The sequence below is a fragment of the Pseudomonas sp. FG86 genome, assembly GCF_057808775.1.
This window is the reverse complement of the sequence record NZ_JBMDIS010000004.1, coordinates 1-113,948: the sequence shown is the minus strand read 5'-3', so window position 1 is coordinate 113,948 and position 113,948 is coordinate 1. Positions and strand designations below refer to the sequence as shown.

At 59.5% G+C, this 113,948-nt stretch carries 99 protein-coding genes and 6 pseudogenes (1 of these 105 running past the window's edge); 39 read left to right on the top strand and 66 right to left on the bottom strand.

What is annotated here, in order from left to right; translation table 11 throughout:
- The 3 genes from ACODSV_RS03955 to ccoN all read right to left on the bottom strand — a co-directional run.
- Positions 1–597 carry the 5' portion of an aspartate/glutamate racemase family protein gene (locus ACODSV_RS03955; RefSeq protein WP_150055777.1) on the bottom strand. The gene continues 96 nt to the left of window position 1, outside the view, so 597 of the gene's 693 nt are visible here — the first part of the coding sequence; it begins with the start codon at positions 595–597; its stop codon lies off the left edge, out of view.
- Between the two features lie 90 nt (positions 598–687).
- Positions 688–897, bottom strand: a complete 210-nt coding sequence (locus tag ACODSV_RS03950) for a cbb3-type cytochrome c oxidase subunit 3 (RefSeq protein ID WP_150055776.1) — start codon at positions 895–897, stop codon at positions 688–690.
- A 1-nt stretch (position 898) separates the two neighbouring features.
- Positions 899–2,326, bottom strand: a complete 1,428-nt coding sequence (gene ccoN / locus ACODSV_RS03945) for a cytochrome-c oxidase, cbb3-type subunit I (RefSeq protein ID WP_024075372.1) — start codon at positions 2,324–2,326, stop codon at positions 899–901.
- A 237-nt stretch (positions 2,327–2,563) separates the two neighbouring features.
- Here ccoN and ACODSV_RS03940 point away from each other — a divergent pair, with 237 nt between their 5' ends.
- The 4 genes from ACODSV_RS03940 (at position 2,564) to ACODSV_RS03925 (ending at position 6,011) form a co-directional block, all read left to right on the top strand.
- A complete protein-coding gene (locus ACODSV_RS03940; RefSeq protein WP_150055673.1) occupies positions 2,564–4,228 on the top strand; it encodes a nitrite/sulfite reductase in 1,665 nt (554 codons plus the stop codon).
- Entirely contained in the window at positions 4,225–4,689 is a 465-nt protein-coding gene (locus tag ACODSV_RS03935; RefSeq protein WP_102623389.1) for a DUF934 domain-containing protein, read from the top strand. Before ACODSV_RS03940 ends, ACODSV_RS03935 begins: the two co-directional genes overlap by 4 nt.
- An 83-nt stretch (positions 4,690–4,772) precedes the next feature.
- Positions 4,773–5,267, top strand: coding sequence for a hypothetical protein (locus ACODSV_RS03930; RefSeq protein WP_024075375.1), 495 nt, complete (start codon positions 4,773–4,775; stop codon positions 5,265–5,267).
- Between the two features lie 72 nt (positions 5,268–5,339).
- Positions 5,340–6,011, top strand: coding sequence for a DUF3313 domain-containing protein (locus tag ACODSV_RS03925; RefSeq protein ID WP_024075376.1), 672 nt, complete (start codon positions 5,340–5,342; stop codon positions 6,009–6,011).
- 12 nt (positions 6,012–6,023) lie between these two features.
- Here the strand turns inward: ACODSV_RS03925 and ACODSV_RS03920 are convergent, their stop codons facing one another.
- Positions 6,024–7,424 carry a DUF1254 domain-containing protein gene (locus ACODSV_RS03920; protein WP_024075377.1) on the bottom strand — a complete coding sequence of 467 codons (1,401 nt, stop codon included), beginning with the start codon at positions 7,422–7,424 and terminating at the stop codon, positions 6,024–6,026.
- 229 nt (positions 7,425–7,653) lie between these two features.
- On the bottom strand, positions 7,654–8,019 hold the full coding sequence (locus ACODSV_RS03915; RefSeq protein ID WP_024075378.1) for a response regulator: 366 nt from the start codon (positions 8,017–8,019) through the stop codon (positions 7,654–7,656).
- Positions 8,020–8,316: 297 nt separating this feature from the next.
- Here ACODSV_RS03915 and ACODSV_RS03910 point away from each other — a divergent pair, with 297 nt between their 5' ends.
- The 5 genes from ACODSV_RS03910 (at position 8,317) to ACODSV_RS03890 (ending at position 14,884) form a co-directional block, all read left to right on the top strand.
- On the top strand, positions 8,317–11,814 hold the full coding sequence (locus ACODSV_RS03910; RefSeq protein ID WP_150055675.1) for a response regulator: 3,498 nt from the start codon (positions 8,317–8,319) through the stop codon (positions 11,812–11,814).
- Entirely contained in the window at positions 11,815–12,645 is an 831-nt protein-coding gene (locus ACODSV_RS03905; protein ID WP_024075380.1) for a CheR family methyltransferase, read from the top strand.
- Entirely contained in the window at positions 12,642–13,241 is a 600-nt protein-coding gene (locus ACODSV_RS03900; RefSeq protein ID WP_150055676.1) for a chemotaxis protein CheB, read from the top strand. The genes ACODSV_RS03905 and ACODSV_RS03900 overlap by 4 nt, the downstream gene beginning before the upstream one ends.
- A complete protein-coding gene (locus tag ACODSV_RS03895) occupies positions 13,235–14,428 on the top strand; it encodes a hybrid sensor histidine kinase/response regulator (protein WP_150095455.1) in 1,194 nt (397 codons plus the stop codon). The genes ACODSV_RS03900 and ACODSV_RS03895 overlap by 7 nt, the downstream gene beginning before the upstream one ends.
- 78 nt (positions 14,429–14,506) lie before the next feature.
- Positions 14,507–14,884 (top strand): response regulator, encoded by a 378-nt coding sequence (locus tag ACODSV_RS03890; protein ID WP_003217591.1) that lies wholly within the window; start codon positions 14,507–14,509, stop codon positions 14,882–14,884.
- 89 nt (positions 14,885–14,973) lie between these two features.
- Here the strand turns inward: ACODSV_RS03890 and ACODSV_RS03885 are convergent, their stop codons facing one another.
- The 4 genes from ACODSV_RS03885 to ACODSV_RS03870 all read right to left on the bottom strand — a co-directional run bounded on the left by ACODSV_RS03885 (position 14,974) and on the right by ACODSV_RS03870 (position 20,307).
- A complete protein-coding gene (locus ACODSV_RS03885) occupies positions 14,974–16,644 on the bottom strand; it encodes an ATP-binding protein (RefSeq protein ID WP_024075383.1) in 1,671 nt (556 codons plus the stop codon).
- Entirely contained in the window at positions 16,644–18,143 is a 1,500-nt protein-coding gene (locus tag ACODSV_RS03880) for an ATPase domain-containing protein (protein WP_150055678.1), read from the bottom strand. The genes ACODSV_RS03885 and ACODSV_RS03880 overlap by 1 nt, the downstream gene beginning before the upstream one ends.
- A 135-nt stretch (positions 18,144–18,278) precedes the next feature.
- The gene (locus ACODSV_RS03875) at positions 18,279–19,337 is read right to left on the bottom strand and encodes a tetratricopeptide repeat protein (RefSeq protein WP_024075385.1); all 1,059 of its coding nucleotides are present in this window, start codon (positions 19,335–19,337) and stop codon (positions 18,279–18,281) included.
- Between the two features lie 76 nt (positions 19,338–19,413).
- On the bottom strand, positions 19,414–20,307 hold the full coding sequence (locus ACODSV_RS03870; protein WP_150055680.1) for a bestrophin family protein: 894 nt from the start codon (positions 20,305–20,307) through the stop codon (positions 19,414–19,416).
- A 230-nt stretch (positions 20,308–20,537) separates the two neighbouring features.
- Between ACODSV_RS03870 and ACODSV_RS03865 the strand changes: the two genes are divergently transcribed.
- From ACODSV_RS03865 to ACODSV_RS03845, 5 genes are read left to right on the top strand one after another with little or no spacing between them, the layout of a single operon-like run.
- A complete protein-coding gene (locus ACODSV_RS03865; RefSeq protein ID WP_024075388.1) occupies positions 20,538–22,187 on the top strand; it encodes an AMP-binding protein in 1,650 nt (549 codons plus the stop codon).
- A 22-nt stretch (positions 22,188–22,209) separates the two neighbouring features.
- Positions 22,210–22,977 carry an SDR family NAD(P)-dependent oxidoreductase gene (locus ACODSV_RS03860; RefSeq protein WP_150055681.1) on the top strand — a complete coding sequence of 256 codons (768 nt, stop codon included), beginning with the start codon at positions 22,210–22,212 and terminating at the stop codon, positions 22,975–22,977.
- Positions 22,978–22,989: 12 nt separating this feature from the next.
- Positions 22,990–24,174 (top strand): acetyl-CoA C-acyltransferase, encoded by a 1,185-nt coding sequence (locus tag ACODSV_RS03855; RefSeq protein WP_069076021.1) that lies wholly within the window; start codon positions 22,990–22,992, stop codon positions 24,172–24,174.
- A 12-nt stretch (positions 24,175–24,186) separates the two neighbouring features.
- A complete protein-coding gene (locus ACODSV_RS03850) occupies positions 24,187–25,314 on the top strand; it encodes an acyl-CoA dehydrogenase (RefSeq protein ID WP_150095456.1) in 1,128 nt (375 codons plus the stop codon).
- 11 nt (positions 25,315–25,325) lie between these two features.
- Positions 25,326–26,099: an enoyl-CoA hydratase gene (locus ACODSV_RS03845; RefSeq protein ID WP_069076019.1), complete on the top strand. Its 774-nt coding sequence runs from the start codon at positions 25,326–25,328 to the stop codon at positions 26,097–26,099.
- Between the two features lie 270 nt (positions 26,100–26,369).
- On the opposite strand, the gene ACODSV_RS03840 is transcribed toward ACODSV_RS03845, so the two are convergent.
- The 16 genes from ACODSV_RS03840 to arnC form a co-directional block, all read right to left on the bottom strand.
- Positions 26,370–27,521 (bottom strand): acyl-CoA dehydrogenase family protein, encoded by a 1,152-nt coding sequence (locus ACODSV_RS03840; RefSeq protein ID WP_024075393.1) that lies wholly within the window; start codon positions 27,519–27,521, stop codon positions 26,370–26,372.
- A 3-nt stretch (positions 27,522–27,524) separates the two neighbouring features.
- Positions 27,525–28,628 (bottom strand): enoyl-CoA hydratase/isomerase family protein, encoded by a 1,104-nt coding sequence (locus ACODSV_RS03835; RefSeq protein ID WP_024075394.1) that lies wholly within the window; start codon positions 28,626–28,628, stop codon positions 27,525–27,527.
- Between the two features lie 134 nt (positions 28,629–28,762).
- Entirely contained in the window at positions 28,763–29,608 is an 846-nt protein-coding gene (locus ACODSV_RS03830; protein ID WP_150056174.1) for an alpha/beta hydrolase, read from the bottom strand.
- Positions 29,605–30,006, bottom strand: a complete 402-nt coding sequence (locus tag ACODSV_RS03825) for a RidA family protein (RefSeq protein WP_150056175.1) — start codon at positions 30,004–30,006, stop codon at positions 29,605–29,607. The genes ACODSV_RS03830 and ACODSV_RS03825 overlap by 4 nt, the downstream gene beginning before the upstream one ends.
- Positions 30,007–30,008: 2 nt before the next feature.
- Positions 30,009–31,226: a cytochrome P450 gene (locus ACODSV_RS03820; RefSeq protein ID WP_223817922.1), complete on the bottom strand. Its 1,218-nt coding sequence runs from the start codon at positions 31,224–31,226 to the stop codon at positions 30,009–30,011.
- A gap of 2 nt (positions 31,227–31,228) precedes the next feature.
- A complete protein-coding gene (locus ACODSV_RS03815; protein ID WP_223817923.1) occupies positions 31,229–32,830 on the bottom strand; it encodes an acyl-CoA dehydrogenase family protein in 1,602 nt (533 codons plus the stop codon).
- Positions 32,831–33,098: 268 nt separating this feature from the next.
- Positions 33,099–33,809, bottom strand: a complete 711-nt coding sequence (locus ACODSV_RS03810; protein ID WP_150056177.1) for an HPP family protein — start codon at positions 33,807–33,809, stop codon at positions 33,099–33,101.
- Between the two features lie 165 nt (positions 33,810–33,974).
- Positions 33,975–34,226: a type VI secretion system contractile sheath small subunit gene (locus ACODSV_RS03805; protein WP_081329281.1), complete on the bottom strand. Its 252-nt coding sequence runs from the start codon at positions 34,224–34,226 to the stop codon at positions 33,975–33,977.
- A gap of 213 nt (positions 34,227–34,439) precedes the next feature.
- Entirely contained in the window at positions 34,440–36,062 is a 1,623-nt protein-coding gene (locus tag ACODSV_RS03800; RefSeq protein ID WP_150056178.1) for an ArnT family glycosyltransferase, read from the bottom strand.
- A 3-nt stretch (positions 36,063–36,065) separates the two neighbouring features.
- Positions 36,066–37,445: a UDP-glucose dehydrogenase family protein gene (locus ACODSV_RS03795; RefSeq protein ID WP_024075402.1), complete on the bottom strand. Its 1,380-nt coding sequence runs from the start codon at positions 37,443–37,445 to the stop codon at positions 36,066–36,068.
- Positions 37,442–37,843: a 4-amino-4-deoxy-L-arabinose-phosphoundecaprenol flippase subunit ArnF gene (gene arnF, locus ACODSV_RS03790; RefSeq protein WP_024075403.1), complete on the bottom strand. Its 402-nt coding sequence runs from the start codon at positions 37,841–37,843 to the stop codon at positions 37,442–37,444. Before arnF ends, ACODSV_RS03795 begins: the two co-directional genes overlap by 4 nt.
- Complete coding sequence (gene arnE / locus ACODSV_RS03785) at positions 37,840–38,187, bottom strand: 4-amino-4-deoxy-L-arabinose-phosphoundecaprenol flippase subunit ArnE (RefSeq protein WP_024075404.1); 348 nt, start codon at positions 38,185–38,187, stop codon at positions 37,840–37,842. The genes arnF and arnE overlap by 4 nt, the downstream gene beginning before the upstream one ends.
- The gene (gene arnT / locus ACODSV_RS03780) at positions 38,184–39,839 is read right to left on the bottom strand and encodes a lipid IV(A) 4-amino-4-deoxy-L-arabinosyltransferase (protein ID WP_454843688.1); all 1,656 of its coding nucleotides are present in this window, start codon (positions 39,837–39,839) and stop codon (positions 38,184–38,186) included. Before arnT ends, arnE begins: the two co-directional genes overlap by 4 nt.
- A complete protein-coding gene (gene arnD, locus ACODSV_RS03775) occupies positions 39,836–40,720 on the bottom strand; it encodes a 4-deoxy-4-formamido-L-arabinose-phosphoundecaprenol deformylase (protein WP_024075406.1) in 885 nt (294 codons plus the stop codon). Before arnD ends, arnT begins: the two co-directional genes overlap by 4 nt.
- Positions 40,720–42,711 carry a bifunctional UDP-4-amino-4-deoxy-L-arabinose formyltransferase/UDP-glucuronic acid oxidase ArnA gene (gene arnA / locus ACODSV_RS03770; RefSeq protein WP_024075407.1) on the bottom strand — a complete coding sequence of 664 codons (1,992 nt, stop codon included), beginning with the start codon at positions 42,709–42,711 and terminating at the stop codon, positions 40,720–40,722. Before arnA ends, arnD begins: the two co-directional genes overlap by 1 nt.
- Positions 42,708–43,745, bottom strand: a complete 1,038-nt coding sequence (gene arnC, locus ACODSV_RS03765) for an undecaprenyl-phosphate 4-deoxy-4-formamido-L-arabinose transferase (protein ID WP_024075408.1) — start codon at positions 43,743–43,745, stop codon at positions 42,708–42,710. Before arnC ends, arnA begins: the two co-directional genes overlap by 4 nt.
- 348 nt (positions 43,746–44,093) lie before the next feature.
- Here arnC and ACODSV_RS03760 point away from each other — a divergent pair, with 348 nt between their 5' ends.
- Positions 44,094–44,912: a M949_RS01915 family surface polysaccharide biosynthesis protein gene (locus ACODSV_RS03760; RefSeq protein ID WP_150054522.1), complete on the top strand. Its 819-nt coding sequence runs from the start codon at positions 44,094–44,096 to the stop codon at positions 44,910–44,912.
- A 107-nt stretch (positions 44,913–45,019) separates the two neighbouring features.
- Positions 45,020–45,934, top strand: a complete 915-nt coding sequence (locus ACODSV_RS03755; protein WP_150054523.1) for a site-specific integrase — start codon at positions 45,020–45,022, stop codon at positions 45,932–45,934.
- Positions 45,935–45,999: 65 nt separating this feature from the next.
- On the opposite strand, the gene ACODSV_RS03750 is transcribed toward ACODSV_RS03755, so the two are convergent.
- Both ACODSV_RS03750 and ACODSV_RS03745 read right to left on the bottom strand, forming a co-directional pair.
- Positions 46,000–46,857 carry an SDR family oxidoreductase gene (locus ACODSV_RS03750; RefSeq protein ID WP_024075411.1) on the bottom strand — a complete coding sequence of 286 codons (858 nt, stop codon included), beginning with the start codon at positions 46,855–46,857 and terminating at the stop codon, positions 46,000–46,002.
- A gap of 93 nt (positions 46,858–46,950) precedes the next feature.
- The gene (locus ACODSV_RS03745) at positions 46,951–48,162 is read right to left on the bottom strand and encodes a multidrug effflux MFS transporter (protein ID WP_150054524.1); all 1,212 of its coding nucleotides are present in this window, start codon (positions 48,160–48,162) and stop codon (positions 46,951–46,953) included.
- Positions 48,163–48,347: 185 nt separating this feature from the next.
- Here ACODSV_RS03745 and ACODSV_RS03740 point away from each other — a divergent pair.
- Positions 48,348–49,118: pseudogene (locus ACODSV_RS03740) on the top strand (MCP four helix bundle domain-containing protein); the annotation flags it as partial.
- Positions 49,113–49,976, top strand: a complete 864-nt coding sequence (locus ACODSV_RS03735; protein WP_370531123.1) for a methyl-accepting chemotaxis protein — start codon at positions 49,113–49,115, stop codon at positions 49,974–49,976. The pseudogene ACODSV_RS03740 and the gene ACODSV_RS03735, both read left to right, overlap by 6 nt.
- Positions 49,977–50,040: 64 nt before the next feature.
- Here ACODSV_RS03735 and ACODSV_RS03730 read toward each other — a convergent pair whose 3' ends face one another.
- Positions 50,041–50,409, bottom strand: a complete 369-nt coding sequence (locus ACODSV_RS03730) for a winged helix-turn-helix transcriptional regulator (protein WP_024075414.1) — start codon at positions 50,407–50,409, stop codon at positions 50,041–50,043.
- Between the two features lie 99 nt (positions 50,410–50,508).
- Here ACODSV_RS03730 and ACODSV_RS03725 point away from each other — a divergent pair, with 99 nt between their 5' ends.
- From ACODSV_RS03725 to ACODSV_RS03715, 3 genes are all read left to right on the top strand, one after another.
- A complete protein-coding gene (locus tag ACODSV_RS03725; protein ID WP_150054525.1) occupies positions 50,509–51,258 on the top strand; it encodes an SDR family NAD(P)-dependent oxidoreductase in 750 nt (249 codons plus the stop codon).
- Between the two features lie 434 nt (positions 51,259–51,692).
- Positions 51,693–52,820 (top strand): integrase, encoded by a 1,128-nt coding sequence (locus ACODSV_RS03720; RefSeq protein WP_073663301.1) that lies wholly within the window; start codon positions 51,693–51,695, stop codon positions 52,818–52,820.
- Between the two features lie 277 nt (positions 52,821–53,097).
- Complete coding sequence (locus ACODSV_RS03715) at positions 53,098–54,390, top strand: tyrosine-type recombinase/integrase (RefSeq protein WP_028688854.1); 1,293 nt, start codon at positions 53,098–53,100, stop codon at positions 54,388–54,390.
- Between the two features lie 778 nt (positions 54,391–55,168).
- On the opposite strand, the gene ACODSV_RS03710 is transcribed toward ACODSV_RS03715, so the two are convergent.
- Both ACODSV_RS03710 and salA read right to left on the bottom strand, forming a co-directional pair.
- The gene (locus tag ACODSV_RS03710) at positions 55,169–56,515 is read right to left on the bottom strand and encodes an MFS transporter (RefSeq protein ID WP_023629719.1); all 1,347 of its coding nucleotides are present in this window, start codon (positions 56,513–56,515) and stop codon (positions 55,169–55,171) included.
- A 73-nt stretch (positions 56,516–56,588) separates the two neighbouring features.
- Positions 56,589–57,878 (bottom strand): salicylate 1-monooxygenase, encoded by a 1,290-nt coding sequence (gene salA, locus ACODSV_RS03705; RefSeq protein WP_024075419.1) that lies wholly within the window; start codon positions 57,876–57,878, stop codon positions 56,589–56,591.
- A gap of 127 nt (positions 57,879–58,005) precedes the next feature.
- Here salA and ACODSV_RS03700 point away from each other — a divergent pair, with 127 nt between their 5' ends.
- Positions 58,006–58,908, top strand: a complete 903-nt coding sequence (locus tag ACODSV_RS03700; protein WP_023629248.1) for a LysR family transcriptional regulator — start codon at positions 58,006–58,008, stop codon at positions 58,906–58,908.
- A 73-nt stretch (positions 58,909–58,981) separates the two neighbouring features.
- On the opposite strand, the gene ACODSV_RS03695 is transcribed toward ACODSV_RS03700, so the two are convergent.
- Together ACODSV_RS03695 and ACODSV_RS03690 are read right to left on the bottom strand one after the other, a co-directional pair.
- Positions 58,982–59,209, bottom strand: coding sequence for a DUF2790 domain-containing protein (locus ACODSV_RS03695; RefSeq protein ID WP_023629249.1), 228 nt, complete (start codon positions 59,207–59,209; stop codon positions 58,982–58,984).
- Between the two features lie 156 nt (positions 59,210–59,365).
- Complete coding sequence (locus tag ACODSV_RS03690; RefSeq protein WP_023629250.1) at positions 59,366–60,301, bottom strand: LysR family transcriptional regulator; 936 nt, start codon at positions 60,299–60,301, stop codon at positions 59,366–59,368.
- A gap of 147 nt (positions 60,302–60,448) precedes the next feature.
- Here ACODSV_RS03690 and ACODSV_RS03685 point away from each other — a divergent pair, with 147 nt between their 5' ends.
- Positions 60,449–61,510: an HlyD family secretion protein gene (locus ACODSV_RS03685; protein ID WP_023663266.1), complete on the top strand. Its 1,062-nt coding sequence runs from the start codon at positions 60,449–60,451 to the stop codon at positions 61,508–61,510.
- Complete coding sequence (locus ACODSV_RS03680) at positions 61,500–62,576, top strand: DUF2955 domain-containing protein (protein WP_078451698.1); 1,077 nt, start codon at positions 61,500–61,502, stop codon at positions 62,574–62,576. Before ACODSV_RS03685 ends, ACODSV_RS03680 begins: the two co-directional genes overlap by 11 nt.
- A 222-nt stretch (positions 62,577–62,798) precedes the next feature.
- Here ACODSV_RS03680 and ACODSV_RS03675 read toward each other — a convergent pair whose 3' ends face one another.
- The 10 genes and pseudogenes from ACODSV_RS03675 to glaH form a co-directional block, all read right to left on the bottom strand.
- Positions 62,799–64,250 carry an aldehyde dehydrogenase gene (locus ACODSV_RS03675; protein ID WP_023630205.1) on the bottom strand — a complete coding sequence of 484 codons (1,452 nt, stop codon included), beginning with the start codon at positions 64,248–64,250 and terminating at the stop codon, positions 62,799–62,801.
- A 368-nt stretch (positions 64,251–64,618) separates the two neighbouring features.
- Positions 64,619–65,011: pseudogene (locus ACODSV_RS03670) on the bottom strand (methyl-accepting chemotaxis protein); the annotation flags it as partial.
- Positions 65,012–65,550: 539 nt separating this feature from the next.
- Positions 65,551–66,267, bottom strand: coding sequence for an ABC transporter ATP-binding protein (locus ACODSV_RS03665; RefSeq protein ID WP_489045896.1), 717 nt, complete (start codon positions 66,265–66,267; stop codon positions 65,551–65,553).
- On the bottom strand, positions 66,267–67,025 hold the full coding sequence (locus ACODSV_RS03660) for an ABC transporter ATP-binding protein (RefSeq protein WP_023048108.1): 759 nt from the start codon (positions 67,023–67,025) through the stop codon (positions 66,267–66,269). The genes ACODSV_RS03665 and ACODSV_RS03660 overlap by 1 nt, the downstream gene beginning before the upstream one ends.
- Positions 67,022–67,975 carry a branched-chain amino acid ABC transporter permease gene (locus tag ACODSV_RS03655; protein ID WP_024075422.1) on the bottom strand — a complete coding sequence of 318 codons (954 nt, stop codon included), beginning with the start codon at positions 67,973–67,975 and terminating at the stop codon, positions 67,022–67,024. Before ACODSV_RS03655 ends, ACODSV_RS03660 begins: the two co-directional genes overlap by 4 nt.
- A pseudogene (locus ACODSV_RS03650) lies at positions 67,957–68,268 on the bottom strand (endonuclease); the annotation flags it as partial. The pseudogene ACODSV_RS03650 and the gene ACODSV_RS03655, both read right to left, overlap by 19 nt.
- 786 nt (positions 68,269–69,054) lie before the next feature.
- On the bottom strand, positions 69,055–70,506 hold the full coding sequence (gabD, locus tag ACODSV_RS03645) for an NADP-dependent succinate-semialdehyde dehydrogenase (protein WP_024075423.1): 1,452 nt from the start codon (positions 70,504–70,506) through the stop codon (positions 69,055–69,057).
- Between the two features lie 109 nt (positions 70,507–70,615).
- Entirely contained in the window at positions 70,616–71,983 is a 1,368-nt protein-coding gene (locus tag ACODSV_RS03640; protein WP_023048105.1) for an aspartate aminotransferase family protein, read from the bottom strand.
- Between the two features lie 238 nt (positions 71,984–72,221).
- Positions 72,222–73,451, bottom strand: a complete 1,230-nt coding sequence (gene lhgO, locus ACODSV_RS03635) for an L-2-hydroxyglutarate oxidase (RefSeq protein WP_023048104.1) — start codon at positions 73,449–73,451, stop codon at positions 72,222–72,224.
- Between the two features lie 84 nt (positions 73,452–73,535).
- Positions 73,536–74,513, bottom strand: coding sequence for a glutarate dioxygenase GlaH (gene glaH, locus ACODSV_RS03630; protein ID WP_023628647.1), 978 nt, complete (start codon positions 74,511–74,513; stop codon positions 73,536–73,538).
- A 192-nt stretch (positions 74,514–74,705) separates the two neighbouring features.
- Between glaH and csiR the strand changes: the two genes are divergently transcribed.
- Positions 74,706–75,425 carry a DNA-binding transcriptional regulator CsiR gene (gene csiR, locus ACODSV_RS03625; RefSeq protein WP_023048102.1) on the top strand — a complete coding sequence of 240 codons (720 nt, stop codon included), beginning with the start codon at positions 74,706–74,708 and terminating at the stop codon, positions 75,423–75,425.
- 377 nt (positions 75,426–75,802) lie between these two features.
- Here csiR and ACODSV_RS03620 read toward each other — a convergent pair whose 3' ends face one another.
- The 12 genes from ACODSV_RS03620 to ACODSV_RS03565 form a co-directional block, all read right to left on the bottom strand.
- Positions 75,803–76,762, bottom strand: coding sequence for an AraC-like ligand-binding domain-containing protein (locus tag ACODSV_RS03620; protein WP_033902870.1), 960 nt, complete (start codon positions 76,760–76,762; stop codon positions 75,803–75,805).
- Positions 76,763–76,859: 97 nt separating this feature from the next.
- The gene (gene capA / locus ACODSV_RS03615; protein WP_033902869.1) at positions 76,860–78,950 is read right to left on the bottom strand and encodes a caprolactamase subunit alpha; all 2,091 of its coding nucleotides are present in this window, start codon (positions 78,948–78,950) and stop codon (positions 76,860–76,862) included.
- Between the two features lie 35 nt (positions 78,951–78,985).
- The gene (gene capB, locus ACODSV_RS03610) at positions 78,986–80,731 is read right to left on the bottom strand and encodes a caprolactamase subunit beta (RefSeq protein ID WP_033902868.1); all 1,746 of its coding nucleotides are present in this window, start codon (positions 80,729–80,731) and stop codon (positions 78,986–78,988) included.
- Positions 80,732–81,031: 300 nt separating this feature from the next.
- On the bottom strand, positions 81,032–82,405 hold the full coding sequence (gene ltrA, locus ACODSV_RS03605; RefSeq protein ID WP_049950174.1) for a group II intron reverse transcriptase/maturase: 1,374 nt from the start codon (positions 82,403–82,405) through the stop codon (positions 81,032–81,034).
- 499 nt (positions 82,406–82,904) lie between these two features.
- On the bottom strand, positions 82,905–84,077 hold the full coding sequence (locus ACODSV_RS03600) for a porin (protein ID WP_031637015.1): 1,173 nt from the start codon (positions 84,075–84,077) through the stop codon (positions 82,905–82,907).
- Positions 84,078–84,230: 153 nt separating this feature from the next.
- On the bottom strand, positions 84,231–85,592 hold the full coding sequence (locus ACODSV_RS03595) for a purine-cytosine permease family protein (protein WP_033902867.1): 1,362 nt from the start codon (positions 85,590–85,592) through the stop codon (positions 84,231–84,233).
- Between the two features lie 646 nt (positions 85,593–86,238).
- On the bottom strand, positions 86,239–87,183 hold the full coding sequence (locus tag ACODSV_RS03590; protein WP_023662939.1) for an electron transfer flavoprotein subunit alpha/FixB family protein: 945 nt from the start codon (positions 87,181–87,183) through the stop codon (positions 86,239–86,241).
- Entirely contained in the window at positions 87,184–87,948 is a 765-nt protein-coding gene (locus ACODSV_RS03585; protein ID WP_023048095.1) for an electron transfer flavoprotein subunit beta/FixA family protein, read from the bottom strand.
- A gap of 56 nt (positions 87,949–88,004) precedes the next feature.
- On the bottom strand, positions 88,005–89,243 hold the full coding sequence (locus tag ACODSV_RS03580) for a CaiB/BaiF CoA transferase family protein (RefSeq protein WP_023048094.1): 1,239 nt from the start codon (positions 89,241–89,243) through the stop codon (positions 88,005–88,007).
- Between the two features lie 26 nt (positions 89,244–89,269).
- A complete protein-coding gene (locus tag ACODSV_RS03575) occupies positions 89,270–90,472 on the bottom strand; it encodes a 3-oxoadipyl-CoA thiolase (protein ID WP_023048093.1) in 1,203 nt (400 codons plus the stop codon).
- A gap of 9 nt (positions 90,473–90,481) precedes the next feature.
- Positions 90,482–92,023 carry a 3-hydroxyacyl-CoA dehydrogenase gene (locus ACODSV_RS03570; protein WP_023048092.1) on the bottom strand — a complete coding sequence of 514 codons (1,542 nt, stop codon included), beginning with the start codon at positions 92,021–92,023 and terminating at the stop codon, positions 90,482–90,484.
- Positions 92,024–92,026: 3 nt separating this feature from the next.
- On the bottom strand, positions 92,027–92,812 hold the full coding sequence (locus tag ACODSV_RS03565) for an enoyl-CoA hydratase (protein WP_023628973.1): 786 nt from the start codon (positions 92,810–92,812) through the stop codon (positions 92,027–92,029).
- Between the two features lie 236 nt (positions 92,813–93,048).
- On the opposite strand from ACODSV_RS03565, the gene ACODSV_RS03560 reads away from it, so the two are divergent.
- From ACODSV_RS03560 to ACODSV_RS03545, 4 genes and pseudogenes are all read left to right on the top strand, one after another.
- On the top strand, positions 93,049–93,915 hold the full coding sequence (locus ACODSV_RS03560) for an IclR family transcriptional regulator (protein WP_023048090.1): 867 nt from the start codon (positions 93,049–93,051) through the stop codon (positions 93,913–93,915).
- A gap of 61 nt (positions 93,916–93,976) precedes the next feature.
- Entirely contained in the window at positions 93,977–95,131 is a 1,155-nt protein-coding gene (locus ACODSV_RS03555) for an acyl-CoA dehydrogenase family protein (protein WP_023048089.1), read from the top strand.
- A 214-nt stretch (positions 95,132–95,345) separates the two neighbouring features.
- A pseudogene (locus ACODSV_RS03550) lies at positions 95,346–95,801 on the top strand (IS5 family transposase); the annotation flags it as partial.
- A gap of 233 nt (positions 95,802–96,034) precedes the next feature.
- Entirely contained in the window at positions 96,035–96,232 is a 198-nt protein-coding gene (locus ACODSV_RS03545) for a tautomerase family protein (protein ID WP_023048087.1), read from the top strand.
- Positions 96,233–96,271: 39 nt separating this feature from the next.
- On the opposite strand, the gene ACODSV_RS03540 is transcribed toward ACODSV_RS03545, so the two are convergent.
- Entirely contained in the window at positions 96,272–97,216 is a 945-nt protein-coding gene (locus tag ACODSV_RS03540) for a LysR family transcriptional regulator (RefSeq protein WP_023048086.1), read from the bottom strand.
- A gap of 88 nt (positions 97,217–97,304) precedes the next feature.
- Between ACODSV_RS03540 and ACODSV_RS03535 the strand changes: the two are divergent.
- The 3 genes and pseudogenes from ACODSV_RS03535 to ACODSV_RS03525 all read left to right on the top strand — a co-directional run.
- Positions 97,305–97,949, top strand: a pseudogene (locus ACODSV_RS03535) (NADPH-dependent F420 reductase); the annotation flags it as partial.
- 83 nt (positions 97,950–98,032) lie between these two features.
- Positions 98,033–98,437 (top strand): DoxX family protein, encoded by a 405-nt coding sequence (locus ACODSV_RS03530; protein ID WP_023048084.1) that lies wholly within the window; start codon positions 98,033–98,035, stop codon positions 98,435–98,437.
- A gap of 291 nt (positions 98,438–98,728) precedes the next feature.
- Positions 98,729–98,903 (top strand): annotated as a pseudogene (locus tag ACODSV_RS03525) (transposase); the annotation flags it as partial.
- Positions 98,904–99,211: 308 nt separating this feature from the next.
- Here ACODSV_RS03525 and ACODSV_RS03520 read toward each other — a convergent pair.
- On the bottom strand, positions 99,212–100,006 hold the full coding sequence (locus ACODSV_RS03520) for an SDR family NAD(P)-dependent oxidoreductase (RefSeq protein ID WP_023628975.1): 795 nt from the start codon (positions 100,004–100,006) through the stop codon (positions 99,212–99,214).
- A 94-nt stretch (positions 100,007–100,100) separates the two neighbouring features.
- Positions 100,101–100,457, bottom strand: coding sequence for a putative quinol monooxygenase (locus ACODSV_RS03515; protein ID WP_023048080.1), 357 nt, complete (start codon positions 100,455–100,457; stop codon positions 100,101–100,103).
- Positions 100,458–100,619: 162 nt separating this feature from the next.
- Between ACODSV_RS03515 and ACODSV_RS03510 the strand changes: the two genes are divergently transcribed.
- The 5 genes from ACODSV_RS03510 (at position 100,620) to ACODSV_RS03490 (ending at position 104,102) form a co-directional block, all read left to right on the top strand.
- Positions 100,620–101,519 carry a LysR family transcriptional regulator gene (locus ACODSV_RS03510; RefSeq protein WP_023048079.1) on the top strand — a complete coding sequence of 300 codons (900 nt, stop codon included), beginning with the start codon at positions 100,620–100,622 and terminating at the stop codon, positions 101,517–101,519.
- A 462-nt stretch (positions 101,520–101,981) separates the two neighbouring features.
- A complete protein-coding gene (locus ACODSV_RS03505; RefSeq protein WP_023048078.1) occupies positions 101,982–102,797 on the top strand; it encodes a DODA-type extradiol aromatic ring-opening family dioxygenase in 816 nt (271 codons plus the stop codon).
- On the top strand, positions 102,794–103,465 hold the full coding sequence (locus ACODSV_RS03500; protein ID WP_023048077.1) for an alpha/beta hydrolase: 672 nt from the start codon (positions 102,794–102,796) through the stop codon (positions 103,463–103,465). Before ACODSV_RS03505 ends, ACODSV_RS03500 begins: the two co-directional genes overlap by 4 nt.
- Positions 103,466–103,474: 9 nt before the next feature.
- A complete protein-coding gene (locus ACODSV_RS03495) occupies positions 103,475–103,807 on the top strand; it encodes an ArsR/SmtB family transcription factor (RefSeq protein WP_223194054.1) in 333 nt (110 codons plus the stop codon).
- 10 nt (positions 103,808–103,817) lie between these two features.
- A complete protein-coding gene (locus ACODSV_RS03490; protein ID WP_071576115.1) occupies positions 103,818–104,102 on the top strand; it encodes a LysR family transcriptional regulator in 285 nt (94 codons plus the stop codon).
- A gap of 298 nt (positions 104,103–104,400) precedes the next feature.
- On the opposite strand, the gene ACODSV_RS03485 is transcribed toward ACODSV_RS03490, so the two are convergent.
- A complete protein-coding gene (locus tag ACODSV_RS03485) occupies positions 104,401–105,390 on the bottom strand; it encodes a site-specific integrase (RefSeq protein ID WP_023628979.1) in 990 nt (329 codons plus the stop codon).
- A 117-nt stretch (positions 105,391–105,507) separates the two neighbouring features.
- Between ACODSV_RS03485 and ACODSV_RS03480 the strand changes: the two genes are divergently transcribed.
- Positions 105,508–106,626 carry a site-specific integrase gene (locus ACODSV_RS03480; RefSeq protein ID WP_028688847.1) on the top strand — a complete coding sequence of 373 codons (1,119 nt, stop codon included), beginning with the start codon at positions 105,508–105,510 and terminating at the stop codon, positions 106,624–106,626.
- Between the two features lie 329 nt (positions 106,627–106,955).
- Here ACODSV_RS03480 and ACODSV_RS03475 read toward each other — a convergent pair whose 3' ends face one another.
- The 4 genes from ACODSV_RS03475 to ACODSV_RS03460 all read right to left on the bottom strand — a co-directional run bounded on the left by ACODSV_RS03475 (position 106,956) and on the right by ACODSV_RS03460 (position 109,946).
- Entirely contained in the window at positions 106,956–107,189 is a 234-nt protein-coding gene (locus ACODSV_RS03475) for a hypothetical protein (protein ID WP_023048074.1), read from the bottom strand.
- Positions 107,190–107,421: 232 nt separating this feature from the next.
- Positions 107,422–108,666 (bottom strand): ATP-binding protein, encoded by a 1,245-nt coding sequence (locus tag ACODSV_RS03470; RefSeq protein ID WP_023628980.1) that lies wholly within the window; start codon positions 108,664–108,666, stop codon positions 107,422–107,424.
- Positions 108,667–108,906: 240 nt separating this feature from the next.
- The gene (locus ACODSV_RS03465; RefSeq protein WP_370694611.1) at positions 108,907–109,107 is read right to left on the bottom strand and encodes a hypothetical protein; all 201 of its coding nucleotides are present in this window, start codon (positions 109,105–109,107) and stop codon (positions 108,907–108,909) included.
- Between the two features lie 401 nt (positions 109,108–109,508).
- A complete protein-coding gene (locus tag ACODSV_RS03460; RefSeq protein WP_023628983.1) occupies positions 109,509–109,946 on the bottom strand; it encodes a hypothetical protein in 438 nt (145 codons plus the stop codon).
- 82 nt (positions 109,947–110,028) lie between these two features.
- On the opposite strand from ACODSV_RS03460, the gene ACODSV_RS03455 reads away from it, so the two are divergent.
- On the top strand, positions 110,029–110,319 hold the full coding sequence (locus tag ACODSV_RS03455) for a helix-turn-helix domain-containing protein (protein ID WP_023628984.1): 291 nt from the start codon (positions 110,029–110,031) through the stop codon (positions 110,317–110,319).
- 897 nt (positions 110,320–111,216) lie between these two features.
- Here the strand turns inward: ACODSV_RS03455 and ACODSV_RS03450 are convergent.
- From ACODSV_RS03450 to tnpA, 4 genes are all read right to left on the bottom strand, one after another.
- Positions 111,217–111,534, bottom strand: coding sequence for a DUF3325 family protein (locus ACODSV_RS03450; RefSeq protein ID WP_024075430.1), 318 nt, complete (start codon positions 111,532–111,534; stop codon positions 111,217–111,219).
- Positions 111,535–111,606: 72 nt separating this feature from the next.
- A complete protein-coding gene (tnpC, locus tag ACODSV_RS03445; protein ID WP_033902866.1) occupies positions 111,607–113,142 on the bottom strand; it encodes an IS66 family transposase in 1,536 nt (511 codons plus the stop codon).
- Between the two features lie 63 nt (positions 113,143–113,205).
- Positions 113,206–113,541 carry an IS66 family insertion sequence element accessory protein TnpB gene (gene tnpB, locus ACODSV_RS03440; protein WP_033902865.1) on the bottom strand — a complete coding sequence of 112 codons (336 nt, stop codon included), beginning with the start codon at positions 113,539–113,541 and terminating at the stop codon, positions 113,206–113,208.
- The gene (tnpA, locus tag ACODSV_RS03435) at positions 113,538–113,858 is read right to left on the bottom strand and encodes an IS66-like element accessory protein TnpA (protein ID WP_071576116.1); all 321 of its coding nucleotides are present in this window, start codon (positions 113,856–113,858) and stop codon (positions 113,538–113,540) included. The genes tnpB and tnpA overlap by 4 nt, the downstream gene beginning before the upstream one ends.
- Between the last annotated feature and the right edge of the window lie 90 nt (positions 113,859–113,948).

Here is a 113,948-nt window from a genome sequence, read left to right as displayed (position 1 = left end):
GATTTCCGTACACCCGAGGATGATGGCCTGGGCGCCGCGCGCGCCCAGGGACTCGATCACCCGCTGGTATACCTGGCGGGACGCCTCGCTGATCACCCCCACACACAACTCCTCATAGATGATCCGGTGTACCGCCTGGCGTTCATGTGCCTCGGGCACCAGCACGGTCAAGCCCTGGGCGGCCAGGCGTGATTTGAGAAAGTCCTGCTCCAGGGTGAACGCCGTGCCGAGCAAGCCAACCGTCAAGGTGCCGGCTTCGACGGCCGCCGCGCTGGCGGCGTCGGCGATATGCAGGAATGGGATCGACACCGCTGCCTCAATACGCGGCGCCACCAAGTGCATGGTATTGGTACACAGCACCACGCACTCGGCTCCCCCGGCCTGCAAGCGGCGCGCGGCATCTTCCAGGATCAGCGCGGCGTCGTCCCAGCGCCCGGCATGCTGGGCCTGTTCCACGGGGCCGAAGTCCACGCTGTACATCAACAATTGCGCCGAGCGCAGCGGACCGAGCCGGTCGCGCACGTGCTGGTTGATGATGCGGTAGTACTCGGCGCTGGACTCCCAGCTCATGCCGCCGATAAGGCCGATGGTGCGCATGCGATGCTCCTGACAAGGAATGTCGCCCCACCTTACTCATCGGTCGCCGAATAGTCATACGCAGTTGCCGAGCAAATAACCGGAGCAGTTTCACATGTCCAGGTTGATCCAGCCCGGCCTGGCGGTTTCTGGAGCCACCGCGTTGACCGGTTTTCCAGTGGCCTGCTCCACCCGCCGTGCCACTTCCGGGTCGTCGGCAAACGGAATCAGACTGGCCTCATCCAGGCTCTCGTTGGTCTGCCCGCGCAAGCAGTACTCCACCGCGCCATACAGGCACATCAGTATGAGGAAACTCCACATATCAGGCGATCCGCGCATCGAGCTGGGCCACATGCAAGTCGGCGACCCGCACCGTGCGCCAGGTGTTGTAGGCCATCAGCAGCATGCCGCTGAGAAAGAACAGGCCGCCGGCAAAACGCACCACAAAGCCGGGGTGGCTGGCCTGCAAGGCTTCGACAAACGAGTAGGTGAGCGTGCCGTCATCGTTCACCGCCCGCCACATCAAGCCCTGGGTGATGCCGTTGACCCACATCGAGGCGATGTACAACACCGTGCCGATGGTCGCCAACCAGAAGTGCAGGTTGATCAGGGGCACGCTGTGCATTTGTTCACGCCCGAATACCTTGGGGATCATGTGGTAGAGCGCGCCAAAGGTAATCATCGCCACCCAGCCCAAGGCTCCGGCGTGGACGTGGCCGATGGTCCAGTCGGTGTAGTGGGAGAGCGCGTTGACCGTCTTGATCGCCATCATCGGGCCCTCGAAGGTCGACATGCCGTAGAACGCAAGCGACAACACCAAAAAGCGCAGGATCGGGTCGGTGCGTAACTTATGCCAGGCGCCGGACAAGGTCATCATGCCGTTGATCATGCCGCCCCAGCTTGGCGCCAGCAGGATCAATGACATCGCCATGCCCAGCGACTGTGCCCAGTCCGGCAGCGCGGTGTAGTGCAGGTGGTGCGGGCCGGCCCAGATATACAGGGTGATCAACGCCCAGAAGTGCACGATGGACAGGCGATAGGAATACACCGGACGCCCGACTTGTTTGGGCACGAAGTAGTACATCATCCCGAGAAAACCGGTAGTCAGGAAAAAGCCTACGGCGTTATGTCCGTACCACCATTGCACCATCGCGTCGGTGGCCCCGGCGTAGACCGGATAGGACTTGAACCAGTCCACCGGGATCGCCAGGTGATTGACCACGTGCAGCATCGCGATCACCAGGATAAACGCGCCGAAGAACCAGTTGCCCACGTAGATATGCGCGGTCTTGCGCCGCACCACGGTGGTGAAAAACACAATGGCATAGGCCACCCACACCACGGTCATCCACACCGCGCCGGAGAACTCGATCTCGGCGTATTCCTTGGTGGTGGTGTAACCCAGTGGCAGGCTGACCAGCATGATCACGATCACTGACTGCCAGCCCCAGAAGGTGAATGCGGCCAGCGTGTCGGAAAACAGCCGAACCTGGCAGGTGCGTTGTACCGCGTAGTAACTGGCGGCAAATTGCGCACTGCCGGCAAAACCGAAGATCACCAGGCTGGTGTGCAGCGGTCGCAGGCGACCAAAGGTGGTCCAGGGCAGGTCAAGGTTCATCTCGGGCCAGACCAGTTGCGAGGCGATCCAGACGCCCATGGCCATGCCCACCACGCCCCAGACGAGGGTGGCGATCACGAATTGGCGGACGACTTTATAGTTATAGGCCTGTCCGGTTGTTGCTGTAGTCATGCTCAGTCCTCCCACGGTTCCAAGTGGCGGCACTGTAGGAAGCGTGGGCAAAACAAAACAGACTCAGAAAAACCTCATTACTGCGGATCAGTTCATCCAGCCTGAAAACGCTGCTCTAAGGCCATCTGATCCGCTTTTTATCGCTGGATGTGAATCTATAACGCGCTGCGCCGCAGGTGCATAGTCGTGCCAAAGAAGCCGCACCGTGGATGCGGCCCACCCTGATGAGGCAGTGATATGTACCAATACGACGCATACGACCGGGCGTTGGTGTTCGAGCGCGTGGCGCAATTTCGTGACCAGGTGGAACGCTTTATCGCCGGCGACCTGAGCGAGGAGGAGTTCCTGCCCCTGCGCCTGCAAAACGGCCTGTACCTGCAAAAGCATGCCTACATGCTGCGTGTGGCAATCCCCTACGGCACCTTGAGTGCCGGGCAATTGCGCACGCTGGCTGGCATTGCACGGGATTACGACCGTGGCTACGGCCATTTCACTACGCGGCAGAACCTGCAATTCAACTGGATCGAACTGCACCAGGTGCCCGACATCCTCGAACGCCTGGCCCAGGTCGACATGCATGCGATCCAGACCTCCGGTAACTGCGTGCGCAATATCACCACGGAGGCCTTTGCCGGGGTCGCCGCCGATGAGATTCTGGACCCGCGCCCGCTGGCGGAGATCCTGCGGCAGTGGTCGACCATCAACCCGGAGTTCCTGTTCCTGCCCCGCAAGTTCAAGATCGCCATCTGCTCGGCCGACGAAGACCGCGCCGCGATCATGATGCATGACATCGGCCTGTACCTTTACCGTGACCGCCAGGGCGACATGCTGCTGCGCGTGATGGTGGGCGGTGGGCTGGGGCGCACGCCAATCCTGGGGCTGATGATTCGCGAAGGGTTGCCGTGGCAGCACCTGTTGTCCTATGTCGAGGCGATATTGCGCGTGTACAACCGCCACGGTCGGCGGGATAACAAATACAAGGCGCGCATCAAGATCCTGGTCAAGGCCCTGGGGATCGAAGCGTTTTCCCGCGAGGTGGAAGAAGAGTGGCAGTACTTGCGTGACGGCCCGGCGCAGTTGACCGACGCCGAATATACCCGTGTGGCGTCGGCCTTCGTCCCACCGGCCTATGCGCACCTGGCCGACACCAGCCTGGCTTATGGCACCGCCCTGGCGGACAACCCGCACTTTGCACGCTGGGTCAGCCGTAATGTGATGCCACATAAAGTACCGGGCTACACCAGCGTGGTGCTTTCCACCAAGCCGGGAATCAGCGCGCCGCCGGGCGATGTGACCGCCCGGCAAATGGATGCCGTGGCGCAGTGGTCAGAGCGTTTCGGCTTTGGGGAAATACGCATCGCCCATGAGCAGAACATCGTGCTGCCGGACGTGCCCAAGGAGCAGCTGCATGCCCTGTGGACACTGGCCTGCGAACACGACCTGGGTGCGGCCAATATCGGCTTGTTGACCGATATCATTGCCTGCCCGGGCGGCGATTTCTGCGCCTTGGCCAACGCCAAGTCGATCCCCATCGCCCAGGCGATCCAGCAGCGTTTCGATAACCTGGACTACCTGCATGACCTGGGTGATATCAGCTTGAATATTTCCGGCTGCATCAATGCCTGCGGCCATCACCACATCGGCAATATCGGCATTCTTGGCGTCGACAAGAATGGCAGCGAGTGGTACCAGATCACCCTCGGTGGCGCCCAGGGCAAGCACAGCGCCTTGGGCAAAGTGATCGGGCCATCGTTCAGCGCCGCCGAAATTCCCGATGTGATCGAGCGAGTCATCAGCACCTTCGTGCGCTACCGCGAAAGCGAGGAGCGTTTTGTCGACACGCTGCAGCGCATTGGCCTGGAGCCGTTCAAGGAACGGGTCTACGCGGGGCAGCCGGCATGATCAACCTATTGAGGCTGGAACAGGGTGTGGCGCGGATCGTCGAGGATGACCCCTGGGTATTGGTGCGCGACGAGGTGCGAGCGCCTGGCCCGTTGATCCTGCCGTTGGCGGCCTATGAGGCGGGGCAGGGCGTGTGGTTGGGGCCGGATGATGAGGTCGAGCACCTGCAACCCTGGCTCGCCACCTTGCCGCTGATCGCCCTGGACTTCCCCAGCTTTCGCGATGGACGTGCCTACAGCCAAGCCTATCTGTTGCGCACGCGACTGGGCTGGCGAGGTGAGTTGCGCGCAATTGGCGATGTATTGCGCGACCAACTCAGCCATATGCGCCAATGCGGGTTCGATGCGTTTGCGCTGCGGGCCGACAAGTCCGCCGAGGATGCCCTCAAGGGCCTGGCGGGGATGAGCGTGCTGTATGGCCGCAGCGCCATCGAGCCACGGCCGTTGTTTCGCAGGCGATAGCCTGGCGGGCGTTAATCGTACGGCCAGGCGCCGCATCTGCCATGATCGGGTTTTGCAAATGGGCTCACCCAAGGAAATCCGCAATGGACGATGTACAGCAACTGGGCGAGATGCTTCGTCATTACGCCGATAGCGAAGCGCATAAAAAACAGCAGTTCGATGTGCAATCAGCCCGCTGGGCGCAAAAGCTCGGCGAGTTGTTCCAGCAGATCGAGCAGTGGCTGGAACCGGTCAAGACCCATGGCTTGCTGGAGGTTCACCGCGAAGCCTACGTGGCCAGCGGCCCGAGCATGCCGGTGGAGACATCGCCTTTCAACACGGAAAAACTCACGGTGCAGATCACCGGCAAAAACGTCGAGTTCGTGCCCGAGGTCATGGGCGCCGGCGGGTTGATCTGCGTGTCGGTCATGGGCCTTACCGCCGCGCGGCATGGCAGTGTCTCGCTGGTATTGCCCGCGGATAAGAACGACTGGCTCTGGAAGAAGACCAACGGCCTGAAAGACCCGGACACCTTCGGCTTCGACGCCAACTTCCTCGCGGCGCAGTTACAGAGCCTGATTCCCCGCGAACGCGGCTAAGCGCGCGATTTTTCCGTGATTGGCTATACCTACAGCTCAACGTTCTGATGATGGTTGCCAAGGAGTTCAAGTATGAAGCTAAGGCGAATGATCAGCACGCTCTGCATCGCTTCGATCGGGATGGTGGGCTGTGCCAGCAAAGTTACACAACCGGATGAATATTCGGGGTTCCTTTCCGACTACAGTCGCCTTAAGGAGGCCAAGTCGCCCTCGGGGGCCGAAGTGATGCGCTGGGTCGACCCCAAGCTGGACGTGAGTCGCTACAACGCGGTGTATATCGAACCCACCCAGTTCTACCCCAAGCCCCACGCCACGACGAAAATCCCCGAAAGCACGTTGCGCGGCATCAACGACTACTTCAACCAGGCGCTCAAGCGCGAGCTCGGCAAGTCATTGCCCCTGGCGCAAGGGCCAGGCAACGGGGTATTGGTGGTGCGGGCAGCGATCACGGCGGTCAGCACCAAGACCCAGGGGCTCAAGCCCTATGAGTATGTGCCTGTCGCGTTAGTCGCGGCGGCGGTCAGCGCTGGCAGCGGCATTCGCGACCAGGACACGATCCTGGGTACCGAGGCACAGTTTCTCGATGGGGCCAACGGCAACGTCGTCGCCCAGGTCGTGCGCAAAGGCACCGGCAAACCCCTGGAAAACGACGCACAAGCGATGACGCCCAATGATGTAAAAGGCGTCATCGATGGCTGGGCGTCGGACCTGCATCAGTCCTCCCTGAAGTTCAGAAAGCCCTAGGCCCGCCAACGTCTACTTGAGAGGGGTCAGCGGTGGCAGCTTCCATTCACCGTTGCCCACCTCAGGTTTGGGCAGGTAAATCCGCAGTACCGCGTAGAACGGACCAGGAGGGGCAGGTAGCCAATTGCTTTGTTCTTCTTTCGGCGGTTCGTGGTGCTGCAGCGCCAGGGTCAAGCCGCCGTCGGCGTCCAGCTTGAGGTTGGGCAGCATTCGCGAGTTGATCTGGTAACGCTTCTTGTGGTTAGGCACCAGCAGCTTGGTCTTGGCGTCGTACATGGTCAGCGACCAGAATGCATCGGCCGGCGGCAGCTGGCCCTTGGCAAAGTGGACGGTGTAGCTGTGACGAGCGCCGTTGGCGGGTTTACCCTCGCTGTCGATGAGGTAGCTCAGGGATGCCGCCTCATCGGCCGAGTTGCGGAAAATCCCGATGTTGGCGCCAGCGTAGCGGTACAGGTAGTTGTTCTTCAGGCGGTCACGGCTGCCGAACAGGTCGGCGCTGGCGACCTGATGGGTGTCGAGCTTGTCCTTTTTAAAGGCTGCGAATTCCGCCCTGGCGTCGCTAATGCCGTCTTCCAGGGCCTTGCGCTGTTCAGCCGTCAACTGGTTGACCTTGAACGGGGCGCCAGGGGCAATGCCGATCTTGGCAAAGCGCGCCAGCAGGTCTTTTTCGCTGTCCTGGGGCGCGGCGAAGGCCAGCATGAAGTTCAGGTAGCGAAACAACTGCGGTCCTTCGGTCATGGTCGCCAATGGCTTGGGCCATTGGATCTTGGCTGCCTTGGCCGGGGCGGCTTGCTTCACGTAATTGCTCAGCGACTGCACTTTGTAGCCGTTCTGAATCTGCTTGACCTTGTTCAGGTCCTTTTCATCAAACAACTGAGTGCGGTAGAGGGCGTAGGCAATATTGCTCTCGCTGTACACCACACGGTCCACGTTGACTGGCTGCTGACCTTTCCAGTCCGGGCCGGCGACCATGTAGTGGCCGCCATTGTTGCCGGTGCTGCGGGTGCCCAGGTAAGCGAAATTCTGCGTATAGAGGTCGATCAGTTGCACCGAGTAGTAACGGTCGTCTTCGATCTTGGGCAGGGTGAGCACCAGCGGCTCGCTGCGCAGGTCCATCCACACGAATGAATAGGGTGTGTCGATGTTCGGGGTCGCGAATGCGGTGTCCTTTGGCGTGAGCGCCTGGGCGGTATTGCCGATATGGTTGAACGGTGCCTTGAAGTTGGCCCCGCCTTTATCAACGGCCTGGGTGTAGAGCGTCTTGTACATCTCAACGACTGGATAGCCATACAAGTAGGCTTCCTTGGCAATGGCCCGCGCTTCGCTCGGCGTCGCCGTGAAATCGGCCCAGGCACCGGTACTCATGAGTATCGAGAGGCTCGCCAACAGCAGGCGCGTCGGTTTTCCAATCATGTTGTTGCGTCCTTCCAGGGGGGCTTGGTGGGGAGAGTTATGGTACATGGCGCGCAAGCGCCATGAGTTTCCATTTTTATTGGCCGGACGTCACGTTAAAAGCACGAAATCAGGCGTGCAGCCGCCGTTGCCTTGGCCGATCGAATCAATAAATGAGAAATTCAACGTCAGAGGCTGCGCAGGCGCTGACAGCCGTCCAGGGTGGGCAGCATGCGCTGACAGTGGGCGGTCATGCGGCAGGCGGCAACATCGCTTTGACCTTGTCGCGCAACTGATCGATCGAGAACGGCTTGGCGATCACCTGCATACCGGTAGACACATCGATATTTTCGGCATAGCCGCTGGCGAACAATATCGGCAAGGTCGGACGCAACTCACGGACCTTGGCCGCCAGTTGCTTGCCGTCCATACCCGGCAGGCCCATGTCGGTCATCATCAGATCAATCGTCTGGTGGATGTCTTCAACCACTTCGAGCGCCTTTTCGGCATCAGCGGCCTCCAGCACTGCGAACTCCAACTCTTCGAGTACATCGACGATCAGCATGCGCACGATGGCGTCATCTTCGACTACAAGGATGGTGGAGGCGGTGGGCATAGTAGACATTCCTGAAAGGTGAGGGGCTGAGCGTGAAAGGCAAAAAGACAACTTAGTAATGAGTGGAAGCAACGCCAGCAAGTTCCAAAGTAATTGCTGGCATTGTGACGTTCGTGGAGCAGAATGTCCCGTCGGGTTGTTCTGTTCTCCTTGCTTCTTGGGCTGAGGAAGAAAGCGCGAGGAGTTCCGGAGCCAAGCAGCCTGATATTTAAGCAGCCGAATCAATACAGAAAAATAGCGTTCGCGCGCAACTTTGGGGCAAACTCCTCGTTTTTCTGAATTGGCCAAGGCATGCCCATGACTCCCGCGTCGACTGTCGATGAAAAGAGCTTTCGTACACTGCTGGGCCGAAACGTCGCGCTGCCCCTGGGCGTGGGCGTGCTCAGCGCGGTATTTTTCGTCTGCCTGATCACTTATTTGCTGTCGGTAATCCAGTGGGTGGAGCACACCGACCGGGTCATCAACAACCTCAATGAGACGTCAAAGCTGACCGTCGACCTGGAAACCGGCATGCGCGGTTTTCTGATCACCGGTGACGAACATTTCCTCGATCCGTATGAAGTGGCCAAGCCTCGCATCATTGCCGATTTGCGCAATTTGCAGGACCTGGTGGCGGACAACCCCCAGCAGGTGGACCGCCTCAAGCGCTTGGAAGCCTTGCAGATCGAGTGGAACAAGTACGCCCAATCGATGATTGATATGCAGCGGGAGAGCGGTGATTTCCGTAGCGCTGTGAAGGCCGGCCGCGGCAAGCGCCTGACCGACGAAATTCGCAAGGGATACGACGATGCGGTGGCGATGGAGCAGCAGTTCCGTATCGCCCGCAACGAAGACGTCACCCGTACCACGGTCATCAGCGTCAGCTTGTACCTGGCATTTGTACTCGGGTTGAGTGGCTTTCTGGCCTACATCGGTCGTAAAAATTTACTTTCCTTATCCAATAGTTACAGCGCAAACCTCGCGTCACAACAGAAGATCGCGCAGCGTCTCGAGCGGCAAGCCTGGTTGCGTAATGGCCAGACCGAGTTGGCCGAACAGGTCCTCGGCCAACTGACCTTGAACATGCTGGGCCGCAATATCTTGCAGTTCTTCGCCCAGTACATGGGCTCGGCCGTCGCGGCGCTGTATGTGCGCGAAGAACACGGCGGCCTCAAGCGCGTGGCCACGTACGGCTTCTCCCGCGAGCAGGAGCAGCAGGAACAGTCGATCTACAGTGACGAAGGTATCGTCGGGCAGGCTGCCCAGCTGGATCGCCTGATTCGCCTCGACGACGTGCCAGTGGACTACTTCAAGGTCAGCTCCGGCCTGGGCGAAGGCGCCACGCGCAGCGTGATGGTGATGCCGACGAGCAACGATGACCGGGTCAACGGTGTGATCGAACTGGGTTTCCTGCGCCCTCTGGAAGAGCGTGACGTCGATTTGCTGGAGCTGATCGCCGGGAATATCGGCACTTCCATCGAAGCCGCGCGTTATCGCCAGCGCCTGCAGGAAGTGCTGGCCGAGACCCAGCAGCTCAACGAAGAGCTGCAAGTGCAGCAGGAAGAGCTCAAGACCGCCAACGAAGAACTCGAAGAGCAGTCGCGCATCCTCAAGGAGTCCCAGGCCCACCTTGAGACCCAACAGGCGGAACTGGAGCAAACCAACGAGCAGTTGGCCGAGCAGACCCAGACCCTGGCGGAGCAGCGCGACGCCATGGACCGCAAGAACGTCGAACTCAACCAGGCCCAGCTCGAACTCGAGGACCGCGCCGAAGAGTTGCAGCGCTCCAGCAAGTACAAGTCCGAGTTCCTCGCCAACATGTCCCACGAGCTGCGTACGCCGCTGAACAGCTCGTTGATTCTGGCCAAGCTGTTGGCCGAGAACCCCCAGGAAAACCTCAGTGCCGAGCAGGTCAAGTTCGCCGAGTCGATCTATTCGGCGGGTAATGACCTGCTCAATCTGATCAACGACATCCTGGATATTTCCAAGGTGGAAGCCGGCAAACTGGAGGTGCGCCCGGAAAACTCCAGTGTGGCGCGCCTGGTCGACGGCCTGCGCGGGATGTTCGAACCGCTCGCCGCCGATCGCAAGCTGGCGTTCCAGGTCGAAGTGCTGGAAGGCTCGCCGACCATGCTGTTCACCGACCGCCAACGCCTGGAGCAGATCCTCAAGAACCTGCTGTCCAACGCCATCAAGTTCACCGAGCAAGGTGAAGTCAGCCTGTCGGTCTCCCGGGCGCCGGGTGAGGGCATTGCCTTTACCGTGCGTGATTCGGGCATCGGTATTGCCCCGGACCAGCAGGAAAGTATCTTCGAAGCCTTCCGCCAGGCCGACGGCACCACCAACCGCCGTTACGGCGGTACGGGCCTGGGGCTGTCGATTTCCCGCGACCTGGCCACCTTGCTCGGCGGCTATATCAGCGTGACCAGCGAGCCGGGTAAGGGCAGCGTATTTACCCTGGTGTTGCCGGAGCAGTACATCGAGCGTGAGGAAGACGCGGCGCCTATCGAGCCGCCACGCCAGGTGGTTGCGGTCCCGGCGCCCAAGCCGATCGCGGTATCACCCTTGCCGATCGCGGACGCCAAACAGATCCCACGGTTTGCCGACGATCGCGAGAAAGCCCCGTTTACCACCCGTTGCATCCTGGTGGTGGAAGACGAGCCGAACTTCGCCCGCATCCTGTTCGACCTGGCCCATGAGTTGGGTTATCACTGCCTGGTGGCCCATGGCGCAGACGAAGGCTACAGCCTGGCCGAGGAATACATTCCCGATGCCATCCTGCTTGACATGCGCCTGCCGGATCATTCGGGCCTGACCGTGTTGCAGCGCCTCAAGGAACATGCCAATACCCGGCATATCCCGGTGCATGTGATTTCCGTGGAAGACCGCGTCGAAGCCGCCATGCATATGGGCGCCATCGGCTATGCGGTCAAGCCCACCACCCGCGAAGAGCTCAAGGACGTGTTTGCGCGCCTGGAAGCCAAGCTGACCCAGAAGGTCAAGCGCGTGCTGCTGGTGGAGGACGATGACCTGCAACGCGACAGCATTGCCCGCCTGATCGGCGACGATGACATCGAAATCACCGCCGTCGGCTTTGCCCAGGAGGCCCTCGACCTGCTGCGCGCCAACGTCTATGACTGCATGATCATCGACCTCAAGCTGCCCGACATGCTCGGCAACGAGTTGCTCAAGCGCATGGCCACCGAGGATATCTGCTCGTTCCCGCCGGTGATTGTCTACACCGGGCGCAACCTGACCCGCGATGAAGAGACCGAACTGCGCAAGTATTCGCGCTCGATCATCATCAAGGGTGCCCGTTCCCCGGAGCGCCTGCTGGACGAGGTGACACTCTTTCTGCACAAAGTCGAATCCCAGCTGTCCCATGAACGCCAGACGATGCTCAAGACTGCCCGCAGCCGCGACAAGGTGTTCGAAGGCCGCAAGATTCTGTTGGTGGACGACGATGTGCGCAACATTTTCGCCCTGACCAGTGCCTTGGAGCACAAGGGGGCTGTGGTGGTCATCGGGCGTAACGGTCGTGAAGCCATCGATAGACTCAATGAGATCGACGATATCGACCTGGTGCTGATGGATGTGATGATGCCCGAGATGGACGGTTACGAAGCCACCACCTTGATTCGCCAGGACCCGCGCTGGAAAAAACTACCGATCATTGCCGTCACCGCCAAGGCCATGAAGGACGATCAGGAGCGCTGCCTTGCGGCGGGTTCCAACGATTACCTGGCCAAGCCGATTGACCTGGATCGCCTGTTCTCGCTGATCCGCGTATGGCTACCGAAGATGGAACGCATTTAAGTGGAGCGAAGTTTTTTGGAAAAAAGCAGCGATATTGAGCTGCGCCTGCTGATCGAGGCGATTTACCTCAAGTACAGCTATGACTTTCGCGACTATTCCGGTGCGTCGGTAAAACGCCGCGTGGCTCACGCCCTGCGCCAGTTCGACTGCGCGACCATTTCGGCGCTGCAGGAGCGGGTGCTGCACGACCCGGCGGCGTTCATGCAATTGCTGCAATTCCTGACGATTCCGGTCAGCGAGATGTTTCGCGACCCGTCGCACTTCCTTGCGATCCGCCAGGAAGTGGTGCCGCTGCTCAAGACCTACCCGTCGATCAAGATCTGGATCGCCGGCTGCAGCACGGGGGAGGAGGTGTACTCCATGGCGATCCTGCTGCGTGAAGAAGGGTTGCTGGAGCGCACCATCATCTACGCCACCGATATCAACCCGGCGTCCCTGGACAAAGCCAAGCAGGGGATCTTTTCTCTGGAGAATGTCCGCGCCTACACTGCCAACTACCAGCAGGCTGGCGGGCAGCGTTCATTTGCCGACTACTACACCGCGGCTTACGATTACGCGATCTTCGACAAGACGCTGCGTGAGAATGTGACCTTCGCTGACCATAGCCTGGCGACCGATAGCGTGTTCTCAGAAACTCAATTAATTTCATGCCGTAATGTTCTGATTTATTTCAATAAAAAGTTGCAAGACAGGGCGTTTGGATTGTTTCATGAGTCGCTGTGCCATCGCGGCTTCCTGGTGCTGGGCAGCAAGGAAACCCTGGAATTTTCCGGCTACAGCAAGCAATTCGAACCCCTGGTCAAGCAGGAACGGATCTACCGAAAATCATGAACGACGCCGCCGCCAACCCGATTCGCGGGATTGAAGCCATCGTCGTCGGCGCTTCCGCTGGCGGGGTCGAGGCGTTGCTGAGTATTTTCAGTGACTTGCCCGACACCTTCGGTCTGCCGATCGTCGCCGTGCTGCACCTGCCGGATGAGCGCCGCAGCCAGTTGGCCGAGGTTTTTTCACGGCGGCTGCGCATCCCGGTACGGGAAGGCCAGGACAAAGAAGCGATCGAGCCGGGCACCTTGTATTTCGCCGGCCCTGGCTATCACTTGTCGGTGGAGCATGATCGCAGCCTGTCCCTGAGCCAGGAAGACCGGGTACATCATTCCCGGCCTGCCATCGACTACCTGTTCGCCTCCGCCGCCGATACCTATGGCAAGGGCCTGCTCGCGATTCTGTTGACCGGCGCCAACCATGACGGCGCCCATGGCCTGATGCAGGTCAAGCACAGCGGTGGCACCACGGTTGTACAGGACCCCGACGAAGCACGTATTGCGGTGATGCCACGGGCAGCCCTGGCCCTGCACACACCCGACCATATTCTGACCTTGAGCCGCATTGCCTCCTTGCTGGCTTCCCTGGAATCTTCCCCATGTTAAGTACTGTCCAGGCCAAACTGCTGATCGTCGACGATCTGCCGGAAAACCTGCTGGCCCTCGAGGCGCTGATCAAGCGCGAGGATCGCCAGGTCTTCAAGGCCTTGAGCGCCGACGAGGCCTTGTCGTTGTTGCTGGAGCATGAGTTCGCCATGGCGATCCTCGATGTGCAGATGCCCGGCATGAACGGTTTCGAGCTGGCCGAACTGATGCGCGGTACCGAGAAAACCAAGAACATCCCGATTGTGTTCGTCAGCGCCGCGGGCCGCGAACTGAATTACGCCTTCAAGGGCTACGAAAGTGGCGCCGTGGACTTCCTGCACAAACCCCTGGACATCCATGCGGTGAAGAGCAAAGTCAATGTGTTCGTCGACCTCTACCGCCAGAGCAAGGCGATGAAACTGCAGGTCGAAGCCCTTGAGCGCAGTCGCCGCGAACAGGAACTGCTGTTGACGCGCCTGCAGGCCACCCAGGCTGAACTGGAACAGGCAGTGCGCATGCGCGATGACTTTATGTCGATCGTTGCCCATGAGGTTCGTACACCGCTCAACGGGCTGATCCTCGAAACCCAACTGCGCAAGATGCACCTGGCGCGGGATAACGCCGCCGCGTTTACCCTGGACAAGATGCACGCGATGGTCGACCGCGATGAGCGCCAGATCCAGAGCCTGATCCGCTTGATCGAAGACATGCTCGATGTGTCGCGTATCCGCACCGGCAAGCTGTCGATTCGCCCGGCACGCTTTGACTTGACGCAATTGGTACGCAACCTGCTGGAGAACTTTGCCCCCCAGGTGGCGGCCGCCGAGTCGTCGATGCAACTGGACGCCGACGGGCCGGTGGAGGGCAACTGGGACGAGTTCCGTATCGAGCAGGTGGTCTCCAACCTGCTGACCAATGCGTTGCGCTACGGGGCCAAGAGCCCGGTGGAGGTGCGCGTCTATGCCGTGCACGGCGAGGCGCGGGTGGAAGTGCGTGATCATGGTATCGGGATCAGCGAAGACAACCAGAAGCGGATTTTCCAGCAGTTCGAGCGCGTATCCGCCAGCCATGTAGCCGCGGGCCTGGGCCTGGGGCTGTTTATTTCCGAGCAGATCGTGGCGGCCCACGGCGGCACCATCGAAGTCGAGAGCCAGATAGGCGAGGGCGCGCTGTTCCGGGTGTGCCTGCCCCTGGATGCGCCGGTGTGAAATCAATCGTCACCTCGACGCAACCTCTGCATGACCCTATGGTCGTATTTGCAGCAAATGACCGAACAAAGGCTTCCCATGAGTGAAGATGCACAAGATGTCGTACTGATCGTCGAAGACGACGAATCCATTATGTTCGTGCTGGGTGAATACCTGGCCGGCCTGGGTTACCGGGTATTGAAGGCCATCGATGGGGAGCAGGCGTTTGAAATCCTCGCAACCAAGCCACACTTGGACCTGATGGTCACAGATTATCGCCTGCCTGGGGGAATCTCCGGGGTGCAGATCGCCGAGCCGGCGATCAAATTGCGGCCGGAGTTGAAAGTCATCTTTATCAGCGGCTACCCGCAGGAAATCCTCGACTGTAATAGCCCGATCACGCGTAATGCGCCGATTTTGGCCAAGCCGTTTGACCTGGATACGCTGCAAGAGCATATCCAGCGACTTTTAGCTTGAAACAGCCCAAGGCGACAGTGTCCGCATGAGGGGACACTGCTTTAAATCGAACCAACGGATTGCCGCCTAGATCGGTCCGTTTACCCGCGTCACGCCTGAATCATCTCCCTGACCTTCGCCGTTAACAGATCAAAGGTGAATGGCTTGGTGATCAACTGCATTCCCGGGTCGAGGAAACCACCGCGCACGGCGGCGTGTTCGGCATAACCGGTGATGAACAGTACTTTGAGATCCGGGCGTATCTGGCGACCGATTTCTGCCAACTGCCGCCCGTTCATACCGGGCAGGCCGACGTCGCTGATCATCAGGTCAATGCGTTGTTCGGACTCGATAATCGGCAGCGCCGCGTCGGCATCTCCCGCTTCGACAAAACCGTAGCCCAGCTCCTTCAGTACCGCGCAGACCAATACGCGTACGGCCGGGTCGTCCTCAACGATCAATACCGTTTCACCCGCATTGGCAAAGGGCAGCAACGTCGGGTTGTCGGCCTCCAGCGCGGTGAGCTCGCCCACAAAGCGCGGCAGGAACAGGCTGACGGTGGTGCCTTTGCCCACTTCGCTGTGGATCGTCACATGGCCGTGGGACTGACGGGCAAAGCCGTAGATCATCGATAACCCCAGGCCCGTGCCCTGGCCAATGGGCTTGGTGGTGAAGAACGGATCGAAGACTCGGCCCATCAAGTGTTCCGGAATACCGCAGCCGGTATCACTGATGCTGAGTTCTACATAGTCACCGGGCTTCAAGGTGCCGTAGGCCGCCGTGAAAACGCTGTCCAGATGGCGGTTGGTGGTGTCAACCAGCAGTTTGCCGCCGCCGGGCATGGCATCCCGCGCGTTGATCACCAGGTTGAGCAGGGCACTTTCCAGTTGATTGGGGTCGGCTTCGGCGGTCCATAAGCCATCAGTCAGGTGCATGTCGAGGTCGATGCTTTCGTTGATGCTGCGTTGCAATAACTCTCCCATGGAAGCGACCAGTTGGTTGATGTCCACGGGTTTGGAATCCAGCGATTGGCGGCGCGAGAACGCCAGCAAACGATGGGTGAGGCCGGCAGCACGGTTGGCGGACGTCACCCCCAAATCAATCAGGCTATCGAGGTCATCCAGCTTGCCCCGCGATACGCGCCTTCGCAGCAGCTCCAGGCTGCCGATGATCCCCGTCAGCATGTTGTTGAAGTCATGGGCGATACCGCCGGTCAACTGTCCGACCGCTTCCATTTTCTGCGATTGGCGTAATGCCTCTTCGTTGCTGCGCAGTTGGGCCGTGCGTTCCTCGACTTGTTGTTCGAGGGTTTCCAGGGTGCGTTGCAGGCGCAGTTCGCTTTCGCTCAGGTCCACCAGGCGGTCGCGGGCTTCGTATTGCCGGCGTCGACCACGCAGGGCGGCGCTGACCAGGCTGATCAGCGTCACCGGATGGAAAGGCCGCTCCAGGAAGGTCACGTTGCCCAGCAACCCGCTCAGGTGCGAGGAGCCATTCTGTTCGCTGCCGCCGTGGTGGGTCATCAGCACAATCGGCAGGTCTGACCAGGCCGGCTGCTGATGCAGGTGATCCAGCAGCGGTTCGAGGTCGACCCCGCGCAAGGCTTCAGCGGCGATCACCAGCAGGCCGGCACCGTGCTCCAAGGCGTCGCAGAGCATGTTCAGGTTGCTGGCTACCATACCGCTGTAGCCGGCTTCGTTGAGCATCATCAGCGCCAGAGAACCATCGCGCCCCAAGGGTGCGAGGATGATTGCGCGCTCGGAGAGGGGGGAAAAACCGCTCACTATCCCTCTTCCTTGAGCAAGGGTGAGCCGGAGCCCGTGAAGATCGGAATACCGCGCAATACACCCTGGAAGTTGTCGAGGGGCTCGCCCACGGTCATGCCACTGCTGCCGATACGGTATTCGCGGATCGTCGATTCATGGGAGCCGGTACGTTTCTTGATGATCGAGATGGCCCGACGCACTTTGCCCAATGCTTCGAAGTAACGCAGCAGGATGACCGTATCGGCCAGGTAGGTGATGTCCACGGGGGTCTGCATATCGCCGACCAGCCCGTGTTGAGCGACGGTCATGAACGTGGCAGCGCCCCGGCGGTTGAGGTACAGCAGCAGTTCATGCATATGCAGGATCAGCGCGTTCTCTTCCGGCATGGCGGCCTGATAGCCGTTGATGCTGTCGATGACCACGGTTTTGATACCCCGCTCATCCACGCAGCGGCGCACGCGGTGCGAAAACTCGCCCGGCGACAGCTCCGCTGCGTCGACCTGCTCGATCAGCAGGTTGCCGGTGGCTTGCATCGCGGCGAGGTCGATGCCCATGTTTTTCATGCGTTCGAACAATAGCCCCAGCTCTTCATCGAAGATGAACAGTGCGGCTTTTTCGCCACGGGCGACCGCCGCGGCGGCGAAGATCATCGAGATCAATGACTTGCCGGTCCCCGCAGGGCCCAGGATCAAGCTGCTGGAGCCGGTCTCCACGCCGCCGCCCATCAATGCATCCATCTGCGCAATACCGCTGCTCAAGGTCTCGCGGATGTAGCCACCGCGATGTTCGGCTGCCACCAGGCGCGGGAACACGTGGATACCATCGCCCATGATGGTGAAATCGTGGAAACCGCCTCGGTATTTCTGGCCACGGTACTTCACCACGCGTATACGGCGCCGCTCAGCGCCATAGGTGGGCGTCAGCTCTTCCAGGCGAATCACACCGTGGGCCACGCTGTGCACGGTTTTATCCAGGGATTCGGTGGTCAGGTCATCCAGCAGCAGCACCGTGGCGTCATAGCGTACGAAGTAATGCTTGATCGCCAGGATCTGCCGGCGATAGCGCAGCGAACTTTGTGCCAGGAGCCGGATCTCCGACAGGCTGTCGATGACCACGCGGGTCGGCTTGACTCGCTCGACCACTTCAAAAATCTGCCGGGTGGCTTCCCCCAGTTCAAGGTCGGAGGAATACAGCAGGCTCTGCTGCTGGTCGGCGTTGAGCAGGCTTTCCGGCGGGGTCAGTTCGAAGATATGGATATGGTCGTCGAGTTCCCACCCATGGGATTTGGCGCCCTGGCGCAACTCGCGTTCGGTCTCTGACAAGGTGATATACAAACACCGCTCGCCGTTGTGTGCCCCAGCTTGCAGGAAGTGCAGCGCCACGGTGGTTTTGCCGGTGCCGGGTTCGCCTTCCAGCAAGAACAGATGGCTGCGTGAGAGCCCACCGGAAAGAATGTCATCAAGACCTTCGATACCGGTGGCCGCCTTTTCACTGAACAGCTCTTTGGATGTAGACAAGAAGTGCCCTCGGGTCACGTACAAGTAGAAGGGGCGCCGCCTCAGGGCGCGCCATAAACTCTTGACCGTGGAGGCTTGTGGCGGTTCAACCTATCGTACTATTTGTCCGCTTTGAAGGCTTATGCAGGCCTGGTGTCAAAGACCTTGTTGCAGCGCCGGGTCGTCTGGATTCTGTTGCTCAAGTTGGGCCAGCAGTACCTGCACATTTTGCAATTGGCCACTTTCCTTCCAGTAATTGACCAGCAACACCCGCGCCTTGCGGTTGGCAGGGTGGCGCTGGATGATTTCTTCCAACTGGCGCTGGGCGGCCTCGAGTTCCTGCTGGGCATGCAGGGTGGTGGCGAGGTCGTAGCGGTAATCCTGATTGTCCGGTTCCAGCTCCACGGCCTTGGACAGGCCGAGCAGCGCATAAGGGCGCTCGCCGTGGTGCAGCAGCCACATGCCCAGGGCGTGTTGCAGGTAGGCGGACTCAGGGTGCGCCGCCAATTGGCGAGCCAGCAACTGGCGCGATTCGTCGGTCTTGCCTTGTTTGTCCAGCAGCTCAATTTGCGCGACTACGGCCTGCAGGTTGTCCGGCTGCAAGCGCATCGCCTGTTCCAGGGCGTTTTGTGCCTCCGGCAGCAACGCGCTGTGGATGTAGAGCCGCGCCAGTTGGATCCAGCTTTCAGCCGTTTCAGGCTGAGCCTTGAGCGTTTTCACGAATTCATCGAGCACTTGCTGCAATGGCCCGAAATACAGGCCCAGGGTGTCCGGCGAGAGCCCCAGCAAGGCGTTGGCGGCGGCAAAGCGCACGCTTTGCTCGGCGTCCTCCAGGAGTGGCCCGAGCAACAGGGTGCGCTGGCCGGTGGGCACCAGGCCGACAATGCTGCGAATCGCCGCCTCACGAACCCGTGGCGATTCATTGGCCAGGTCCTTGTCGGCCAATTTCAAGGCCTGGGGGCTGGGGTAGTTGGGCAACTCGGCATGCAGCGCGGCGCGACGTTCGTCGGACAGGTCTGGCCGGGCCAACTGCTGATACAGCACGCGGGCCGCCCCCGGTTCGCCGTTGTGCGCCTGTTTCAGGGCCTTGGAATAACCGTGGGCGATAGCAGGGGGCACCGCGACCGGGGTGGCGCGTGAGAAATACCAGGTGATCAGCACAATCAACAACAGGGCGCACAGGCCGACGATGGAGTAACGGCGTGACTTTGACATGCAGGCGTCCGAAAGCTTGGGCAGCTATTACAAAGCGCTCAGCTTCGGTCAGACCAGGGCGAGTGTCAAACCGGCATCAGGTCAGCACGTAGTCCACCGGCTCCAGGGCAGGGGGAAGGTCGGTTGCACCGAGGGCGGCGAGGACCTCGCGCTCCAGGGTGCGCACGATGGCGTTGCAGGGCAGGTCGTTCTCGTCGAAGCCGAACGGGTCTTCCAGGTCGTCACCGATTTCATCCAGGCCGAAGAAGGTGTAGCTGACGATGGCGGTGAACACCGGCGTCAGCCATCCCAGCGGTTCGGCCATGGCGAATGGCAACAGAATGCAGAACAGGTAAATGGTGCGATGCAGCAGCAGCGTGTAGGGAAAGGGCAGGGGCGTGGCCTTGATCCGCTCGCAGGAAGCCTGTACCTGGCAGAGGCTGACCAGGCGGGTTTCGAGCTGGGTGTAGCGCCATTCACTGATCACGCCGTGTTCGGTCAGCGTGGAAAACCGCGCGCCCAGCTGTTGCAGGACCTGGTCGGGAAGATTGGGATGGGCCGCCGGCACCCCGATCCAGGGCTTGATCGCCTGGGCTTCATCCTCCAGGCGCAGGCGCGCGATCAAACCGTGGGCAAAACCGCACAAGCCGCGCAACAGGCTTGCCCGTTCCAGTGGGTCGCCGAGCACCTGGGTTTCACGTATCAACGAGCGCACATCAATGAGCATCTGCCCCAACTGCTTGCGACCTTCCCACCAGCGGTCGTAGCAGGCGTTGTTGCGAAAGCTCATGAAGATCGACAGCGACAGCCCCAGCAGCGTGAACGGCGTAGCGTTGACCTTGGAGAAATAGGCGGGGTGCAGGGTTTCCACCAGCACGATCACCGAGGCCAGCAATGTCACCAGCAGGCTGCGCAGGGCGATGCGCTTGGCAATCGAGCCCTTGAGGGAAAACAGGATGCCCAGGAGGTTGGGTTTGGGGCGAACGATCATCGCAAGGGGGCTTCTTCGGTGGCGCAGGCCATCAGGTTAGAAGCTGGCGGGCGAACCGTCCAATCGCTTGGGCCGACCGGCTGATCGGTGGGGTCTATGATGAGAAGGCATTGGCCAAACCAGTCAGCCAGGTTGATGGCTTTGACCATTGCTGCTGCAACGCTCTAGAGCGACTATTTCACGGGTTCCGTTTACGTCCTGAAAATAAAAATACAGAAGGATTTAAAGCGATGCGTGAGTATTTGGCTGCCACCACCGAGTTTGATTACCAGCACACCGTAGATGCCGCCTTGGCTGGCAACCTGCAGGGCCTGAATGCCTGTGTTGAATGTTGCGACCGCCATGCCTTGCCGGGGCGTATCGCGTTGTTCTGGGAGGGCAAGGACGGGCGCAGCGCCACGTCCACCTTCAGCGAGTTGCAGGACCAGGCGGCACGCTTCGCCAACTTCCTGCTGGCTCAGGGCGTCAAGCGTGGCGACAAGGTCGCCGGCCTGTTGCCACGCACCGCTGAATTGCTGGTGGTGGTGTTCGCCACCTGGCGTATCGGTGCGGTCTATCAACCACTGTTTACCGCCTTTGGCCCCAAGGCCATTGAACACCGCTTGAACAGTTCCGGCGCAGCCCTGGTGGTCACCGATGCGGTGAATCGGCCCAAGCTCGCGGAGGTTCAGGGCTGCCCGACCATCGTCACGGTCACCGGCCCTAAAGGTGAAGGCCTGGTACGGGGCGATTTCAGCTTCTGGGCCGAGTTGCCCAACTATTCCAAGCTCTGCGAGCCGGTGCTGCTGGACGCCGAAGAGCCGTTCCTGCTGATGTTCACCTCGGGCACCACCGGGCCATCGAAAGCCTTGTCGGTACCGCTCAAGGCCATCGTTGCGTTCCAGAGCTATACCCGTGATGCGGTCGACCTGCGTCCTGAAGACGCGTTCTGGAACGTCGCCGACCCGGGCTGGGCCTACGGCATCTATTTCGGCGTGACCGGGCCGTTGTCCATGGGCCATCCGATCACCTTCTACGACGGCCCGTTCACCCTGGAAAGCACCTGCCGGGTCATCAATAAATACGGGATCACCAACCTCACCGGTTCGCCGACGGCCTATCGCCTGTTGATTGCCGGGGGCGAGCAGTTCGCCCGTTCGATCAAGGGCAAGCTGCGTATTGTCAGCAGCGCCGGCGAACCGTTGAACCCGGAAGTGATCCGCTGGTTTGCCGACAACCTGGGCGTCACCATCCACGACCATTACGGCCAGACCGAACTGGGCATGGTGCTGTGCAACCATCATGGCCTGGCGCATCCGGTACACATCGGCTCGGCTGGGTTTGCTTCGCCGGGGCATCGCATCGTGGTGCTGGATGACGATTACCAGGAGCTGCCCGCCGGCCAACCGGGCATTCTCGCCATTGACCGCGAGCAATCGCCGATGTGCTGGTTCGCCGGCTACGACGGGGTGAAGACCAAGGCGTTCGTCGGTAAGTACTACCTCAGTGGCGACACGGTCGAATTGAACCCGGACGGCAGCATCAGCTTTGTGGGGCGCAGTGATGATGTGATCACCACCTCCGGCTATCGGGTCGGCCCCTTCGACGTGGAAAGCGCGCTGGTTGAACACCCGGCCGTGGTCGAAGCCGCCGTGGTCGGCAAGCCCGACCCGGAGCGCACCGAGCTGGTGAAAGCCTTTGTGGTGATCAACGAGCAATACCGAGCGACCCCGGAGCTGGCCGAAGAGCTGCGCCTGCATGTGCGCAAGCGCCTGGCCGCGCATGCCTACCCGCGGGAAATCGAATTTGTCAGCGACTTGCCCAAGACTCCGAGCGGCAAGCTGCAACGTTTTATCTTGCGTAACCAGGAAATCGCCAAGGCCCAAGCGGCGTTGGCGTGATCCACCTTTCAAGGAAACAATGATGCAGATTGAAAACAAGGTTTTTCTGGTCAGCGGCGGCGCTTCGGGCCTCGGCGCGGCCACGGCCGAGATGCTGATCGCGGCCGGTGCCAAGGTCATGCTGGTGGACCTGAACGCTGAAGCCGTCGCCGCCAAGGCCCGGCAACTGGGTGACAACGCCCGCAGCGCCGTGGCGGATATCAGCCAGGAAGCCGCCGCCGAAGCCGCCGTAAAGGCCGCCGTGGCTGCCTTTGGTGGTCTGCATGGCCTGGTTAACTGCGCCGGCGTGGTGCGTGGCGAGAAAATCCTCGGCAAGAACGGTCCCCACGCGTTGGCCAGCTTCGCCCAGGTGATCAACGTCAACCTGATCGGCAGCTTCAACCTGCTGCGCCTGGCCGCAGCGGCTATCGCCGAAACCGAAGCCAATGCCGAGGGCGAACGCGGGGTGATTATCAACACCGCGTCGGTCGCAGCGTTTGACGGGCAGATCGGCCAGGCGGCGTATGCGGCTTCCAAAGGCGCTATCGCCAGCCTGACCCTGCCGGCGGCACGGGAACTGGCGCGATTCGGCATTCGCGTGATGACCATCGCCCCGGGCATCTTCGAAACGCCAATGATGGCGGGCATGGCCCCGGAAGTCCGCGATTCTCTCGCCGCTGGTGTGCCATTCCCGCCACGCCTGGGCAAACCTGCCGAGTACGCCGCGTTGGTGCGGCACATCATCGAAAACAGCATGCTCAATGGCGAGGTGATCCGTCTCGACGGTGCCTTGCGTATGGCAGCCAAGTGAGGAGGATGCGTCATGAATGATCCCATCGTGATTGTCAGTGCCGCGCGTACGCCCATGGGCGGGTTCCAGGGCGACCTTAAGGGCCTGACCGCGCCGCAACTGGGCGCTGCCGCGATTCGCGCGGTGGTCGAGCGCGCCGGTATCGCCAACGATGCCGTGGATGAGGTGTTGTTCGGCTGTGTACTGCCGGCCGGCCTCGGCCAGGCACCTGCGCGCCAGGCGGCCCTCGGCGCCGGGCTGGACAAGGCCACGCGCTGTACCACCCTCAACAAGATGTGTGGTTCGGGCATGGAAGCGACCATCCTGGCCCATGACTCGCTGTTGGCGGGCAGCGTCGACGTGGTGGTTGCCGGCGGCATGGAAAGCATGTCCAACGCACCGTACCTGCTGGACCGCGCCCGCAGCGGCTACCGCATGGGCCACGGCAAGGTGCTCGACCATATGTTCCTCGACGGCCTGGAAGACGCCTACGACAAAGGCCGCCTGATGGGCACCTTTGCCGAAGATTGCGCCGAGCACAATGGCTTTACCCGTGAAGCCCAGGACGCCTTCGCCATTGCCTCCCTGACCCGTGCGCAGCAGGCCATCACCCAAGGCTGCTTCACCGCCGAGATCGTCCCGGTGCAGGTCACCGTGGGCAAAGAGCAGAAGACCATCCTGCACGACGAGCAACCCCCCAAGGCCAAGCTGGACAAGATCGCCAGCCTGAAGCCGGCCTTCCGCGAAGGCGGCACCGTCACTGCGGCCAACTCCAGTTCGATTTCCGATGGCGCGGCGGCGTTGCTGCTGATGCGTGAGTCCGAGGCGCACAAGCGTGGGCTCAAGCCGTTGGCGGTGATCCACGGGCATGCGGCGTTTGCCGACGAGCCGGGCCTGTTCCCGGTGGCGCCAGTGGGGGCGATTCGCAAGCTGATGAGCAAGACCGGCTGGAACCTGGGCGACGTGGACCTGTTTGAAATCAACGAGGCCTTTGCCGTGGTCAGCCTGGTCACCATGAGCAAGCTGGAGATTCCCCACGACAAGGTCAATATCCATGGCGGCGCCTGCGCCCTGGGCCACCCGATTGGTGCCTCCGGCGCGCGGATCCTGGTGACGCTGCTTTCGGCCCTGCGCCAAAAAGGCCTCAAGCGTGGCGTTGCCGCCATTTGCATCGGCGGTGGTGAAGCCACGGCCATGGCCGTCGAATGCCTGTATTAAGGACTCTGTACCATGCTCCCGAATGACGAACAGCTGCAAATCAGTGACGCGGCCCGGCAATTTGCCCAGGAAGGCCTGAAACCGTTCGCCGCCGAATGGGACCGCGAGCACCGCTTTCCCAAGGAAGCCATCGGCGAAATGGCCGAATTGGGCTTTTTCGGCATGCTGGTGCCGGAACAATGGGGCGGTTGCGACACCGGCTACCTGGCCTATGCCATGGCCCTGGAAGAAATCGCCGCAGGTGACGGCGCGTGCTCGACCATCATGAGCGTGCACAACTCCGTCGGTTGCGTGCCGATTCTCACGTTCGGCAACGATCAGCAGAAAGAACAATTCCTCAAACCCCTGGCCAGCGGCGCCATGCTCGGCGCCTTTGCCCTCACTGAGCCCCAAGCGGGCTCCGATGCCAGCAGCCTGAAAACCCGGGCGCGCCTGGAAGGCGACCATTACGTGTTGAACGGCTGCAAACAGTTCATCACCTCCGGGCAAAACGCCGGGATCGTGATCGTGTTTGCGGTCACCGATCCCGCCGCGGGCAAGCGCGGGATCAGCGCATTCATCGTGCCGACGAATTCACCGGGCTACACCGTGGCGCGGGTTGAAGACAAGTTGGGGCAGCATGCCTCCGACACCTGCCAGATCCTGTTTGAGGATGTGAAGGTGCCGGTGGCGAACCGCCTGGGCGAGGAGGGCGAAGGCTACCGTATCGCCCTGGCCAACCTTGAGGGCGGTCGCGTCGGTATTGCCTCGCAATCGGTGGGCATGGCCCGCGCAGCGTTCGAAGCGGCGCGCGACTACGCCCGTGAACGCGAAAGCTTTGGCAAAGCCTTGATCGAACACCAGGCCGTGGCGTTCCGCCTGGCGGACATGGCCACGCAAATCGCGGTTGCCCGTCAGATGGTGCATTACGCCGCCGCCCTGCGTGACAGCGGCAAACCGGCCTTGGTCGAGGCGTCCATGGCCAAGCTGTTCGCTTCGGAAATGGCCGAGAAAGTCTGTTCGGCCGCCTTGCAAACCTTGGGCGGTTACGGTTACCTGAGCGACTTCCCCCTGGAGCGGATCTACCGCGATGTGCGGGTCTGCCAGATCTACGAAGGCACCAGCGATATCCAGCGCATGGTCATTTCACGCAATCTTTAAGGAGCCGAAACATGAGTTACGAAACCATCCTGCTCGAAGTCCAGGGCCGTGTCGGACTGATCACCCTCAACCGCCCGCAAGCCCTGAACGCGCTGAACGCGCAACTGGTCAGTGAGCTGAACCTGGCGCTCGACAGCCTGGAAGCCAACCCGGAAATCGGCTGCATCGTGCTCACCGGCTCGAAGAAAGCCTTCGCCGCCGGCGCCGACATCAAGGAAATGGCCGAGCTGACTTACCCCCGGATCTACCTCGACGACCTGTTCAGCGACAGCGACCGCGTGGCCAACCGCCGCAAGCCGATCATCGCCGCAGTCAACGGCTTCGCCCTCGGCGGCGGCTGTGAGCTGGCGCTGATGTGCGACTTTATCCTCGCCGGCGACACTGCCAAGTTCGGCCAGCCGGAAATCAACCTTGGCGTCCTGCCAGGCATGGGCGGCACCCAGCGCCTGACCCGCGCGGTGGGCAAGGCCAAGGCCATGGAAATGTGCCTGACCGGGCGCTTCATCGACGCGGTGGAAGCGGAGCGCTGCGGGATTGTCGCGCGTATCGTGCCAGCCGATGAACTGCTGGACGAGGCGCTGAAAGTCGCCACCCTGATCGCCAGCAAGTCGGTACCGATCAGCATGATGGTCAAGGAAAGCGTGAACCGCGCGTTTGAAGTCAGCCTGTCGGAAGGTGTGCGCTTTGAGCGTCGGGTGTTCCACGCAGCGTTCGCCACCCAGGATCAGAAGGAAGGGATGGCGGCGTTCGTGGCCAAGCGCGCGCCAGCGTTCAAGGATAAATAACCCGGTATCCGGAACACCGGGGTTCAAATGGACTTGTTGTGACGAGCGGGCCTGTTGTGGCGAGCGGGCTTGCCCCGCGTTGGGCTGCGAAGCAGCCCCAATAAGGCCACCGCGCTTATCCAGGTACATTAAATCGCCAGGTTTTGGGGCCGCTTCGCGCCCCAACGCGGGGCAAGCCCGCTCGCCACAACAGGCCTGCTCACCATATCAAGCCGACTTGCTGCATCAATTCCACTTGCCACATCAAGCCCCCTCCCACAGCCGTTTCAATCAAAGCTGGTAATTCTTGAGCTCTCGGGCAATCACCATCCGCTGAATCTCGCTGGTGCCTTCGTAAATCTGCGTGATCCGCGCATCCCGGTAGTAACGCTCCACCGGGTAATCCTCCAGGTACCCATACCCTCCATGAATCTGCATGGCCGAGGAGCAGACCTTTTCAGCCATTTCCGAGGCGAACAGCTTGGCCTGGGACGCCTCAGACAGGCAGGGCTTGCCGGCACTGCGCAGGCGCGCGGCGTGCAGGATCAGCAGGCGCGCGGCATTCAGCCGGGTTTGCATATCGGCCAACAGGTTGGCGACGCTCTGGTGCTCGATGATTGCCTTATCGAACTGCACGCGGTCACGGGCATAGGCCAGCGCCGCTTCAAAGGCGGCACGGGCGATGCCCAGGGCCTGGGCGGCGATGCCAATGCGGCCACCTTCGAGGTTGGACAGGGCAATTGCCAGGCCTTTGCCGCGCTCACCCAGCAGGTTGGCCTCGGGGACTGTGCATTGGTTGAGGGTGACGGCGCAGGTGTCAGAGGCGCGAATGCCCATCTTGTGTTCGGTACGGTCCACCACGAACCCGGGCGTATCGGTGGGCACCAGGAAGGCGGAGATGCCTTTCTTGCCCAGTTCAGGGTCGGTGACGGCGAACACAATGGCCAGCTTGGCGCGCTTGCCGTTGCTGACAAACTGCTTGGCTCCGTTGATCACCCACTGGCCGTCGCGCAATTCGGCGCGGGTACGCAGGTTATGGGCTTCAGACCCCGCCTGGGGTTCGGTCAGGCAAAAGCAGCCGATGGCCTGGCCGCTGGCGAGGTCCGCCAGCCAGGTTTGTTTCTGTTCGGTGGTGCCGTAGTTGAGGATAGGCCCGCAACCCACTGAATTATGGATACTCATCAGTGCGCCCGTGGCGCCGTCACCGGCGGAAATTTCTTCCACCGCCAAGGCATAGGCCACGTAATCGACGTAGGTGCCGCCCCATTCTTCCGGCACGACCATGCCCAGCAGGCCCAGCTCGCCCATCTTGGCGACCAAGGCATCATCGATCCAGCCGGCTTTTTCCCAGGCCTGGGCGTGTGGGGCGATTTCGCCACGGGCAAAGTCGCGTGCCATGTCACGAATCATGACTTGTTCTTCAGTGTATTCAATATCTTGCATGACTTAGTTCGCAACCTGCTTGAAGGTGTGGAAGAAGCTCTCGACATGGTTGGCATCCAACTCATGGAGCGTCGGCGGATTCCAACGTGGGGTTTTGTCCTTGTCGATAATCAAGGCGCGCACGCCTTCGATCAGGTCGCCACGCTCGAACCATTGGCGGTCCAGGTGCAGCTCCAGGGCAAAGCACTGTTCCAGGGGGAGACGGCGACCGCGCCGCAGCATTTGCAAGGTCACCGCCATGGCCAGCGGCGAGCGGGTTTTCATCAGGTTGGCGGTGGTCATGGCCCATTCATGGCTGTCAGCCACGGTGACTTCCTGCAACTGTTCGACCATGCTCGGTACATCCGGCAGTGCAAAGAAATGATCGATAGGCGAGCGTAAGGCCGCGAGCGGCGCGTCGGGCAGTTGCTGTACGGCCAGTTTGGCAAGTACGCCTTGCAGGTCCTTGAGTGGGGAGTCCTGCCATGCCAGGCGATCGAGTTTCTGGTCGAGGTCGGCCAGCCTGGTACTGTCCAGGTACCAATCCGCCAGCCCGCAGTACAGCGCGTCAGCCGCGCGAATCTGCACGCCGGTGACGCCCAGGTAGATACCCAGCTCCCCTGGGATGCGCGGCAGGAAATAACTGCCGCCCACGTCAGGGAAGTAACCGATAGCCACTTCCGGCATCGCCAGGCGACTGCGTTCGGTGACGACGCGCAGATCCGCGCCTTGCACCAGGCCCATGCCGCCGCCAAGGACAAACCCGTCCATCAGGGCCAGTACGGGTTTGCGGTAGTGGTGGATGGCCAGGTCGAGGGCGTATTCCTCGACGAAAAAATCCTCGTGCAGCGTGTCGCCGTTCTTGAAGCTGTCGTAGAGGGAACGGATATCGCCACCGGCACAGAAGGCTTTTTCGCCGGCACCGCGCAGTACCACGGCGTAGACCTGAGGGTCATCGGCCCAGGCCTGCAACTGGCGAGACAGGCTGCGGACCATGTCCAGGGTGATGGCGTTTAAGCCGGCAGGGCGATTGAGGGTGAGGTGGCCAATATGGTTGCGCACTTGGGCCAGTACTTCGTGCTGCAGATTATCGGTATGGCTTGCTTCGGATGAAACCTGAGCAGTCATCTGTAACTCCCTGCTTTTATTGTTCTTTATCTAGATATTTGCGGATGAACCATCTCGCGATCCTACCAGTGCAAATTTGCCCAGTACAACCCGGAATCCTGCAGGTCGTTTTTGCATTTATGCAGAAGTGCCGCTCAGGCTGGGGGCGGGTCGAAAAAGCCTGCCAGGGCCTCGGCACAGAGCAGCACGGCACGCCGGGCACTGGCCTCAGTGGCAGGATAGTTGATAAAGCCATGAGGCATGCCGGTGTATTCCTTGTGTTGCACCGGCACGCCTGCCCGTTTCAAGCCACGTGCAAAGGCGCGCCCTTCATCGCGCAAGAGGTCGCAGCCGGCGGTAATGATCAGGGCTGCGGGCAACCCTTGCAGCGAGGTATCGCGCGCCGGCGAAAGCCAGGGATGCCCCAGGGGAATACCGGGCGGTACGTACTGGTCGAGGTACCAGTCCATCAGCTCGGCTGTCAGGCCAAACCCGTTGGCAAAGTTCCTGCGGGAGCGGTTGCGCGCCAGGCAGTCGAGCACCGGGTACAGCAACAGTTGGAAACCGATGGGCGGGGCGCCCAGGTCCCTGGCCATTTGGCAGATCACCGCCGCCAACCCACCACCCGATCCGCCCCCGGCGACCGCGATGCGCTGCGGATCCAGCCCAAGGGACGCACCGTTGCGGGCGATCCAGGCGGTGGCGGTATAGCAGCTCTTCACCGCCGCGGGAAAGCGGTGTTCCGGTGGGCGGGGGTAATCCACCGCCACCACGGCGCAACCCGCCCACTCACTCATGACCCGGCAAAAGCTGTCGTGGGTGTCCAGGTCCCCGGTGACCCAACCGCCACCGTGGAAGTACATCAGCACCGGCGCCGGGGCAGGGCGCGCGGGGCGGTACAGGCGCACTCCCACTGGCCGTCCCTCGGTCGCCAAGGTCAGGTCGCTGACCTCCATGACCACGGCATCGCGCACCTCCTTGCGTGCTTGTTCCGGGGTCATGGTGTCGCGGCCTGTGCCTGGGCTTCGATTTCCACCAGATATTCCGGACCGATCAGCGCGCAGACGCCCAGCAACATGGTGGTCGGTTCGCAGCCATCAAAAAACGCTTTATGGGCCTTGGCGATTTCCGGCCACCAATTCACGTTGGTGGTGTACATGCGCGTGGCAATTATTCGGGTGCGGTCCGTGCCCAACTGCTGGAGCGCCGCTTCGATGATCTCCAGGCAGCGCCGGGTCTGCAGGTACACGTCGTTTGGGGCGTAGGGGTTGCCGTCTTCGTCAAAGGCCACTGTGCCACTGGTGACAATGATGTTACCGGCCCGCAATGCGCGGCAGTAGCCACCGGCCTTTTCCCATTTCGCCGCAGAGAAGCAGCGCTGGATCGGATCGTTTTTCATGATCAGTGGAGCTCCACATGAATGGTTTTCAGGCCTCGAAACTGCAAGTTGTTGGTGCGCCAAACCGGTGGCTGCCCATCGATCAAGCGCAGGTTGGGGAACCGCATCAGCAGGCTGGTGAACACGATATTGGCCTCCAGCCGAAACAGCGCGGTCCCCATGCAGAAGTGTTCGCCGCGCCCAAAGGCCAGGTGGTCGTTCTTTTCGCGTCGGATATCAAAACGGTCCGGGTCCAGGAAGTGCGCGGCGTCGCGGTTGGCGGCGGCGCGTACCAGAAATACCAGCTCGCCCTTGCGCATCATGCGGCCCTTGAGTTCGATGTCCTCCCGCAGCACGCGGTGGCTGAATTGACCCGAAGGGTCGATCCGCAGCATTTCTTCGATGGCGCACGCCATGAGTGAAAGGTCGGCCCGCAGCGCCTGCAACTGATCGGGATTGAGCAGCAAGTGCAGCAGGCCAATACCCAGCATGTCGGCGCTGGTCGTGTTGCCGGCCACCAGCACGAACGCCAGTTGCGCGAGTAGATTGCCCTTGGTGATGGCAGCTGCCTCGCCCGCGGCGATCACACGGCTGACAAGGTCGTCTTCGGGCGCCTGGCGGCGCTGATCGACCAGGTCGCCGAAATACTCATACATTTCTTCCAGCCCTTGCAGGGCTTCGCGGGGGCCATACGCCGGGTCCAGGCTGCCTACCAGAAACACCAGAATGTCATCAGTCCAGCGTCGTAGCCTCAGCGCGTCTTTTTGCGGGATCCCATAGAGTTTGGCCAGGATACGCGCCGGCACCTGGTTGAACAGCTCGGCCATCAGCTCCGGTTCGTCGCTCAATTGCGACAGCAGCTCATCGACAATCGCCTGGATGTCTGCGCGCAATGCTTCGATGGCGCGCGGGGTAAAGGCCCGGCTCAACAATTGGCGACTGGCCTGGTGTGTCTGGCCGTCCTGGGCATACATCCACAGCGAGGCTTTTTCCACAAAAGGCTCGACCATCGCGCGTTTGTCCTCTGGCAATTGGGCATTCACCAATTGGCGTATCCGGTCGGAGGAGTAGCGCCTGGCATCACCCTGCGCTGCGTATACTTCATCAAAACGGGTCAGCATCCAGGCGTGGAAATGGGGGCACCAGTACACCGGATAATGTTCGCGCAGACAGGCAAACGCCGGATAGGGATCACGAACGGTGTCTGGGTTGGAAAAGTCGGGCGGTAATGGACGGGCCATGTTCATTGCTCCCTATACAGTGCACGGGTGAATTGATGGATGTAGTCGGCTTTGGCGATCGGTGCATTGACCAACACCGAAGGTGGCTTCAACCAGGCGGCCAATTGGGCGAGGCGTGCCGCGCTGGGCCGCTGTTCCGCGGGGCTGGCGAGCAGGCCCCAGTGGTGCAGGTACGCAACAAATACGTGGGTCAGGTCGTGCAGGATGGGCGGCTGGAGGCGTGCGGATTCGGCGGCCTGGATGATCAGGTCGAGTGCGCGGGCGTACGCCAGCCCGACCGCCTGTCGATGGGAAAAGTCGTTGCCCGGTCGGCACTCCTGGACAATGGTTTGCTCGATCTGCTGGCCAAGGTTGCACGGCGGTATGTGGTCGAAGCGTGGGCGCGCCAGGGCATCCTTGATTACCTGATAGGCCATCACGCTGTTGTCACCGGCGAACGTAATGCTGATTTCTAAGTCCATGCGCAGGGTGACGATCTGGTTGTAGTGATGGAACCCCTGGGAGCCGCAGAGTTCGCGGCACTGGGCGATCACTTCCAGTCCCATCCAGGTACCGACGCATTTGCTCAGGGCCGCGAGGATATGCAGCGCCTTGCGCTGCTCGGTATGCGGCCATTGTGCTTCGAAGCGGGTGAGGATGGCCTGTTCGAGGTATTTGAGCGCCAGTGCCTTGAGCTGGGCGTTATAGAGGCGCTGACGGAACAGCGGGTTGCCGAGCAACGGGCCGACCGCTAACAGCCGGTGGCGGCCAAATCGATACGTCAGGTATGCGCACAGCCCGGCGCCGTGGCGCGAGGCGGCCATCAACAACAGGCGCTCTTGCAGGAACGTTTCCAGTGCATTGATGAAGCGCTCGCCTTTGGGCAAGTCGCTGATGAACTGTCCATTGGCGGTAAACCGTGCGTAGCGCTGCAACAGCGCATCGGTGCCCAGTTGCATCTGGCAAAAACGCAAGGCGCCAACTTCATTGGCATGAATACCGCCCTTGGGGTCACAGGCAATGACCTTCAGCCCTGGGCGCAGAGGGCCGTTTTCCTGGTCGCGAATCACCACGCGAAACCAGTGGTGCCCCTGGTCTTGGCTGTCGACCAGCAAGCGCGCGAGCACCATTACCACCTGCGCCGCGTGCAGGCTGTTGCCGATCCAATACTTGCAGGCCTCTGCGCAGGGCGAATCGAGCACCAGGCAGTGCCGTTCAGGATCATAGGTGACGGTGGTCTTGAGGTTACGGACGTCGGTGCCACTGGCGATTTCAGTACAGCCAAACGCATACACCGCATGCATCTGGGTGACTTCATCACGGTAGCGCGCCACCTGCTCGGGGCTGCCCTGGGTCAGCAGGGCGTTGGCGGCGATCATGTGATCCACCAGCGAGGAATACAGGGCGTAGTCGTAGGCGCCGATCAGGCCGATGCGTTCGCACAGGTCTCGAAAATGTGAAGCGTCGGGTTGGCCGAGCCACATGTCGTTGTTGATCAGCCCCGCATCGAAAATCGCATGCATGCGCCTGATCGTCAGGTCCATGTAGGCTCTAAGGGGCAGGTGATAACGCTGTCGGGCGCCAAATAGCGCGGTGCGCAGCAACTTCTGCAAGCGGTCGTCCATGATGGGCCCTCATCAGCTTTGAACGGAGTATTCAAAACACTTGAGCAGGAGGGCCAGCGTGCAGAACGACGACGAGAGCGCAACAGGGGGAATCCTTTACCTGCATTGCCGCTCAGTGAGCACCCATTTATAGCCAGACGATCCAATGTCTTCGCTACTGGTGGTTTACGGCAATCCAGACTTCAGGGGAAAGGCAGACAACTACAAGTGATATTTACAACCTTAGCTCATCACACATGAGCGCAAACACCATTCGTCGTGAATGCGCCTATTCCACGCGACTCGCCAACACTTGACCAATGCTTCTGCGTCGCGCATGGCTTTCGGCAGCATGGATCAACTGTTCCAGCTCGGACGGCTCGATATCGTAGAACTGCTCCATGTCGGCCAACGCCAACTTGAGGTCGGCGGCGGTGATTGACGGGTCTCTTGCTGCCTGAGTCTTACTCATGAAAATGCCTGGCACCTCGGTTGTGCCCTTGGGGTAGCGCGTGCGCGTGGCATTGTTGTAGGCCAGCGCGCACCCGAGCAAGGCTCCCGCGCCGAGCATGACTGCTGGCAGCTCGTGCCAGCCGAGGGCGGCGGAGGCAGGGTCGGCCAGTACCAGGGTCATGGCCAGGCCGCCCGCCGGCGGGTGCAGGCAGCGCAGCCAGCAGATCAGGATGACGGTCATGCCCGCCGCCAGGCAGGCACTGCCCAGGGTGCGCCCCAGTACCCGAGCAACCAACAGCGCGACCACTGCGGCGCACAGGTAGCTGCCAATGATCGACCACGGCTGCGCCAGCGCACCGGATGAGACGGCGAACAGCAACACTGCCGAAGCGCCCAGAGGCCCCAGCAAGTGCAGGGCGACTTCCATGCCAAACACTTGGGCGCATACCCAGACACTGAGCAGGGTGCCCAGGGCCATGCCAATCGCGGCACGGCTCCATTCGGCGGGGCGGGTATTGATAGCAGCAGGTAACCAGCGAGCAAGCATTGAGAAGGGGTCCGTCAACAGCAGGCGAAAAAAAAGGCTTGCCTGGTTGCCCGGAAAAGCCCTTTGAACGTTCCAACATTTGGGGGAGGAACCTGCGTAGTGTGCCGGCCCTGATGCAAGGTCGCCAATGCATATTAATGAAGGTTAAGTTCAATAATGATGAACTTAGTTGAGCTGCGGCGAGGGAGTGGGGGCCTGGCAGACCTGGCCGAGGATGCGATTATGCAGTTCATCGCTCAAGAGCCGTTCCTGCAGGTTTTCGCGCACCTTGGGGTCGTTGGACAATGGACCTTTCAGCGCCACCAGGGCGTTACGCAATTCCATGAGGCGTTCCAGCCTGGGGATGGGGATGTAGCCGAGATGGACGTGCTCATGCGTCAACGGAAAAGGAGCATCAAGCAATAAGTCATCGCGCACGGCATCATCCTTTTTAATGAGGTACGCCACTGGGTTGCCTGCGGCTGATAGCGTCCTTGTCGTTATCCATTCGATCAAGGCGTGGCAAATAGTTACCGCCTTTGACGAGCGAGTTTACCGCTGGGCTTCGAGCACGGGGAAGGGGAGCGCCACGCGCCATTACCCATAGTTGTGTAGGAGTTTTCCGGGAAGTGCCGGCCGAAGCCGGCAGCGTCACGGTTGGATGGTTTTGGACAGGTGCAGCAGCACGTAGGGGTTCTTGTCGAACTCGCCGGTGAGCGTTGGCGTGATCGAACGAAAACGCGGGTCTTGCAGCTCTTCAAAGTCAGCTTTGCTCATCACCAGCCATGCTGGCCCCTGGATCGTCGCCAGTTCGGCAGGCAGTTGGGTAAACAGCGGTACCCGGTCGCAATCAAGGTTGACGATCAATTTGATCGCCTTGGCGTCCTTGCCCAGGGCATGCAGCACGACAGGCGCCGGTTGCTGCTTGACCTGCGCCTGAACAGCAAGGCTGAAGGTGCGGGTGTCGTAGAGGCTGCGCTCCAGCGGTTCGACCACCAGAATGTAAGTGCTCCATACCGCCAGCACCGCGGTCAAGGCAGGCGCGAGTGAGCGCAGCCGTGACTTGAATAGCGCCAGCAGCGCCAGTACCTGCAGCACGCCAAGTATGCCGAAGACGCCGCCAAGATGACTCAATTGCTCGGGATAGCGTGGGCGCGCCAGCCACAGGCCGACGATCAGCAGCGCCGGCAGCAGCGTCCACAGCCCCAGCATCAGGCCGCGCAACCAGCCAAACAGGCGGCCCTGCGTCACCTGGAACGGATACGCCGCAATTATTGCCGCCATCGGCAGCATTGGCAGCACATACCGCGCCTTCTTGGCCTGGGGAACCGACAAGCCGAGCATCACCAGCAGGCCCGCCGCCGCGCAATACAGCACCAACTGCAGGGCTGGATCCGGCGCGCGCCGTCCTCCTATCGCCACCGCGAGCAGCACCAGCAAGGCCAACGGGTAGGCCAGCGCGTAATTGCCCATGGAGCTGGTGAAGTAATACAGCACACCGCTGGAGCCTTCACTGCCATCCATGCGCCCCATGAACTGCATGCGGATCACGTCTTGCATGAACACTTCGCCGCCACTGAGCTTGGCCAGCAGCAACAGCAGGCCGACACACGCCACCAGCAGGGCCAGGGCCAGGAAGCCAAAGCTGAACAGCTGGCGCCATTGCCGGTTGATCAGGTAGTAGCTGCACAGCACGCCCGTAGGGATCACCAGGCCGATCGGCCCGCGAATCGCAAACCCCACGAGCAAAAGCAGATACAGCCAGTGCAGGCGCTTGCCCGCACCGAAGTGATCATGGGCATAGCCCAGGTAGAAGACTGCCAGGGCGACAGCCGCGAGCATCTGGTCCAAGGAAACGGCGCGGGTTTCGCTGATGAAGGTGCTGCTGAGCAGCAACATCGCTACGCTCAGCAGGCCCCAGCGCTGGGAGTACGGCGCCGTCAGGCGGTACACCAGCATGACAATCAGCGCCGAAGCAATGGACGTTGGCAACCAGGCCGTGAAGCTGTTGACCTGGCCCAAGGGCAGGGACAGCAGCCAGGTCATCAGTGTCGAGGTCGCCAGGTAGTCGGCGTAGGGTTGCCCGTAGGTCGTGGGGAAGAAGCTTGGCCCATGGCGCAGCATCTCCTGGGCGAACACTACGAAGCGCGAGTCAAAGCCGATGATCGCCTGGTGCCAGTTGCCGGCAATGAACAACAGCAACGCCAGCAGCCCCAAGCCAAGGGACTGTCGGCGAATCGTTGCAGTAAGCAGGGGCGCTTGAGCTTTGTTCACGTATCAGGCTTCCACAACCTGCGGTACCCACTGCTGCTGGGGAATCGGCAACTGGCAGGAGTCGCCACGGCCCATTGGGAAATACTGGAAGCCTTTGCGTGCCAGGCGCTCGCCGTCGTACAAGTTGCGGCCGTCGAAGATCACTGGGGTTTTCAGGCGCTGGTGGATCAGGTCGAAGTCCGGTGCCTTGAACTGCTGCCATTCGGTGCAGACAATCAGCGCATCGGCGCCACTCAGGGTGGATTCGGGGGTGCCCATCAGCATCAGGCGCGGGTCATCGCCGTAGATACGTTGGGTTTCCTGCATGGCTTCCGGGTCAAAGGCGCGCACATTGGCGCCGGCGGCCCACAGTGCTTCCATCAGCACGCGGCTTGGGGCGTCACGCATGTCGTCGGTGTTGGGCTTGAAGGCCAGGCCCCACAGCGCGAAGGTCTTGCCACGCAGGTTGCCCTTGAAGAAGGCATTGACGCGCTCGTACAGCTTGCTCTTCTGGCGCTGGTTGATGGCTTCCACGGCTTCCAGCAGGTCGCTGGAGCAGTTGGCCTGCTTGGCGCTGTGGATCAGAGCACGCATGTCCTTGGGGAAGCACGAGCCGCCGTAGCCGCACCCCGGGTAGATGAAGTGGTAGCCAATCCGTGAGTCGGCGCCAATGCCCAGGCGCACGGCTTCGATGTCCGCCCCCAGGTGTTCGGCCAGCTCGGCGATCTGGTTGATAAAGCTGATCTTGGTGGCCAGCATGCAGTTGGCGGCGTACTTGGTCAGTTCGGCGCTGCGCAGGTCCATGAAGATGATGCGGTCGTGGTTGCGGTTGAACGGCGCGTACAGGTCGCGCATGACATCGCGCACTTCTTCGCGCTCGCAACCGATGATGATCCGGTCCGGGCGGCGGCAGTCGGCAACCGCCGAGCCTTCCTTGAGGAATTCCGGGTTGGAGACGATATCGAACTCCAGGTGCCGGCCAGCCAGGTGCAGGGCTTTCTCGATATGGGCGCGCAAGGTGTCGCCGGTGCCGACGGGAACGGTGGATTTTTCCACCAGGATCACCGGTTCGATGCGATGACGGGCAACTGCGTCACCCACCGACAGCACGTATTTCAAATCGGCAGAACCGTCTTCATCCGACGGCGTACCCACGGCGATAAACAGCACTTCACCATGTTCGACGGCGAGTTTTTCGTCATAGGTGAAGTTCAGTCGACCGCTTTCCAGGTTCTCCTTGACCATCGCTGCCAACCCTGGCTCGAAAATGCTCACATGGCCCTGCTGCAGCAGCTTGACCTTGTTCTGATCAACGTCCATGCAGATGACATCGTGACCGACTTCGGCTAATACGGTGGCCTGCACCAGACCGACGTAACCACTACCAAATACACTGATTTTCATGGGGCATTCCTGGGGCTTGCAGCGCTAGCACGGCGAGAGTTGATAACCAGTACTCCGAGGATGACCAAGGCCACCCCCAGGGTTTTTGAAAGCGAAAAATGTTCGTTGAAAACCGGCAGGCTGGCTGCCAGCAGGTACACCAGCGCGTAGCTGATGCTGAGCAGCGAATAGGCGCGGCCCAGGGGCAGGTGTTTAAGCGCGCCGAGCCAGCAGAGCATCGATAGCGCATAGGCGATGATCGCCAGGATCACTACGCCGAGGGCAGACAGGTCGATGGTGGTGGTGAGCCATTCGTTGGGTAGGGGCAGGCGCGTCATGCTCCAGCGCATGCCCAACTGGGCGGCGCTGACCAGGCCGACACTGCCCAGGGCCAGGGCAAAACCTTGCGCCCGGCTCATACCTGACGCCCCAGCAGCACGACACCGGCAATCACCAATGCCACGCCCAGCCAATGGCGGCTGTCGATGTGCTCTTTGAACACAAAGCGCGCCATCAGTGTGACCAGCACAAAGTTCAGGCTCAGCATCGGGTAAGCCACTCCGACCTCCAGGCGCTGCAGCACCAGCAACCACACCAGCAGGCCGAAGCCCAGGCACAGCAGGGCAGCCCACAGCCAGGGTGAGCGCAGTTTCAGCGCCCAGCCGTCGGGCTGGTCGCGCCAGCTTTCCACGGCAAACTTCTGCGAGACCTGGCCCATGCAGGTGAGCAGGCAGGCGCTCAACAACAGCAGCAGGGTGATCATGGCGCAACCTGCGGGAAGATCAGAATCACAAGATTGCCTTGCTCAAAGCGCTGGCCGTCTTCAGGCAGCAACGCAACCTCGGCTATTTCATCCTCGCCTTTAACGCGCATCACCACGCCGACTACGCCTTTTTTACGCTCATCGCTCATCCATTGCTTGACCTGGGTCATGTCGACCTTGTGATGGGTGGCGTCCGGGTAGGCGAGGCCGTATTTCACTTCGCCGACGGTGTTATAGAGGGTGACGTCGGGGCGTTGCAGGCGCCATGCCAGGGCCGATGCCGCTCCCAGGTCATTGCTCAGCAACGCGGCAGACGGTTGAAGGGCCGGCAGGTGATCGATGATGAACTGGTCCGGGGTCTTGTTGTACACCACCGAATGGGGTAGCGCAGCCGGGGCCAACGCCACCAGCAGCCAGCTGCCAAGCACCGGTGCCGCCCACCATTTCAGCGGGCGCGCGGCTTGCAGCAGGTTGACGATGATCCAACCGAACAGGAAAACGAATACCAGCACCAGGCTCAGGGTTTCCTGGCCGTGCTCGTACACCGGTTTTTTCAGTTGAAGCCAGGTCAACGCCAGCAGCGCCACGACCCCGATCACCAGGTTCAGCCAGCCATTGATGCGCAAGGCGCGATCGCGACCCTGAGCCAGTTTATCGGCCAGGGCGTTGCCCATCAGCAAGGCCAGCGGCAGCAGGCACGGCATGATGTAGGACGGCAGCTTGCCCTTGGCCAGGCTGAAGAACGCCAGCGGCATCAGCAACCACAACAACAGGAAGGCGATCCTGGGGGTGCGTTTTTCCAGCCAGGCCTGCTTGAGCGTAGCCGGCAGCAATGCCACCCACGGCAACGAGAAGGCTAGCAGCAGCGGCAGGTAGTACCAGAATGGCTCGGCGTGCTGGGCGTCCTCGCCGGCGAAGCGCTGGATATGCTCGTGCCAGAAGAAGAAGTTCCAGTAATCCGGCTCCTGCGAGTGCACGGCCAACGCCCAGGGCAAGCTGACGACGATGGCCACGACCACGGCGACCACGCCGTAGCCGAGCAGCTCGCGAAAGCGTTTTTGCCAGATTGCGTAGGGCAGGGCGATCAGCACGGGCAGCAGCCACGCCAGAAAACCCTTGGTCATAAAACCCATGCCGCAGGCCAGGCCCAGCAATGCCCAGGCGCCCAGGCGACCGTTACGCGTGGTGTTATCGAAGCAGAACCACAGCGCCACGCCTGTCAGGTTGACCCAGAAGGTGAACTGCGGGTCCAGGTTGGCGTAACCGCCCAGGGCGGCGACGCTGACGAAGCTCATGTAGAGCACGGTACTGACCAGGCTCTTGTGCGGGTCATTCCACAGCCGGCGCGACACCAGGTACACCAGCAGGATGCTCAAGCCGGTGCTAAACGCTGAGGCAAAGCGTACGCCGAACAGGTTCTGCCCAAAGATCGCCTGGCCCAGCGCGATCATCCAGTAACCGGCGGCCGGCTTTTCGAAATAGCGAATGCCCATGAAGTGCGGCGAGGCCCACTTGCCGGTCAGCAGCATTTCCTGGCTGATCTGTGCGTAGCGGGTTTCATCCGGAATCCACAGGCCATGGGTGGCCAGCGGCAGCAGATAAAACACACCGAACGCCAACAGTAGCAGGGGCAGCGCCCAACGGCGGATCATGCCTGTTGCACTCCAAGCCAGCCCTCACGCCCACTCAGGGCGCCACGCACCAGGTGTTGCTGGGGCAGGGTGGTCAGGTCCGCGGGCAACAAGTCGCCCAGGGGTTTGAAGTCGATGCCGCGCTGCCCTGCCTGGGCCAGCAACTGGCGAAAATCATTGGCCATCAGAATCCCTTCTACTTCTGCGTGGATCGTGTAGACGTTCAGCTTCGACTCGGCAAAGCGGTCGAGGATGAAGCGGTTGAAGTCCTTGGCAGCCACCACCGGCCCGACGACTTCGTCGAAGGTCGGCAGGTCTACCGGAATTTGTGGGGTGCCCGCGCTGCCATCGGCCAATGTCGGTCGAAACAGGCTGGTGCCCCGGCAATCGCTGTTGTAGCGAAAGTTGAAGCCTTGCTTGGCTTGCACCACGCGTTCATCGGCACGCCAACCGGCCGCCGCTGAACAGTCGATGCGTTCACCGAGGATATCGCTGAGGGTGTCGACGCCACGGCGGATCTGCTCCACCAGTTGTGCCTCACTCCAGCGCCCGGTGTTGGCCTGCCAACCGTGGTGATCCCAGGCGTGCAGGCCGACTTCGTGCCCGGCGGCCTTGGCCTGGCGCATCAAGTGCCCCAGGTCACGACCGATCGGCTTGCCCGGCCAGGCGGTGCCGGCCAGCAAGATATCCAGGCCATACAGGCCTACGGCATTGGAACGCAGCATCTTCCACAGGAACTGCGGGCGGATGAGGCGCCACAAGTGGCGCCCCATGTTGTCCGGCCCAACACTGAAGAAGAACGTCGCTTTCACCCCGGCTTCATCCAGGGATTCGAGCAACCGCGGCACACCTTCACGGGTGCCACGGTAGGTGTCGACATCAATGCGAAGACCTGCCTGCATTACTTCTTGTCCGCGATTTCGAGCATGGCTTCTTTCAGGAAGAAGTCGAGGGTGTTGCCGATGGTCTCGCTCATCTCAACGGTTGGCTCCCAGTTCAACAGGCGCTTGGCGTTTTCGATGCTTGGCTTGCGGTGCGCCACGTCCTGGTAACCGGTGCCGTAGAACGCCTTGCTCTCTACGTCGCGGAAACCGGCGAACGGAGGGAAGTTGCTGCGCAGCGGGTGAGCTTCGAACTGACGCAGCAGTTCTTCGCCCAGTTGACGGATGCTGGCTTCGTTTTCCGGGTTGCCGATGTTGATGATCTGGCTATCGCAGACACCGTTGTCGTTATCAATGATACGGGCCAGGGCTTCGATACCGTCGGCGATGTCAGTGAAGCAACGTTTTTGCTCGCCACCGTCGAACAGACGGATCGGGGTGCCTTCCACCAGGTTCAGGATCAACTGGGTAATCGCACGGGAGCTGCCGATACGCGCCGAATCCAGGCGGTCCAGGCGTGGTCCCATCCAGTTGAACGGACGGAACAGGGTGAATTTCAGGCCCTTGTCGCCGTAGGCCCAGATGACGCGGTCGAGCAGTTGCTTGGAGACCGAGTAGATCCAGCGTTGCTTGTTGACCGGGCCGACCACCAGGTTGGAGGTGTCTTCGTCGAAGTACTGGTCCTGGCACATGCCATAAACTTCAGAGGTCGATGGGAAGATCACGCGCTTGTTGTACTTGACGCAGTAGCGCACCAGCTTGAGGTTTTCTTCGAAGTCCAGCTCGAACACGCGCAGCGGGTTGCGGGTGTATTCGATCGGAGTGGCGATGGCCACGAGCGGCAGGACGACGTCGCACTTCTTGATGTGGTACTCGATCCACTCGGTGTGGATGCTGATATCGCCTTCCACGTAATGGAAGTTCGGGTGGCTGCGCAGGCGCTCGATGGCGTCGGAGCCGATATCCAGGCCGTAGACCTCGTAGCGGTCGTCACGCAGCAGGCGCTCGGACAGGTGGTTACCGATAAAGCCGTTCACGCCCAGGATCAGTACACGGGTACGACGTGGCTTGCGGCCGGATTCGGCGCCGCGCAGGACGGAGCCGTCGACCAGGCCCAATTCGTTGGCCAGGGACGGGCCGGCCAGGTACAGGCCGTTGTCATTGCGCTGGCCGAACTTGACCACCAGGGAGTCTTCGCCGCAGGCGATGCGCAGCGGGTTGACGCTGATCACGCGGCCGGGCGCCAGGCCTTCGTTGCCCTTGACGACTTCGGCTTGCCATACGATCAGCTTGTGCTCGCCCACGGCGCAGAAGGCACCTGGGTAAGGCTGGGTCACGGCACGCACCAGGTTGAACAGTTCTTCAGCCGGCTTTTTCCACTCCAGCTTGCCATCAGCGGCGGTACGGCGGCCAAAATAGGTAGCCTGGCTTTCGTCCTGGGCGGTTTCAGTCAGCTTGCCCGCGGCCAGTTGTGGCAGGGCATCGCGCAGCAGGTTGGTGGCGGCGTCACGCAATTTGGCGTGCAGGGTCAGGCCGGTGTCGGTGCGCTCGATCGTGACTTTCTGCTGGGCGAGGATCGCGCCAGCGTCGGCACGCTTGACCATGCGGTGCAGGGTCACGCCGGTTTCGGTTTCGCCCTTGACCAGTACCCAGTTGGCCGGTGCGCGGCCACGGTATTTCGGCAACAGCGAACCGTGCAGGTTGAACGCGCCTTTGCTGGCGGTGGCCAACAGGGCTTCGCTGAGCAGGTTGCGGTAGTAGAACGAGAAGATGAAGTCCGGGTTGAGCTTGGCGATGCGCTCGATCCACAACGGGTGGTTGGCGTCTTCCGGTGCATGCACCGGGATGCCGTTGCGGGCGCACAGTTGCGCGACGGAACCGTAGAAATTGTTTTCCTTGGGGTCATCGGCATGGGTGAACACGGCAGCAATGTCGTAGCCAGCCGTCAGCAAGGCTTCAATGCCAGCACAGCCAATATCGTGATAAGCGAATACAACGGCTTTTGAATTCATGACGAAACCTGATCGGAAGGAGAAGTAGTGGTGGTATGGGAGGACGCCAGGCCGTCGACGACGACCACGGGTGCCGGTGCTGCCGGTTGGTTGCGCAGCACTTTTTCAATAAAGAACCGAGGGCGGGCGCGCACATCGCTGTACATGCGGCCCAGGTATTCACCCAAGAGGCCCATGCCGATGAACTGGCCGCCGGTGAACACGAAGAGCACCGCAAACAGCACGAAGGTGCCATCACCGGCCCATTGGGCACCGAAGGCCAGGCGCAGGATGATCAGCGCAAATGCGAACAGCCCGCCCAGGCCCGCCAGGCAGAAGCCGACAATAGACAGCAGGCGCAGCGGGGTGGTGGTCATGCAGGTCAGCAGATCGAACATCAGGCTGATCAGGCGCATGGCACTGTATTTGGATTCGCCGTGCTCGCGCTCGGCGTGGTTTACGAGGATTTCCGTGGTGTGGCGGGCAAACCCGTTGGCCAGGATCGGGATAAAGGTGCTGCGCTCGCGGCAGGCAAGCATGGCGTCGACGATGGTGCGGCGATACGCGCGCAGCATGCAGCCGTAGTCGGTCATGGCCACACCGGTGGAGCGTTGCACGGCCAGGTTGATCAGGCGCGAAGGCCAGCGGCGGAAGGCCGAGTCCTGGCGATTGTTGCGCACGGTGGCGACCACGTCGTAACCCAGGGCGGCTTGTTCCACCAGGCGCGGGATTTCTTCCGGCGGGTTCTGCAGGTCGGCGTCGAGGGTAATCACCACGTCGCCGCGGCACTGCTCGAAACCAGCCATGATCGCCGCATGCTGGCCGTAGTTGCGGTTAAGGATCACCGCCACCACGTTGCTACCGTCTTCTTCGGCGGCGTTTTCCAGCAACTGGGCGGATTTGTCACGGCTACCGTCATCCACCAGGATGATTTCGTATTCGTAGGCCAGTTGCTTGCAGGCTGCGGTGGTGCGACGCAGCAATTCAGGCAGGCTCTCTTGTTCGTTGTAGACCGGAATAACGATCGACACACAATGAATAGGGTAGGGTTTCAAAGATTCATGACCTCGGGGTTAGATCAGCTTGGTGCGTGAAAACAGCAGCAATCAGTGGGCGAAAATGCAGGCAACTGATCAAAAGGCAGTGGGGTGCGTGCGTAAAAATGTTGTACGAATATGAAAGCCTGATGAAAAACTCGTTTATTTGACAGGTAGACAGCTAGGGTTCAGCTAGGTACCTAACGTGTTGAGCCGTGCGGTAAATCCGCGAAATAGACGCGTGTTGGCCGCTGATGGGAGCCTGCGGGCAAACAACGGCTTCGACCGCCGAATTTATTCAACAATCTTCTCTGCATTGCCGCTCAAGTGCCGGTAAAGTAAGCCATCTCTTGCCAGGGTACTCGGATGAATAGCGTGCAGCTTTTGCGTGGCCAGTTGCGGCCCGCGTTGATGGGGTTGTTGATGACGATGGCGTGTATCACGACCGTGCGGGCCGATGAGGGGGTGGCGCTGACCCCGGTCACCCAGGTGCCGGAGGGCGTTGAAGTCCGTGGTAAGCAGGTTGCCGCCTATACATGGGACGACCGTCAGGGCAAGAACCTGCTGGTGCTCGCCGAACAACTCAATGAACGCGAGGACGATGGCACCCAATCGGCATTTGTCTATGCAGCCCAATACCTGATCGATGGCGACCGCCCCAAACGCATGTGGATGCTCTACGACGATGTACAGCATTGTGAGTTCGACGCGGCGTTGCACTTCGACATGGCTGCGACCAAGGTCACCGACCTGGCCGGCGACGGCCTCACCCAGGCTACCGTGGGTTACTCGCGCACCTGCACCAGCGATGTCAGCCCTAACGAATTCAAGCTGATCATGCATGTGGGCAAGTCGCAGAAGTACCGTTTGCGCGGTGTCGACCGCTACGGCGCCAGCTGGTGGGACGAAGAGGCCGGCGCACTGCGCGGCATGCCGTTGCCCAAGGACTGCAGCGTAGCCGGGCAACAGGCGCTGGTCAGCCAGTATAAGGAGCAGGGTACCGAACTGCCGTTGCCGGGTTGCTATACCGACGAGAAGGATTTTGCCAAGGCGCCGGAGAACTACCTGACGTTCATGCGCGAGCACTGGTTTGCGCTGATGCAGAAGCAGGATGCCGAGTGGAGCCAGTCCCAGACCCTACCTCAGCCTCAGGAACCCACCGAGGATGACGAAACGGCCCCGTGATGTGGCAGGCGGGCGGGTCCTGCGTTAGACTCGCCCCTCGCCATTCACTAAATACCTCGATTTAACAATGACTTGATCGAGGTATTTAATCCAAAGGCTGATCTACCTTGACTGAGTCTATCCGCAATCCACTGACCCTCTATCTCACTCGCCTGGCCCCCTCCAGCCAATTGACCATGCGCTATGTGCTGCAAGACGCAGCCGACCGCCTGGGGTACGAGGACATTAACCTCGAAGACATTGACTGGCACCTGCTGCAACCTGAACACGTGATCGCGCTCGTCGCTGCCTTGCGCGAGGACGGCTATGCCCCCAATACCTCATCGTTGTATGTGAACGCGGTGCGCGGGGTGATGAACGAAGCCTGGCGCATCAGCCTGATCAGCCAGGAGCATCTGTTGAAGATGCGTTCGGTCAAGGCGACTCCTGGCAGCCGCCTGGGCCAGGGGCGCAACCTGCGACGCACGCTGATCCGCGAAATGATGGAAGTCTGCGCCGCCGACCCGCGCCCCCAGGGCCTGCGCGATGCCGCTGTGATCGGCATCCTCTACGGTTCAGGTATGCGCAAGTCGGAATCGGTCAACCTCGACCTGGGGCAGATCAATTTCCAGGAACGCAGCTTGCGGGTGATCGGCAAGGGCAACAAGGAGCTGGTCAAGTACGCGCCAGACTGGGCTTTCGCCAAGTTGCAGACCTGGCTGGCGTTTCGCCGCGAACAGCTCAAGGAAGGTGAACAAGACGATACCTTTCTCTTCAACCGCATCCGTCGGGGCAGCCACATCACACGCGAGCGCATCACCAAGCACGCGATTTACTACATTGCCCGTCAGCGCGGTGAGCAGGTCGGTGTGAAGATCATGCCCCACGATTTCCGCCGCTCGTTTATCACGCGAGTGATCGAAGAGCACGACCTGTCGATCGCACAGAAACTGGCGCACCACACCAATATCCAGACCACCGCCAGTTATGACGTGCGTGACGACAACGAGCGGCGGCGGGCGGTGGACCGGTTTGATTTGTAAACGATCAGCGCACAATTCAACCGTGTGGGAGGGAGCAAGCCTCTCCCACCGGGTAATGTGCAGGATCAGAGGATCGGTTTACCGCCGGTGACGGCGTAACGGGAGCCCGATATGTAGCTGGCTTCGTCCGAGGCCAGCAGCACATAGATCGGCGCCACCTCTACCGGTTGCCCAGGACGGCCCAGCGGTGTTTCGCTGCCAAAACTCTGCACATCTTCATCGGGCATGGTCGCCACGATCAACGGCGTCCAGATTGGGCCCGGTGCGACGCTGTTGACGCGAATACCCTTGCTGCCCAGCAACTGCGCCAGGCCACCGGTGAAGTTGGCTATCGCGCCTTTGGTGGCGGCATAGGCCAGCAACGTCGGCTTGGGCATGTCGGAATTGACTGAACTGGTGTTGATGATCGAACTGCCGGCCTTCATATGGGGCAGGGCGGCCTTGCAGATACGAAACATCGCGGTGATGTTGATATCGAAGGTCTTGACCCATTCTTCATCCTCGATTTCTTCGAGGGTTTCGTGGGTCATCTGGAAGGCAGCATTGTTCACCAGCACATCGATGCGACCGAACTGTTCGACAGTCTTGTCGACCAGCGCCTGGCAGTTGGCCTTTTGCGCGATGTCACCGGGCAACAACAGGCACTGGCGACCGGCTTCCTCGACCCAGCGTGCGGTTTCACGGGCATCTTCATGTTCGTCCAGGTAGGCGATCGCCACATCGGCGCCTTCGCGGGCAAATGCGATGGCCACGGCGCGGCCAATACCGCTGTCGGCACCGGTAATCAGGGCGATTTTATTCGCCAGCCGGCCTGAGCCCTTGTAGCTCTGCTCGCCGCAGTCGGGGTACGGGTCCATTTTTTTCTGGGAGCCGGGTACCGATTGGGCTTGAGGGGCGAAAGGCGGGCGAGGGTAGTCGGTCATTTCAAACTCCATAGCTGTTTAAGGGTGCTATGGAATTAGGTGTTTGCCCGCCCGCGATAGTTGTAATGGATGCCTTCCAGGCCCGACGAATGGTTACGGCGAAGGCAGGCCACTGGAGCGCAAGTGTGCCGGCAGACGGCGCAAGGTCCATAAAGTGGTGAGCATTGCGGCCACGGCACACAGCGCGATACCGAGTAGCATGGGGGCCGGAGTGTGGTCTGCAAACAACCCGACCAGGGTCATGGACGCGGCCGCGGTGATCATCTGAATGGCACCGAGCAGGGCTGACGCAGAACCGGCCACCGCGCCATGATCCTCCAGGGACAGCACCCCGGCGGCCGGCAACAGCAAGCCGAGAAAGCCAAAACCGATAAACAGCAGCGTCATCATCAAGGCCAAGTGGCTGCCCCACAGCGTGGTGGCGGCCAACACGAGCATGACCGCCGCTACCGCCACCACCGACCAGCGAATCAACGGCGCCAGGCCAAAGCGTGCGCTCAGGCGTGCGGTGAGTTGGCTCATGGCAAAGAACGAGGCCGCGTTCAGCGCAAAGCACAGGCTGAATTGGGTCGGCGTCAGGCCGAAATACTCGATATATACGAACGGTGCGCTGCCGATAAACACGAAGAACGTCGCCAGGCCAAACCCGCACACCACCGACAACCCGGTGAACACCGGGTCGCGCAGCAGGGCGCCGTAGCTGCCGAACGCGCTGCCCAGGGTCTTGCCCAGCCGGCGTTCGGCGGGGTGGGTTTCGGGCAGTTGCACGATGGTCATCACCAGGCAGAGCAGTGCCACCACGGCAAGTACCACGAATACCTCGCGCCAACTCCAGAGCGAGATGACCAGGCTACCGGCCAGCGGGGCCAGGATCGGCGACACACTCATTACCAGCATCAGCAATGCCATCAGGCGCGCGGCCTCAGGGCCGGTGTACAGGTCGCGCACAATCGCCCGGGGAATCACCATCCCGGCACACGCACCAAAGGCCTGAACCGCGCGAAAACCAATCAATACTTCAATGCTCGGCGCCAAGGCACAACCGATACTGCCCACGGCGAAGATCAACAGGCCGGCGTAGATCGGCAGCTTGCGCCCGAATACGTCGCTGATCGGGCCATAGAACAACTGGCACACACCAATGATCATGAAGAACACCGTGAGGCTCATCTGCACTGCCGAAGGCGAAGCGCTCAGGCTGGCACCCAAGGTCGGTAGCGCGGGCAGGTAGATATCGATGGCGAAGGGGCCGACGGCGGTGATCAGGCCCAACAGCACGGCGAGGTGGGCGATACGTTTGGGCATGGCAGTTCCGGGCGAAGCAAAGGCCGATCAGCTTAAAGAACCGCTTCCCTGCAAACAAGCCGCTGCACCGGCTTTGAGGTAAACCGCGCAGTTGCTCGAACTTAGGCTTCAATAACATAGAGCTTCAGCCGATAACGTGTTCAGTGATGTTCAAGCGGTAGGACTACCAACCGGCGGTCCAGGCTATGGGGAAAACCAGCATGACGATCAAACTACGCTTGATGTTGTTGATTGCGACCGGGTTGATCACCGCCCTGATCATGAGCCTGGCCAGTTATCTGGGGAATAACCAGATGAGCGATGCCGTGCGGGACAGCGAGGTCAGCATGACGGTGCTGCGCAACCATATGGAAGCCGACATGATGCACGACGCCCTGCGCGCCGACGTGTTGTCGGCCATGTTGGTGGGGTTGGGCAAAAGCACCAGCACCAAAGCCGAGGTCACTGCCTCGCTGAACGAGCATGCCGAACACTTCCGGCAGGTATTGGGAGATAACCTCAAGCTGCCGCTGGATGACACGCTCAAGGCCGCCCTGGAAAAAATCAAACCGAGTCTCGACACCTATATCAGCGCCAGCGAGCGTATCGTCGCGCTGGCCTTGGAGAATCCAGAGGCTGCTCGTGCCGATCTGGGCGCGTTCAACAGCATTTTCAGCCAGCTGGAAGAACAGATGGCGACCTTGAGTGGCCTGATCGAAAACAACACCCAACAAACCGGCAGCGAGACGCGCCAGACCATCAGCAACGCCAACTTCACCCTGGGCGCGGTATTGATTGCCAGTCTTTTGCTGCTCCTGGCGCAGGGGCGCTGGGTCACCCTGAGCATTATGGGGCCGTTGCAGGCCGCCAGCCGTATTGCCGACAGCATTGCCCATGGCAACTTGAGCGAGCCGATTATCGAGCCCAAACGCAAGGACGAAGCCAGCGCGCTGATCCGTAGCCTCGCCACAATGCAGCGGGATTTGCGCGGCATGATCGAAGTGGTGCGCAGCAATGCCCATGGCGTCAATGGCATGAGCGAGCAACTGAGCCATGGCTGCCATCAGGTGTCAGGCAGTAGCCAACAGCAGAGCGCCGCCGCCAGTACCATGGCCGCAGCGGCGAGTGAAATGACCGCCAGTATTGAGGAAATCACCCGCCATGCCGGACGAGCCCTGACCATGGCCAACCAGGCGCAAGCCTTGGCCACCGATGGTGGGCGGGTGATTCACCAGGTAGTCAGTGACATGGACGGCATTGCCCGTTCAGCGCAGCAGTCGGCCTTGGTGATCCGTACACTGGACAAGGAATCCGAAGCGATCTTCAGCATTATCCAGGTCATCAAGGGGATCGCCGACCAAACCAACCTATTGGCCCTGAACGCCGCGATTGAGGCCGCTCGCGCCGGTGAGCAGGGGCGTGGTTTTGCGGTGGTCGCCGATGAAGTGCGCAGCCTGGCCGGACGCACCAGTGCATCCACCCAGGAAATCGCCAGCATGGTCGGGCGTATCCAGCAAAGCACCCGGGAGGCGGTGACCAGCATGGAGGAGGGCGTCGCCCAAGTCGATAAAGGCATGGCGGTGACCGCTGACGTCGAGCGCGCCATCCGCGAGATTCTGCAGGCCACCCTCAATACCACGGAACTGGTGAACGATATTTCCCGCACCATCAGCGAGCAGAGCCTGGCCAGTAATGAAATTGCCCATCAAGTGGAGATGATCGCGGGCATGTCGGAAAACAATACCCGGGTGATAACACAAACGGCCTCGACGACGGATGAGTTGTCCTTGCTGGCAGGTGAGCTCTCACAGTCAGTCGATCGTTTTCGCCTTTGATGGTTTTTAATGTAACTTATTGATTTAACTCAACTAAATAGTCATTTAGTTGAGTTGGGTAACGTCAGGAAACTGAAGGCTGGGCGAGGGCGGTTGTTCTTCGCTCGCTGATGCGCTCGACCGTTTCCATATGCTCCGTCCCCCAGGCGCACAGCGCGCCCAGCGCAGTGGCCAGGGATTGCCCGAAAGGCGTGAGGGAATACTCGACCTTGGGCGGTATCTCCTGAAAGTCCATACGCGCAATGATTTCGTCGCGCTCCAGTTCTTTCAATTGCTGGATCAATACCTTATCGGTCACACCGCCAATGGCGCGTCTCAATTCGCCGTAACGGTGAACATCCTTCGCCAGATGATAAAGAACCAGCGGTTTCCACTTCCCGCCGATGACTGCAAGGGCCGCGTCGAGCCCGCAACTGAAAGCGTTATTGGCCATGATCGTGCTCACTGATTGGGTACTTACCAAAAGGTGCATACTATTCAAATTAAAAGCGCGGATCTACAGTTGGGCCTCAACTTTTCTTGGGAAACCATCATGAACAGGCTCATCGGAAAAATTGCAGTCATTACCGGCGGGAACAGCGGCATCGGACTGGCCGCTGCCATACGTTTCGCTGATGAAGGTGCACAGGTCGTTGTCGTGGGACGCCGTCAGGCGGAACTGGACAAGGCGTTGCAGCTTATCGACCATGACGCCGTTGCGATCCAGGGCGACATTTCCAGGCTGGACGACCTTGAGCGTATTTTCACGCAAATCAAGGCAGACAAGGGGCGGATCGACATCCTGTTCGCCAATGCAGGGCTTGGGGATTTCCAGCCCATTGGATCGATCACTGAAGAGTCTTTTGACCGCACGTTTGGTATCAACGTCAAAGGTACATTGTTCACCGTGCAAAAGGCCTTGCCGCTGATGAGCGCGGGCGGCTCGGTGATCCTGACCGGCTCGACGACGGCAAGCATGGGTACGCCGGCATTCAGCGTGTATAGCGCCACCAAGGCGGCGCTGCGTAATTTCGCCAGGAGCTGGGCGCTGGATTTGAAAGGCACGGGCATACGCATCAACGTGCTTTCGCCAGGACCGATCTCGACACCTGGCCTGGATTCGGCATTGGCCACAACGGGCCAGGCTGATGCGATCGTCGACGGTATGATCACGCAGTTGCCACTGGGCCGCATCGGCAAGCCGGAAGAAGTAGCCGCCGCGGCATTGTTCCTGGCTTCGGAAGAAAGCAGCTTTATGACCGGGAGCGAAATGTTCGTGGATGGCGGTTTCGCTCAGGTTTGAGGCGACGCAGGATTGGCCGATGGCCAAGAGGGGTTTTGCCTGCTGAAATCCGGTGGGCATTGTCCCTCAATACGTAACATCGTATTACGCATAATGTATATTATGTTAAACCAGATGCCATGTTAGAAATGTTCATGAGGCTCATAAGGTACTGATGTGACGCCTGATGAAAAAGTAGAAAATGACTGATTAAAAAAAATACCAAGATATCAGTGAGATGCAGCATTCTCCGCTGTCAAGGTTTCCCTTGCCCCCCCTCGTTAACGGTTAAAAAAGGAGAATCCTGATGAGGCTTTTGCCTGTTTAAAAAGCCTAAAAAGAAGACTAAATACTGTGCTATTTTTCAAGAGTACTCGTGACTTCCTTTTAGACCAATGGGATCGTCAATGTCAAAAGTCATAGACCCTCGGCCTGTCCTTGCTGGTCCCGAAAGTATGTCTCTCGATCTCGGGCTGTACTACGCTCGCTACCCCTGCATCGAAGCCTTCCTCAGTAGTCTCTCCGCTAATCTTGATGTAGAAACGGACTTAAAATGCGCTATCCGCTTTCTTGCATATCATAGTCACCCGCTTGGAACCTTTAATAATTACCGAACATTCGTTGAACGTTTGCTCCTATGGAGCTGGATTGTCGCCGAAAAAACTGTACTGACACTAGATAAAGAGACGTTTACGAATTTTATTACTTTTTGCAAGATGCCACCTTCAAATTGGGTTGGATTTTCTACAACCGCTAGATTCGCTCAAGTCGATGGTAATTCGGTTTTCAATGAATCATGGCGGCCTTTCAATATTCGAGCATCTAAAGATGTAGGGGCGCGCAGCCCTAAAGTGGAAACCTTGCGTTTCATTCGTAGCGTTTGTAGTTCATTTTATGGTTTTCTCTGCGAGGAAGATGTGATAGCGATAAATCCAGCTATATCATCACGAACTTTCTATGGAAGAGGAATGCGCGCTACTTACCCTGTGGAACGATATTTAACTTCCGAGCAATTAGGTCAGGTTCTGCAAGCGCTAGAATTTCATGCGCTGGGTGATCCTGCTGGTGAGCGTGCTCTTTTTATAATAGCAGCAACGACTCTTATGTGTTTGCATGCTGCAGACCTTGCAAATGCTGATAACTACTGCCCATGCATGAATTGCTTTGTTCTAGACGATGCCAGATGGTGGTTGATACTAGAGGCGCCAGGTCGGCTGCTAAGGAAAGTTGAAGTCACTCCAGAGTTCCTGCCCTACTTGAGACGCTATCGAAAAAGCCGAGGACTACCCCCGTTCCCAGAGCAGAACGAAGAAATCCCTATCTTGGAGGCTAGTCACGGGCGCCCCGGTCTTTCCGTGCGACAAATACGAAGCATTGTTAAAGAAGCGCTTATGAAAGCTCATGCAAGCATTACTTCTACAGACAAAGGCGGTGAGCACTGGAATATCCTGCTTGGTGGCAGTATGCGTTTTTTGAAAGAAAGCGGCGCAAAGATTCGTGCGCAAAGCTTCCGCCCTGCCGAGTTGCAGAAATATCTAGGCATTTTCAGCTTGGCTTATACCTATGGAAGGTATTATGGTTGATAGAGCGTTCCCCGCTAGCTTAAATTCCTGGCCTATAAGCTTCTCTGGCGGGACGCCCGGCAGACTCATTTCTCCCATTTAAAAATCCGACTCCAATCGTAACTGCATGTTATTAAACGTATTATTTGTAAGGATCATGGGGTTACAGATTTTAAGAAGGACAGCGAGGATTGATCGGAGAAATCTAAGCAATATCCGATAATCACCAGACCCGGATATTGCTCTATACTACGCTGAAAGACCGATATAGACGCATTCGCCCAGGTTGAACCACTTCATGTCGCAGCATCCCCAGCCGCTTTTCGAGACCTTTGATCGCTTCCACGAACTCAACTTTCTTCACCTCAATGGCGAGCTTCCAGCGGTTCGGGACTTCCTCCATGGTTGTGCCGATGAGCTCCAGGCCGTCGAGGGCTATCGCGCCGTTCGGGGATTTCTGAAGTCCTACGCCGGCAACGAAGCCACGTTCAACTCCTATCGAACCCACGTCGAGCGGCTGCTGCTCTGGTCCCTACTGGTGGCTGTCAAGCCCCTTGTTGAACTGCGTCGCCGGGACGCCGAGGCCTTCATGGAGTTCTGCCTCAACCCGCCCGCCGACTGGATAGGTCCGGTCGTAAAGTCCCGCTTCCTGCGCGTGGGTGGTCGCAAGAAGCTCGACACGGACACCTACATCGTCAATTTGCAATGGCGACCTTTCAGTCACACTGTGGCCAAGCGCGAACGCAAGATTGCCGAAGAGGCCGTTGCCGCCCTTCCCTCCCGTCCCTACCGCTTGTCCCAGGGATCGGTGGCTCAGGTATTCGCAGTCTGCGGCAGCTTCTTCCAACACGCGATTGATGAGGGTCTCACCGAGGTGAACCCCTTCCGGGCGGTAAAACAGAAATCCATCTACAAGCAACGCAACACCTTGGATGTGGCGTCACGTTCCCTGACTCCGCTGCAGTGGAGCTACGTGATCGAGACTGCCGAGCAGATGGCCGCGACCGACCCGACACACGAACGCACTCTGTTCATCGTTGCGACTCTGTTCTCCATGTACCTGCGAGTCTCCGATCTGGTCGGGCGTGACAACTGGACGCCTACCATGGGCGACATCCGCCGCGATAGCATGGGCAACTGGTGGTTTCATGTGGTGGGCAAAGGCAACAAGGCCGCCAAGATCAGCATCCGCGACGAATACATCCAGAACTACCTGATACGCTATCGCCAGCATTTACAGCTCTCCCCCCAGCCATCTGCCCACGAGAAAACACCGTTGATCAGTTCCCTGAAGGGGCGTGGTGGGCTATCTGATCGACATATTCGCCTGCTGCTCCAAGGGCTATTTGATCGCGCTATGGGGCGTATGGCTGAGGAAGGCTGGAGCGATGACGAAATAGACCAGTTGCGTTCAGCTTCACTGCATTGGTTACGCCACACCTCCGCAACCTTTGATGCACCATATCGAGAGATGAAGGACCTCCAGGCTGACCTTCGTCACAATAGTCTCAGCACTACCCAAAATACGTACTACAACTCGCTGGACGAACAACGGGCACACTCGGTGAAAAGCCTTCCAATCAGACGTTAGACGCCCATTAAACACACACTTGTTTAGCCATCGCGCATAGCTTGAGAACGAGAAAATTTTCCTTGGCTCAGGTGATGGGTGAGTTATGCAACCAGCGCATGCTCGACCTCGACTCGCGGACATGCCATCTGCTTGCTGGCGCGTTTCTGCGCCAGCAAGAAATCAGGAGGTCGCGCTTCCGTCGTCATTGAAAAAGTCATCACGGGAGATGCGTCCGAAATCGCTGAGGTCTTGGTCTTACTGGTCTTCAGCGACCGTCTCGAAGATCGTCGATCATTGCAGCCTTCGTGCTGTACTTGGCTCCGAGATGTACCAGCCTCTCGATGTTCGCGGCAGTGAAGAACTGGTGGCCGGCAGCGATGACTCTCTGTGCTTTGATAATCCCGTGCAGGACTTCACCCACCCATTTCGCAGGCTGCGATCTTCAGGCGTTGGGGTTCGACAAGGCCCGGTCTCATCGTACGGGGCGTCCTGATTATGATCCGGCTAATCTGCTCAAGATCTGTCAGTACGGCTACGTGCAGCGCAACCGTCACGTTCATTGAAAAGTATGGATGTGATGACCGGCGCCTCAGCACCTGCTAACCATCGAGTTGGCAGCCGCTTCGAGTCTCAAGGCTTTCTCATGATCCAACGCCTAGCCTAGGATCCGACTACGCACAGCGGATCGGCATCTATAGCAGCCGAGACCATGGTGGTTCCATATGCCGGTTGCGAGCGGTCAACCAGAGCACCACACCCGACATGGGTGCGGTGCTCAGTTCCTGATAGCAGTGGATCAGCCGGCAGTCGATTCCAGAGGTTTCTCCATCAGCGTGCAGACCTGACCCGGCCGGTGCCAGAGAAAACCCATAATGGCGGCGGCGCCCACCAGCCCCGGCAGCGCGAACGCCAGAAAGCTCGCCTGCAACGGCAGTTGCGCGGCGTGCAAAGCTCCGCCCAGCAACGGGCCGATGATGGCGCCAATACGGCCAATTCCCATCGCCCAGCCCAGACCAGTGGAGCGGATATGCGCGGGGTAAAATTGCACGGCGCAGGCATTGGCGAGGATCTGCGTACCGATAGTGCAGGCCCCGGCCACGCCGATCAGCAGGTAGAGCACCGGCAGCGGTGACTTCAGCGCCAATAGACTCAGCGACAGCGCACCGGTGGCGAAGAACGCCAGGAGTACCCGACCCAGGCCTATGCGATCTCCCAGCCAGCCGCCGCCGATTGCCCCGAAGATGGCGCCGAAGTTCAGCACCAGCAGGAACGCCAGGCTGGAGTTGAGGCCGTAGCCGGCAGCGTTCATAAGCTTCGGCAGCCAGGAACTCAGGGCGTAGACCATCAGCAGGCAGCAGAAGAAGGCCACCCAGAGCATCAGCGTTTTCAGTGCGCGACCATCCTGGAACAACTGGGAGATGGCCACCTTGCCCGCCTGCCCCTTTGCCAGATTGAGCCGGTCGTGCATTTTGGGCACGTAGTCGGGCTCTGCCCTGGCCAGCAGCTCTTTGGCGCGTTCGACCTCCCCCTGGCGCAGCAGGAAGTTCAACGACTCCGGCAGCTGGCGCACCAGCAACGGCAGCACCAGCAGCGGTACAACCGCCACGAAGAACACCGATTGCCAGCCCCAGCTGGGCATCAACGCCATGCCCAGACCCGCAGAGAGCATGCCCCCCACCGAGTAACCGCTGAACATGATCGCCACCAGGGTGCTGCGGATTTTCTTCGGCGCGTACTCGTTCATCAGCGCCACCACATTGGGCATCACCCCACCGATACCAAGCCCGGCGAAAAAGCGGCAAATGGCAAACTCCTCGGGAGTGCGCGCGAATCCGTTGATCACGGTAAAACCGCTGAACAGGACCACACAGGTCATGATGGTCTTGCGGCGCCCGATCCGGTCCGACAGTGGGCCGAAGAACAGTGCACCGAGCATCATGCCCACCAATGCGCAGCTGCCTAGCAGACCGGCCTGCAGCGCAGAGAGGTTCCAGGCTTGCATCAGCGACGGCAGCACCACGCCGTAGATAACCAGATCATAGCCATCGAAGATAATGATCAGCGCGCACCAGAACAGCACGCGCCCGTGAAAGGTATTGAAGCGGGCCCCGTCAAGCAGGGCGGAAACGTCGATATCACGCATGGCATAGCTCTTCTTGTCATTGTTATAGAGCCGGAACCGGCATCGAGGCCGATTCCGGTAGAACGACGCGCAACTAGGCGCAGTGGCTCAGGGCTGTCCAACCTAGTCGAGCGCGGGCATCTCGCACGTCAGCGTCGAGGTCGTGGTTCCACAACCAGTCGAAGCGGCTAGCCAAGGTAGCTCCCAGCGCCTGTTTGTCATCACCCACTGCCGGGTCACGCAGTTCGTAAAGTTCACCGGCTTCCCAGGAGGTACGCTGCACGCGGCAGGCACGCGGGCGGCGCAAGGCGTCGTAGGCAGCCAGCAACTCATCGAGGTTGCCGCGACTCACCTGAACATCTCCCAGCAGGCGGGCGAGGAAGTAGGCGTCCTCGAGCCCCTGCCCTGCCCCGGCGCCCTGGTGCGGCAGCATCGCGTGGGCGGCATCGCCGATCAGCGCCACACGGCCGTGGACATAACCAGGTAGCTCGGCGAGGTCGTGCAGAGCCCAGTAGGTTGGCGAGGGAATGCACTCCAGCAGGATTCGCGCAGCATCGCCCCAGCCGACGAAGGCGTCGAGCATCTCACGCTGGCTGGCCTGACGAACCCAGGGCGAATTCTCGGGCCAGGTGGGCGCGGGCTGACTGCGGTCAGATACGAAGGCCACCACGTTGATGATGCGCCCCCGCTTAACCGGAAAGGTAAGGATGTGGCCATCCAGGCCCAGGTACATCTGCGGCACGTCCACCAAGTGCTCGTCAACGCCAGCGGCACGGTAGGCCTCGCGCAGGTGCAGGCTATCGATCATGCCACGGTAGGCGCAGGTACCACTGAAGCGCGGCACGGCGGGCGGGGCCCCGATACCCTCGAGGACATGGCCACGAATAGCCGATTTGATGCCATCGGCGGCGATCAGCAAGTCACCGCGATATTCACTACCGTCGGTAAAGCGCACACAGGCCTCATCGCCGTGCTGCTCCACGCCCACGGCGCGCTTATTGAATCGGGCAATGCCCTCCGGCAGTCGGCTGGCGAGCACGTCGAGGAAATCCGCCCGGTGCACCGAAGACTGCCCCACGCCAGGAGCCACGCTCGCGCCAATGTAACCGGCGTCGACGCTGCGGCGCCATTCGAACCACACGTCCTGCCAGGGCTCGGGGGTGCGATCGGCAACCTGGGCGTAAGGCTCTGCAATGCCGAGACCGGCAATGGCTCGCACCGCGTTAGCACCGAAGGAAACGCCCGCTCCCACCTCACCGAAGGCCGGTGCGGATTCGAAGAGCTGGACGTCGAGATGGGAATGGCGGCACAGATCCAGTGCCAGGGCGACGCCGGAAATACCGCCGCCGATGATGCCGATACGCAGGGCAGGCTTGGTGATCATGTTTGTACCCATGATGTTGTTGTTGGAGTGAAGTCATCATGGGCGCACGAGAAATATTGATAAATACCGCAGCCTGCATACAAACTATTTCAAACCTGAATATTCCTACCAACCTATGAGGCAGACCATGGACCTGCGCGACCTGGATCTGAACCTGCTAGTGGTGTTCAACCAGTTGCTGATCGACCGCCGCGTCTCCACCGCCGCGGAAAGCCTGGGTCTGACCCAGCCCACCGTGAGCAACGCCCTCAGGCGCCTGCGTACAGCCCTGCAGGACGACCTGTTCGTGCGTACCTATCAGGGTATGGAGCCTACCCCCTACGCCCAGCAACTTGCTGAGCCAGTGTCGCTGGCCATCCATACCCTGCGCGAGGCGCTGAGTCGCCAAGACAGTTTCGACCCGCTAACCAGCGAACGCACCTTCACCATCGCGATGACCGATATCGGTGAAATCTACTTCACCCCGCGCCTGATGGATGCCCTCTCCCGCCTGGCACCAGGCTGCCGCATCAGTACCGTGCGCAACACCTCCGTATCCCTGATCGAGGCGCTGCAGAGCGGCACCGTCGACCTCGCCGTAGGCCTGCTGCCACACCTGCAGGCAGGCTTCTTCACTCGCCGTCTGTTCCATCATCGTTACGTATGCATGTGTCGCAAGGACCACCCCGTCACCAGCGAGCCGCTCACGCTGGAGCGCTTCTGCGCTCACGGTCATGTGCGGGTCATCGCCGCCACCACCGGCCACGGCGAAGTGGACGCACACATGGCGCGTCTGGGGATAGAGCGGGACATCCGTCTCGAAGTGCCGCACTTCGTCGCTGTGGGCCATATTCTCCAGCGCACCGATCTGCTGGCCACGGTACCCGAGCGCTTTGCCGAGTGCTGCGTCCAGCCCTTCGGTTTGGTGGCCCTGCCCCACCCCGTGCAGCTACCGGAAATCGATATCAACCTGTTCTGGCACGCCAAGTATCACCGAGACTCCGCCAACCGCTGGCTCAGGCAACTGATGTTCGAGCTATTTGCGGACTGACGGCGCCCGAAGTGCCTGACAGCCCATTGCCTGCCATGAGGGATCGGGCTGACTGCCGAGTCCTGCGACGGACTCAATACACGCAGCTCTCGCCCTGGCGCAGATACACCAGGGTATGGATCTCGCCGTGTGAATCCTCATAGACCATGGTCGCCTCGCCCACCTCACAGCCCTGAGGCATCTCGATCGAAATGACCCTGGCGACATCCATGGCCTGGCCATAATGGTATGGCTGCGCATCGTCGGCGACTGCCCACTGAGCGACAAGTGTCACGCCGATCATCCAGTATCTTGCTTTCATGCTGCACCTCGTAATGACTCGATGAGCATCAGCTTAAGGAGTGGTTCCGGCAAGAAACAGCGAACTCCAGGCAAGGTAGTTTTGCCTTTAGCGTAATAATCGAAGAGCGCTAAGCGACAGGGCATCAACCCTGGCCACACCGGTTTGCTCCCAGGGTCACGCCCAATAGGTGGGGTTTTCCACCAGGGTTCGATTACCGCGGAATACCAGGGGTAATTGCTCCTTGAGGAACTCCACCCAGGTTCTCACCTTGGCATCGAGAAAGCGCCGCGACGGGTACAGCGCATAGATACCCCGCTCGTGCAGGCGATGTTCGGCCAGCAGGCGTACCAGTCGGCCCTGTGCGAAGGCCTTGGCCGCTATCAGGTCCGGCAGTACGCAAATACCCATACCCTCTCCTGCCGCCTGGGCCATCGCCTCGGCGACGTTGACCTGAAATGTTTCTCCCAGACGGATCGCCCGCTCGACGCCGTTGTCGGTAAAGGTCCAGCTGTCGCCAAAAACCGGGTCGAGCAGGCGCAGGCAGCGATGCTGGCTCAGCTCGTCGAGAGTCATCGGAATACCGTGCTGCCCCAGGTAGCTCGGCGCCGCACAGACCACGCTGTAGGTAGTGCCGAGCAGTTGAGCGACCAGTTCGGAGTCGGGCAACTCCCGGGCCAGAGTAATGACCACATCCTGCCCCTCCTCGAGCAGGTCAGGGTGGCGCTGGGAGAGCGTCAGCTCAAGGTTCACTTCCGGGTAGAGCTCGCTATAGCGGGCGGCCAAGGGTGCAAGTAGATGGGTGCCCAAACCGGTGATCGCGTGCACCCGCAGGCGCCCCCTGGGCATCAGGTAGGCACCACCGGCCTCGGCGCCAGCGTCTTCCAGCTCGCTGAGAATATGCCGACAGCGCTCCAGGTAACGGCTGCCTACCTCGGTCAGCCCCAGCCGGCGGGTGGTACGTTGCAGTAGGCGTGCCTGCAGATGACTTTCGAGTTCGGACACCTGCCGCGACACCTGCGCGGTGGACAAGCCCAGCGTCTGTGCAGCAGCCGTGAAGGTGCCCGCGTCCACCACGCGAGTAAACACCCGCATTGCCTGAAAAACATCCATCTGACTGTTACCTATTTAGTAAGTGTTCTTTGCATAAGACGGCTATTTTTGCATGAAAGCATGGGAAATATACTGCCGCCTTCGCGGGCCGGCCCGGACTTTCCAGCGTGCGCCCGTCCCCCGACGCTTTGCTTAACCGAGGTATTCATGACTCCCGATCAACGATTTGCCCGCTGGGTTCAAATCGCTATCTCGGCCCTAGCCTGTTGCTTCATCTACTTCCTAACCGCCGACCTGAGCATGCCGTTGACACCACAGGCGCAGTTGACCCGACCGGTACTGAAGGTCGCGCCGCGGGTCGCAGGCCAGGTCAGTGAGCTGGCGGTGAGCAATAACCAGTACGTACAACCTGGCCAGTTACTGTTTCGCCTCGATCCGCAGCCATTCGAGCTGGAGGTGCAGCGGGCCGAGTTGGCGCTCGAACAGGCACACCAGGACAACACTGAACTCGATGCCCTGCTGGCCGCCGCCCGTGCCGAGGTCAGCGCGGCCCAAGCCAAGTCGAACGAGTCGGGCGCTCAGGCCCTACGCCTGTCGCGCCTGCTCGAACGCCAGCATGTCTCGCGCCAGGCCTACGATGCGGCCGAAGCGCAGCATCTGATGGCCCAGGCCCAACTGCGTACGGCGCAGGCCAGAGTCCGTGAACTGCAGGCCCGTCGCGGCGGCGCCGACGGTGCCAATCTACGGCTACGCCAAGCCCGCAATGCACTGCTCCGGGCGCACCTGCAGCGGGACTACAGCGAGGTTCGCGCCGAACGTGGCGGCGTGCTCAGCAACCTGCAGCTCACCCCCGGCACCTTCGTCGCGGCAGGAACGCCGGTGGCCGCTCTGGTCGAGGACCGCCTGGACATCATCGCCGACTTCCGCGAGAAGTCCCTGCGCTACATCGGCGTCGACACCCCAGCCGTGGTCGTATTCGACGCCCGTCCAGGCGAGCTGTTCAGCGCCCGGGTCAGTCATTTCGACGCCGGAGTCCGGGAAGGCCAGATCGATGCCAACGGCGAGCTGGCAACGCCCGCGCAATCCGAGCGCTGGGTTCGCGACGCGCAACGACAACGCGTGCACCTGGCACTCGATGAAGAGCTGCCGTTCCTGCTGCCCACCGGGGCTAAGGCCACGGTTCAGCTGAAGCCCTTCGACAACCCGCTGGTGAACCTCGCCGCTACGCTGCAGATCCGCCTGATCAGTTGGTTGCACTATGTCTACTGAACCCTCCGCGGCGGCACACACACTTGCCGAAAGGGCCACAGCGCCCCGTTTGTCACTGGGCAAGAACGACCTGCGCCAGTGTCTGCGCATCGCCACTGGCGGCAGTCTGGCCTTTGTCCTGTGCAAGCTGTTCGACCTGCAGTACGGTGCCTTCTTCTGCGTCTATCCGATGCTACTGCTCGGCCTGGTGCCGCGCCTGACTGCCCACCTGATGCGCCAGTTCTTCACCCAGGGACTGGTCGTCAGCCTGGAGGTCGCGTTGCTCTACGGTCTGTTCGGCGGCCGACCGCTGCTGATGATTCCGCTGGTGTTCTTGCTGTTTCTCTACCGTTTCGCGCTGATGGCCAGCGGCCCGAACTTCCTGTTCGGCGCCCTCGGCGCAGTATTTCTGTCGATCCAGCTGAACTTCGCCAGCTACCCGCACACCGACGTCATCGCCATGCTTGGGAGCAATGGCCTGGCCATCGTGCTGGCCGCAGCGATCGCCGTGCTGATGTTCTACCTGTTTCCCGACTGCGAGCCGCGCCCCGCACGCACGCCGCCGCCCAAAGACCGCGCCAGTCGGCGCCACGAGGCACTGCTCGGGGCAACGGTGGCGACGCTGTCGTTCAGCGTATTCCAGTGCCTGGATCTGCAGGACTCGCTGTCGGCTCAGGTCGCCAGCATCCTGCTGTTGTTTCCCATGCACTGGAACGGCTCACGCTTCGCCGGCCGTACCCGTGCGCATGGCACCCTGCTCGGCTGCGTGATTGCCCTGCTGATCATGCTGCTGCTCTATGATCACCACGACCTACTGCCGCTGGTCGCCCTGCTGCTATGGATCGCCGCCATGGTCTGCGCGCGCTGGCACATGCTGGAAAAGGGGGTGCCCGGCGTCGGCTTCGGCGCTTTGACCACCCTGGCCATCCTGTTCGGCCAGTCGCTTACGCCCAGCCACGACATCATATTTGCGACCCTCTACCGGCTGAGTTCGGTGTGTGTCTCGGTGCTGTTGACCCTGTTCGTCGTGTTCATGGTGCACCGCTTGCTCAACCGCTTTGTCACTACTCGCCACAGCAGCCATTGAAGCCAACAGCTGCGGCCACGGCGATTGTCAGATCAGCGCGCGTTTTTCCTGCTCGTACACAAAGCCGGCGACCGCGCACCGCTACAATTTGTTATCACGCGTGCAACACTTTCGCGGCAAGACGCGCTTGGCCGTGGATCCGAGCGTTTTACGATCATCTGGGAGAAATGATGCGAACGCGCGTGAACCGGCGAATCCACTTGCTCCGCCGGCCCCGAAACATCAGAAGGGATAAGGCTGATCAGATGGCTCAACAGTGACCCACTTGATTTCTGTGAACTCGTCAATCACAGCGCTTCCATCGAAACGGCCGTATCCACTCTGCTTCATACCACCATAGGGGGCCTGCGCTTCGTTTTGTACGGTGGCGCCGTTGATGTGGACACAACCTGCATCCAACCGACTTGCCAGCTCAAGCGCTTTGGAGACATTGGCGCTGAAAATTGCAGATGAGAGGCCATAAGCCGTGTCATTGGCCACTTCCAACGCCTCCTCTGCCCCGTCGACACGAACGATCGTGGTAATAGGACCAAAGGTTTCCTCGTCGTAGATTTCCATGTCCTTGGTCACGCGGTCGACTAGCGTGGGCTGCATCAAGGCACTGTCGGCGATACCGCCCGCGGCGATGACAGCCCCTTTGCCGAGCGCATCTTCGATCAGATGGTTGATCCGCTTTACCGAGCCCTGGGCGATGACCGGTCCGACTACGCAGGTCGGAGATGCGGTGGGGTCGCCAAGCTCCAGTTTGCCGATTCGCTCGGAAAACTTACTCACGAATTCGTCGGCAACACGCTGATCGACCACGAAACGCTCGGTCGACATGCAGATTTGCCCTTGATACAGGAACGAGCCGAATACTGCGGCATTCACTGCGCCGTCGATATCGGCATCCTCCAGCACTACGAAAGGAGCCTTGCCACCCAACTCCAACAAACAGCGCTTGAGATGGGACGCACAGGTTTCGGCGATCATGCGGCCGACCTTGGTGGAGCCCGTGAAGTTGACCCGGCGCACGGTATCGTGGGCCACCAACGCTTCGGTGACAGCCGATGCGTCTTCGGGCGCGGTAATCAGGAAATTGAGCACACCCGCCGGCAGGCCTGCCTCAATGAAGGCATCGGCCACAAGGGCATGAGTGCGAGGACTGTTTTCCGAGCCTTTGAAGATCACGGTATTGCCGCACGCCAGCGGATACGCGATAGCGCGAGCCCCCAGGATCACCGGCCCATTCCACGGCACAATGCTCAGCACGGTGCCCACCGGCTGGCGAAGCGTCAACGAGAAAGCGCCAAGCTTATCGGTTGGAATCGTCTCACCCTTGATTTGAGTAGTGAGCGCTGCAGCCTCGCGCAGCAGATTCGCCGATGCACCTACGTTGAACTGCGCCCAGAGCTGCGATGCGCCAATTTCCTCAGCCATGATCCGGCAGAATTCCGACATCTTGGCCTCGAGGACATCCGCTGCTGCGAGCAGGAGACGACGCCGCTCGGTCGGTCCGGTCTTGGACCATTTGCGGAATGCTCGCTCGGATGAGGCCGCGAGCCGTTTTGCGTCTTCCAGGGTGCAGGCAGCCGCAGTGCTGACCAGTTTGGCGGACACAGGGTCAAGCCGTTGGATCGTCTTGCCTCCGGTAGCGTCCAGCTTGATATTGTCGATTACCAGTTGTGCACTCATTTCTAGACCTTTTAGACAGTAGGAAAATTGTGTGACGCGACCGCATTCAGTCGGCAGCTCCGGGCATACGCAGAATGGGACTGCGCTGCGCAGCTGCGTCAGTGATTGCGCGACTACGCGTAGCCGGATCTGCTACCCGGCTATTGAAGATGGGCGTTGTGCCCACCCTGCGAGCCAACTCCAGGCGAGAAGGCATCACGTCCACGGCAATGGCGGAGTCATGCGGCCAGGGCCGCTTTCCAGCCTAAACGGCTGTAGGCCAAGTTCAGGTCTTGCTGCAGATCGTGATTCCACAGCCAGTCGAATCGGCTGACGAAGACTGCGTCACAACGATGGGGTCGCAAGGTGCCCACTTCAGCGATAGCCCGCTAACCCAGCAGCTCGACCATGTCCTGGGTCAAGGTGCGCTGCTCATTCAGGCGCCGAACGATGCGCTCGACCGTCTCCAGCCGCACCGCGGCGCCGGCACGCATCTCTGCCATGGCGCCCAGGGCCGCGGCGGACTTCTCCAGGCCGGTGCTGGTGGACTGGCCGATGTGTTCGACTCCCGTCCGCGCCTCCTGCGCCGACTTCTGCAGGCTGCCGGCGATCTGCTGGATCTCGCCGCTGGACTCGTTGGCGCGCTGGGCCAGGTGACGCACTTCGTCGGCGACTACGGCGAAGCCGCGGCCATGCTCACCGGCGCGGGCCGCCTCGATGGCCGCGTTGAGCGCCAGCAGGTTGGTCTGCTTGGCGATGTCCTGGATGCTGCCGACGATGGCGCCGATGCGCATCGACTGTTGCGACAGTTCGTCGAATACCTGATCGATGGTGCCCATGTAGCCGGCCAGCTCGCGGATCGCCGCCTCGCAGGCCTGGATGCTGGCGGCGCTGAACTGCACCTTTTCTCCGCCCGCGCGCGCCAGTTCAGTGGCGAAGAGCATGTCCTGCTCGGTGCGCAGGATGCTCTCGAGCAACTTCGCCAGGGGTGCGCGTAGCGGCAGGCCAGGGTCGGAAGGCGGCTCGGGAGCAGGCGCCGCCAGCAGCACCGGCGGTTCAGGCTCAGGCGCCGGTGGCGGCGCTGGCGCTGGCGCTGGTGGCGGCAACTCGACCAGGATCGGCGGCAACCTGTGGTAGAGCAGGCCGGCCAGGGCGACGCCGGCCAGCGCCAGGGCCGCCAGTGGGCCGTGCAGGCCGCTGTCCAACAGCAGCAGGCCGGCTGCGGCCAGCGCCGCCGTCGCTTGCAGCAACGCCGCCAGCGGCTTCTGCCAGTTTCGGGCAGGGGCGTCGGTCTTCTCGTTCATCGTCAGTCTCCCCGGCGTCACAGGCCAATATGTTCCTGGAGGATCTGCGGCTGGCACTTCAGCTCGACGCTGGGCCCGTCGAACACCACCCGTCCCTTGACCATGATCATGCTGCGGTCGGTCAGGTCGAGCAGCACGTTGACGTTCTTGTCCACCACCAGAGTGGCGATACCGCTGGCCTTGGTCAGGCGGATCACGTCCCAGATCTCCTTGCGGATCAAGGGCGCCAGGCCCTCGGTGGCCTCGTCGAGGATCATCAGTTCGGGGTTGGTCAGCAACGCGCGGCCGATGGCGACCATCTGCTGCTCGCCGCCGGAAAGGTTGCCGCTCAGGTGGGAGAAGCGCTCGGCCAGGCGCGGGAAGGTCGCCAGCACCCGCTCCAGGTTCCAGTCGCGGCGCCCGTCCAGGCCCGGGCGGGCGGCCATGATCAGGCTCTCGCGCACGCTCAGGTTGGGGAACATGCCGCGGCCCTCTGGCACATAGCCGATACCGCGGCGGATGATCTGGTGGGTGGCGCGGCCGCTGCAGCGCTCGCCGCGGATCAGCACCTCGCCGCGGCGCGCCGGCGTCAGGCCGAGCAACGAGCGAATGGTGGTGCTCTTGCCCATGCCGTTGCGGCCCATCAGCGCCAGGGTCTCGCCCGGCTGGATCTGCAGGTCGACGCCATGCAGCACATGACTGTTGCCGTAATAGGTGTGCAGGCCGGTGGCCTGCACCAGGGCTTGTGCGCTCATCAGAATTGCTCCTCGCCGTCGCCCAGATAGGCCTGCTGTACCGCCGGATCGTTGCGCACCTGGTCCAGCGGGCCACTGGCCAGCAGCTCGCCGTTGACCATCACGGTGAGACGGTGGGCGATGCTGAACACCGCATCCATGTCGTGCTCGACCAGGACCATGGCGTACTGCTGCGACAGTCTGGCGAGCAGTTCGACCACCCGCGCCGATTCGTCCTTGCCCATGCCGGCCATGGGTTCGTCGAGCAGCAGGAAGCTCGGCTCGGTGGCCAGTACCATGCCGATCTCCAGTTGGCGTTGCTCGCCATAACTCAGGGCATCGGCCAGGGTGTCGCGGTGGGCGGCCAGGCCGCAAAGCTCCAGCGCCCGTTCGGCGCGCTCGCGTACCTCGACATAGGCCTCGCAGCGGCGGAAGAAACGAAAGGAGTTCTTCAGCCGCGACTGCGCCGCCAGCCAGCAGTTTTCCAGGCAGGTGAAGCTGGGAAAGATGTTGGTGCGCTGGAAGCTGCGGCCGATGCCCAGGTGCGACACCCGGTTGGGCGCCAAGCCGGTGATGTCGCGGCCGTGAAAGAGGATCTGCCCGGCGCTGGGCTGAAGATGGCCGGACAGCAGATTGACCATGGTGCTCTTGCCGGCGCCGTTGGGGCCGATGATCGCGTGTACCTCGCAGGGCGCCACGCTCAGGGAAATGTCGTTGACCGCACGCAGGCCGCCGAAGGCCTTGCTCAGTCCGCGGGTTTCTAGAACATGGGCGGTCATACGCCGGCCTCCTTCTTCATCGCGTCGGGGGTGGATACCGTACTTGCGTCGCAGGCCGTGGCTGTGCGCCGGTCGCAGAGCTGCAGCAGCAACCCGGCGAGACCGCGCGGCAGCAACAGAACCATGGCGATGACCACCAGCCCCATGGGCAGCTCCCAGTGCGGGGTCAGGCCGGCGAACAGATGGTGCAGGCCCTCGAAGGCGAAGGCGCCGAAGATGGCGCCGAACAGGCTGCCCATGCCACCGAGGATGACCATCACCAGGGCGTGGGCCGAGAGCTGCCAGCCGACCTGGTCGGGGCTGACGAAACCGTATTGGGTGGCCGAGAGCATGCCGGCGTAGCCGGCGATGGTGCCGGCAATGACGAAGGCCGCCAGCTTGTAGAACAGCGGGTTGTAGCCCATGGAACGGACCCGTTCCTCGTTGTGCTTGATGCCCAGCAGCACCCGGCCGAACGGCGCGCGCAGGAAGGTGCGCAGCAGCAGATAGACCAGCACCAGGGAGCCGAGCACCAGGTAGAACAGGCTGCGCGGGTTCTCCAGGTCGAGCAGATGCACCCCGGCGATGGCCACCTCGGGCTTGAGGAACAGGTAGATGCCGTCCGAGCCGCCGGCGAAGGCCGAGTCGTGGAACAGGTAATAGAGCATCTGCGAGAAGGCGATGGTCGCCATGATGAAGAAGATGCCCGAGGTGCGGATGATCAGCAGGCCCATCAGCAGCGCAGCTGCGGCGCTGACGCCCAGGCACAGCAGCAGCGCCAGCCAGAAGTTCACCGCCTCGAACTCCGGGGCGAACAACACCAGGCTGTAGCCGGCGATGCCGAAGAAGGCCGCCTGGGCCAGGCTGACCATGCCGGTCACGCCCACCAACAGGTCGAGGCTGAGAGCGACCAGGGCGAGAATCATGATGTGGGTCAGTTGCTGCAGGTGGAAGGATACTGTCGATCCCAAGCCATAAGCAATTGCTGTTGCTGTTGCTGTTGCTGTTGCTGACAGGACATGGACATGCCATAGCGATCCTACGTGTAGAAGGTCGGGCAAGCGACCAAGCCTTTCACTTCATCACGCGGCACTGCTGCTCGCCCTACGAAATCAATGCGGGTACTACACGTTCCGTAATAAGGGACTGTGGCACCATGCCATAAAGGAAGTTGCTTCGCCTCACCGACTGACGGATAGCGGTTGGTCAGGTCAACTTTCATGGCACGGAAGACGGGGTCACCAGCTACGCAGTTCTTACGACCTTATGTGCCTCTGCTTGAAGATTTCTGCCAGTGGCTATTACGACTGGAGGGATCGTGATCCAAGCCCCGAATGCTCGCCTGATTGCGACCGAGCGAATTCAATGATGGTAAGTACGCCAACGGCCTGCTTTGCCAACTGCCCTACCCGACCGATGACACGCGTTTGATCATTGCAGCGGCACAGGAGGGAATCAAAAGGCTGTAACGAGAGGGTTTCAGCTATGCCAAAGCCCAAGTGTTGCTGCTAGACCTGTGTAAGCGTGATGAGTACACACAGGATCTATTCGCACAGGAACAGCCAGCTCGAACAGAAAAGCTAATGAGCACATTGGATGCAATCAACGGTCGCTGGGGCGCCTTAAATCATCGCACCAAACCATCTTAGAGAGAGTTCACCGTCGCCCCTAACATGGCATAGGTGATGGATATCACCTTTATCCATACCAGCAGGACTGGCTGTGAAGGCAGCATTACTTCGCCTAATCTAGCGCGGCGGGATTAAAAAGGCGCAGAGCCTAGGTGTAGGACTCCGCGCAACGCTCAATCGTTAGAAATGTTAGGCACCTAGCTCGAACAGGGGGCGCTGTCGACGCGGATACAGGCCTCCAGACTCTGGTTGCGCGGCAACAGCCGTGAGAAGTAGACGGTGACGTAGAAATAGCCCGCGTCAATCTTTGTCTGCGCCACAACCGATGTAGCATGCCCGGGTTTTATAGACCGGGCCAAGATTAATGATGCTCGCCAAGTGGGGCCTGAGCGAGAATCACGTGCCTATTCGCCGGGCTCTTAGATACCACCCAGGCAGAGGTACTTGATCTCCAGGTAATCCTCAATGCCGTACTTGGATCCTTCGCGACCCAGGCCGGATGCCTTGATACCACCGAAAGGCGCAACTTCATTGGAGATCAGCCCAGTATTGACGCCGACCATACCGTATTCTAGGGCTTCGGCCACACGGAACACGCGCCCCATATCGCGGGCATAGAAGTACGAGGCCAGGCCGAACTCGGTGTCATTGGACATCGCGATCACGTCGGCCTCGTCCTTAAAACGGAACAGCGGCGCCAGCGGACCGAAGGTTTCTTCCTTGGCTACGGCGGCGTTATTCGGTACGTCAATGAGGATGCTCGGCTCGAAGAAAGTGCCACCGAGGGCGTGCGGCTTACCACCAGCGAGTAGCTTGGCACCCTTGCTAATGGCGTCGGCAATGTGCTCCTGGACCTTGGCCACCGCCTTGGCATCGATCAGAGGGCCGGTGGTGATACCTTCGTCCAAACCGTTACCAATCTGCAACTTAGCTACCGCGATTTTCAGCTTCTCGGCGAAGGCATCGTATACGCCGTCTTGGATATACAGGCGGTTGGCGCACACGCAGGTCTGGCCATTGTTGCGGTATTTGGAGATCAGTGCGCCTTCCACTGCCTTATCAAGGTCGGCATCATCGAATACGATGAACGGCGCGTTTCCGCCCAGTTCTAGCGACACCTTTTTAATGTCCTTGGCACATTCGGCCATTAGCTGGCGACCAATTTCGGTGGAGCCAGTAAAGCTCAACTTGCGCACGATCGGGTTGCTAGTCAGTTCGCTGCCGACTTCGCCAGCACTGCCAGTGATTACACTGAACACGCCTTTGGGGATCCCGGCACGCTCGGCCAGCACTGCCAACGCCAGCGCCGAATAAGGCGTTTGCGACGCTGGCTTGAGCACCATGGTACAACCGGCGGCCAGGGCCGGGCCGGCTTTACGGGTGATCATGGCTGCCGGGAAGTTCCAGGGTGTAATCGCTGCCGTTACGCCGATGGGCTGTTTGATCACGATCAGGCGTTTGTCCGGTTGGTGGCCGGGAATTACGTCGCCATACACGCGCTTGGCTTCTTCGGCGAACCACTCAAGGAAGGACGCCGCGAAAGCAATTTCGCCCTTGGCTTCGGCAAGTGGCTTACCTTGCTCCATGGTCATGAGACGACCCAGGTCGTCCTGGTTTTCAATCATCAGTTCAAACCAGCGGCGCAGTTTGTTGGCGCGGTCTTTAGCTGTCAGTGCACGCCAGGCTGGCAGGGCATGATCTGCTGCTTCGATGGCTCGACGGGTTTCCGCTGCCCCCATCTTCGGCACACTACCCATAACTTCGTTGGTGGCCGGATTGGTGACCTGAATGGTCTGGCCGCTGTCCGCGTCCAACCAGGTTCCGTCGATATAAGCCTGTTGGCGGAACAATTGGGTATCTTTGAGTTGCATGGCGTGCTCCTTCGCAGACTGCATTCAGTGCTGCTCAGCTATTTTCCAAGCTATGAATTTAAGCCGAGGAGAGCCACATAAAAGCAATTCTCTCCTCCCCCGGATTGATCTAACCAACCCACTGAGTGGTGTCGTCCAGCGCCCTGGCAAAGCGCTCTACAATCATTCCGACTTCCTGTTCGTTGACGATTAACGGCGGGCAGAAGGCCACGGCATCACCCATGGCGCGAGTAATCATGCCGTGTTCCTGGGCTCTGCCGGCCATGTAGCGTCCGAGGGTGCCTAGCGCCTGATACGGCGCCTTGCTCACGCGATCGCCAACTAGTTCTACCGCAGCGATCAGTCCACAACCGCGAATTTCGCCCACCAAGGGATGATCGATGAAATGCTGTAGGCCGCTGCGCAACAACTGGCCCATTTGCGCCGCATGCTCGACCAGGCTCTCCTCTTCAATAATCTTCAGGTTCTCCAAGGCCACGGCAGTAGCTACCGGATGACCGCTGCCGGTGAACCCATGCCCAAGCGCGCCAAGCGCTTGGCTCTGATCAGCGATGCCCTCAAATACTGGGGCATTGATCAGAATCGCCGCTATCGGCTGATAAGAAGATGACAGTTGCTTGGATAACACCATGATGTCCGGCTGGATACCAAAGGTCTGGCTGCCAAACATCTGCCCGGTACGCCCAAATCCACAGATTACCTCATCGGCGATAACCAGGATGTCGTACTTACGGCAAACTTTCTGGATCTTCTCCCAGTAGGTACGAGGCGGCACTATGACACCGCCAGCGCCCATCAATGGCTCGCCAATGAACGCTGCGATAGTCTCCGGGCCTTCGGCGAGAATCTTCTGCTCGAGCTCGACGGCAAGGCGGTCAGCGAAATGCTCTTCACTTTCACCGGCAAGGGCGAAACGATAATGGTGCGGGCAGCCGACATGCAGGAAGCCTGGAAGCGGCAGGTCGAAACCGCGCTGGTTGCCTGGAAGGCCAGTCAAGCTTGCGCTGGCGACGGTGATGCCGTGGTAGCCGTTGACCCGACTGATGAACTTCTTCTTGGCTGGTTTGCCTAGAGCGTTATTGAGGTACCAGACCATCTTCACTACAGTATCGTTAGCCTCGGAACCGGAGTTGGTGAAGAACACCTTACTCATAGGCACCGGCGCCATCTCGATCAGCTTTTCGGCTAACTCGATACTCGGGCGATGCGATTTGTGACTGAACAGGTGATAAAACGGCAGGGTGTTGAATTGCTGCTCAGCTGCCTTGATCAGACGTTGATTGCTAAAGCCAAGCGCGGCGCTCCACAACCCAGCCATCGCCTCGATATAACCCTTGCCCTGATCGTCATAAACATAGATACCCTCCCCGCGCTCGATGATCAGCGGGCCAAGCTCCTGATGAAGGCGAGCATTGGTGTAGGGGTGCAGTTGATACTGAATGTCTTTTTCTGGCAGCGAGGATACTGACTGGTTCATGGGGCGCTCTCAATATGACTAACAAGCATGGTTTCTGGGAGTAGCCTTATAAGTAGGCATCCGGCTTTTGATCACAATCACACACTTCAATTCGGTAACGAGTTCAGTAACGATGACTTGGCTCGGGGACGTTAAGTGCACTAGCCGATAGCCTATTAGACTGAGCCGGTGCGGGGCTTGTCGTCTTGCGCACAGTCTTGTTCGTTCCAGTGCACTGCCGAATTCGCCCCGCACTGCCTCATGCGGGATGTTGGTTTTTTACAAACCTGGGTAGCCCCTGCAGCTGTGCATCAATCTGCTTGATGATGTAGGCGCCTATGGGAATTGCAGAGGTAGCCGCCGGCGATGGTGCATTGCAGACGTTGACGCTACGGCGGGTATTGCGGAACAGGAAGTCCTCGATCAACTTGCCGTCCGCTGAAACCGCTTGGGCGCGGACGCCGGCCGGGTAAGGCTTGAGATCCTGCAGCGTTAAGCTGGGGCAGTACTTGCGTACTTGCTGTAGATAACCACGCTTGAACAGCGAGTTTTTCATCTCGATCAGGCCGGGCCGCAGATTGTCCTTGAGCACTTTAAGAATGCCCGGATTGGTGAGCATTGCGAACGTGTCGGACAAAGATATGTCACGCTTGCGATAGCCCTCACGCTTGAGTGCCAGCACAGCATTGGGACCGACTGTCACACTGCCGTCGATCATTCGCGTCAGGTGCACGCCGAGGAACGGCATGGAGGGATCGGGAATCGGGTAGATCAGGTGATTGACGATCCGGTTGTGCTGCTCAGGCAGCAAATAGTATTCGCCACGGAACGGGCAAATGCTAAAGCCAGGATCTAAGCCCAGTAGACATACAATGCGGTCGGCCATCAGACCCGAGCAGGTCACCAAAAAGCGTGCAATGACTTCTTCATGCTGGGTTTTAACCCGCATCTCCGTGGCGCGCTCTTCCAGGCCGATGACTTCGCTGTCGTAGCGAATCTCGCCACCGTGCCTCTGGAACTCGCGAGCCATGGCAGCGGTGACCTCGGCATAGTTAACGATACCACTGGAGGGCACGAAGATCCCGCCGATTCCGGTGATGTTCGGTTCGCGTTCCTTCAGTTGCTCCGCAGACAGCCACTCGCGCTCCAGACCATTGGCTGCAGTGCGCTCCCAAAGCGCGCGCATGCGCTGCATTTCCACCTCATTGGTGGCGACCAGCAACTTACCGCACTCATCGTAGATAATGCCGTGCTCGTTACAGAACGATTTGGTAGCACGGTTGCCTTCCAGGCAGAACTTCGCCTTCAAGCTACCCGGCGTGTAGTAGACGCCGGCGTGGATGACCCCGCTATTGTGCCCCGTCTGATGCTTAGCTGGCCCGGACTCTTTCTCGAGCAACAAGATTTTCGACTCTGGGTAGGCCTTGATTAATTGCATGGCAGTCGACATGCCGATAATGCCGCCCCCGATGATCACAAAATCGTACACCGCTATCACCTCTACTCGATCTGTTTTGCCCCGTGGACAAACGACAAGGGCTAAACCGCGCAGCCCCTGTTCAATTAATGGCAATTATTGGCCTTGCTGATGGCCGAGTTTGGGGTAACTGAAGTAACCGCGCTGGCGCATCAGTTCACGGCGCAGCCCAGGGTGAGGGGTGAAACGATCGCGGCCATGCAGCCAATACAGGTTATTAATCAGCAGGAAGCAGCCAACTGGCACCGGCACGGAAAGCTTCTGTTTACTGCCCTCCAGGGAGATAGACAGGTCGGTCAGCCAGTTGCCCTCGTCGAAGTCTTTGGGCTGAACAAATTGATCGATATAGCGAATAGTCGGCCGCCCTTCGGCGTCGACATCAAAGATCGAATGGAACACGTCCGTATCGACCCTTTTACTCGGCGGCGCGGTCCAGCGCATGACGCGCCGTGCTAGCGGATGATGGAAGAAAGCATGGCGATCCTCCCAGTCGTCCAGATGCAGGATCAGCGAGTTGCCACCTTCGATATTCTGCTCATCGATCTTCATCATCAGCACGTAGTCGGTGATCTGATCGACGAAAGTACCATCGTTGTGCAACTCCATTACCCGGTGAGGTTGGCGCAGGTAGCTGTCCGAATTATCGACGTTCTCGACCACGAAGCGTGCGTAGAACTGGCCGCTCATCGCATCAAAGTTCGACCGCCCCAGCAGGTGGGCCACAGCAGTCGAGAATTTGACCATATCATCAGCTTGTGCCACATCATTCAGGGCCTCCTGCTTGATTAACAGCCCTCCGGTGGCACGATCCATTAGGGCGTTGAGTAGCACCGGGCGCAGGCTGTTACCGCAGAGATCGTCAAGAATTTTGGCGAAGCGAAATCGCAAGAAGGACTTGTATTCCAGCGCCTGCACCGGCCACTCGGCCACTGCTACACAGAAAGCCTCTATCGTCGCCTTAGTGAAGGTCAGCTCGAACAAACGGGGCGACTGAGCGGAGGGTGAAAGAGAAAACCCCTTAACGGCGGTCGGTAGCGGCATCACAAGATCTTTGAGCTGGGTAAAGGCATTCATGGCAGAGTCCTGACGAAAAAATTGTCTGTACGCCGCCCCGAGATTTACCAGAACAGCCGGACTAAAAATATAGCTATTTTATAAAAATGTCTACGCTTTTATAAAATAGCGACACTCGGCAACTGCATCTCCACTTAGTAAATATTTCTGCAGTTGCGTATGATGGATAAAACCCGTTGAGGAGCATGGTTTATGGATACGCTCGCCCCCCGCCAAAACTCAGCAGTCAGCGGCTATGAGTGGCTCAAGCGGGACATAATTCAGGGCATGTTCAAGCCCGGAGAAAAACTGCGAATGACTGCGCTTAAGGAGCGCTACGACCTAGGCGTAGGCCCTCTGCGTGAAGCGCTATCGCATCTGATTGCGGAAAATCTGGTAGTAGCTATCAGTCAGCGTGGCTACCGCGTCGCTCCTATGTCGCTGAGCGAAATGCAGGACATCTATGACGCACGGGCCAATCTCGAAGCGCTGGTACTTAAGCTCGCCATCGAACGCGGCGATGACGCCTGGGAGGCCCAGGTGTTGGCCTATTCGCATACATTGGCCAAGGTAATGGAGGTCAAGACCCAGGAGCAGATGCTGGAAATATGGGATGCCCGACACAAGGCCTTCCATACAGCTATAGCCTCCGGCTGTGGGTCTAGACACCTGCTGCAGGCGCGCGCCTATCTGTTCGATCAGGCCGAGCGCTATCGCCAGCTGTGGCTGCGGCGCACGGTGCTATCCGAGGAGGCCTTGTCCCTGAAACGTCAAGAGCACAGCGAACTGGTAGAAGCTATCCTTGCCCGTGACGCAACGCGAGCAAGCGCCATGATGCAGGCTCATCTGATGACACCAGTACCGATCATCGAAGGGATCATGCGCAACAGCAACCTGAGAGCATCCCAGTCCGCCCCTGAAATCATGGGATAGTTACCGTGTCTCGCCCTTAGAGGGGGTGCCTGCGGAATTTCAGCATGTTTTTTGCAGGACAGACCTGAAGCAATTACTACCCAACACCATAGCTTTGCACCTAGCATGGTTCCGTCTTACGCTTGTGAAGCCTGCGCCGCTCTCAGCCCGCTCGCGTGAACCTAAAACAATAAGCTTGGCTTGATCAGCAACACCAGCTACGCATGAGTTTGCCAATGCAGACGACAAAGGCTTACCCAAGTTAGCGCCCGTATGGAATATCAGACGCCGATATATAACTGGTACTCCCGCAACGGTGAAAAGGCGTGGAGCCTTTATGGGGAGCTACGCCGAGTGACTTCTAATCCCCCAGAGCACATTGACAATAAAGTAACCGGCTACGGCTTTAACGAAACGGCTCGGGCTTCACTGGCAGTACAACTAAAGTGCTGGCGAAAATGCCGGGAAAATTGTGCCTGATCACTGAACCCCCAACGATATGCCAGCTCACCGATTGATAGGTGGCAGTGGGGATCACGTAGGCGTTGATATACAGCCTCCAATCGTTTCAGGCGAATCCATTCACCGAGACTGTAGGGCGTACTGAAAAATAATTTATGCAAATAGCGAACCGATAAGCCGCAGGCCTGAGCAATATGCTGCGGGTTTAGTTCAGCTGAACACAAGTTTCGGTCGATGTAGTGCTCGATACGCTGCAAATGCAGGGCAGCTAGACTCGAACTCTCACTATTAAGGACGCGCTCATCTTGGCGCAGAGCCATTAACAACGTCGAAAGCACCTGTTCCAGCAGCATATGACGGGCATCCGCATCGCATTCGTCGAAGCGCGCGGCACACATCGCCAGTTGATCAACAAAAATTCGTCCCAATCCACGCCGAGCCTCGAAACAGAAACGGGTGTAGCGCTCGGCTCCACGTATCTGTCCATGTAGCGCGCGCTCAGGCAGCTTGAATACCCAAAGGTCGTTGTCGCAGGAGTAGTGAAAACGATAAGGCGCATCGCCTCGCTCGAAGATGAACCCACCTGGCTTACAATGGAGCTCACGACCGTCTTGCTCGAAGTGTACTTCGGTAAGGCGCGGCACTGTTACAAGGTAACAGGGTTCAGTATCTTCGCTAACCTGGCTCTCGCTGCGCGAATAGCCTAGCTGACTGGAGCGCAGGCGCGATAACGCCAACGGCGTACTGCCCGTTTTCCAAATTTTCAGGCTGCCTTGGAAAATGGCGCTGGAATTGAACTCCAACGACAATGGAAAATATGTATTGCCGATGGCTTCGGCCCAACGCGATTGCCTTTCTCCCTCAGGCCAATACCGCGTAGACAATTGATCTGTCATGAAAGGTCCTCAATTTGTAGTTATTATGAGGGCGGCACCAACGGTGAATGCCGTCGGTGCCGTTGTTACACAATCCTTTGTTAAAAATCCCTGACGGTCAATGACCGGGAGTCAGTTCATATGTGGCCGAGGGATCCAGACTGACCCGCCAGCCCGGTGGAACAACGATGTTTGTGGTCGCTTCCTCAATCACACAGGGACCTTGAATAATCTGCCCTACTTCTATGCGGTCGCCGTTGTACACAGGCGTGTCCTGCCAATCGTCTTGCGCATTGAACAGCATCGGACGATGACCAGCCGGAATCGCGGCCGTTGCCTTGAGCGGGGTTGCAAGTTCAGGCATTGGTGGACGCTGTAACCGCGCGATCACCGAGCACTCTAGATTAACTAGTTCGACCGGGCTGTTAGGCTCACTGAAGGAAAACAGCGCCTTGTGCCGCTGGTGGAAGGATTCGCGCAGGGCCGCCAGGCTGCTACGGTCGAGCCGGTCGCAGCTCAGTTCGACGCTGCACTCGTGGATCTGTCCGAGGTAACGAATCTCCAGGCTGTACTGGCATTCAATACGATTGTCACCACCGAAACCATCGTCTCGCAGGTTCGTCATACCACGCTCGCGTAACTGCTGCAGGGCCTGGTTTAGTTGCTCCAAATCGACGAACTCGTCATCCAAACGCATCGGCAAAGTAGTCAGCTGATCATAGCGGATGTCAGAGAGAATCTGGCCGAAGGCGCACAGCCCCGAAGCCACCTTGGGAATCAGCACAACCTTGCTGCCGATTTCCTCAGCTAGTCGCATCACGTGCATGCCCGCTGCACCACCGGCACCGATCAGGGCGAAGTCACGGGGATCATAACCACGCTCAATGGACACGCGGCGGATACCACTAACCATGCTCAGGTTAACCAGGGTAATGATACCGACGGCCGCGCGCTCGACACTGATACCCAGCGGTTCGGCAATTTTACTGCGGATCGCATCGATCGCGGCTTGTCGATTTAGACGGATGCTGCCACCGAGCAGTGCACCATCAGCCAGATAACCGAGCGCCAGGTTAGCATCGGTTACAGTCGGCTCGACCCCACCCTTTCCATAACACACAGGCCCGGGGTTAGCCCCGGCACTGCGTGGACCGACCTGGAGCATGCCGAAGTCGTCAAGGTGGGCGATCGAGCCACCGCCGGCGCCAAGGGATTCCACCTGAATCATTGGCACGCCGATACGGTAACGGAGGAAGTCGCTGTCTTTGCTGAAGTTGGTGCGACCGCCTTTGCTAAGAGTGATGTCGAACGAGGTACCACCCATATCGACGGTGATTACGTTGTCGATACCGAATGGCTGGGCCACGCACAAGCCGGCTTGCGGGGCAGATGCCGGACCGGAGTTGATCGCGTTGACCGCCCGCTCACGCATTACCACGCCAGGAGCCAGACCTCCGTTGGACTGGAAATAGCGGGTAGGCTGCTGCGCGCCCAGCTCCTCGAACAGCGCGTCGATGCGTTCGATATAACGACCCATCACTGGGCTAAGGTAGGCGTTGACCACGGTTGTCGAGGTGCGTGTGTATTCGCGAATCTGCGGGAACACCTCGTGGCCGCTGCAGACAAATACGTCAGGTAAAGCCGCACGCACCATAGCCATAGCGCGCTGCTCGTGACTAGGGTTGCGCACCGACCAGACGAAGGAGATCGCCACCGCCTGCACCTGTTGTTCGCGGAAGTAGTCGATGGCGGCATGAATCGCCGCCTCGTCTAGCGGGCTGAACTCGCTGCCGTCACTGATAATACGCCCGCCGATTGGACGGCGCAGGTGGCGCGGCACTAACATATGCGCCGGTGGATAAGTGGCGTCATAGCGATGGCCATCTTCTTTGTGGCCAAGGCGAATTTCCAGGCTGTCTTCATGGCCATCGGTACACAGCAGGCCCACCTTGACCCCGGTCTTTTCGATCAGTGCGTTGAGCGCCACAGTCGTCCCGTTGATGCACAGATCGCAGTCGGCAATGATCTCGGCTGGTGTACGGCCGAGGGCATCGGCGATTTGCGCCAGACCGTTGCGTATGGCCAGGGTGCCGTCATGTGGGGTGGACGGCGCCTTGAACAACTGCACGTTGCCCTGATGGTCGGCGAGGATGAAATCAGTGAAGGTGCCGCCGGCATCGATGCCCAGGCGATATTGTTGTTTGCTCATTTTCGAATTCTCTGCATTGCTCAAAGGGGCTGTGCTCAGTGCGCGGCTCGGTGTGCGTGGGTTGCGGCTTCATCGAGTTGGCCGTTGCCGTCAATCACTACGCCGTATTCAAGGCGCGCGCCGTCAATCGAGACCAAGCCGTTGCGCACATCGGCTAGAACCGTGGCCAGCGGACGACGTAGTGGGTCGCCATAGCCACCACCGCCCGGGTTGACGTTGATTACGCGCTCACCTGGTTGTGCGGTCAGCAGAGTGTTCTGGATGTAATGGTCTTCCTCACCGTCGACATGTCTATGGATCAAGCGGCCGAGCTTGGGCTCGAGCAGAACATTCTTCGCCCCTGCCGCACCGGCGGTAGGCAGCTGCCGGCCCTCACCGAAACCGACCACGGTCATGGCGTGCTTCAGCGGCTCGAGCTCCAGGCGAGTACCAGAGCCACCGCGGAATTCACCGGCGCCACCACTGTCGGTCATCAGGCTGTAGCGGTGTATCAGTACCGGATAGGAGTACTCAAGCAGTTCGATATCGCCGGACGTCAGCGCGCCGAAGCAGCACAGCGGGCCGCAAGCAGGCCAACCATCCATAGCCTTGTTAGCGCCAGCGCCGGAGATGACCGAGGCCAGCACCATGGTCACATATTCATCGTTGTTGTTGCGTGGGTCGTGCCCAGCGATATTGATCCCGCTGGCATGCCCCCAGGAGGCGGTCACACGCTCCGGAGCCGCCTGTTCAAGGGCCAGACGCACGGCATCGGCGAGGGTTTCCATCGGAGTAGTGGTGCAGTTGACGTGCGGTGCCGGCTCCTGGGCGTTGCACAGAGTACCGGACGGGCCAAGGTCTACACTCACGCAGCGATAGAGGCCTTCATTGTAGGGCGGTGGCACCTGGGCGAACATCATCAGTCCGAGGTAAACCCCGGAGATCGAATTGCCCGCGTAGGAGTTGATGAAGTAAGGCACCTGCGGCGGGCTCTCTATCAGAACGTGCGCCTCGTCGCCGCGAATTTCCACCTGGGCAGTGATCGACAATTCTCCCAGACCATGACCGGAGTCTTCGAGAATGGCAGTGCCGCTGTAGAAACCGTCTGGCACATCACGCAACAATGCGCGCATATGACGGTCTGCCATATCTTTCAGCTCGGTAATGCACGCTCGGACCTGGTCGACGCCATAGCGATCGAGCAACTCGATCAGGTGACGCTCGCCCACGCTGCAAGCACCGTACTGGGCATTCAGATCGCCTTCTTGATAGGCGCGGGCGCGCATGTTGGTCAGCAGCAGGTTGATTACGTCTTCCCGGCGCTGGCCCTGGGCCCACAACTTGACAGGCGGGATGCGCAGGCCCTCTGCGTAGATTTCTTTTGCGTCCGGGTTGTAGCCGGCCGGTACCGGGCCGCCAATATCGGTCAGGTGGCCCTTGCAGACCGTCCAGAACACCAGCTCGCCCTTATAGAACACCGGTTTGTACATGCAGCAGTCGAGGATATGACTGCCCATGTAGGCTGGATCGTTATGATAAATAACATCGCCCTCGGCAATCTCATCACCGAAGAAGCCAGCAACGCATTTCATCGCTGGGATAAGCGAACCGAGATGAATAGGAAGGTCCTGGCCTTGCAGGATCATTTCCGGGAGGTGATCGAAGAGTGCGTTGGAATAGTCGTGGGCGAGGTTGAACACGCTCGAGCGACTGGTCTTTTCCAGCGTCAGGGTCATTTCTCGCTGGGCTGTTTCGAGCGCACCGCGCACGACTGCCAGGGTGATCGGGTCTACTATGTTCATGGGTCACCACAAATCTTGTTTTTGTCTGGGGAGGCGTGACGGATGTCTTGCCCACATCGCTAAGCTACGCGCGGGCCTAGCGGCTGGCTTGTCTTCAAGCGCACCGTTTTTTGGCCTGAAGTGAACTGTTTCTACTGGTGCATCTACTCAAGATCTAATGCCGGGAGGCCGGAACGCTGCGATCGGGTAGGAGGCGGCCTCACGGCCGCCGTCCTCCCACACCACCGTGCGTACGGTTCCGTACACGGCGGTTCAGGCCATGCGGTTAAGCCGATTGATCGTATCCAGTATCGAGACCAGTCAAAGTCTGTCCCATAGCTTCTTCGGCAGCGCCTGATTCATATGCGGCGCTCCTGAGTTCCACCACGGGCCTCGGCCATTGAAGGCCGACTTGCAGGCACGCTCCTCGCTCAATCCCAGGCGCATCAGGTTGCGCGCCCTCGTAGAGGGCTGCTTCCATTGCCGCCAGATGACACAGCGAAGTTTGTGCCTGACCCAGCCATCCAGCTCTTCCAGTGGACGCTTGCTCTGGCTGAGCTTGAAGTAGCCTGCCCAGCCTCGCAGCACCGGGTTTACCCGCTCGATGACATTCGCCATCTTGTGGCCCCGCACCCCTCGCAGCAGTTCCCTGAGACGGTCGCGCACACGGCGCAGGCTCATGGTTGCCACTCGCAGTCTAGGCTGCGAGTGCCAACTCATCCCATACCCCAGGTAGTCGCATTTCCACGACCCAGCCACGCGACTCTTGTCCCGATTCAGTCTCAGTTTCAGACGGTGATTCAGGAACCGCTCGACACTGGCCAGCACTCGTTCGCCAGCACGCGGACTACGGACATAAATGTTCGCGTCATCGGCATAGCGCACGAAGCGATGGCCTCGCCGCTCCAACTCACGGTCGAGTTCATCGAGCAGGATGTTCGACAGCAGCGGCGAAAGCGGGCCGCCTTGCGGCGCCCCCTCCTGCCGATGGCTGACAACCCCGCCCGACATGACGCCCGCTTCGAGGTAACGGCGGATGAGTCTGAGCACCTGTTTGTCTTCGACATGGCGCTCAACACAGAACATCAGGATGTCGTGGTTGACCCGATCAAAGAACTTCTCCAGATCGAGTTCCACGCAACACCTATGACCCGCCGCCACATGGGTGCGGGCCATCTCGACAGCCTGGTGAGCGCTTCTGCCCGGACGGAAGCCGTAGCTATAGTCCGAGAACAGCGGATCGAAGATCGGCGTGAGCTGTTGCAGCAGGGCTTGCTGGATCAGGCGATCCACGACACTGGGAATGCCCAGTTGCCGCATACCGCCCTGCGGTTTGGGAATTTCGACCGCCCGCACTGCCTGGGGATGGTATTCACCTGCCAGCAGCCTGACCTTCAGGATGGGCCAATACTGTTTCACGTAGCCTGCCAAGTCGGCGACCGTCATGCCATCGGCACCCGGCGCCCCCTTGTTGCTGACCACGCGCTGATACGCACGCTTGAGATTGAGCGGCGCAAGCACCCGCTCCATCAGCGTGTCCGGCTCCGCGTTCATCCACGTCACCGACGCCGCCGATACCTCTGCGCTGTCAGGCGTCATCCTCGGCCTCTGGCCGGGACTCGGGGTGACAGTCTTCTCTTGGAGAAATTTCTGCATTTCGGTTATCGACGAGACGCTGACGCCTACTGGCGGCATGACCTGTTCGGCCCTTGATGGCGTGGTTGACCGCCACTTACTACGGCCTCGGCTGACTTCTGCACGCCCATCCCGTCGCCTCTCGACAATCGGTAGCACAATGGCAAGCGTACAGATCTCCCAGGGTAATTCGCGCGACCTTCCTGCTTATGCCTGTCGGATCTACGTCGCAGCGTTCCGTGCAAGTATCGGGCTTTGGCGATTATGGCCACCTCACCCCGCTGCGCCGCCTCATCCGCTTCCTGTTCGTCAGGCCAGCATTTTGTCTCGGGCTTCCTTCAGATTCGCAGTCGCCCGCGACACCCTTGCCTTCAGCTAACACTTCCCCTTGCCGGGTGTGTAGAGGACTTTCACCTCCAAGTCGCCAGGCTCACCACCACAGTGAACCCGACAGCGCCAGTCACGGCGCTACGCGCCATGCCTGGCGCACCATAAAAAAACGCCAGCACATGGCTGGCGAAAATAGGAGCGTGAGTGGTTGCTAGGGGCGCTTATTGCCTCAGAAGTAGTAACCGATATTGGTATACAACTGGTTTTCCCAGCGTTCGCTACCGCCGGCGCCCAGGCTCTGGGTGTAGCTACCGCCACCGATGTAGGGATCGTGCTTGCCGTGCAACCACTCGACGGCGATCCATAGGTCTTTCAGCGAGAAAGATGTGCCAAGGATGAAGCGCTGGGAATCCTCGAAGCTGGACTCATCCTTGTCGAACAGGCTGTAGTTACCGTAAACCTTGACACCAGAGAGCCACCCGAGTGAGCCAGGAATGTCATAGCTGAGGTCGGCTACATAGAGGTTACCCTTGGCGGCAACGTTAAAGGTGCCGTCGAAGCTGCCGAAGCTAACCAGCTTGTCTCTGCCGGGATTCTCCGGGCTCATGTCCTGGCGAGTGGCTTGCAGTTGCACGCCCCAGGGGCCATTCTTGCCCGAGTAGTGGACTGCTAGGGCATTTCGGCGGCCGCTATCACGACTGTCCTGGTTCTGCAGCGTCGAGGTCAATGCCGAGGCGCCGATCTCCGACTGCCAGCTCCCAAGCTTTAGGTTGCGGGCCAGACGCCCGACTAAGATGTCGCGCTCGTGGTTATCGCTGCCGTCGACGACGTAGTCATCTGCCGTAGCAACACTGGTTGCATAGGTCCGCCCGCCGCGGCTTGTACCTTGACCCTGATCAGCCGGGCTTAGGTAGTAAGCGAGTTGGAAGTTCCAGTCATCCTGCTGCTGGATGTATTTAACACCAAGGTTCGCAATGTCTTCCAGGCCGATCACGCTGCCCAAGGTCAAGAAGAAAGTGCTGCCGGCATAGGGCAGCAGGCCGAACGGAATCTTGTTTAGTCCCACCTGAATCTGACGCGACTCATCGAACTTGTAGCCGATCCATGCATATTCGGCGAAGGCGATGTCACCGATCTTGTCGGTATAGTCGAAAGGGTAAGCGTCGCCATAGAAACGGTATTTAGCCGCGCCGATCCAACTATCGGAGTTGTAGGTAGCGGTGAGAAAGGCAGTATCGAAACTCAGCTTCTCGATATCCCGGTCGGGGTCGTAGTCGATACGCGCACGCACGGCGCCGCCAATGTCCAAGTTGTCATTGATAGCCACCGCACCTGCGGGTAGCGCGAGCGATGCCAACAATGGAAGTAATATGAGAGTTGCTTGTGGGTGCAGGTTGATCATTTTCATGAATTGGCTCTTAGCATTGTTAGTCTTTTTTTCAGCTACGCAGCACTAAGCCGCTGCGGTGTTGCGGCTTAGTTTTGGATCGGGTTTGGTAGCTGCAGCAAGTTGCCGGAGCCGAATACATCGGCCCGGTGGGCGCCGATATTGGTTTCAGCTGCAGCTGGTGCGGACAAACCAGCTGCGTTTGGCGCTGTTGAGTAGCAGCCAGTAGCTGGCGAACGCGCAGACAAAGGTCACCGGCGCTGAGAAGGTCGCCAGCGTTGCTCCGCCGAAATTCAGCAGCACTATCCCCAGGCCAGCGGCAAAGAACCAGGCGATCAAGCCGCACGGGTTGAAGGCGTTGACTCGTTCGAGAGCGAATTCAATATTGCCCTCGAACAGCTGGGTATATTTCGGCGAGAAAATATGCGCCAAAGCGATCGCTACCCAAGCCACTACAAAGATGCTCTGGTATGCCAGGGCTTGCAGAATGTAGCTGAACACATTGAGCAACATCATTGTGTAGACCACGATGCCAACTACTACGGCCCATGCCATATAAGGCACAGCCGCCAAGCCAAAACGGCCGAAGAACGCATGCATGTTGCTAGCGGCCATGAAGAAATTTGCGGTATTGATACGGGTCTGGCTGACCCAAACGAACAACAACCCCCAGATACCCATCAGCTCGACAATGGCCAGCACCACCGAGACCTCAGACAGGCCGCCCTCTGCGGGAATGGTGGCGGCGAGAAAGATGCCGACCAGACCGTTAATAAGAAAGGTGAAGATATAGAATGGTAGGCCGAAGTTAAATTTAGCGTGGTAGCTGGCGTCCTGCTTACGACCGAAGCGTGCGTAGTCCCAGGTGTACATCATGAGAATCCACACTCCCATGAAATAGGTGAAACAGTCCCACCAGCCATTACTTACTGGCCCGCTCTCAGGCCCCATTTCCAACCAGGCAGAACTGTAGCCGTATTCACCGACGGCCATCGCTACTACGGCAATCAGACCAATCAGGTAGAGCGGCAGCAGCACGCCATTGAACTTATCCAGCCAGGTCTGCACGCTACCGAACACCAGTGGCACGCTGTATAGCACCACTATTAGGTAGGCTTGATTGAGCGTGATGTCGGACACGTAGTGTTGGATAGCAATGGCGATCACCGAGCCTTCAAACACGCTGTAGTAGATCGCCGTGGCGAAGAAAATCAGGGTGGCCAGTGCTGCGCCGGCGCGTCCGAATAGCACCCGGGAGAAGAGTGCGACCGATAATCCGGTCTTAATGGCGTAGCGGGCAATGACCCCGTTGATGGCCGCATAAGTTACGACCGACAAGAGTAAGCCGATTATGGCATTCATCGTACCAAAGCTCATTGCCAGGGTGGCGGACACCACCAGCCAAAACATAGCACTGCAGATGGCCCACCAAGCCATCGTCAGTGAGCCTTTGCTCATGCGGTGTTCTTCCGGAACCGCGACGGTGCTGTAGTCGATACTATCGACCTGTTTTTTGATGTTTCCGGCCATGGCTCTTCTCTTGTTTTTGTAATGAGTGGAGTCATGATCATAAGTACTTCAGGCGGGCGACCACTTGCTGCTGAGCGCACTCTCTTTTGTCATACCTGAAGCTTCTTGCTCTCTGGAAGATGGCCCACCCAGACGAAACTCCTCCAGCGGAAAGCGATGAGAAAATCTCTCAGGCTGTCCAAGTCAGAATAAAAGACCTCAATGACGCTATGGCTTACATCTCTTTCCGAGAGAGCGTTATTAGCGAGCGAGTCACCTAACAACACCTACACTCAGCGTGATAGCCAGACAGACAACATAGCGCTTAAACGTTTCAAGCCAGTAGGACTACAAGCAAAGCACTCAATGACGGGCTCGAGGCCGATTCAATCTCGGCACAACCACCCTAAGCCAGCAACCAGCACTACATGCTACAAGAAGTCAAAACCGGGTACAAAACCGGGTACAAAGAATAACGAAAACAACCAGAATGCCTAAGCTCAAACGCTCAAGCATCAGACTTACCGCATAACGTGTAAGTCAAAAAATTGTCTTTCCCGCACGTCAACTCTATGTTTCAAATGCATTAGCCCTGAAACCCGCACGCCACTTGAGTATGCACGCATAGCACAATTCTATAGGTATTGCAACACATTCCTTTAGGGCTTCAGATCACTTGCTGCAACTGCGGCACGACCTCGAACAAGTCACCCACTAGACCGTAATCCGCCACCTGAAAAATCGGCGCCTCTTCGTCCTTGTTGATTGCCACGATGACCTTGGAGTCTTTCATCCCGGCCAGGTGCTGGATGGCACCGCTGATGCCGACGGCGATGTACAGCTGCGGCGCGACGATCTTGCCGGTCTGGCCAACCTGCATGTCGTTGGGCACGAAACCGGCGTCGACCGCAGCGCGCGAAGCACCGACGGCGGCGCCGAGCTTGTCGGCCAGGGCATACAGGTGCTTGAAGTTGTCGCCGTTCTGCATGCCGCGACCGCCGGAGACGACGATCTTGGCCGCGGTCAGTTCCGGACGATCGGACTTGGCCAGCGCCTCAAAGACGAAGGCCGAGATGCCGGCGTCGCCGCCAACGGCCACGGCTTCCACGACAGCACTGCCGCCTTCGCCGGCCACCGGATCGAAACCGGTGGCACGCACGGTGATCACCTTCACCGCCGCCGAAGACTGCACGGTGGCGATGGCGTTACCGGCGTAGATCGGCCGCTTGAAAGTGTCGGCGCTTTCCACGGCGATGATTTCGGAGATCTGGTCGACGTCCAGCTGGGCGGCGACGCGCGGCAGGATGTTCTTGCCGTTGCTGGTGGCGGCGGCGAGGATGTGGCTGTAACCCTTGCCCCCTGCTTCTTGAACAAGAGCAGCTACCAGCGGCGCAACGTTTTCCGGCAGCTGATGGGCGAAGGCGGCGTTGTCGGCCACCAGCACCTTGGCCACGCCGGCGAGCTTGGCAGCCGCTTCGGCGGCGGCGCCACAGGCGGCACCGGCAACCAGGAGGTGGATGTCGCCACCGATCTTCTGCGCAGCGGCCACGGTGTTGAGAGTGGCCGGCGCCAGGGCGGCATTGGTGTGTTCAGCGATAACCAGGATAGTCATTTAGATTACCTTCGCCTCGTTCTTCAGTTTCTCGACCAGTTCCGCCACCGACTTGACCTTGATGCCGGCCTGGCGGGCAGCCGGCGCTTCGACTTTCAGGGTCTTCACGGTGGACGCGGTGGCAACGCCCAGGGCGTCCGGGGTGAGCACCTCCAGCGGCTTCTTCTTGGCCTTCATGATGTTCGGCAAGGAGGCGTAGCGCGGCTCGTTCAGACGCAGGTCGGTGGTGACGATCGCCGGCAGGTTCAACGCCACGGTCTGCAGGCCGCCGTCGATCTCGCGGGTCACGTTGACCTTGTCGCCCGCCACTTCGACCTTGGAGGCGAAGGTGCCTTGGCCGAAGCCGGTCAGCGCGCCGAGCATCTGGCCGGTCTGGTTGTTGTCGCTGTCGATGGCCTGCTTGCCGAGGATCACCAGCTGCGGCTGCTCCTTGTCGACCACGGCCTTGAGCAGCTTGGCCACGGCCAGGGAGTTCAGCTCGTCAGCACCCTCTTCCTTGACAGCCTCGACCAGGATGGCGCGGTCGGCACCGAGGGCCAAAGCAGTACGCAGCTGCTCTTGCGCCGCCGTCGGGCCGATCGACACCACGACGATTTCACTGGCAACGCCCTTCTCTTTCAGGCGTACGGCTTCTTCCACGGCGATTTCGCAGAAGGGGTTCATCGACATCTTAACGTTGGCGAGATCGACGCCGCTGTTGTCCGCCTTGACGCGAACCTTGACGTTGTAATCGACCACACGCTTGATCGCTACGAGGACTTTCATAAAGGCTCCATGGGAAAAATTGCCCCGGCAAGCTGGCTGGCCGGGGCATGGCAGGTTCAGCGTTCACCAAGCTGTTCGATGATGCCTTGTGCCTTCAACTCGGCCAGGCGCTCATCATCGAGACCCAACTGGCGCTTGAGCACCTCATCGGTATGCTCACCCAGCATCGGCGCGGGGCGCAGGTACTCGACCGGTGTGCGAGACAACTTGATCGGACTGCCGACCGTGACGAAGTCGGCTTTCAAGGGATGGGGAATGTTGACCAGCATGTTGCGCGCCAGTATCTGTGGTTCGTCCAGCGCCTGGGCAATGCTGTTGATGGCCCCTACCGGTACGCCCTGCGGGTGAATGCGCCCTACCCACTCATCGGCGAGCCCTCCGAGAAAGTGACGCGACAGGATGGCAACGATCTCCTCGCGGTTGCTGACTCGGTCGGCGTTGCGCGCGAAACGCGGATCTTTCGGCAGCTCTGGCAGGCCGATGGCGTCGCACAGTGCGACGAACTGTGAGTCGTTGCCGCAGGCAATGATGAAGTCGCGATCACTGGCGCGAAACACCTGGTACGGCACAATGTTGGCGTGGGCGTTGCCATAACGCCCGGGCGGCTTGCCGGAAGCCAGATAGTTCTGGCTCTGGTTGCACAGTGTGGCGACCTGAACATCCAGCAACGCCATATCGATATGTTGACCAAGCCCGGTCTTTTCTCGGCTGAGCAGCGCAGCTTGGATAGCCACCGTCGAGTACAGGCCGGTCATCAGGTCCGCGAAGGCAACGCCTACCTTTTGCGGGCCGCCACCGGGCAGATCGTCGCGCTCGCCGGTGATGCTCATCATTCCACCCATACCCTGAATGATGAAGTCGTAACCCGGTTCTGCGGCGCGCGGCCCGGTCTGGCCGAAACCCGTCACCGAGCAATACACCAGGCGTGGATTGAGCGCAGCGAGGCTAGCGTAATCCAGCCCGTACTTGGCCAAGGAACCGGCCTTGTAGTTCTCGATCAGTACGTCGCAACTGGTAGCCAGGGCCCGCACCATTTCCTGCCCCTCGGGGCTGGCGATGTTTAGCGCCACCGACAACTTGCCGCGATTGGTGGACTGGTAATAAGAAGCCTCGCCGGTGGACTCGGCGTTCTGCCCCTTCATCCATGGCGGCCCCCAGCCACGGGTGTCATCACCCGCGCCCGGCCGTTCGATTTTGATCACTTCGGCACCCAGATCGGCCAGAGTTTGGCCGCACCAGGGACCAGCCAGAATGCGGCTCAAGTCGAGCACGCGATACCCAGTCAAAGCACCCATTTCATTTCACCTTTGCTTGCGCGCACTTACACACGCTCCATCACCATGGCGAGGCCTTGGCCCACGCCGATGCATAGGCTCACCACAGCGTAGCGTTTGCCGCTCTGTTGCAGCGCGCGAGCGGTGCTCAGGGCCAGGCGCGCACCGGATGCACCTAATGGGTGGCCGACGGCGATGGCGCCACCGTGTGGGTTTACCCGCGGGTCGTTGAACGCAACACCCAGACCTTTCAGGCAGCCCAGCACCTGGCTGGCGAACGCTTCGTTGATCTCGATAATGTCCATATCCGCCAGGCTGAGCTGCGCGCGAGCCAATGCCTTATGAATAGCCTCCACCGGGCCGACGCCCATAATGCGCGGGGCCACACCCACGGCGGCGGCCGACAGAATGCGCGCCATCGGAACCAAGCCGTGCCGTTCGCCCGCCGCGGCCGAGCCAATCAGCAATGCCGCCGCGCCATCGTTGACGCCTGATGCGTTGCCGGCGGTAACCACACCACCTTCGGAGAGAGGATTCAGGCGAGCCAAAGCGATCAGGTCCGATTGCGGGCGCGGGTGCTCGTCCTGCTCCACCACATTGGGTGGCGTCTTGCGCCCGGTGGGCACGCTGACCGCGAGCAGTTCTTCCTGAAAGAAACCTGCGCTACGTGCGGCTTCATAACGGGCCTGAGAGCCGGCAGCAAAGACGTCGGCCTCAGCACGGGAGATGCCGTACTCCTGAGCCACGTTATCGCCCGTTTGCGGCATGCTGTCGTTGCCAAACTCGGCGACGATCTTCGGGTTGGGAAAACGGGCGCCAATGGTACTGTCGAACACCGTCAGTTCGCGGCTATAGGCCGCTTCTGCTTTAGCCATGACAAAGGGTGCACGGGACATACTCTCCACCCCGCCGGCGACAAACAGTTCGCCTTCGTTACAGGTCACTGCGCGGGCGGCATCGATCACCGCCGCCAGACCACTGGCGCACAGGCGGTTAACTGTCTGCCCAGGTACGGTCACGGGCAAGCCTGCAAGCAGTGCGGCGTGACGCGCGATGTTGCGGCTGTCCTCCCCTGCCTGGTTGGTATTGCCCAGAATCACGTCCTCGATGGCTTCGCCAGGGATGGCGTGGCGAGCGAGCAATTCGTGGATCACATGGGCGGCGAGGTCGTCTGGGCGTACCGAAGCGAGTGCGCCGCCGTGGCGGCCAAATGGCGTGCGCAGTCCCGCGAAGATGTAGGCGTCGAGCATGGGAAAATCCTAGCGTTGAGGTTCAGTCGGGAGTGGTTCGTTGTGACGCAATGAAAGGCCCAAGGCGGCCCGTCGCCGCAGCCAGGGACCCGGCCGATAACGGGGATCGCCCGTCAGTTCGGTCATGCGTTCAAGAGTGGTGAGCAAACGCTTGGGCCCGACACTATCGCCCCAGGCCAGCGGACCTTGCGGATAACCAAGACCACGGCGCACGCCTTCATCCAGGTCATCGACACTGGCGATACGCTGCTGAACGATATCGCCCGCCAGGTTGACGATCATGGCCAGTACCCTTTGGGCCACAAAGCCGACACTGTCATTGATCACACTGACGCCCACGCCATCGCGGCCCAACAGCGCATGGGCGGCATCGCGCATGTCGGCATGGGTAGCGGGATTTAGCATCAGCGTGCGGTAGCGGGCGATATCCAGCAGCGGGTCGATGCACACCGTGCGCTCAGGATCGGTGCCAAACAGGCCGACGGCGCCGGTGGCATCCAGACCGTAAGGTGCCAGCAAACACAGGGCCTCGCTGCTTGGGACCGTGCCCTCTTCGACCCGCGCGCCCACCTGCTGAAGAAGCTCGGTGAAACGTGCACGATCCTCGGGGTTTTCAGTGCCAAGCCAAACCGGCGGAAATGCTTCCAGCGCAGGTACTGCCTGTGCGGCGGGTGGATCGATCATCTGGCCGTCGGCGTATCGGTAAAACCCACGCCCGACCTTGCGCCCGACGTAGCCGGCATCCAGCATCTGGCGTGTTAGCGCTGCAGGCCGATACCGCGGTTCCTGGTAGAACTGGTTGTAGATCGACTCAATGACTGGATGGGAAACATCAAGAGCCGTCAGATCAAACAGCTCCAAGGGCCCCATGCGAAAACCCAGACCCTCGCGCAGGATACGGTCTACCTCGGCGGGTTCGGCTACGCCTTCCTTGAGAATTTGCAAAGCCTCAGTGCTATATGCACGGCCGGCGTGATTGATGATGAACCCTGGTGTGTCCTTCGCCCGAATACCCCTATGCCCCATGCGGGCAGCCAGGGCTCGGAGGCTGTCGCCTACCTGCGGGTCAGTCGCCAGACCATCGATGACTTCCACCACTTTCATCAGCGGCACAGGGTTAAAAAAATGAAAGCCAGCGATGCGTTGGGGAAGTCGGCAATTGCGAGCAATGCTGGTGACGGAGAGCGATGAGGTGTTGGTAGCCAGAATGCAGTCATCGGCAACCACGGCTTCCAACTCGGCGAGCAAGCCCTGCTTGGCGTCGAGGCGCTCGATAATGGCTTCCACTACCAGGTCGACGTCGCTCAGTTCCGTAAGGGCGCTCGCCACTTGCACGCGGGAGAGCGTGGCCAGCGCATCGGCGTTGGCAATCTTGCCTTTGTCGACCAGCTTGTCCAACGTGCCTTTCAAGCTTTCGCGGGCGCCCTGCGCAGCGCCTTCGCGACTATCAAACAGCGTGACGCGAATGCCCGCCTGAGCGGCGATCTGAGCAATACCTGTACCCATGACTCCGGCGCCAACAACCGCCATCCGGTTAATTTCACGTGTCATCGCTCATTCTCCTGAGAAGATCGCTTTGCGTTTTTCCAGGAAGGCTTGAGCGCCCTCTTTCTGGTCGCTCGAATCGAATAGCAATTGGAAGGCCTTGCGCTCCAACACCAGCGCGCTCTCCAGCGGCAGGTCAGCACCGGCCAGCATCACTTCTTTGATCTGCGCGACGGCTAGCGGCGGCAAGGCGGCGATTTCAGTGGCCAGCTCTAGTGCACGGACAATGGTCTGCTCGTCGCCCACCACTTCACTCAGCATGCCCATGGCCAAGGCTTGCTGGGCCGAGACCAAGCACCCGGTAAGGGCAATGCGCATTGCCTGGAACTTGCCGACCGCGCGGATCAGACGCTGAGTACCGCCGGCGCCCGGCATCAGGCCGAGTTTGACTTCTGGCTGGCCAAAGCGCGCCGACTCGCCGGCGACGATGATGTCGCAGTGCATGGCCAGCTCACAGCCGCCGCCAAGGGCGAAACCATTCACTGCAGCGATGACCGGCTTGGGGCAGCGGGAGATGGCTTCCCACAGCAGCTCGGTATGGCGCAGGTACATTTCAATCGGGCGCGCTTGGGCAAACTCGCGGATATCGGCTCCGGCCACAAAACAGGTGTCACCGCCGGTAAGTACAATCGCCCGCACCTGCCCATTGCGAGCCAGTGCCCGAAAGTGCTCGGCGAGTTGTTCACGCACCGCGCTATTGAGCGCGTTCTTGGCTTCTGGCCGGTCGATGCGTACGACGGCAACGCCGTCTTCTCGAATTTCCAGGTTCACTACAGATTCAGGTTCGTGACTCATACCCACCTCTAAACACGTTTCGCTATACGAAATTGCATTTCGTATTTACGAGATATCATAGGTAGGGTCGCGAATTCATGTAAATCAGAAATCTGAACTATTTTATTATTTCTTTATTAATCAATATATTATCTATCTAAAAATGAGCGTTTTGCATTTCATCTCGGCTCAAATATAATTTCGCCTGACGAAACGTACTTTTATTTGCTTGCAATTTCCAAAAATGAGGTTCTACCATGGCACGCAACAAAGCGGATCAGCAGAAGGCTGAGAGCAGCACTGGAGCGGATGAAATCGCTTTACTGAAGATGGGCATGCTCGACCCGGCCAGTGCGTCGAGTGAGGACGAAACCAGCGGCCAGTTCGTGACTGCGCTGGCACGTGGGCTGGAGCTGATGCGGTGCTTTACCCCGCGCGACAACGTGCTGGGCAATCAGGAACTGGCGCGGATGACCGGGCTACCCAAGCCGACCGTGACGCGCTTGACCAACACCCTGATGCGCCTTGGCTGCCTCAAGCGTGAGGTGCACTCGGGCAAGTACCAGCTGGATGTCGGTGTGCTGGGGTTCGGCTACGCCATGCTGTCGAATCTGTCGATTCGCTCGGTGGCGCACCCGCTGATGGAAGAGCTGGCCAATCACGCTCAAGCCGCAGTGGCAATGGCGGCCCGGGATCGCCTGCAGATGGTTTACCTGGACGTCGTTCAGGGCCAAGGCAATACCACGATGCGGCGGCAGATCGGCAGCTACTTGCCACTGGCGCAAAGCTCGGCGGGACGCGCATGCCTGGCGGCGATGCCAGAGAGCGAGCGAGAGTTTCTCCTCGACCACATGCGCCAACGCGAAGCAGCACAGTGGCCGGTGATCCGCAAGGGCCTGGATCGCGCGTTTCGCGATTACACCGATTACGGCTTTTGCCTATCGATCGGCGAGTGGCACCGCGACGTCAACTCAGTCGCCGTGCCGCTGTTACACCCGCAGTTCGGGTTACTGACCTTCAACTGCGGTGGACCGAGCTTCCAGCTTCCACGGGACAAGCTCACTGACGATATCGGGCCTCGCCTGATCAACATGGTTAACAACATCGGCGCCGCCGCTCGGTAACCCTTCAGGGTGACGGTGCACCGTACTACATCGGCCCACTTCCGGGCCCAGAGGAGCGCACATGATCCGTGATACCGAAACCCTGCAGATTCTGCTGGATTCTCTTCGCCAGTTCGTCGGTGAGGTACTGATTCCTCGGGAAAACGAGGTGGCTGAAACGGATGCGATCCCTAAGGACATCGTCGATCAGATGCGCGAGATGGGCCTGTTCGGGTTAACGATTCCGGAAGCCTATGGCGGCCTGGGCGTGACTATGGAGGAAGAGGTAAACATCGCCTTCGAGTTGGGTCGCACCTCACCGGCTTTCCGTTCCTACATCGGCACCAACAACGGCATTGGCTCAATCGGCATTTTGCTTGACGGTACAGAGGAGCAGCGCAACCAGTACCTGCCGCAACTGGCAAGCGGCGAGCTGCTCAGCTCGTTCTGCCTGACCGAGCCAGATGCCGGCTCCGATGCGGGCTCGTTGAAAACCAATGCTGTGCGTGACGCTGACAGCTACATCCTCAACGGTACCAAACGTTACATCACCAACGCGCCACACGCGGGCATTTACACGGTGATGGCCCGTACCAACCCGGAAATCAAAGGCGCCTCCGGTATCAGCGCCTTTATCGTTGAGCGCGGCACACCCGGCGTGTCGCTGGGCAAGACGGACCACAAGATGGGCCACAAAGGCGCCCATACCTGCGACGTGATCTTTGAAAATGCGCGAGTGCCCGCCAGCCAGTTGATAGGCGGCGTCGAAGGCGTTGGTTTCAAGACCGCGATGAAGGTGCTGGATAAGGGCCGCCTGCATATCGCTGCACTGAGTGTCGGCGCAGCCGAACGCATGCTGGACGATGCCCTGCACTATGCGCTGGACCGCAAACAGTTCGGCCAGCCCATCGCGGAGTTCCAACTGATCCAGGCGATGCTGGCTGATAGCAAAGCCGAAATCTACGCGGCCCGCTGCATGGTGCTGGATGCCGCGCGCAAGCGCGACGAGGGCAAGAACGTCAGTACCGAAGCCTCCTGCGCGAAGATGTTCTCCACCGAGATGTGCGGTCGTGTCGCCGACCGCTGCGTGCAGATCCACGGTGGCGCCGGCTACGTCAGCGAGTACGCCATTGAGCGCTTCTACCGTGACGTGCGGCTGTTCCGTATCTACGAAGGCACCACACAGATTCAGCAGGTGGTTATCGCCCGTAACATGATCCGCGAAGCGCAGCGGTGACACGGCACCTGCTCTGACACCAGTTGGGCTCCAGTCGCGCCGAGACTCAATAGCGCCACATCCTGGCTTCAAGGTAGTTGTTCGACATGAGTGCGTGTTCCACTGGTGTGGTCCCGAAAGCCTCAGCCTGCGAGCTTCCCGTCAACCTACCCCCAGATGAACTGCGGGGTAGCTGCACGAAACTGGAATTCCAACTACGCCACAGTAGGTCGCACAGCACAGTGCAGGCGCTGCCAGCGGCAACGATGAGGCTATAGGGAAAAGTCGAGCTGGCAATACCAGCAAGATTCACCTGGCGGTGGACGCCCACGGCTTGCCCATCGAGTTTGAAATCACAGGTGGCCAAATCAATGACTGCACTCAGGCACCCGCGTTGATTTCCAAGCTCCCGGCGGCAGAAACCATCGTCGCGGATAAGGGCTATGACAGCGAGAGAATCCGGGAGCAGGTTGAGCTACAAGGGGCCAAGGCCGTGATCCCGAGAAAGCGTAACTCCGTGAAAGGCAACGCGGATCTGGACAGAGGTCTTTACCGCAATCGGCACCTGGTGGAAAACGCCTTTGCCCGGCTGAAGCATTACCGGGCGGTGGCATCTCGATTCGACAAGCTCAAGAGAAATTACGAGAGCGTGGTGGCCATGGCCTGTGCCTTCCTATGGCTACCCATGTGAAATGGCAACAGCCCCTAGCGGTACTTAGCAACTGTTGATCGCCGGTGCGCCGGTAAATGGCGGGCTGATTGGAGAAATAATTTCTACATATAGGCGATTTACAGCGTGTTTATCGCCTTCTGTATCTCTCCTATTCTCTCTCGACTGCTCTGCTGCATTGATTGGCTGAGCCCGGACTGACCGCATGGTTAGCCCTAATCGCGCTAAACCCAACCTGAATAGAGGATCACTCCATGCCCGTTGTACGAGTCAGCTGGTTCGAAGGAAAAGACCACGCCGCGAAGGAAGCTGTCGCTGCAGAAATCACCCAGAGCATCGTGAAAAACACCGGTACCGATGCCAATTACATCTACGTCATTTTTGAAGACGTGGCGCCATCGGATTGGGCCGGTGCAGGCAAGCTGTTCGGCGACGATCCGAAGAAGACCTAAGGTCATTCGGCGTTAATGGCCAGTGGGCTGCAAGGAGTGTTACATCTTCTTTGCAGCCCGGGCTTGGCTCTTTTGTGCTGGGTAGCCGGACTCCCAGTCGACCTGCTCAAACTGTTCGACCAGAAAATTGATAAATGCCCGCACCTTGGATGCCAGGTGTTTGCGGGTTGGGTAGACGGCATAAATACCCAGTTCTACCGAGCGATACTCCGGTAGCAACTCCACCAGATCACCCCGCCGAAGATCCTCACTTACCATAAAGCTTGGCTGCAGCAAAATGCCGCCAGCAGTCAACGCAATAGATCGGCATGTATCACCGTTATTGCAGCGAATGACCGAACGCGTGTTGACCTTATGCTCGCCATCGGGCCCGGTAAAACTCCATTCGTTCCCACTGGAAAAGTTGCTATAGGCAATCACCCGGTGCTCGGCCAGGTCTTGCGGCACTTCTACTGGTGCATGGCTTTTGATGTAGCTCGGGGCTGCACACAGGCGCATCCGCGTGCTGGCAAACCGGCGCCCCACCAGTGAAGAGCTTTCCAACCGGGCGATGCGCACCGCGACGTCATACCCCTCCTCCACCAAATCGACCTGGCGATCGTTCAGGCTGATATCCAGCTCAATCTTCGGGTTTTGCTCCAAAAAGGCAGTCCACAGCGGCGCCAGGTGCAACACACCAAAACTCACCGGCGCATTGACCCGCAGCACGCCGGCAGGCTCATGGTTGCCCGAAGAAACAGCGCTTTCCGCCTCCCCCATCAACGCCAGCACTTCCCGCGCTTGCTGGTAGAAAACCCGTCCTTCTTCGGTCAGTGATAAGCGTCGCGTGGTGCGTTGCAGCAGGCGTACGCCCAGGCGTTCCTCCAGCGCATTTACATGCCTGGAAACGGCGGCCTTGGACATTTCCAGCGCATCGACGGCACCGACAAAGCTGCCCTTGTCGACCACGGCGCAAAACACCTGCATCTCCAACGCGCGATCCATTATTGCCTCACTTATCGGAACTATAAGTCACATTAAATCATGTTTATCTCGTAAATCGAATCTTTAAACTGGATCCCATCACACACAGCACGAGGCAAAAGACATGAACATTACCCTTATCGGTACCGGCAACATGGGCTCGGCTTTCGCTCAACAGTTGTCCCAGTTTGGACACCATGTTCGTATCACCGGCCGTGATCTGGACAAGGCGCACGCCCTCGCCGCGCAGCATCAAAACGTCGAAGCATTCGCCGCTGATCAGGCCCTTGGCCAGAACGAAGTGGTGATCGTCGCCACTGCTTACCAGGACGCCTTAACCGCGCTGAAAAGTCTGGGCAGTCTCGAAGGCAAAGTGGTCATCGACATCACCAACCCGCTGACAGCCGACTACATGGGTCTGACCATCGGCCACAGCACCAGTGCAGCGGAGGAAATCGCCAAGGCGCTGCCAGGTGTGGAGCTGGTCAAGGGCTTCAACACCCTGTTCGCCCAAGTGCTGGCCAGCGGTCCCACATTTGCCAACGAGCAGCAAGGCAGCGTGTTCCTGGCCAGCGATAGCGCACGAGCCAAACAAACCGCCGTTGCTCTTGCGCAAAGCCTGGGTTGGAAAACCGTGGATGCCGGCGGTTTGGTAAACGCGCGTTATCTGGAAGCGTTGGCCGGGTTGAACATCTACCTCGGCTATGGCGCAGGGCTCGGCACGCAGATCGCGCCGGTCTGGCTCAATCGTTAATTCCCACTTACCCAATGCCTGGCGCCACGGCCGAAACAGCTGTGGCCCCGGGCAACCCACACTCCCCGTATTGGAAAACACCCATGACCGCCGCTAGCCGCACCCTCCCCTATGCCGCCCTGGTACTACGCCTAATCCTTGGCGTGATGTTTCTCGCTCATGGCCTGACCAAGCTGCTGGTGTTCACCCCGGCCGGCACAGCAGGTTTCTTTGAGTCCGTTGGCTTCTCCGGCTTTCTTGCCTATCCGGTCATTGCCTTTGAAGTGGTCGGCGGCCTGTTCCTGATCCTTGGTGTACTCGCTCGCTGGGTAGCGGCCCTAGCCACCGTGCAACTGCTGGTGGCAGCAAGCGTGCACTTCGGTAATGGCTGGAGCTTCACCAACGCCAATGGTGGCTGGGAATACCCGGTCTTTCTGGCATTCACTGCACTGGCCTTGGCGCTGCTGGATGACGGAGCCTTCGCCTTGAAACGTTCAGCACGTAACTAACCGCTCGCTGCTTTCGGCCAGGTTGCCTTTGCCGGGTTCTCGCCAAACTTGGCAAGGGTAAAATCCAGAAAGCTTTTCAGCCTTGGTGTCATGCCCCGGTCCGGCGTACGCAGCACATGAAAGGGTCGAGTGGGCATGGGATATCGAGGCAGTTGGACGATCTATCCGCTTGGCTTTCAAGTCTTAAATAAACAAGGTAATCCCCCGGCTTAGCCGAGGGACTCCTTGAGGTTGACCGTGTGATGCGGTCATCAGGAACCTTCTATCTCGACCAAGAGATAGGGGTACCCAATGAGAGATTACCAAAGCCTTGCTCACACGAAGTGGGACTGTAAGTACCACGTTGTATTCATCCCGAAGAGGCGTAAGAAGGCGATCTTCGGAGCGATCCGCAAGCACCTGGGGGGAGGTGCTACATGAGTTGGCGAGGCAGCGTGAGTGCCGGATCGTGGAGGGTCACTTGATGCCAGAGCCGAGCCCGAACGATAATTTCAAGATGGAGCCGGACTAATGCGACGCGTCGTTCAGCCGACGCGTATCCGGACTTTCAATCCGTAATTCACTAACCCACCGACTTCAGTCGGTGGTTGTTTAGTGCTACCACCGGCGTAGACGAACTGATGATTGATGCGCGCATCTACGACCCGACGGCGCGTTGCCGTTCGTATCAACTGGCAGCGGAATCGATTGGAGATCTGCTCACTCACTGACAGCGTGCGCGCCGGTGACCTTCAGGTCACCCGTGCGGAACACACGTGCCAGGTAGTCAAGGGTTCAGAGGATATCGTCCACCACGCCGCCATCGACCCGCAGCGCAGCGCCGCTGGTGGCTGACGCCTGGGTGGAGCAGATATAGACGACCATATTGGCGACCTCATCGACCGTGGCCGCACGTTGAATCAACGAGGTGGGACGGTGGGTCATGACGAATTCGGCAGCGACGGCCTCCAAGGATTTGCCGGAGCGGGCAGACTCTCCTTTGAGCAGCTCAGCCAAGCCATCAGACAGTGTCGGGCCTGGCAGCACGCTGTTAACGGTTACGCCGCTGCCGGCCACACGTTTGGCCAAGCCACGCGACAACGCCAGTTGCGCCGTCTTGGTTACGCCGTAATGAACCATATCGGCCGGGATATTTCGGGCTGACTCCGAGGAGATAAACACCACCCTACCCCAACCTCGTTGGACCATGGCTGGAACCAACGCGCGGCTCAGGCGAACACCGGACATTACGTTAGTTTGCCAATAGTCTTCCCAGCAGTCGTCATCGGCCTCGAAGAAATCGGCCAAACCATAGATGCCGGCGTTGTTGACCAGAATGTCGATGGTGGGAAGCGCAGCTGTAAGAACGCCAACGCCGTCGGCATTGCCCAGATCAGCCGCGACTCCGCTGAAGGTGGCCTGCGGTACCGCTTCGCTCAAACGTGCCAGGGCTTTTTCGACCGAGCTGTCACTCCGCCCGTTGATGATCACGATAGCGCCGGTGAGCGCCAGGCCATGGGCAATGGCGAAGCCGATGCCGCCTGTGGAGGCAGTAACCAAAGCGGTCTTGCCGGCAAGATTGATGTGCATGCGTATTGACCCTCTAGCGCCAGGTAGTACCCGGCAGGTTAGATCGGTTGCTGAATAGTCAGCGGTCTTGTCCGCCGGCTACTGACTGGCGGTGTCAGGTCCGGGTAAACCCATCAAACGGATTCATGTACACCGCGCCAAAGGCATCCAGGTGCTTGCGCGTCGGCGCGTCTGGGTTGCCATAAACTAGCAGGCTGGTGATTTTCACCAGCTCGAGAAACTTTTCGCCGAACGGCGCGAAGGTTTCTTCAATATGGTTAACGACAGCATCGGCACGGTAACGCTCGATAATGTGCACCTCAGTGCGAGCCTCGTTGACGCTGTATTCGTACATCAAGGTGCCAGGCTCTTCGCTCGTAGCGGCGACAATCTTGGCAACCAGCGTTTTAAATTCAGGGAAGTCTTCCGGAGCCAGGCTTAGGGTAAAAATGCTGATGACTTCGTCTTTCATGGGGCGTCCTCACAGAAGTAAATGACCAACCCCATGCGATAGATGCAGAGGGTTGCTGAGTCAGCAGCCATGCTAAGGTAGAGCAGCAAGCTGATAAACAACCTTGAAATCACAGATAGGTAGCGTAATTTGCTACCAACTCTTGCGCCTAGGAAAACGGCAATGACCTCCGAAGATTCCTTCAGCGGCATCCATATTTTTCTCGCCACCGCCCGCTCTGCGACCTTCACAGAGGCAGCCGAGCGCCTGGGGCTGTCCAAGTCGGCCGTAGGTAAGGCGATTGCACGGCTGGAGGCACGGGTGGGTACCAGCCTGTTTTATCGCTCGACCCGCCGCTTGTCCCTGTCTCCGGATGGCGAGGCCTACTTCACCGTGTGGTCCAATGCGCTGGAGGAGATCAAGGCCACCGAGAGCAACCTCGGCAACAAGTTAGGCGTGCCCACAGGGCGCTTGCGGGTGGACATGCCGGTCGCGTTCGGTAAACAGGTGGTACTGCCGGTGCTACTGGAGATGAGCAAACGCTTCCCGCAGTTGCAACTGACCTTGACCTTTAGCGACCAACTGGTGGACCTGACGGAAGAAGGTATCGACCTGGCCATTCGTTTTGGCAGCGTCGACAACGTCCCCGGCCTGGTGGCCAGACGCCTGACGTCACACCGCTGGGTAACCTGTGCAGCGCCGGGTTATCTGGAAGAATATGGTACGCCGTTGACGCTCGAGGACATGGGCCAGCACCGCAGCATCGTCGGCTATCGCCGCGGCAGCCTAATGCCCTGGAAAATGGCCCAGGCCGGGCAATCCTTGAAGTTCTCGCCACCACCGACCTATCAGTTTGACGATGCCGAAGCGATGATTGAAGCCACGCGAGCCGGCCTCGGTATTTGCCAGATGCCGCTCTGTCTATTTGAAAAGGACATCGCCCAGCAGGTTGTTGTTACGGTACTCGAGCCCTTTGAACCGGCGCCTGTCGAGGTCCACGCACTATGGTCGAAGAGCAATCATCTGCGGCCCAAAATTCGTTACCTGGTCGACGAGTTATTGAAGCTGTATGGCCACAGCTAACGGCAGAACGGACAGCTACTGCGCGACCTTGGCGCGGGGTTGATCAACGCCAGCCCCATTAACTCAGGGTGCCACTCAGCAGCCATAGCGATGAGCGCGGACTGATCTGTAACAAAGCCAGGGAGCCCCCAAATACTAGAGCCCGCCGACCAGGGATCTACTCACCAACCTGCGTTCTGGCCAGGCGCAGGGGGCAATATTGGCACCTTGATGTGTAGCTCAGCGCTCCGGCTGGCAGCGGCCTGAAGAGTCGACAAGTGACCGCCAATTATCCCGGTTTTCGAGATAGTTATTCACCAATATCTGAGTTTATCTCCAAAATCGAATCTATAAACTTTGAGCCATCCCCAGCCAATCAGTGCGCTGTGGGTAGGCAGGTCAGTGAGCGGCGCACACGCTTTGCAACGCCGATCAGTCCACCTCTTGCTGCTGCGGCCCCAATATCTAAGCAGGATTTCAACCATGAGTCTGGCCTATCCAGTGTTGTTCGTGTCCCACGGAGCACCAACCTTTGCCATCGAACCCGGCCAGGCCGGGGCACGCCTGGCTGAGCTAGGCCGAGCGCTGCCACGGCCTAGCGCCATCGTAATCGTCTCTCCTCACTGGATGACCCGTGGGAGCGTGCGTGTAGGCAGCAGCAAGGCGCCGGAAACCATTCACGACTTCGGAGGCTTTCCGCAAGCACTGTATCGCCTGCAATACCCTGCAACCGGCAATCCTGCATTGGCCGAGCAAATCTGCAACCTGCTTTCCCGCAATGGGATTGCCGCAACTACCGAATCGAATCGAGGCCTGGACCACGGCGCCTGGGTGCCGTTGCTGCACCTATTGCCCACTGCGGATATCCCGGTGGTCCAAGTGTCCATGCCCCACCCGCTCAATCCATTGGGTGCCTGGCAGCTTGGCCAGGCACTCAAGCCGCTGCGCGATCAGGGCGTGCTGATCATTGGCTCCGGCAGTCTGACCCATAACCTTTATGAGTTCCGTAGCAACTACGGCGACCCGGCTGAGTACGTAGCGCGTTTTTCCGACTGGATCCGTGACGCCCTGCAAGCCGGTGACCTGCCAGCGCTGCTCGCCTACCGCCGCAATGCCCCGGAGGCCGAGCGTGCGCACCCCAGTGAAGAACATTTGTTGCCGCTATTTCTGGCGCTCGGTGCCGCAGGCGAGCACTACGCCGTGGATGTGCTAGAGGGCGGTGTCGCCGACGGCGTACTGGCTATGGACAGCTACCTGTTCAAAAGCCCAACCGCCACTCAGGAGATTACTCAAGCATGAACCTGCCACTAGCCATTTCAGAACTGCAGCAAGAACCGCAATCCGGCCTTGTCTATCGTCGGGTAATCCGTGCTGCTGCCCCTCGTGCACGTCTCCTGCTATTGCATGGTGTAGGCGGTAATGAAACCAATCTGGCAGGCCTTTCCGGCTTTATCCCAGAAGGAATTGAAATATTGCTGGTACGCAGCCGCCTGCAAATCGCAGCTGAGGGCTTTGCCTGGTTTCAGGTAAATTTCACCAACGAAGGCCCGGTGATCGTTGAAGAGCAAGCGGAAACCAGCCGCCAGAAACTAGTGGAGCTTGTAACTGCCTTACCACAAATGCCTACAGTGATAGCTGGCTTTAGCCAGGGCGGTATTCTCAGTGCAAGCGTCGGGCTTAGCGCCCCTCATTGCGTGCTAGGCTTTGGCTTGTTCAGCGGCAGAATTCTCCCTGAGCTGGCACCACACATTGCCAGCGCTCAAGCATTGAGTTCGCTATCGGCGTTTATTGCTCATGGCTATGGTGATAACAAGCTCCCCGTGTCTTGGGCACAAAAAGCGGATGCCTGGTTGCACCAACTGAACGTGCATCATGAAACATACCTGTACGACATGGGCCACGAAATCACCAATGAAGAAGTGGAAGATTTCATTCAGTGGCTGAAGCCTGTATTGAACATCGCCTGAGCGACCTTGATGGTGAACTCCCGCAGTAAACTTACGGAAGTGGATCTACTTCTTAAAGCGTTAGCCAGCCCCCAGCGCCGGTTGATCCTTGAGTGGCTCCGTGACCCAGAGAAACACTTTCCGCAGCAGGAACATGCATTCCTGCTCGGTGTGTGTGCCGGCCAGATTGAGCGCAAGTGCAAGTTGGCCCAATCGACCGTGTCCGATCACTTGCGCACGCTGCATCGCACAGGATTGATTACTTGCCAAAAGCTCGGCCCGATCCATTTTTTTCAAACGCTGCGAATACACCATCGAAATGCTGGTGAAAACATTGAAAGCGATGCTGTAAAGGGGATTTGAGAGCTCTGCCATGACTATTCGCGAGGACACATTTGCATCCATCGATCTCAATTTATTGGTGGTTTTTATGTGTATTTACAAGGAACAAAGTATAACGTTAGCAGCCAAGAGTCTTGGCGTAACACAGCCAGCCGTAAGCAATTCGCTGGTCAAGCTACGTGACAAATTTAATGATCCGCTCTTTACTCGTTCGGGCAGGGGTATTGTGGCAACACCGAAAGCGAAAAAAATTGCTTCTGAATTATGTCCAGCGATGAGACTGATTACAGCCACACTAGCATCGAACTTTAGATAATCCTCTTTGCAGCAGAGCACTATTGGCCTGCTCTAACCTCTCATGACTGGCGGTGTCAGGTGGACTGACAGATGACTGGAGTCTATGTCGCTGGTGGCATCATGTTATGCCGACGCAAGCTGAACATTCCTGTCTGTAATTGAGCAATCATCTGATGGCGAACTCTCATGGTTTACCGTCGCCCTTTCGATACGTATCAATAACACCAGCCACATCAAGGCCAAAGCCCAGCATTGGGTGTAATTGCTCCGCGGAAACAAAGCAGCCATCACCGGAAGTGCTGAATGGCTTGAGGCGGTCAACTGCCCGGCAGTGCAATTGGACGAGGCAAACTCGACAAAGCCTCCGCCTCCAGGCCTGGCACCATCGGCCGCAGTTGCCCGGGGAAAAAGCCGGTGCTGTCCACATAGAGCAGTACCGACTTGGCATCGCGCCAACCGACATAGCCCATCAACGCCTTCTGGTCCCAGCCACTGCGCGTGGCCCAGGTGGCAAAGCCACGGCGTAGGGAGTGGCTGCTATACAACTCGGCGGGCAATCCGGCCGCTTTCAGTACCGCCCGCAGCAGCGGGATGACGCTGTGCGGGTGCAGGCCCTGCTCGCGCAGGTGACCCCAGCGGTCAATGCCGCGGAACACCGGACCGCGGGCGATGCCGGCGACACAGATCCAGTCGTTGTAGGCCTGCACCGGGCAGAGGCGGGCCAGCGCCGGCGCACTGTAGGTCTGTCCCTGGTTGTCACGGTCGCCCTTGCTCCACGGCAGGAACAGCTGCATGCCCTCCCCCGGCCGTACCTGGATGTGCTCGACCTGCAGGCGGCACAGTTCGTCGCTGCGAAAGGCGCGCCAGAAGCCGATCAGCAGCAATGCGCGATTACGCCAGCAGCGCAACAGCTGCGGCAGGTCGCCCTCGTCCAGTGCTTTCTCGCCCGCCCGCTCCAGCCACGCCACGCACTGCTCCAGTTCGCGCAGCTGCAGCGGTTCGGCCTGCTTCTCCGGCTTCGGGTGCAAGGTACGAATGCCCTTGAGGATCTGACGAACCAGCGGGGTCTTGGTCGGATCCGGGAAGCCCTGGCTGACATGCCACTGCGCCAAGGCCGCCAGGCGCAGCTTGAGGGTGTTGCTGGACAACGTGGCGGCGTGATCGACCAAGTAACGCACGATGGCATCGCTGGTCGCCGGCAGAAAGCCGCCCCAGGCGACCTCGAAGTGCTCGAGCGCTTGCCGGTAGCTGCGCCGGGTGTTGGGGCGGGTACCGGCCTGCAGGTACCGCTCGATCTCGTGGCTCATCGACGCACATCCCCTTGATGTACTGGTGAGCGACTGCCAAACGACGAAAAAATCGCCTCACCTTGGATAATTAAAGATTATCCGACCTTATTTATTGGATAGTGGAAATATAATACGTTGGACGTATCATATATTACTGATCAGATGCCGTTGATCGACGAGCCCACCCTAGACCCCAGTAGATTGGCGTTGAAGGCTCAGGAGGCGGCCGCAGGCTTTGTTGCCAGCGGCACCGCCGAAAACACGGTACGGAGCTATCGCAGCGCCCTCGCCTACTGGTCGGCTTGGCTGCACCTGCGCTACGGCGTTGCGATGGGCGATGCGCCTGTACAGTCGACTGTAGTCATTCAGTTCGTGGTGGATCACCTGGCGCGCCCACTGGCAAATGGTGCATGGACCTATCTGCTACCGCCGACCATCGATGCCGCGTTAGTCGCGGCACGTGTGAAGGCAAAGCCGGGACCTCTGAGCTACAACACGGTATGTCATCGGCTTTCGGCACTGGGCAGGTGGCATCGCTTCAACAACTGGGAAAGCCCAACTGAAGCACTGGCAGTGAAAACGCTGCTGCGAGATGCGCGAAAAGCCCAGGCGCGCCAGGGGGTAGTTGTCCGCAAAAAGACGGCAGCTGTGGTGGAGGCTCTGGAGGCCATGTTGGCGACCTGTACGGATGGCATTCGCGGTACTCGTGATAGCGCCCTCCTCCTGATGGCGTGGAGTGGCGGCGGGCGTCGTCGATCCGAGGTGACCGGCCTGCAGGTCGACGATGTGCGCAAACTGGATGAAGACACTTGGCTCTATACGCTGGGCGTCACCAAAACAGACACCACGGGATCCCGTCGCGAAAAACCTCTGCTGGGTCGCGCTGCACACGCGTTGACGGCTTGGCTCATCGCCGCGCCCGCCGATACCGGTCCGCTTTTTCGGCGCCTCTACAAGGGCGGCAAAGTCAGCCCGTTCGGACTATCGTCTGATCAGGTAGCACGGATCGTTCAGCGCCGCGCCAAATTGGCTGGCCTCGACGGCGACTGGGCCGCGCACAGCTTACGCTCGGGCTTTGTAACGGAAGCGGGTCGCCAGGGGGCCCCATTGGGTGAAGTGATGGCCATGACTGAACATCGCAGTGTCGAAACCGTTATGGGCTACTTCCAAGCCGGAGTGCTGCTGAGCAGCCGCGCCTCGATGTTGCTTCAACCCCTGCCCGCCCCATCAGGCCCAACCAACCAGCCTGACTAGCGGTCGACGCACCGCGTCGGAAAATGCCGCGCACGCGTGTCCTATTGAGAGGTGGAGCTCCTGGTTATGAGTCCATTGCACGGTAGCGGAATTGATGCGCAACCCCAGCTGGGCACTCGCAACTCCGGGTGTAACCAATACATGACCGCATGGCGACGCCCAAGCAGCCAGCATCTCAGCATGCTTCGTCTACTCGGGTAGTTAAGCAAACAGCTGGCGGCCCTGCGCTAGACAGCGAAGGCTCCGTCGCAGGGGCAAGATAGTCAAGTGCTTACCAGTCGCTGTGGCCTGCGCTCGCCTTATGAATACGCCTGGTCGGCAGGTGCGCTTCAAATACCCACACTGAAAGTCTTACCAGACTCGACCCTGTGCTTGCTGCACAAGTCGCGAAGCTTTTTTTCCGAACCGTCAGGATGAATTTGTACGAGCACGCCATCCTTCGCCATTATCAGTGAATGCCCTGCGGCAACCGCACGCAGATACGCAGCATTAGTGGCGACGGCGGCCAGCTTAGGAATCATTGCCTCTAGTCGGTCTATTTCATCATCACTGAGTTCGCTCATGCTCTGTTCTCTGCTCCTGCCAGCCTGATGTCGATGCTGCCCGTAGAAAAGATATCCATGAGCGACCCTACGCCCCGATCACAGGTAAGTCGATCCCATTTTTGACGCACACAGTGAAGCCTCGACTTAGCCGCTCAGCACTCCACAGCGTACGTGCAAATTCGAGTCGATGTGACAGCAGCCTTGATGTGAACAAACCATCGTAGCCGTAGCAAGATGAGTGCATTCGCTTCTAAGCATCTGAGCCCTCTTCAGGTGGACAAAAAATGCCGTCAGCCCTTGGAAGGCTAGACCGCCAGCTGTCACCGGGCATGATCCGGCACATGTACAGATCGAACAGCGGCGCGGTAAAAGCGGCGCCGTTGTGGGGCGGCGACCAGATCATCCCTTTGCTAATCAGGGAGTTGCGAATTGAGGTGAGAGATCGGCTTGTACGGCCCAGGGATGCCGCAATGTCGCCCGAACGATGAGGCCCCTCCCCAAGCGAAGCCATGGCGCGCAAATAAATGTGTTCTGCCACGGTCATTCGGTCGAGTCTTACCCTAAAAAAACCTTCGTCCAGAGCAGCAATAACGTGCCCGGACGCCTTCTGGACGTCTGCAAGCGTGATGTGGTTATTCTGCCCTGCGTCCCAGACATGACTGCCCCACTCTTGAATGAAATAAGGGTAGCCGCGTGTGAGGTGAGCAACCATGTCGGCCGCTTCTGAGTCTACAGTCACGCCCTCGGCCTCCGCTGGTTTTACAAAGGCCAGACGCGTCTGGTGTGGCTCCAGCGAACCGACCTCTAGGTAGTCGAAGAGGCGCTTCGCGTGGTTTTTCACATGTCCAGCAGGGTGTCGGAGTTGTGGGAGGCCTGCACCGACGAGGGCAACCGGCAAGATCAATCGCGAGACGCGATGCAGCGCTGCGATAAGCGCGGCGAGCTGTTCTTCTGCTACGTTTTGCAGCTCATCCACGAAAATAACAAGGACGGTGTGAGCTGCTTTGGCGGCTTCACCGAGTTTAGTCAGCAGGGTTGTAAATTCCTCCTCGAGATCACCTTTGCCCGCCAGAGCTGCCTCGGCTTCGTAGTCAATACCGACCTTGAGATCGCTGAACTTCGGCTCCAAAGCCTTGGCAAAACCGGCTAAGGCTCGCAGTCCAGTTATCGCTGCGTTCTTGGCAGGTACGATACAGCTCAGCCGCAGCAAGGCGAGACGGAGCTGTGGCGCGAGTATCGCTGGCAGAGAGCGATACTCGGATGACTCAACGTAGACGGCGAGATTGCCCGAGGCTTCGGCATCTCGCAGCATCTGGTTCAACAGTACTGTTTTGCCGACACCCCGCACCCCAACCAGGATTACGCTTTTGGCAGGTCGGCCCACGCGAATTCCCCCGATCGACTGACGGACCCGCTCGCGCAGTTGATCGCGACCTGCCAGCTCAGGTGGAGGCGTACCAGCGCCAGGGGAGTACGGATTGCAGACGGGGTCCATATGCACCCGCGTTAATAGGAATAGCGAACAGCGGGAATGGGCCGATAAACAGCTAAATCCAAGCTTTTCACCCCGCCATCACCTGCATACCCGAGACTCGGCAAATGTTGGTCCAGCTGGAGTTACCTATCAAGCCAAGCTGCCTCCGTCATTGAAAAAAATCATCGCGAGCGACCCGTCCGAAATTGCCTAAGTCTTCGTCGACGTCGATGAACATGGTATTCACCATCCGCGCGCTCTTCAGGTCGGCCATTGTTCTGAAAAAAAGGGTTCGCAGAGATGGACCTCATAACGCTCACCATCATGAACCGAGCCGAATCCCCAACTGCCCTGAAGGGTCCCAAATTGCAACCCATATCCTTCAACACGCGTACTATCGCCGCAAACATCACAAAGGACGTCACTGACGCATTCGAACTGTTCCGCCGCTGTGATTTTCATTGAGAGGCTCCTTTGGGTCCAGTGAATCAGCTTGCTGCAGCGAGCCTGCGACCCGCCAGCATCACTCCGGTAACCGCCTGTACGGTCAGGCGTCGCCAACGCCTGGCACAGGCGGACCACAATGAGCCCGGATCCCGCCCTATCTCGCCATGCGTACCTTTCGGCATGGCCTGTTGTACGGTCGGCAGATCGAGTTAATGGCGGACGCCATTTTGTGCAGCATTTGCGGCGCAGATAAGACCGCACTTGGGGCAGTGCTGATCGGCGACAGACGATCCAAGCTATCCGTTCTGGACGAACTAGCAAATTGCATGTGCGCGATGCGCGCCACTGATGCCATGGCGCTGACGTGGGCGTCTTTAGCACTCCTTCAAGGCTTGCTCCAGTCAGCGACCCCTCCTTCAAACAAGACGCATCGAAGAGCAGTAAATTTGTTGCTTTGCTGCAGCCAAGGTGTGGCGGCAGTCTCTTTGAGAGTAGGTATGGCCCGAGGCCGTCTTAAAGTCGTAACCCATGACTCGCTCGTCCTGATCATAGACCCTAACGAGCTCTATGAGCATCTCCATCGTCCAATTACCGGATCCATTCAGCCGCGATGGCAACACCACCTGAACTGCCTCAATCAGTGTTCCTTCAGCGCGTTTCACTAGCATCTGCTCGAACTCATCCTCCGTTGGAATCAAGAGCATCGTCCTCCATGCGGCTGCCTTCTGGCGGCGGTTAATCATCACGTAAAACCAAGGGCGATGATCATCGAGCTCGACGAATCGCCACATCTGGGAGTCGTCTCCAAACAGCGCTGGATACATGATTTCAGCGCGCTTGTACGTAATAAACATCAGCACACCCTCTTTTAAGCTGTATATAGCATAGCTCCAGAAGCACTAAAAAGGCTTCATCGTTCCTTTTGCGAGACAGCAAATGGAACTGAATGAAGCGCTTGGTTTGGTGATCAGGAATCTACGTATTTCGAAGGATATGCCTCAGGAAGGGCTTGGGCCTAGTCAGAGCTATATCAGTGCGATCGAGCGCGGCAAATGGAAACCATCGATTGAAAAGGTTGAGCAGATTGCTGAGATCATTGGCATTCATCCCCTAACGCTTCTGTTCCTGGCTTATCAAAGGCAAACACCCGAACTAAAACCCGAAGACTTACTGAAAAAAATCCATCGAGAAATCACGAGCTTGAAGGGTTGCCTGAGACTTGAGTAGGTTCGACATGGAATCGAATCGGCAACCGATCCCAAAAAGCATTTGATCGCAACGTCGCCAGTTGCTCTGCTGCCCGGCGCGCGGGCTTTCTTGCTCGCAATCAACAGCGAGCATGAATTCAGTCGCGAATAGCCACTGCATGAATTCGAGTGATAGACCTCGCCCATCGCAACAAACATCGATGACACGTGCTTAGCGTGACGCAAGCCTTGAAGAGTCACGCCTCCACTGATCCGGCAAGGCTACTCCCCAAGGGACCTTCGGCAGGCGTTCCATGCTGTTCCGGAGGGCCTGTGCACATGCGATGTCTAACCCTTCGAGGGCGCCTGAGATAGCGACACGCCGACCATCTGCTCTTGATATGGGAAGTGTTCGGTACCGCCGTTCTGAATGGTAAGGTGTGATGTCGGCCATTTTGCCGCAGGGAACAGGGTATTGAACGGAACATTCTTTCCCGATTGCGGCGGGTGCTCCAGCAGGCAGATCTGCCCAAGGGACGCTCTGACGCCTACGAACACTTTTCACCGTAACAGTGATCCTACTGTCGGGCTAAATACCTCTAGCTTCCGCAAACGGCCAGAAGCGGACGGTACAACCCGGATTGCGACTTCAACACAGTTCCTGCCAGAATGTCGTTCGGCTCGACCTGCATCGCGTCTAGCGCCTTTAAACGTTGGGGGCGGGTGTTAGCCGGAAACGAACCGAGGTCAGCCAACTGTTGCCGACGCTAGAGCGCAAATACGTTGGTAAGAGTTCGCGTCGCTCGATCCTGCAAGCATCCCACAACGAGGTGACATGGGATGGTCGGCGTATCCAGTGTGAACAAGCTCGCCCGGTTTGAGGTGAGCAGTACGATCGGATCAACCACAATGTTGCAGATACAGAAGCCGCGCACTCTTATCGAGTGCGCAGAAATAACGGGCAAAACAGGCGCAGCAGCCCCAGCCGGTAGCTCAGCGTTATGGCCGTTGCTACGGCGGCGACCGGCAACAGGGTGAGCCAGACCAGCACCGCCATCGACGGATGGTCAGCCTTGAAGCAGCACACAGCCGATACCATCAGCGCCAGCCAGCCCAGGCTGCGTAGATAGTCCGGCGCAACCTCGTCGGCGCTGAACACCTGGCGCCAGTGCGCCGGCAGGGACAACGCCAACCAACTGGTCGCCAAGCCCATGCTGGCGGCGGCACCCAGCAACCACAGACCTGCATTACTCATAGGCCACCCCACCGATGCGAGTCCGGTCCGCGACCTCAACCGTAAGCGTCCGCCCAACTCACCTTGCGTAAGTTAGGCAGGCACCCACTGATGTGGCAGCAGCTGCCCGATCTCACTGGCCCTCTGTGTTGGCAACCGAGTCAGCACATCTTTGAGATAGGCATACGGATCATGCCCATTCATACGCGCCGACTGGATCAGGCTCATGATTGCCGCAGCCCGTTTACCACTGCGTAGCGACCCGGCAAACAGCCAGTTCGAGCGCCCGAGTGCCCAGGGCCGTATCTGGTTCTCGACTTGATTGTTGTCGATCGGCACAGCTCCATCGTCCAGGTAGCGCGTCAGCGCTACCCAGCGTTTCAGGCTGTAGTCGAGGGCTTTGGCCGTGGCTGATCCGTTGGGCACCAGGTCGCGCTGGGCCAACATCCAGTCATGCAGTTTTTTGAGGATCGGTACCGCCAGTTCCTGACGTATTCGCCACCGATCTTCATCACTCATTTCCCGCGCTTGGCGTTCGACTTCGTACAAGCCGCTGATCGAGTGCAGCGCTTGTTCGGCCAGCTGACTTTTGTTCGCCACGTGCAGATCGAAAAACTTGCGACGGGCGTGAGCCATGCAGCCGATTTCAGTGATGCCTTGCTCAAATCCGGCCTTGTAGCCAGCGAAGTCATCGCAAACCAGCTTACCGTTCCAGTCGCCCAGGAAGTTGCGTGCATGTTGTCCGGCACGGCTTGGGCTGAAGTCGTAAACCACCGCGTTGAGCGCCGAAAACGGCGTCGTGCTGTAGGCCCAGACGTAGGCCCGGTGGGTTTTCTTCTCGCCTGGCGCAAGCATTTGCACCGGTGTTTCATCGGCGTGAATCACACGCTGGTTCAACACCGCCTCACGCAGAGCATCAACTAGCGGTTGAAGTCTCACGCCAGTTTCTCCGACCCATTGCGCCAAGGTCGAGCGCGCAATTGCCAGTCCGGCGCGACCAAAGATTTTCTCCTGCCGGTACAGCGGCAAGTGATCGGCAAACTTGGCCACCATCACGTGGGCCAGTAGGCCTGCGGTCGGTATACCTTTGTCGATAACCTGCGCCGGCACCGGCGCCTGGATCAGGGTTTCGCACTGGCGACAGGCCCATTTGCCCCGCACATGTTGCTCGACGGTAAACACGCCCGGCGTGTAATCCAGCTTCTCGCTGACGTCTTCGCCGATGCGTTGAAGTTGACAGCCACAGGCGCACTGGGTGTTTTCGGGTTCGTGACGAATCACCGTGCGTGGAAACTGTGGCGGCAATGGCGCACGTTTCGGCGATTGCCGTGGTTCGACCTGTGGCGCAGCGGGAAGAAGCTGTTTCAGCTCGGCCTCGATAGCCTCAAGGTCGGTGTCGAGCAGGTCATCCAGCAAGCTGCTTTGCGCCGGGCTGATTTGTTCGCTGCGCTTGGCGAACTTGTGCCGTTTGAGCAGGGCGATTTCGAACATGAACTGTTCGATGAGGATTTCATCGTTCTGAATCTTCCTGCTCATCGCCTCGACCTGGGACTGCAACTGCAACGCCTGTGCCGCCAAGGCACGAAGCTGTTCCGGGGTCATCTGGTCGAGGCTGGGCGAGAAAGTCATGCCGCCAATTGTGCCAGAGCAGGCACGGGGCGACGACAAGCAGACCGGCCAAATGGCCGGCGTTTACAGCACGCTAATCACACCGCCTGCACCGACGCGCTGCCACGGCAGGCCCAGCACCAATGCCTGGAGTTGTTCGCTGTCGAGTTCGACCTCGCCGCCGTGGCGAATGCCGGGCCAATGGAACTTGCCTTGGTTCAGTCGTCTCGCTGCGAGCCAGACGCCGACGCCATCGTGCACCAGCACTTTCATTCGATTAGCCCGGCGATTGGCGAACAGATAAGCGCAGTGCGGCTTCGCCGCACCGAACACCGCAATCACCCGGGCTAATGCCGTCTCGGTGCCAGCGCGCATGTCCATCGGCTCGGTGGCCAGCCAGATGGCATCGATGCGGATCATTGAGCGACAGCCCGAATAAATTGCGCACAACCCTCGGGATCCGAGGCTGGCCATTTCACCGTAATCACTTGCCCGGCCACGGGCAACTCGATGATCACTGACGTTTCGACTGACCGTTTAGGTGGGGCTTTTAGCGGGACGAAAGCCGGTAGTGAAGCCGCTGCGGGCTGATCTCGATAGAGCGGCAGCCATTTGCGGATGACGTTGGCATTGATGCCGTGGCTGATGGCGACACTGGACACGGTTGCGCCAGGTTGCAGGCATTCCTGAACGACCTGGGCTTTGAATGGTTTGGGATAAGAGCTTCGTTGGCGCATGGAAATCCTGGCGATAAGGGTGATCGCGTCCGCTTAAAATGATCTGACCCCGAAATGTTGGACATCAACATTGGGGGGTGTCATGAAAAA

Excerpts from the sequence above, each read along its gene's own strand:
- ACODSV_RS03950 (WP_150055776.1), bottom strand. The coding sequence starts at position 897 with ATGTGGAGTTTCCTCATACTGATGTGCCTGTATGGCGCGGTGGAGTAC.
- ccoN (WP_024075372.1), bottom strand. The coding sequence starts at position 2,326 with ATGACTACAGCAACAACCGGACAGGCCTATAACTATAAAGTCGTCCGC.
- ACODSV_RS03940 (WP_150055673.1), top strand. The coding sequence starts at position 2,564 with ATGTACCAATACGACGCATACGACCGGGCGTTGGTGTTCGAGCGCGTG.
- ACODSV_RS03935 (WP_102623389.1), top strand. The coding sequence starts at position 4,225 with ATGATCAACCTATTGAGGCTGGAACAGGGTGTGGCGCGGATCGTCGAG.
- ACODSV_RS03930 (WP_024075375.1), top strand. The coding sequence starts at position 4,773 with ATGGACGATGTACAGCAACTGGGCGAGATGCTTCGTCATTACGCCGAT.
- ACODSV_RS03925 (WP_024075376.1), top strand. The coding sequence starts at position 5,340 with ATGAAGCTAAGGCGAATGATCAGCACGCTCTGCATCGCTTCGATCGGG.
- ACODSV_RS03920 (WP_024075377.1), bottom strand. The coding sequence starts at position 7,424 with ATGATTGGAAAACCGACGCGCCTGCTGTTGGCGAGCCTCTCGATACTC.
- ACODSV_RS03915 (WP_024075378.1), bottom strand. The coding sequence starts at position 8,019 with ATGCCCACCGCCTCCACCATCCTTGTAGTCGAAGATGACGCCATCGTG.
- ACODSV_RS03910 (WP_150055675.1), top strand. The coding sequence starts at position 8,317 with ATGACTCCCGCGTCGACTGTCGATGAAAAGAGCTTTCGTACACTGCTG.
- ACODSV_RS03900 (WP_150055676.1), top strand. The coding sequence starts at position 12,642 with ATGAACGACGCCGCCGCCAACCCGATTCGCGGGATTGAAGCCATCGTC.
- ACODSV_RS03895 (WP_150095455.1), top strand. The coding sequence starts at position 13,235 with ATGTTAAGTACTGTCCAGGCCAAACTGCTGATCGTCGACGATCTGCCG.
- ACODSV_RS03890 (WP_003217591.1), top strand. The coding sequence starts at position 14,507 with ATGAGTGAAGATGCACAAGATGTCGTACTGATCGTCGAAGACGACGAA.
- ACODSV_RS03875 (WP_024075385.1), bottom strand. The coding sequence starts at position 19,337 with ATGTCAAAGTCACGCCGTTACTCCATCGTCGGCCTGTGCGCCCTGTTG.
- ACODSV_RS03870 (WP_150055680.1), bottom strand. The coding sequence starts at position 20,307 with ATGATCGTTCGCCCCAAACCCAACCTCCTGGGCATCCTGTTTTCCCTC.
- ACODSV_RS03865 (WP_024075388.1), top strand. The coding sequence starts at position 20,538 with ATGCGTGAGTATTTGGCTGCCACCACCGAGTTTGATTACCAGCACACC.
- ACODSV_RS03860 (WP_150055681.1), top strand. The coding sequence starts at position 22,210 with ATGCAGATTGAAAACAAGGTTTTTCTGGTCAGCGGCGGCGCTTCGGGC.
- ACODSV_RS03855 (WP_069076021.1), top strand. The coding sequence starts at position 22,990 with ATGAATGATCCCATCGTGATTGTCAGTGCCGCGCGTACGCCCATGGGC.
- ACODSV_RS03850 (WP_150095456.1), top strand. The coding sequence starts at position 24,187 with ATGCTCCCGAATGACGAACAGCTGCAAATCAGTGACGCGGCCCGGCAA.
- ACODSV_RS03845 (WP_069076019.1), top strand. The coding sequence starts at position 25,326 with ATGAGTTACGAAACCATCCTGCTCGAAGTCCAGGGCCGTGTCGGACTG.
- ACODSV_RS03840 (WP_024075393.1), bottom strand. The coding sequence starts at position 27,521 with ATGCAAGATATTGAATACACTGAAGAACAAGTCATGATTCGTGACATG.
- ACODSV_RS03835 (WP_024075394.1), bottom strand. The coding sequence starts at position 28,628 with ATGACTGCTCAGGTTTCATCCGAAGCAAGCCATACCGATAATCTGCAG.
- ACODSV_RS03830 (WP_150056174.1), bottom strand. The coding sequence starts at position 29,608 with ATGACCCCGGAACAAGCACGCAAGGAGGTGCGCGATGCCGTGGTCATG.
- ACODSV_RS03825 (WP_150056175.1), bottom strand. The coding sequence starts at position 30,006 with ATGAAAAACGATCCGATCCAGCGCTGCTTCTCTGCGGCGAAATGGGAA.
- ACODSV_RS03820 (WP_223817922.1), bottom strand. The coding sequence starts at position 31,226 with ATGGCCCGTCCATTACCGCCCGACTTTTCCAACCCAGACACCGTTCGT.
- ACODSV_RS03815 (WP_223817923.1), bottom strand. The coding sequence starts at position 32,830 with ATGGACGACCGCTTGCAGAAGTTGCTGCGCACCGCGCTATTTGGCGCC.
- ACODSV_RS03810 (WP_150056177.1), bottom strand. The coding sequence starts at position 33,809 with ATGCTTGCTCGCTGGTTACCTGCTGCTATCAATACCCGCCCCGCCGAA.
- ACODSV_RS03795 (WP_024075402.1), bottom strand. The coding sequence starts at position 37,445 with ATGAAAATCAGTGTATTTGGTAGTGGTTACGTCGGTCTGGTGCAGGCC.
- arnF (WP_024075403.1), bottom strand. The coding sequence starts at position 37,843 with ATGAGCCGGGCGCAAGGTTTTGCCCTGGCCCTGGGCAGTGTCGGCCTG.
- arnE (WP_024075404.1), bottom strand. The coding sequence starts at position 38,187 with ATGATCACCCTGCTGCTGTTGTTGAGCGCCTGCCTGCTCACCTGCATG.
- arnT (WP_454843688.1), bottom strand. The coding sequence starts at position 39,839 with ATGATCCGCCGTTGGGCGCTGCCCCTGCTACTGTTGGCGTTCGGTGTG.
- arnD (WP_024075406.1), bottom strand. The coding sequence starts at position 40,720 with ATGCAGGCAGGTCTTCGCATTGATGTCGACACCTACCGTGGCACCCGT.
- arnA (WP_024075407.1), bottom strand. The coding sequence starts at position 42,711 with ATGAATTCAAAAGCCGTTGTATTCGCTTATCACGATATTGGCTGTGCT.
- ACODSV_RS03760 (WP_150054522.1), top strand. The coding sequence starts at position 44,094 with ATGAATAGCGTGCAGCTTTTGCGTGGCCAGTTGCGGCCCGCGTTGATG.
- ACODSV_RS03750 (WP_024075411.1), bottom strand. The coding sequence starts at position 46,857 with ATGACCGACTACCCTCGCCCGCCTTTCGCCCCTCAAGCCCAATCGGTA.
- ACODSV_RS03745 (WP_150054524.1), bottom strand. The coding sequence starts at position 48,162 with ATGCCCAAACGTATCGCCCACCTCGCCGTGCTGTTGGGCCTGATCACC.
- ACODSV_RS03735 (WP_370531123.1), top strand. The coding sequence starts at position 49,113 with ATGCAGCGGGATTTGCGCGGCATGATCGAAGTGGTGCGCAGCAATGCC.
- ACODSV_RS03730 (WP_024075414.1), bottom strand. The coding sequence starts at position 50,409 with ATGGCCAATAACGCTTTCAGTTGCGGGCTCGACGCGGCCCTTGCAGTC.
- ACODSV_RS03725 (WP_150054525.1), top strand. The coding sequence starts at position 50,509 with ATGAACAGGCTCATCGGAAAAATTGCAGTCATTACCGGCGGGAACAGC.
- ACODSV_RS03720 (WP_073663301.1), top strand. The coding sequence starts at position 51,693 with ATGTCTCTCGATCTCGGGCTGTACTACGCTCGCTACCCCTGCATCGAA.
- ACODSV_RS03715 (WP_028688854.1), top strand. The coding sequence starts at position 53,098 with ATGTCGCAGCATCCCCAGCCGCTTTTCGAGACCTTTGATCGCTTCCAC.
- ACODSV_RS03710 (WP_023629719.1), bottom strand. The coding sequence starts at position 56,515 with ATGCGTGATATCGACGTTTCCGCCCTGCTTGACGGGGCCCGCTTCAAT.
- salA (WP_024075419.1), bottom strand. The coding sequence starts at position 57,878 with ATGATCACCAAGCCTGCCCTGCGTATCGGCATCATCGGCGGCGGTATT.
- ACODSV_RS03700 (WP_023629248.1), top strand. The coding sequence starts at position 58,006 with ATGGACCTGCGCGACCTGGATCTGAACCTGCTAGTGGTGTTCAACCAG.
- ACODSV_RS03695 (WP_023629249.1), bottom strand. The coding sequence starts at position 59,209 with ATGAAAGCAAGATACTGGATGATCGGCGTGACACTTGTCGCTCAGTGG.
- ACODSV_RS03690 (WP_023629250.1), bottom strand. The coding sequence starts at position 60,301 with ATGGATGTTTTTCAGGCAATGCGGGTGTTTACTCGCGTGGTGGACGCG.
- ACODSV_RS03685 (WP_023663266.1), top strand. The coding sequence starts at position 60,449 with ATGACTCCCGATCAACGATTTGCCCGCTGGGTTCAAATCGCTATCTCG.
- ACODSV_RS03680 (WP_078451698.1), top strand. The coding sequence starts at position 61,500 with ATGTCTACTGAACCCTCCGCGGCGGCACACACACTTGCCGAAAGGGCC.
- ACODSV_RS03675 (WP_023630205.1), bottom strand. The coding sequence starts at position 64,250 with ATGAGTGCACAACTGGTAATCGACAATATCAAGCTGGACGCTACCGGA.
- ACODSV_RS03665 (WP_489045896.1), bottom strand. The coding sequence starts at position 66,267 with ATGAGCGCACAAGCCCTGGTGCAGGCCACCGGCCTGCACACCTATTAC.
- ACODSV_RS03660 (WP_023048108.1), bottom strand. The coding sequence starts at position 67,025 with ATGACCGCCCATGTTCTAGAAACCCGCGGACTGAGCAAGGCCTTCGGC.
- gabD (WP_024075423.1), bottom strand. The coding sequence starts at position 70,506 with ATGCAACTCAAAGATACCCAATTGTTCCGCCAACAGGCTTATATCGAC.
- ACODSV_RS03640 (WP_023048105.1), bottom strand. The coding sequence starts at position 71,983 with ATGAACCAGTCAGTATCCTCGCTGCCAGAAAAAGACATTCAGTATCAA.
- glaH (WP_023628647.1), bottom strand. The coding sequence starts at position 74,513 with ATGAATGCCTTTACCCAGCTCAAAGATCTTGTGATGCCGCTACCGACC.
- csiR (WP_023048102.1), top strand. The coding sequence starts at position 74,706 with ATGGATACGCTCGCCCCCCGCCAAAACTCAGCAGTCAGCGGCTATGAG.
- ACODSV_RS03620 (WP_033902870.1), bottom strand. The coding sequence starts at position 76,762 with ATGACAGATCAATTGTCTACGCGGTATTGGCCTGAGGGAGAAAGGCAA.
- capA (WP_033902869.1), bottom strand. The coding sequence starts at position 78,950 with ATGAGCAAACAACAATATCGCCTGGGCATCGATGCCGGCGGCACCTTC.
- capB (WP_033902868.1), bottom strand. The coding sequence starts at position 80,731 with ATGAACATAGTAGACCCGATCACCCTGGCAGTCGTGCGCGGTGCGCTC.
- ltrA (WP_049950174.1), bottom strand. The coding sequence starts at position 82,405 with ATGCCGCCAGTAGGCGTCAGCGTCTCGTCGATAACCGAAATGCAGAAA.
- ACODSV_RS03600 (WP_031637015.1), bottom strand. The coding sequence starts at position 84,077 with ATGATCAACCTGCACCCACAAGCAACTCTCATATTACTTCCATTGTTG.
- ACODSV_RS03595 (WP_033902867.1), bottom strand. The coding sequence starts at position 85,592 with ATGGCCGGAAACATCAAAAAACAGGTCGATAGTATCGACTACAGCACC.
- ACODSV_RS03590 (WP_023662939.1), bottom strand. The coding sequence starts at position 87,183 with ATGACTATCCTGGTTATCGCTGAACACACCAATGCCGCCCTGGCGCCG.
- ACODSV_RS03585 (WP_023048095.1), bottom strand. The coding sequence starts at position 87,948 with ATGAAAGTCCTCGTAGCGATCAAGCGTGTGGTCGATTACAACGTCAAG.
- ACODSV_RS03580 (WP_023048094.1), bottom strand. The coding sequence starts at position 89,243 with ATGGGTGCTTTGACTGGGTATCGCGTGCTCGACTTGAGCCGCATTCTG.
- ACODSV_RS03575 (WP_023048093.1), bottom strand. The coding sequence starts at position 90,472 with ATGCTCGACGCCTACATCTTCGCGGGACTGCGCACGCCATTTGGCCGC.
- ACODSV_RS03570 (WP_023048092.1), bottom strand. The coding sequence starts at position 92,023 with ATGACACGTGAAATTAACCGGATGGCGGTTGTTGGCGCCGGAGTCATG.
- ACODSV_RS03565 (WP_023628973.1), bottom strand. The coding sequence starts at position 92,812 with ATGAGTCACGAACCTGAATCTGTAGTGAACCTGGAAATTCGAGAAGAC.
- ACODSV_RS03560 (WP_023048090.1), top strand. The coding sequence starts at position 93,049 with ATGGCACGCAACAAAGCGGATCAGCAGAAGGCTGAGAGCAGCACTGGA.
- ACODSV_RS03555 (WP_023048089.1), top strand. The coding sequence starts at position 93,977 with ATGATCCGTGATACCGAAACCCTGCAGATTCTGCTGGATTCTCTTCGC.
- ACODSV_RS03545 (WP_023048087.1), top strand. The coding sequence starts at position 96,035 with ATGCCCGTTGTACGAGTCAGCTGGTTCGAAGGAAAAGACCACGCCGCG.
- ACODSV_RS03540 (WP_023048086.1), bottom strand. The coding sequence starts at position 97,216 with ATGGATCGCGCGTTGGAGATGCAGGTGTTTTGCGCCGTGGTCGACAAG.
- ACODSV_RS03530 (WP_023048084.1), top strand. The coding sequence starts at position 98,033 with ATGACCGCCGCTAGCCGCACCCTCCCCTATGCCGCCCTGGTACTACGC.
- ACODSV_RS03520 (WP_023628975.1), bottom strand. The coding sequence starts at position 100,006 with ATGCACATCAATCTTGCCGGCAAGACCGCTTTGGTTACTGCCTCCACA.
- ACODSV_RS03515 (WP_023048080.1), bottom strand. The coding sequence starts at position 100,457 with ATGAAAGACGAAGTCATCAGCATTTTTACCCTAAGCCTGGCTCCGGAA.
- ACODSV_RS03510 (WP_023048079.1), top strand. The coding sequence starts at position 100,620 with ATGACCTCCGAAGATTCCTTCAGCGGCATCCATATTTTTCTCGCCACC.
- ACODSV_RS03505 (WP_023048078.1), top strand. The coding sequence starts at position 101,982 with ATGAGTCTGGCCTATCCAGTGTTGTTCGTGTCCCACGGAGCACCAACC.
- ACODSV_RS03500 (WP_023048077.1), top strand. The coding sequence starts at position 102,794 with ATGAACCTGCCACTAGCCATTTCAGAACTGCAGCAAGAACCGCAATCC.
- ACODSV_RS03495 (WP_223194054.1), top strand. The coding sequence starts at position 103,475 with ATGGTGAACTCCCGCAGTAAACTTACGGAAGTGGATCTACTTCTTAAA.
- ACODSV_RS03490 (WP_071576115.1), top strand. The coding sequence starts at position 103,818 with ATGACTATTCGCGAGGACACATTTGCATCCATCGATCTCAATTTATTG.
- ACODSV_RS03485 (WP_023628979.1), bottom strand. The coding sequence starts at position 105,390 with ATGAGCCACGAGATCGAGCGGTACCTGCAGGCCGGTACCCGCCCCAAC.
- ACODSV_RS03475 (WP_023048074.1), bottom strand. The coding sequence starts at position 107,189 with ATGAGCGAACTCAGTGATGATGAAATAGACCGACTAGAGGCAATGATT.
- ACODSV_RS03470 (WP_023628980.1), bottom strand. The coding sequence starts at position 108,666 with ATGGACCCCGTCTGCAATCCGTACTCCCCTGGCGCTGGTACGCCTCCA.
- ACODSV_RS03465 (WP_370694611.1), bottom strand. The coding sequence starts at position 109,107 with ATGAAAATCACAGCGGCGGAACAGTTCGAATGCGTCAGTGACGTCCTT.
- ACODSV_RS03460 (WP_023628983.1), bottom strand. The coding sequence starts at position 109,946 with ATGTTTATTACGTACAAGCGCGCTGAAATCATGTATCCAGCGCTGTTT.
- ACODSV_RS03455 (WP_023628984.1), top strand. The coding sequence starts at position 110,029 with ATGGAACTGAATGAAGCGCTTGGTTTGGTGATCAGGAATCTACGTATT.
- ACODSV_RS03450 (WP_024075430.1), bottom strand. The coding sequence starts at position 111,534 with ATGAGTAATGCAGGTCTGTGGTTGCTGGGTGCCGCCGCCAGCATGGGC.
- tnpC (WP_033902866.1), bottom strand. The coding sequence starts at position 113,142 with ATGACTTTCTCGCCCAGCCTCGACCAGATGACCCCGGAACAGCTTCGT.
- tnpB (WP_033902865.1), bottom strand. The coding sequence starts at position 113,541 with ATGATCCGCATCGATGCCATCTGGCTGGCCACCGAGCCGATGGACATG.
- tnpA (WP_071576116.1), bottom strand. The coding sequence starts at position 113,858 with ATGCGCCAACGAAGCTCTTATCCCAAACCATTCAAAGCCCAGGTCGTT.